Genomic DNA, 115,343 nt, shown 5'->3' with positions numbered 1-115,343 from the left:
TCCGGGTGGTCCAGGTCCACCGTCACCATCTTGGCGGCGCGGCGGGTGGTGCCGCCCGACTTGATGGCCCCGGCGGCGCGGTCGCCGATCTTCAGGAAGCTCATCAGGCCGGAGGACTTGCCGCCGCCGGCCAGCCGCTCGCCGTCGCCGCGCAGGCGGGAGAAGTTGGAACCGGTGCCGGAGCCGTACTTGAACAGGCGGGCCTCACGCACCCACAGGTCCATGATGCCGCCCTCGTTCACCAGGTCGTCTGCGACGGACTGGATGAAGCAGGCGTGGGGCTGCGGGTGCTCATAGGCCGACTTGCTGGCCACCAGCTCCCCAGTCTTGAAGTCGACATAGTGATGGCCCTGGGCGGGGCCGTCGATGCCATAGGCCCAGTGCAGGCCGGTGTTGAACCACTGCGGGCTGTTGGGCGCCGCCATCTGGCGGGCCAGCATGTGGCGCATCTCATCGAAATAGGCGCTGGCGTCGGCCTCGCTGTCGAAATAGCCGCCCTTCCAGCCCCAATAGGCCCAGGTGCCGGCCAGGCGGTCGAAGACCTGGCGGGCGGAGGTCTCGCCACCCACACGCTCCTTGGCGGGCACATCGGCCAGCGCGTCCTCGTCGGCCACCTGTCGCCACAGGAAGGACGGGACGTCGTTCTCCTCCACCTTCTTCAGGCGGGCGGGCACACCGGCGCGGCGGAAATACTTCTGGGCCAGGATGTCACAGGCCACCTGGCTCCAGTCCGCCGGCACCTGGATGTCCTTGGCCTGGAAAACCACCGAGCCGTCGGGGTTGCGGATCTCGCTGGTCGCCGTGCGGAAGGCGATCCCCTCGTAAGCGTCCCGACCGTCGACCGTGAACCGTCTTTCGATGCGCATGGTGCCCCGACCCCCGAATGAAATGCTGCGATGGTGGGGTGGGTGTCGCGGGGGCGCCGATTCCGGAGATCGTTGTCCGGACCTGGGGTCCTGGAAACAGGCAAAACCACCCCAAAACCTGGGCTGGTCCCCGGTGCTCTACGCCGCGACAGCACCCCTAGATGCTGTATGTCGGGGAAGCGTATGCCACCATGTTTCGACCATCAACGACATTTTGTGGTCTCTAAAGGGGAGGTGCATACCGGTTGTGGTTGACTCTTCGTACAGGGGGCGATTCTTCAACGAAACCGAGCCTTTCATGGTTTTGGCTCACCCTGGTTCGCAAGCTGAAGAATGCGTCCGGCCGCCCGCTTCCCGGGTGGTGCGCCCGGCGGGGCGGGAACACCCGGGGCGCCACCGCGCTTTTGGGTTTCCAACCCCCCTGGAAGATGGCAGGGTGCCCCTCCGGCACCGCAGGTGGTGCGGCGTCTTGGCCCCTTGTTCTTGAGAATCCCCGTCCCGAATGCCCCCTGAGCGCAGCCCAGACCAGCGCCCCAACCGACCGACTTATCATCACCCGGTGGTCATCGATCCGGCGGCGCGCGCCCCGGCGGGGGGAAAACCGGAAGGAAGCGCGGTGGAAGACAAGGCGGCGGGCGGCGGCCAGGTGACTGGCGATGGGGCCAAGCCCAACTGGATGAAGCGCCTGACCACCCTGGTCACGGCCCTGGTGCTGGTGGGCCTGGTGGTGTTGGCCATCCGCCATGTCGCGCGCGACTTCCGCCCGGCGGAGGTCTGGGCCTATGTCCGGCTGCTGCCCTGGGCCAGCGTGGCGCAGGCGGCGGGCCTGGTGGCCGGCGCCTACCTGGTGATGACGCTCTACGACGTATCCGCCCTTAAATATCTCGGTATCAAGCTGCCCTACCGCACGGTGGGCTTCGGCAGCTTCGCCGGCTACGCCATTTCCAACAATGTCGGCTTCGCCGTCATCAGCGGCGGGTCGGTGCGCTATCGCGTCTATTCGGTGGCCGGCCTGTCGGCGGCGGACATCGCCAAGATCGTTGTCTTCTCCACCACCACCTTCACCCTGGGAATCACCTTCACCGGGGCGCTGGGCGTGGCCATCGGGCCGGAGGTGGGGGCGGGCCTGCTGAACGTGCCCGCCTGGCTGCTGCAGGGTGTCGCCGGCCTGGTGCTGGTGGGCCTGGGCGCCATGACGGTGGCGGCGGCGGTGACGCACAAGCCCGTGCGCCTGTGGCGCTGGTCCTTCGCCCTGCCATCCTCGGGCGTGATGCTGTCGCAGATCGTCATCGCCTCGCTGGAGATCCTGCTGTCGGCGGCGGCCCTGTGGACCCTGCTGCCGCCGGAGACGGGCGTGGGCTTCATGGAATTCACCGCTCTGTTCTGCGCCGGCCTAGCCATCGCCATCGTCAGCCACGTGCCGGGCGGCCTGGGCGTGTTCGAGACCATCCTGCTGTTGGGCCTGCGCGACCACGGCCCCGCCGGCGGCGCCATCGGCGCCCTGCTGGCCTATCGATTCCTGTATTATGTCCTGCCCCTGGTCCTGGCCGGCATCCTGCTGCTGACCTGGGAAATCCGCGCCGACCACGGCCCTGTCGCCGCCTGGCGCCGCTGGCGGGCGCGCAAGGCCGGCCGGTCCCAATAGACGTCACGCGGGGGAGCTACCCGCTGGCTGCGGCCCCTCAGCGTATGGACGCGGGGGGCCGAAACTGCCATAGTCCGGCCGGTCCGTTTCGGGGGGCCCGCTGCCAGGCGCTTGGCCCTGTTCACACTTTTCTGGTTTTGGCCCATGACCCAACGCATCTCCATCCTGACCTGGCTGTCCCAACTGTCGATCCGCCTGCTGATTTCCCGGCGGGGTGAGCTGGTGGGCACCGACCGGTTCGGCAACCGTTACTTCCGGGAAAAGAAGGCGCGTCCGGGCATGAAGGTGCGCCGCTGGGTGCTGTTCGCGGGTGAGCCCGAGGCGTCGGCCGTCCCGGCGGAATGGCACGGCTGGCTGCATTACTCCATGGAACAGCCCCTGCCGGAGAACAGCGCCTACCACAAGCCGTGGGTGAAGCCGCACGAGGCCAACCAGACCGGCACTGTGGACGCGTACCGTCCGCCCGGCCATACCTATGAAGGTGGCCACCGCGCCGCCGCCACCGGCGATTACGAGCCCTGGACCCCCGCGTAAGGGAGCGCCAACCTGCACGATGCGCGGCGCATCGCCGACGGTGACGCCGCCCCGACGTCGTGACAGGTTGGACGACAGGGCTGGGGACCGGGCAGTGGCACCGGTGTCCCCCCGACAGGCGTCGGCCAAGGCCCCTCCCGGGGCCTTGCGTCTTTCCGGACCTGTCCTATTTCTAGGATTTTCCAGAGGAAGCGAATGCGCAGCAATGTGATCGAGACCGTGCTGGGGGCCGTCGTCCTGGTGGTGGCGGCGTTCTTCCTCTATTTCGCCTACACCACGGCGAACGTGCGGGCCGTTTCGGGCTATGCCCTGCAGGCCCGCTTCGCCAGCACCGGCGGCTTGACGGCCGGCAGCGACGTGCGCATCAGCGGCGTGAAGGTGGGATCGGTCACCAAGGCCTACCTGGATCCCAAGACCTACCAGGCCGTCATCGAGATGCAGATCGACAGCCAGGTGAAGCTGCCCGAGGACACCAGCGCCGGTATCGCGTCGGAAAGCCTGCTGGGCGGCAAGTTCCTGAACCTGCAGCCCGGTGGCGAGGAAGAGATGCTGAAGCCCGGCGGCCGCATCCAGTACACCCAGTCGGCGGTGAACCTGGAGGATCTGCTCGGCCGCTTCATCTTCAGTGCCGGTGGCAATAACGCCAACAAGGGTGGCGACGCCAGCCAGCAGGGCCAGCCCGCCCCCCAAGGGCAGCAGCCCGCCGGCCAACAGCCCGCTGGCCAGCAACCCAAGGCCGACCCGTCCAAGGGTCTGCTGAACGGCGGCGGCAAATGAGGCAGCGGCGTCTGCTGCTGGCGGTCTCGGCCCTGACGATGGCCCTGGCGGCCGGAGCGTCGGCCCAAAACACGCCCACGGGTAACGCCCCCACCATTCCAGGCACGCCGCCGGCCCCGCCGGCGGTGATTCCGGATCAGAAAAAGTCCGGCGACCAGGCCCCGGAGGAGCAGCCGCCCACTAGCCAGCCGGTGACCGGGCCCGGTGCCGCCGGCCAGCCGCCGCAGCAGGCCCCGGCGGAGGGCGCCGCCGCCCCGGCCGAGGGTGCTGCCTCGCCCGTGACGCCGTTGCCGCCCCTGCCGCCGCAGCCAGCCGTGGCGCGCACCTTCGAGGATATGAAGATCGCCGTGCTGGGCGGCCTGGACAAGGTGACGGGCCGCGTCTCCACCGTGGAGATCGCGGTGGGCCAGACCGGCCGCTTCGGGCAGCTGACGGTGGCCGCCCGGGCCTGCCGCAAGACCACGCCCATCGAGGAACCGGAATCGGCCGCCTTCCTGGATATCGTGGAAGCCAAGCCTGACGATCCGGCGGCCAAGGTCTTCACCGGCTGGATGTTCGCCTCCAGCCCGGCCCTGTCGGCGATGGAAGACCCCGTCTATGACGTCTGGGTGGTGGACTGCAAGAACCCGGCGACCAAGGCGCCCTCGTCTAAACCGCAGTGAAACCGGGCCGGCCGGGGCAGGGCCCTGGCCAGCCGCGCCTGATACTCCGCGCGGGGGATTTCCACCGCACCGAACTGCGACAGATGGGTGGTGACGAACTGCGTGTCCAGCAGGCTGTAGCCGCCGGCGCGCAGGCGGGCCACCAGGTGGACCAGGGCCACCTTGCTGGCGTCCGTCTCGCGCGAGAACATGCTCTCCCCGAAGAAAGCCCCGCCGATCGACACGCCGTAGAGGCCGCCCACCAGACGGCCTTCGCGCCGGCATTCCACGGAATGGGCATGGCCCTGGCGGTGCAGGGCGACGTAGGCCTCCAGGATCTGGGCGTTGATCCAGGTGTCCGGCCGGTCGGTGGTGGATTCGCCGCAGGCCCGCATCACCCCTTCGAAGTCGGTGTCGATGCTGACCTGGAAGCGCCCCTGGCGCACGGTGCGCAGCAGGCGGCGCGGCGCGTGGAAGCCGTCCAGGGGCAGGATCCCCCGCTCCGGTGGGTCGAACCAGAAGATTTCGTCGTCATCGGCAGACTCCGCCATGGGAAAGACACCCATGGCGTAGGCGCGCAGCAACAGTTCCGGTGTCAGGCGCATCACGGGGTCTCACCTGGCGTTGGATTGGCCGGCACCCGTGCCGGCGCGAACACCACCCGCTGGTAGACGTAGCCGATGCCCATGAGGCACAGGCCCAACCCCAGGAAGGACAGGATGCGCAAGAGGCCGGTCAGGTCCGCCATGTCAGACAGGAAGACCTTCAGCACTGTGACCAGCAGCACGGCCAGCGAGGCATAGCGCAGGTCCGCCCGGCGCGTGCGCACGCCCAGCGCCAGCAGGACCAGGGCGAAGGCCAGCCAGGCGGCGGAATAGCTGTACCACTCCGCGTCCGTGCGCTCGCCGCCATGGGCCCACAGGGTCAGGGTACTGCCGTGGAAGGCCTGGCGCACCTCCAGCGACACCCAGGTGAAGGCCAGGACCAGCACCAGGATGACCAGGACGCGGCGAGCCAGTCCGGCTTCCCGCCGCCAAGCCACCAGACCAAACAGCAGGGCGGGCAGGGCGTAGACCAGCAGCAGCAGGTTGAACACCGGCCAGGGTCCCACCGGCTCCACCGCCCACAGGGGGTTCAGCACGCCCAGCTGCACCAGCACCACCTGGGCCGCCGCCACCCGTACCAGGATGCGGGCGCCCCAATGGGCCACGGGGTGGGCCACGGGGTGGGCGAAGAGTCCGGCGGTGCTGCCGGCCCGCCCGGTCAGGACCAGGGCCACCGCCAGGAACAGCACGCTGCGGAGGCTGGTGGGCAACAGGGCGAAGGGATCGCTGGCCAGGCTACCGGTCTGCATGACCTGGATTTCCAGGCAGGCGAACAGCAGGCCCAGCACCAGGGCCGCCGCCGCCAGCCCCTGTGCCGGCCGGTCGTCCCGCCGCTGCCGCAGCAGCCAGGTGCCGGCCGTACAGGCCACCGCCGGCACGCCATAGCCCCACAGCAGCCAGTTGAGGGGGGAGGTGCCGTTCAGCGGATAGTCCAGCAGCCAGGGGTTCAAGGTGAGGCGCGCCACCACCACGACCGCCACGGCCACCGACCCGCGCCGCAAGGCATTGGCCAGTGGGGAGGCCGTCGTGCGGTTTTCGATCAGTGCCGCCACCGGTACCAGCAGCGACACCGCCGCCGTCAGCCAGGAGGTGCGCAGCAGGGCGGCCAGCGCCAGCCCGGCCAGGGCCAAGGCAGCCAGGACGAAGGCGCCCGGCACAGGCTGCGGGCGATCCGCCCGCCCCGCCCAGGCGGCGGCCCAGGCCATGCCGCCGGCCAGTGCCACGGCCGCGCCCGCCCAGGCGAGATCAGGCAGGGCGCCAGTATGATCGAAGGTCCAGCCAGCCCAGGCCAACCCCACCAGGGGCAGGGCGGCACCCCAAGCCCAGGCCCGCGGCAGGCGGTGCGTGCCGGTCAGGGCCCGCAGTCCCGCCGCCGCGAAGCCCAGGCCGAAGGCGGCGGCCACGCCCAGCTGGGCGGGATAGGACAGGCCGGCGGTGCGCACGGTATAGCCCTGGGCCAGCGCCAGTGTGACCAGCAGGGCGGCGATGGGCGCCAACCCCTCCGTCACCTCCGGCCTATGGGACGGCGCCCGCGCGGTGGTGACGGCCAGCAGGGCCAGGGCCGCCAGCCCGGCCACGCCGGCGGCGTCATAGTCCGTAGCCACCAGCAGCAGCCAATCCAGCACCATGGGCAGGCCGCCTAGGGCGGCGACGATCCAGGCATCGGTGACGACCGGCTGCTCCCGCCGCAGGTCCAGCAGGCCGAAGCCCAGCCCGGCGGAGGACAAGGCTACCAGGAACAGGACGATCGGGGCGGCTTCCGCGTTATGCGCGGCGGCGGTGACCACCCATAACGCCGCCCCGGCCAGCACGGGCAGGCCCAGCCAGGTAGCCGGCAGGCGCCAGCTTACGGCCAGGGTGGCGGTGTTCAGCAGGGCCAGATAGCCGAACAGGGCCCAGGCGGAGGGGTGATCGCTGGGCACCAGGGCGGGCACGGCCAGGCCGCCGCCCAGGCCCAGCAGGGCGATGAAGGCGCCCGGCGACAGCCCATCCCCCCCGCCATGGCGTAGGGCCAGCAGGAAGGCCACGGCCGACAGGGCGCCCAGGCCGGCGAAGGTGGCGCCGGCGCCGATCAGCCCGTGCAGGGCGTGCGCGGCGTAGATGCAGGCGAAGGCGATGGCCAAGCCCGCCGCCGTCAGGGCCGCGGGGATGGAGGCGGCGGACAGGGGCGCCTTGGTCGTGGTCGTGTCCCCGGCGCGGCCGCGCATCACGTCGCCGGCGGTGACAAGGACCGCGCCGAACAGGCCGCCCAGGGTCAGGCGCACGGCGGGCCCCAGCAGGCCCTGGTCCACGGCATATTTGGCCAGGAATACGCCGGCCAGCGCCACGGCCAGCGCACCCAGCCACACCAGCCAGCGCGTGCCCAGCGCCTGTTCCAGCGACGGGGCGGCGGGCCGGGAAGCAGGCTGGGAAACGGCTTTGGGAATGGGCGCCGGCGGCGGTGGGGCGACTGGGCCAGGCGGTGGGACGGAGGCTGGGAGGGCGGGGGCGGGCGGCGGCGCCACCGCGGGCTGGGCGGGCTGGGCACCCCCGTCCAGCTGGCTCAACCGGTGGGTCAACGCTTCCAGCCGGGCGTTCAGCTCCGCCAGACGGCGTTCCGACCTTTCACTGCGGATCAGGGCCCACAGGGCCACCATCAGGACGATGAAGACAAGAAAGGCCATGCCGGTCCCAGGGTTGCGCTCAGTGACAGGAAGGGTAGTGCATTTCCCCGGTCCGTGCAGGCCCGGAAAAGCGACGGGCCCGGGACCGACCGTCACGGTCGCTCCCGGGCCCGCGCTCAAGCGATGCCGAAGGATGGAAATCAGCCGGCGGGCTGGTTCTTCATCCATTCCTCCAGCCAGCGGATGTCATAGTCGCCGTTGATGAAGTCCGGCTGGGCGATGATGCGCTGATGCAGGGGCAGGGTGGTGTCGATGCCGCCGATGACGAATTCCTCGATGGCGCGGCGCAGGCGCATCAGGCACTCGTTACGGCTGTTCCCGTGGACGATCAGCTTGGCGATCATGCTGTCGTAGTGCGGCGGCACGCGATAGCCATCGTAAAGGGCGCTGTCGACGCGCACGCCCAGGCCGCCCGGGGCGTGGTAGCCGTCGATCCTGCCCGGGCTGGGGGCGAAGGTCACCGGGTTCTCGGCGTTCACGCGGCATTCGATGGAATGGCCGTTGAACTTGATGTCGTCCTGGCCATAACCCAGCGGCGCGCCGGTGGCCACACGGATCTGCTCGCGCACCAGGTCGACGCCGGTGACCATCTCGCTGATGGTGTGTTCGATCTGCAGGCGGGTGTTCATCTCGATGAAGTAGAACTGCCCGTTCTCGTACAGGAACTCCATCGTGCCGACGCCGCGGTAACCGAAGGCCGCCGCCGTCTTGGCCGCCAAGTTGCCGATGAAGGCGCGCTCTTCCGCGTTCAGCGCCGGCGACGGCGCCTCTTCCACCACCTTCTGGTGGCGGCGCTGGATGGAGCAGTCACGCTCGCCGAAATGCACCACGGTGCCGTGGTGGTCGCCCAGCAGCTGGATTTCGATGTGGCGCGGCTTGGCCAGGTACTTTTCCATGTAGACCTGGTCGTTGCCGAAGGCGGCGCGCGCCTCGCCCCGGGCCAGCTGATAGGCCTCCCGCAGCTCGGACTCGGCCCAGGCCACCTTCATGCCCTTGCCGCCGCCGCCGGCCGCCGCCTTGATCAGGACGGGGTAGCCGATACGGGCGGCGTTCACCAGGGCGGCTTCCACCGTCTCCACCGGGCCGTCGGAGCCGGGGACGACCGGCAGGCCCAGCTCCAGCACGGTGCGCTTGGCCGTGACCTTGTCGCCCATGATGCGGATGTGTTCCGGCGACGGGCCGATCCAGGCGAAGCCGTGCTCCTCCACCATCTGCGCGAACTGCGCGTTCTCGGACATGAAGCCAATGCCCGGGTGGATGGCGTCCGCCCCGGTGATGGCCGCCGCCGACAGGATGGCCGGAATGTTCAGGTAGCTTTCCTTGGCCGAGGGCGGGCCGATGCACACGCTCTCGTCCGCCAGGCGGACGTGCATGGCGTCGGCGTCGGCGGTGGAGTGCACCGCCACGGTTTTAATGCCCATCTCGCGGCAGGCGCGGTGGATGCGAAGCGCGATCTCGCCGCGATTGGCGATCAGGACCTTTTCGAACAGGCCGCCCATGGTCAAACCCTCACTCGATGATCAGCAGGACTTCGCCGTATTCGACCGGCTGGGCGTCGCCAACCTGGATCTGGGTCACGGTGCCGGCCTTGGTCGCCTTGATCGGGTTCATGACCTTCATGGCCTCGATGATCAGCAGGGTCTGGCCCACCTTCACCGCGTCACCGACCTTCACGAAGGTGCCGGCGCCCGGCTCCGGTGCCAGGTAGGCGGTGCCGACCATGGGGGACTTCACCGCACCCGGGTGCTGGGCCGGGGGCACGGCGGCCACCGGGGCGGCAGCCGGCGCCGCGGCGGCCACAGGGGCGGCCACGGCGACCGGGGCCACGGCGGCGGCCGGTGCCGCGCGGGACAGGCGGATGCGCTTTTCGCCTTCCGCGTATTCGATTTCGGTGAGACCGGTCTCGCCGAGAAGCTCGGCCAACTTGCGGACGAATTCGCTGTCGAGTTCGAAGGTCGCCATTGTCATGATCCTGGGTACTGGGCTGCGGTTAAGCCGCCGATGGGTCGATCGATTTGTTGGGGTAGGCCGGTTGCCCGTAGGTGCTGCGCCGGTGCCGGCGTTACGGTTGCCCTGTCACGGGTCACGCGGGTGGTGGGCTGTCGATCAGGCGGGCCGCCGCCTGCAGCGCCAGCAGGTAACCCTGCGAGCCGAAGCCGCAGATGACGCCCTTCGCGACCGGCGACACATAGGAATGGTGCCGGAACGGCTCGCGCCGGAAGATGTTGCTCAAATGCACCTCGACCACCGGCAGGCCCACGGCGCTCAGCGCGTCGTGGATGGCGATGGATGTATGTGTGTACGCGCCGGCGTTCAGGATGATGGCGTCATGTTCGCCACGGGAATCCTGAATCCAGGTGACCAGTTCTCCCTCATGGTTGGACTGGCGGAAATCGACCTCCAGGCCCAGGCGCGCGGCCGTCTCCTGGCAGGCGTTCTCGATATCCTCCAGCGTCTCCGCGCCATAGATGTGCGGCTCGCGAATCCCCAGCATGTTGAGGTTCGGACCGTTCAGGATCAGGACGGAGGGCGCGATGGCCAAGGATGTATCGCCTTTGCGTACGTACGTCTCAAAAACCGAACGTGCGGGGGTATGCGTCCCCCGCGCGGCGTTCGTCGAAGGCCGCTTTATAACACGGGCAGCAGCGGGGGCAAGAATCCACGCACACATGGGGCGGGGCCCGCCCATGCGCCCCGCTGTCCGCCTGTCGCCCAGAAAACCGGCCTGACGCCTGCTGGCGCGACCGATCGGGGATCAGCTCTTGGCGCTGCGGGCCTTGGCGAACAGGTCCTTGAAGGCGTCGGCGCCGATGGCGCCCGGCACCAGGGTGTTGCCGATGACGAAGCCCGGCGTGCCGTGGATGTTCAGCGCATCGGCCAGCGCCAGGTTGGCGTCGATCTCCTTCTGCACCGCGGGGGACTCCATGTCCTTGGCCAGGCGGTCGGTGTCGGCGCCGGCGTCCTTGGCGATGGACAGGATGCGGTCCTTGTCCAGCTTGCCCGTGGCGGCCATCAGCGCCGCGTGCACGGTGTCGTACTTGCCCTGCATGTTGGCGGCCAGGGCGGCCTTGGCGGCGATGAGCGACGCCGGGCCCAGGATGGGGAATTCCTTGTAGACGATGCGGACCTTGCCGTCCTTCTTGATGGCGGCGTCCATCTCCGGCTGGGTGTGCTTGCAGTAGCCGCACTGGTAGTCGAAGAACTCCACCATCGTCACGTCGCCCTTCAGGTTGCCGCCTGCGGGAGAGGTCTTGGAGGCGAACAGCTCATCCTTGTGCTTCACCAGCGCGTCGGCGGCGGCCTTGGCCTCTTCCGCCTCGCTCTTGTCCTGCAGGGCCTGCACCGCCTCGGCGATCACCTCGGGATGGGCCAGAAGGTAGTCGTGGACGATCTGTTCCACCTGCGCCTTGTCGTAGGGGCCCTTGTCGGCCACCGGCTTGTCGCTCATCGGTTTGTCGCCCATCGGTTTGTCAGCGGCGAAGACGGGGCTGACGACCGCCAGGCCGGCGAGCGCCACGGTGGCGTAGAGGGTGGCGGCGATGGTACGCGACATCGAGACGAACTCCGGTTTGCGGCCCGAACCTTCGGGGAACGGTGAAGGCCGGCAGCATGGACCAGCCGGCGGCGGGGCGCAATGCCGCAAGCCTTGGCGGGACCCGGGTGCGGCGTCGTGCGCGAACGGGCGGCCGCCTACGTTTGTAGGCTACCTATCGTCGCGCTTGCCAGGGCCGCGGTGCTGTGCGGTCATGGACGGGCCCGGGTCATGAGGGACCGCGCCGGCGGGGATGCGCTTCCGCGCCCGGGCACGACGGTGGGGTTGGCCATGACCATGGCGGATGATGACGACGATTTCCTGTTCCAGGACGAGGAAGAGGACGAGGCCGACGAGGTCTCGGAACTGGTTCCGGGCATGCCACCCTGGCAGGTGCTGATCGTCGACGACGATCCCGAGGTCCATGCCATGACCCGCCTGGTCATGCGCAAGTTCGCGTTCCAGGGCCGCGGCCTGGCCTTCATCTCCGCCTATTCCGCCGCCGAGGCGCTGGAGGTCATGAAGGGGGAGCACGACATCGCCATGATCCTGCTGGACGTGGTGATGGAAAGCGATGACGCGGGCCTGAAGCTGGTGCCCCGCATCCGTGACGAGCTGGGCAACCGGGCGGTGCGCATCATCCTGCGCACGGGCCAGCCGGGCCAGGCGCCGGAAGATGCAGTGATCGCCGGCTATGACGTGAACGACTACAAGGCCAAGACGGAACTGACCGCGCGCAAGCTGGTCACCGCCACCATCACGGCGCTGCGGGCCTATCACCACATCCGCACGCTGGAACGCTCCTGCCTGGGCATGGAGCGTGTGGCGGGCCTGGGCCTGTGCCAGATGGCCCTGTCCGGTCCGTCCTCGGCGGCGGGTGCCGCGCTTGACCAGATGGCCGAGGTGCTGGAGCAGCCGGCGGACGGCCTGTTCTGCGTCATCTATGGTGCCGACCGGCTGTCGGCACGCATTCTGGCGGGGCGCGGGCGCTATCAGGACGCGGCCGGCCATCCCCTGGCCACCGTGGCCGACACCGGCGCCCTGGCCACCGCCCTGCGCAGCCCCGGCGACCTGCGGCACGAGTTCACCGACGACGCCATGACGCTGGCCTGGCCGCTGACACCCCAGGCCTCTAGCGGCGGCGGTGCCCATGCCGGGGCGGTCGCCATGCTGCATCTGCACCTGGCGCGCCCTCTGGATGAGATCGCGCGCCGGCTGGCCCTGCTGATGATGATGCGCATCGCCGACGCGCTGGTCACCGCCTGGGCCCTGGAACAGGCGCGCGACCCGGCCTGACGGGCCGGGCTAAGGGCGGCTAACCCGCTGCGGTGCCTCAATAAGAAAGCAGCCGAAGGATCAGCGCCCGCCGGGTTGTGGACCGCCACGGCCCGCGCCGCCCAAAGGCGTGCCTCCCATCGGGCCGCCCGTCCCCAACGTGCCCAGGCCCGTGGGACCGCTGCCGATGGTGGTGGCGTTGGGCAGGTCGGCGACGCTGGGGAAGCCGGGCCCGATGGCGGAGATCCCGCCGGTGGACAGGGCGTCTTCCGGCATGCGCCCGGTGGAGATGATGGGCGTGTCGGGCGAGGCCAGGCCGCTGCTGGGCGCCAGTTGCGGACGCATGTTGTGCGGCAGGCGGCTTTCCACCAGCACACGGATATCCTGGGCCCGCACCCAGTCGGGCGACCCGGCCGGCAGCATCTGCTCAGCCCGGTCGGCGTGATAGCGGGCGGCGCGGATGTCGCCCCGGGCCAGGGCCTCTTCCGCGCGGGCATAGGCCAGCTGCGGCGCCATGTCGGCGCGGGCGTAGGCGCTGGCCAGCAACAGCCACGTCAGCTCCACCAGCGGCTCGTCCCGGGCGGAGGAGCGCAGGACATCGATGGCCTCGCGCACCAGCTTGTCGTCGCCGGCCTCCAGCAGGGCGTGGCCCAGGGCCATGCGCAGCTGGGCGCTGTCGGGGGCATACTTGACGGCGTTGCGGTAGGGGTCGACCGCTTCCTTGGCGCGGCCGTTCTCGAACAGGATCTGGCCCTTCAGCTCATAGAAGTAGGGATTCTTCGGTTCCTGTTCGATCAGGCCGTCGACGATCTTCAGGCCCTTGTTGATGTCGCCCACCTGGTAATAGGCGATGGACCGGGCGTAGCGCGCCGGGACGCTGGTATCGCTCTCCGGATACTTGCGCAGGGCCAGGTCGGGATGGATGAAGCCGTACAGCTTAGCCCGCATGCGCTGGTGCATGTCGTAATAGGCCGAGGGCATCTTGGCGTTGGTGAATTTCGAGATGTGGTCGACGAAGTTCTCGATGTATTCGACGCGGTTCTTGGTCAGCGGGTGGGTCATCAGGAACTCCACCTGCTTGGTCTGCGGCAGGCCGGCGTCCTGGCGGCGCAGCTTCTCCATGAACTCCAGCATGCCCTTTGACGAATAGCCGTTGGCCTCCATGTAGGACAGGCCGGCCTCGTCCGCCGATGCCTCCTGTGCGCGGCTGAAGGCGAAGAAGGACCGGGCGCCCAGTTCCTGGGCGCCGGCGATGCCGCCCATGGCGGCGCCACCACCGTCGCCCCGACGCGTGCCGCCAATGGCCGCCGCCACGCTCAGCAGCGTGGCCAGGGTGGACAGGATGACGGCGTTCTCGATGGCGTCGCGTGAGCGCACCTGGTGGCCGCCGGCCATGTGACCGGTTTCGTGGGCCATGACGCCGATCAGCTGCTCCGGCGTGTCGGCCGCCATGATCAGGCCGGTGTTGACGAACATGTTCTGGCCGCCCGCCACGAAGGCGTTCAGCTCGTCATCATTGACCAGGACCAGGGTGACCGCGTCGGGAACGATACCGGCCGCGCGGAAGATGGGGGTGGCGAAGACGCGCAGCGTGTGCTCGATTTCCGCGTCACGCACCAGGTTGATGCCGCGATCCTGGGCCAGCACCGGCTCCACGGCCAGGGCCGAGGACAGCAGGCTGACCAGGATCAGGCGGGCAAGGCGGCGCGGTCGCAAGAACATTGTCAATTCCATCGGCGGTGCCGTCGATACCCGAACAGGCGAGCGGTAAGGTATGATCCCTACATACTCCAAGGATGAATTTCCACGCGCGGCAAGGCGCCCGGCTGTCGCTATACGCGCCAGCACCATCTCTCCCTTCATGGTGATGGAGGTGCTGCGCGCCGCCAACGCACGGCAGGCCGCCGGCGGCGACGTCCTGCATCTGGAAATAGGCCAGCCGTCCACCCCGGCACCGAAGGGGGTGATCGCCGCGGCCGCCCACGCCCTGGCCGCCGATCGCCTAGCCTACACCGATGCCCTGGGCCTGCCAGCCTTGAGAGAGGGCATAGCACGTTGGTACCAAGATCGCCATGGGGTGGTGATTTCGCCGCAACGGGTGGTGGTGACCACGGGATCGTCCGGCGCCTTCCTCCTGGCCTTCCTGGCGGCCTTCGACCCGGGCGATCGCGTGGCCCTGGCGGCCCCGGGATATCCCGCCTACCGCAACATCCTGAAGACGGCCGGCCTGGTGCCGGTCGAGCTGCCCACCGGGCCCGAGACGCGCTTCCAGCCCACACCCGCCTTGCTGGACGGTCTGCTGGCGCAAGGGGATGCCCCCCTCCGGGGCTTGATCGTGGCCAGTCCGTCCAACCCCACCGGCACCATGCTGGATCCGGCCGCCATGGCCGCCCTGGGCGACTGGTGCCGCCGCCATGGCGTCTGGCTCATTTCCGATGAGATCTATCACGGCATCGAATACGGCACGGTGCCGGCGGCCACGGCGCTGGCGGTCGATGGGGGCGAGGGCGCCATCACCGTCAATAGCTTTTCCAAATACTTCTCCATGACCGGCTGGCGTCTGGGCTGGGCGGTGGTGCCGGAGCGGCTGGTGCGGTCGGTGGAATGCCTGGCCCAGAACCTTTACATCTCCCCGCCCACCCTGTCGCAGCATGCGGCGGCGGCGGCCTTCGACTGTGTGGAGGAGTTGGAGGGCCATGTCGCGCGCTATCGCCGCAACCGCGACATCCTGCTGGACCTGCTGCCCACCGCCGGATTCGGCAAGCTGGCCCCGGCGGACGGCGCCTTTTTCATCTATGCCGACATTTCCGACCGAACGGATGCCTCCCAGGCCTTCTGCGCCCGTCTGCTGAACGAGACGGGGGTGGCCCTGACCCCCGGCGTGGATTTCGACCCCTTGCGCGGCCATCACACCGTGCGCATCAGCTTCGCCGGCGCCGAGGCCGAGATGGTGGAGGCGGCCCGCCGCCTCAGGGCCTGGCAGGCATAACACAAAGGGCCGGTCAGCAGAGGCGCTGACCGGCCCTTCGGCACTTCAACCTTCATGAGGGATGTTCGGGTGGGCGGGCCGGTCGTTGGGGTGCCGGTACCTATCCCAATAGTCGCTGATCAGTTCAGGGCGATCAGCTGATGCGGGACGCTACGTCCGGCATGGGCCTTGATGATGGTGGTGGTCGTGGCCTTGCAGGGTACGGCGAGCCCGCCCGCCTTGCCGCCGTCCATGCGGGTGGGCAGGTTGGCGGGGATGACCTTCAGCTTGCCGGAGGGGGTGGCCGCCAGCGTCGCGGCCGGCGCGGGCGTCCCCTGCGCCACGGCGGCGACGTCGGGGCGCGGTGCGGCGACCAGGATGGCGGGGGCGACCAGGAAGGGCAGGCCCAGGAACAGGCCGGTGAGCAGGCTGCGAACGGTCGTCATAATACCACCTCCATAAAACGATCGGCCCTGAGCGGCGTCTGTTGCTAGGCCGAACGACTGATGGGCGTGGAATTGAAACTCGCGGCCAACCGTGGCGGAACCATGGCGAGAACCGGAACTTCCCGGGGCAGGCGCAGACTCCTGGGACCCTGTGGCCGATGGGCAACAGGTCGCCCCCGTACCCCCTGCGGGACACCCATGCGGCGGCGATGTGCGATTGGATGAAAGAGAAGGCTTGCGGCGGCCGGCGGATGTCGATATATACCCGCCCACCCCGAGACGGAGAGTAGCTCAGCCTGGTAGAGCACTGCTTTCGGGAGGCAGGGGCCGGAGGTTCGAATCCTCTCTCTCCGACCATCTCAGGGACGCATAAGCGGCCGGCTTCTTCCGAAGCCGGCCGTTTCGCTTTTTCAGCATTGCCACAGGGCGCCGTAGTCAGGCGCCGTCGCGCTGCCGGAAACGGGGACGTCCGGCGCCAGTATGGTGGCGGGCTTCCGCGAAGGTGGGACAGGGACGCACGCTCCGTCAGGGAGTGGGTGCTTTTTGCCCGGGGAGACCTTCGGCATCACCCTCTGCTTCCAGCCTGATCACGTTCGGAATGGCGTGGGCAAGCATGGCCTCGGCGTCTGCTGCCGAAGATGCTTGCTTGAACGCCATGAGTGCATGTCCCTTGAAGATCGCCGCTACGAAGGGTAGCCCTTCTGAAGGGGGAGAGTAGACGGCACCATAAATCGGTGGATCATCCATATTCATTAACCGACCCCGTAAATGGAAAGGGCGCGACTCGTCGGGAGGCGCGCCCTTCTAATGAGAATATAGTGAAAGGGATCAGAAATCCCGGTCGACGACGAAGTCGATCACGTCCAGCAGGGCGCGCTTGATGGGGCTGGCGGGGAACAGGCCCAGGGCGTCGCGGGCCATGGCGCCGTAATGGCGGGCGCGTTCCACGCTGTCGCGCAGGGTGTTGTGGCGCTGCATGAGGGCCAGGGCATGCTCCAGGTCGCCGTCCCGCTGGTCGATGTCCTCCAGCGTGCGGCGCCAGAAGGCGCGTTCCTCGTCATCGCCCCGGCGGAAGGCCAGGACGACGGGCAGGGTGATCTTACCCTCACGGAAGTCGTCGCCGATGGATTTCCCTAAGCGGGCCTGCACGGCGGAATAGTCCAGCACGTCGTCCACCACCTGGAACGCGATGCCCAGATTCAGGCCGTAGCTGCGCAGCGCCTCCTCCTCCGCCGCGGGGCGGCCGGCCACCACGGCACCGATGCGGCAGGCGGCGGCGAACAGCTCCGCCGTCTTGGCGCGGATGACCTCCAGATAGGCCTCCTCGCTGGTGGTGGTGTCGTTGGCGGTGATCAGCTGCAGCACCTCGCCCTCGGAAATGACGGCGGAGGCGCTGGACAGGATGCGCAGCACGTCCAGCGACCCGTCCTCGGTCATCACCTGGAAGGCGCGGGAAAACAGGAAATCGCCCACCAGCACGCTGGCCTTGTTGCCGAAGACGGCGTTGGCCGAGGGCTGGCCGCGGCGCAGGTCGCTTTCGTCGACCACGTCGTCGTGTAACAGGGTGGCGGTGTGGATGAACTCGACGCAGGCCGCCAGCGGCTGGTGGCGTTCGCCCTGATAGCCGCACAGTCGGGCGGCGGCCAGGGTCAACACCGGGCGCAGGCGCTTGCCGCCGCTGGCCACGATATAGCCCGCCAGCTGGGGGATCATCTCCACGTCGGAATGCATGCGGCGGATGATGAGGTCGTTGACCGCCGCCAGGTCGGTCGCCACCAACTCCACCAGCGCCTCCAGGGCATCGGTGCCAGCCTTCCGGCGCTTGGGATCGAGGGGGGTGACGACGGCCACGAAACGAACTCCTGCCAGTAGGGGCCAACGGTGGCGGAACGCAGACCTGTTGACGGCCCTGGATAGGACAGCGAGCATACCGGCGCAACCCCTGTGGTCAAGCTGGCAGACCACATCGCCGCCCCCCATCTATGCCGCGTGCGTCAATCAGCACCCGATGCGTCGCCAACCGGCGCACTTCTTATGAGGCCTTCATGCAACCCATCCTGACCAGCAACAATGCGGTGGAGATATCCTGGGCGCGGGCCGTGCTGGCTGACGCCGGCATCGAGGCCGTGCTGCTGGACGACTACACCGCCGCGGTGGAAGGCAGCATCAGCGCCATTCCGCGCCGCCTGATGGTGGCCGATGGCGCCGTCACGGCCGCCACCGCCGCGCTGGCCGTAGCACGGGCGCAGCTGGAGGCCGCGCCGTGATTCCCGCGTCCGCTGCCCCGGAACCCCCAATGCAAGGTTCCTCGGACGGCGGTATCACCGAGGACCGCTTGCTGAATGGGCGGGTGCGTCTGTTGCAGCCGGTGCAAGGATATAGGGCCGCCATCGACCCTGTGCTGCTGGCCGCCGCCACGCCGGCCGAGGGGGGCGAGCGGGTGTTGGACCTGGGCTGCGGCGCCGGGGCGGCGTCCTTCTGTCTCGCCGCCCGGCTGCCCGGTGCGCGCGTCGCGGGACTGGAGCTGCAGCCTGAGGCGGCGGACCTCGCCCGGCGCAATGCCGAACTCAACGGCGTCACCGACCGGGTGCGCATCACTTTGGGCGACGCCGCCCAGGCGCCGGCTCACTTGCCGCCGGGATCGGATCCCGACCTTGTGGCCGGCCGCTTCGACCATGTCATGACCAACCCGCCCTTTTATCCCGGCGGCCGCCATACCCGTTCCCCCCGGGCGGGCAAGGCGGTATCGCATGGCGAGGGCACGGCCGATCTCGCGACCTGGGTCGCGGCGGCGGCCCGCCTGCTGGCGCCGCGCGGCACATTGACCATGATCCATCGCGCCGACCGGGTGGATGAGATCCTGGCCCGCCTGGCCGGCCGTTTTGGTGCCGTGGTGCTCTATCCCCTGTGGCCCCGCGCCGGGACGGAGGCCAAGCGCGTCATTGTCCGCGCCCGCCTGGGCGCCCGCACCCCGGCCCGGCTGCTGTCGGGCCTGGTGTTGCATGATGAGGGCGGACGCTACACGCCGGCAGCCGACGCCGTGCTGCGGAACGGTACGGCCCTGGACTTCTGATGGCCTCCGGCGTATCCCGGGCGGCACGGCACAACCGGCAGATAAAGTGGGAACCCAGCATGGACGTGAAGCGTCTGGACATCGATGGCCTGGTCATGGTGAAGCCCCGTCGCTTCGGCGACGAGCGGGGCTGGTTCGTGGAGACCTGGAACGACGAGAAGCACACGGCCGCCGGCATCACCGGTCCCTTCGTCCAGGACAACCAGTCGCTGTCGCGGATTCAGGGCACGGTGCGCGGGCTGCATTTCCAGCTGGCACCGGCGGCCCAGGGTAAGCTGATCCGCGTCATTCGCGGCCGCATCCTGGATGTGGCGGTGGATCTGCGCCAAGGCTCCCCCACCTATGGCCGCCACGTCGCCGTGGAACTGGATGCCGAAGAAGGCTGGCAGTTGTGGGTGCCGGTGGGCTTCGCCCACGGCTTCTGCACCCTCGTCCCCGATACCGAGATCGCCTACAAGGTGACGGCGCTTTACAGCCCGGCCCATGACCGCGGCCTGTTGTGGAATGATCCGGCGCTGGGTATCCCGTGGCCGGAGTTCGCCGGCGCCGTGCTGTCGGACAAGGACGGCAAGCAGCCCACCCTGGCGGATATCGGCACGCCGTTCCCGGCCTGAGTGTTTCAGGCCCTGGCCACCTGGGCCAGCGCCGCCGCCAGGCGGGGGCCCAGGACCGCCAGGTCATATTCCCGCGCCACAAGGTCGCGGCCGGCTGCGGCGAGGCGGTTGCGCAAATCCAGGTCGGTGCGTAACGCTTCCAGCGCCTGTACCCAGCCTTCCGGGCTGTCGGCCCAGAGGCCGGTGACGCCATCGGCCACGATGCGGCGGTTCTCTCCCACCGGGCTGGCCACCACCGCCTTGCCGGCGGCCATGTACTGCAGCAGCTTGAAGCCCGACTTGCCCTGCGCGAACGGCGTGTGGGGCAGGGGCATGATGCCGGCGTCGATGCCGGCCAGGGCGGCGGCCTCGCCCGCCTCGCTCCAGGGTATGAATTCCTCCGGCACGCCGGGCAGGGCGACGGGGTGGCGGGCGATGGTCACCAGAGTCAGCGGGCCGCTGGCCGCCAGCGCCGCCAGCGGCTCGGCCAAGGCGGCCAGGTAACGGGCGGACGATGGGGTGCCGATCCAGCCCACGCGAAATTCCCCGGGCGGGCGGTCCCAAGGCGGACAATCCGGTGCCAGCGCGGCCTGGTGGCGGGCCAGATCCACCGGCGTGGGCAGGCGCAGCAGCCGCCGGGCGCCGGCGGCTTCCGCCCATGAGGCCAGGGCGTCGTTGGCCACGACCGTCAGGGTGGCGCCCGCCACCAGCCGTTCCAGCTTGTCGCCCAGCAGCCCGCGCACCGGCGCCAGGCGATGGCCGGCATAGCGCAGATGCCAGGCGTCGTCGAAATCCAGCACGTAGGGCCGGCCCCCGAACAGCAGGCGCTCCGCCCCCGCCGGCAGCCAGGGCAGCGCCTCCTTCTCGATCCACAGCAGATCCGTTCGCCCAGCCGCCCTCAGGGCGGCTATGCGCCGGCGGTAGCGGCCGGCTAGCGTCCAGCCCTTAACCGGCTGGCCGGCGTACAGCCGCCGCAGGTAGTCGTCGTCGAAAAAGGGCGCCGTGCTCACGTCGAGGCCCGCCGCCGCCAGGTGAGGCAGCGGATCGAAGAAGCGCAGCCGGCTGCTGGCTCCCAGCCGGTCATAGCGGGGCAAGGCCAAGACCCGCCCCGGAGAGTGGGAGGCGGGGGGCGGAAGTGGCGGCATGGCGGGCGGACGCAAGGGGTCGCGTTCAGCCCTTGCGGGCGACGACCAGCAGGCGCTCGACACCGGCGGCGGTGGCGGGCGGCAGGGGTACCGCTTCCACGACCGCCAGGCTCGCCTGGCGCAAGGCCGTCTCCACCGCATCGCGGCGATGCAGATAGCGGCCGTTTTCCTTCAGCGTCACGGCGGGGGCCCAGGGCTCGGCCGCGTCCATCACCAGGGCCACGATGCCGCCGGGCAGCAGCGCGTCGGCGGCCGCGGCGGCCAGGGGCGCCAGGTCGCCCAGGTGGTTGGCGATGTCCGTCGATACGATCAGGTTGGCGCTGTCGGCCGACTGTTCCAGCACCTGGGCGTGGTCGCCATGCACCAACTGGTCATACAGGCCGCTACGGGCCGCCATTCGCAGGGCGGGATCGGACGGGTGCACGCCCACCAGATGGCTGGCGTACGGCTTCAGCAGCGGCGCCAGGGCGCCCGCGCCGCAGTCGATCTCCAGGACCTGCAGGGTGCCGGCCGCCGGTCCCAGATGCCGCGCCAAGGTGCTGGCCAGTGTCGGCGACAGCGTGGCGGCGGCGCTGGCCACCGTCTGCTCCGTCAACATCGCGACCTGGGCGTCGTACATCTGCTGCAGATAGGCGGGGTCGGCCCTCGGGGGCGTGGGGGCCACGCCCAGGGCGGCCTCGGTATGGCGCAGGATGGGGGTGACGCCGCAGGCCCGCCACGCGCCCACCAGGGCCTGGGCGGCGGCTCCGTTGCCGCCGGCCTGCAGGGCGGCCGCGATCTGCGCCGCCTCCAGCTCCGCTGAAATGGTCGGTTCCGGCCGGCTCAGAGCCTGGCGGATGGCGTTGGCCGCCTCGGTCAGGTGTCCCAGGCCGCGCAGGGCATGGGCGCGTCCCACGTGCGGGGCGGCCTCGAAGGGGCGCAGCGCCGCCAGCCGATCGAAGGCGGCCAGTGCCTCCTGGTACTGGCCGGCCTCGTTCAGGACCAGGCCCAGGTTGGAGAAGGTCTGCGCCACGTCGGGTTGGGCCTGGGCCGTGGCGCGCAGGTAATCCAGCGCCTCGCCCAGGCGGCCCAGGCGGCGCAGGACCAAGCCCAGGTTGGCGGCGGCCTCGACATAGGCCGGCCGCGCCTCCAGGGCGTTGCGATAGTGCTGCTCGGCGATGTCCAGATGGCCGGCGTCCTGGAACAGGGTGGCCAGGTTGAAATAGGCCTCCGCCAGCATGGGTTCGCGCTCCAGCGCGTCCAGGTAATGGGTGGCGGCCTCGTGGCCCTGGCCCAGGCGCTGGCAGGCGGCGCCCAGGTTGAAGCGATAAATGGGGTTGTCCGGATCCAGCGCCACGGCCATGGCATAGGCGCCCTTGGCGCCCTCATTGTCCTGCTGGTGTTCCAGGGCCATGCCCAGGTCGGCGCGCAGGACGGCATCGTCGGGGCGCAGGCCCACGGCCTGGGTCAGCAGCGATACCGCCTGGGTGTTGTCGCCGCTTTCCAATGCCGCCAGGCCTTCCGCCTGCAGGGTCAGGGCGGCCGCGTCTTCCGGGGTGGCGGGCGTGCTGTCGGTCGTGTCGGTCATGCTTCCTCCGCCGGCCGGCCCCGTCCCGGGATTGCCCCTGGGGCCCGCCTTGCTTCTCTCATCGCGAGAGGATAGGGGGCGCCGCCGCTGGTGAACAGAGGCAAGATATGCCCACTGGGCGCCGATTCACCGGTTATTTCAGGGATTTCGCCCGGCCGGCGCGTCCCCCAGCAGGCCGTGTCGGGCCAGTGCGTCACCATGGCGCGTCACATGATCGTGCAAAAGGTCCGTCTGCAGGGCGCGCAGCACCGGATTGTGCAGGATGCGGAAATACCCAGCCAAGGCCCGTCCGTTGACTTCGACATGGCTTTTATAAACATCCATGAACCAGTAGCCGCAGGAGGTGCAGTGCACCAGCCGCACGGTACGGCCCCGCACCCCGTAGCCATCGCCGGACGAGCGGATCAGCGGCAGCAGATGGTTTTGCGGCTGCCATTCCACCGGATCCAGCAGCAGCGCCCGGCCGGCCTGACCCCAGCGTGGCCCGTGGATCAGCAGGGCCATGACGTTCTGCTCAAACAGGGAATGCGGTCGCATCCCCCGGCTGCGCCGGTCCCATTCCACCAGCAGGTTCCGTGACCGGCACAGCCAGAAGCCCACGCTGATATAGGGCGCGGCGGGGTCGGCGCCGCTCTCGGCCAGCAGGGCGCGGAAGGGCGCCATGCCGGTGCCCCCCTTGTCCATGGCCGCCACATCGGACAGAGCCAGGCTGTTGATGTCGGTCGTCAGCGCGATGTCGGCGCCGCTCGCCTCCAGACGCTGCAGCAACTGGGCCATGACGGTGTCATCCAGCCCGACCGCCAGCATGTCGGCATCGATCCAGCAGAGCGCCCGCCACGGCAGGTCGCCGACATAGTCCAGGATGGCGGCTTTCTTGGCATAGGGATGCAGGGTTTCCGGCAAACCGGTCGGCCGGGGCAGAAGCTGTCCGCGTTCCGCCAGGTAGGCGCGCTGCCCGGCCGCCAGGCCATAGTCGCAGACCATCAACCGCGCGTCCGGCAACTGCCGGCCGAAACTTTCCAGCAGCAGCAGGATGGTGGCGAAGTAGCGTTCATCGGCGCCGGTGACATAGAGGATGCCGCTCATGACGGCGACTCCAGGTTCAGGCCCAGGCTGGCGGGCCAGCTGGCGCCATGGACCAGGCGCAGGGACGGGTACCACGGGGTGCGCTCGGTCCCCGCCGGCCAGCGCCAGTCGGCATCCATCGGCACCAGCACCACACCTGGGCGGCCCATGGCGCCGGCCAGGTGGGCCAGCGGGCCGGCCGGCAGCGCCACGGCGTCCAGCGCGGCCAGGGTTGCCGCCAATCGGCCCCAGGCTTCGGGCTGGTTCGTGTCGGGCACGGCCAAGGGCACGGCCGTCACGCCCGGCGGCAAGGGCGGCGCCAGGTGCGGCGGCGCGTTGGCGGCCACCCCCACCCCCCGCCCGGTGAAGGGCTGCGGCGGTGTGCCGGCCGGCGCCGCCAGATAAGGGCCAGTCCAGAAATCACCGGCACCCCACAGCGACAGCCGGTCGGGCAGTTCCTGCAGGGGCACCTGCAAATCGGCGCGCACCGCATCCGTTCCCCGCGTGGCGACGGTGATGCCGGCCAACGGCTCGCCCGGCCCCGTGGGCAGCAGGGCGGCCCAACCGGGCGACACCTCCACGACCACCTCCGCCCCCCGATCCCGCAGGCGGGGCAGAAGGCGGGCCAGGTGGGGCAGAACATCCAGCTCCGCCTCGTCCCAGACCAGCAGACGTCGTCCGGAAACGTCCTGGTCGGCCCGTTCCCACAGGGGGAAGGTCCCATGAAGCCGGGGGGCGGTGGGACGCATCCAGCGCCAGGAAAGATCGGCGAAGCCGTCGCGCCACGCGCCCAGGCGCAGGCAGGCTTCGGCATGGGCCAGCCGGGCCGCAGCGTGGCCCGGCTCCAGCGCCAGGGCCTGGGCATACAGGGCCCGGGCGCCGGCGATGTTCCCCTGGACCTGAAGCAGCATGCCCGACAGATGGCGCAGGTCGGCGCTGACACCCCCGGCGCTTTCCATCTCGACCAGGGCGGCCGCCGCGTCCTGCAGCCTTGAGGTCATCAGCAGTTGCGCGCGCAGGCCTTGGGCCATGGTCTGGGCAACGGCATTGGGCACGGCCTGCGGGGAGCCGGGTGGCGCAAGGCCGTCCAGCAGGCACAAGGCCTCGGTCCGGCGTTCGCGTGCGACCAACAGCTTGGCAAGGCCCACCCGGGCCGGCAGCTCTTCAGCGCGGGCAGCCGGGCCAGCCGCCAGCAGGGCGCGGTAATGCCCTTCCGCCTCGGTCACGGCTTGCACCAACGACAAGTTGTCGGCCAGGGTCAGTCGGTCGGCCGGCGTCAGGGCCAAGCCCAACTCATGCGCCTCCAGCAAGGCTTCCAGCGCCCGGGTCCGGGCACCTGCCAAGGTGTGTGCGCGGGCCAGCGCGCTCAATCCACGGCCCAGGTTGGCGGCGATGTCGGGGATGGCGGTGGCCCCCGGCTGGGCATGGGCGCGGCGGATCAGCTTCACACCGGCGGCCACCCGGGCGGGGTCGGCGGGAACGGCGCCCACCGCCCGCTGCAGGATCAAGACGCCCATCAAGTGCAGGGCGTCGATCTGGTCCGGTACCTGCTCGAGGATAGCCCCGTAAATGGCCTCCGCTTCATCCAGTCGGCCGGCGCCATGATGGGCGACGGCGGTGGACAGTACTTCGGACAGGGACGCCAAGGGGGATCAGGCGCTGATATCGACCAGCTGGCCGCGGCCGTCGGTGGGGGCGGGGCCGGCGCTCTGCCCGGTCAGCAGTTCGGTGGCGACGGCGGACTGGGCGTCCGTGGTCTGCTTCAGGGCCTGCACCTGGAACTTCAGGCTGGCCTGAAGCACGTTGGCGGCGGTGGCCGCGGCGGCCTGGCTGTCGATCTGCATCTCAACTACTCCGGGGGTGTGCCCTTCGGGGCCGGCCCATCATTCGCACTATCGCGCCGATCGGCCGGCTGCTCAAGGGATAGAGTCGTGAAGGTTTGGCTAGCTGAGCGAACTCATGATGCTGAAGCACAGCTGGTCACCCTGGGCGTGCAGGGTCTTCAGCGCGTCCTTGGGCAGGGGGATGCGCTTCTTCTGGCAGTAGGCCACGATCAGCCGCGCCAGCTGGTACGACTCCAGCTGCATCACCTCACGCCCGCCGCCGGTGGGCAGCTCGCTGGTCAGCTTCACCGTCGGGGGGGGGCCTTCGACCACCTGGATGCTCAGGATGCGGCGGCCGGCGTCGAATTCCTCCGGCGGCACGGTCTGGAAGATGAGCTTCAGCTCGTCATTGGAAAAAATGATGTGCCGGATTTCCGTGATCATGACCGTTTCCTTGGACGTCAGGCCGTGGCGCGCTTCTTCTGGCGGCGGCGGTAGATGGTGCAGGGGTTGATCTCCAGCAGCGCGGCGGCGCGGGTGATGTTGCCCTGGCAAAGGCGGATGGCTTCTTCGATCGTCTCCTCCTCCACCATCCACAGCGGCCGGATGCGGCGCTCGGGATTGGGATCGGACTCGAGGGCGGCGGGCGCGTCGTCCAGCGGAATGGGGGCGGCCCAGCTGGTCGCGCCGGCGGGAACGCCGGGGATGCGGGCACCGCCCACCGACACGCCCCCCGGCGCCGGGGCCGTCGGTGCCATCGGCGGCAGGCCGAATCCGGTGGGGGCGACGCCGCCCAGGGTTCCGCCGGGGGCCGGACCCGCCAGGTTGGCGGGCGGCGGTGGCGTGAAGGGGAAGGGCATGGGGCCCGCCATGGCCGCCCAGCGCGGGTCGTTCAGCATGGGCGGGACGATCATGGTGGGCTTGTTCAGCGGCGGCGGCAGCATGAAGGGCTGGATGACGGCGCCATCGTTCAGCACCACGACGTTGCGCACCACGTTCAGCAGCTGGCGGACGTTGCCCGGCCAGTTGTAGGTGCGCATGATCTCTTCCGCCTCATCGCTGAAGCCGGTGAAGGACTTGCGTTCCTCCTGCGTGTACTTGGCCAGGAATTCCCGCGCGATCATCAGGATGTCGTCGCCACGGTCGCGCAAGGGCGGTAGCTCGATGGAAATGACCTGCAGGCGATAGAACAGATCCTCACGGAAGCGGCCGGCCTGCACCTCGGCAAAGGGGTCGCGGTTGGTGGCGCAGACGATGCGCACGTCCACGGCCTCCGCCTTTTCGCTGCCCACCTTCTTGACCATGCCGGTCTGCAGGAAACGCAGCAGCTTGGCCTGCAGCGACAGGTCCATCTCGCCGATTTCGTCCAGGAACAGCGTGCCGCCGTCGGCCTGCAACGCCGCGCCGGCGTGATCCGTCGTCGCCCCGGTGAAGGCGCCCTTCACGTGGCCGAAGATCTCGCTTTCCATCAGGTCTTTGGGAATGGCGGCGCAGTTGACCGGGATGAAGGGGCGCCCGGCGCGCGGGCTACGGCGGTGAATGGCCTCCGCGCAGACCTCCTTGCCCGTGCCGCTCTCGCCGGTGATGAACACCGTGGCCTTGGACGGCGCCGCCGCCTCGATCATGCGATAGACGCCGCGCATGGCGGGCGAGGTGCCGACGAAGCCCAGATAGCCCAGCGGATCCTCCACCGGGGCGGTGGGCGGGGCCGCCTCCAGCACCTTCGCCCGTTCGGCGAGGGCGGCGGCCATGGCCTGGCGCAGCCGCTCCGTGCCCGCCGGCAGCAGCAGCACGTCGATAGCACCCGCGCGCATGACATCCACCGCCATCTGCACCGAGCCCTGGGCCGTCAGCGCCACCACCTGCGGCGCCTTGGCGTCGGCCTTCAGTTCCTTCAGCAGATCCAGGCCGTTGCCGCCCGGCAGCTGCAGGTTCAGCAGCACCACGTCGGCCGGCGTCTCCGCCAGGGCGCGGCGGGCGGCCGGCGCCGTGTCCACCACCTGCAGGGCATGCCCATCCTTGCGCAGCGCCTGGCTGTAGGCGGCCGCCAGGGACGGCGTGGGTTCGACGATCAGGACGCGGCGCGGACGGGTTTCCATGGGGCGGACGCTTTCACCGAGACTTGAAGCCAGCGCCTCTCCTTACCGGAAATGCGTCGGGCATTGCAGCTTGCAGTTTCTCAAGCAATCGTCCAGCGCTGTCAACGTCGGACCTTGCAGGATGCAACGGCGCCGACGTGTTCTTTGGGTTAGGGTCGGGCGGGGGGTGATGCCCCCGCCCTTACCCTAAGGGGCTTATTTGGATGCGTCCGCCATACGGACGGGTAGGGGGATATTACAAACGTCCACGTGCCCCGCCGGCACGGGGAAGAAGTCCTCCCGCCGGTTGCGCCGCGCCTCGACATAGGCGGCCCAGGTGGGGGTGTCGGTGCGCAGAACCGTCAGCTTCTCGCGCTGGTCGGGGGCCAAGTCGGCCGCCAACCTCACCTTGGTGATGGGAACGCGCTGTTCCGGCTTGTCATAGAAGCCCAGGGCGGCGGTGCCGCGCGGCAGGCTGCTCAGGATGTCCATGCCGCGCAGGACCCGGCCCACGACGGTGATGTTGCGGTCCAGGTGGCGCGGCGCCTGGCCGATGACGGCATAGAGTTCCGCCCCGCTGCCGCTGTCCAACGCCATGTCGCGGCCCACGCCCACCATGCCGTAGCAATGGATCAGCCAGGCTTGCTGGCCCCTGGCGTCGCGCGCCGTGGGGAAGCTGTCGCTGTAGCCCGCCTCTGGGGCGTAGGTGTCGCGGTCGGGCAGGGGGGTGAAGGGCAGCTTGGCCACGGCGGCCCCACGCACCACGAACTCGGGCGCCAACTTGGTCTGCGCCGTCTTGGGCGTGCGGGTGTTGTCGGCGTCGCCCCACTGGGTGACGTAGTTGTCCTGCACACGGTCAACGGCCAGACCGTCGAACCAGCCCTCGCGCACCAGCTTGCGGATGTTGTCGACGTGCGCTGGGGCGAAGGCGGGCGCCAGCTCGATGATCACCCGGCCCTGGGCCAGATCCATGTACAGCAGGTTTTCCGGGTCGGGGGAGCGCCAATCCGCAGGACTGGAGGCGGCCAGCACATCGGCCGCGATGGGGCCGGTCTTCGCTGGCTTGGGCGCGGCGGGTTTGGCCGCATCGGCGGCATAGGCGGTGGTGGACAGGCAAACCAGGGCTGCCGCCAGGTGGGCGGCTACCATCGAACGACGCATCGCTTCCCCTTCATTCCTCGTGGCGGCCATCTCACCCGAAAAAGGGGGGCCGCCTTCCAGGCCGCAGGATCGGTCCTGGGCCCGGCCAAGGGCAAGCGATTTGAAGGGCTATTTCGCGGCGATCGAGATGGTGACCGTGTCCTGGTACTGACCGGCCACGGCCTGGTTGTTACCCGGCAGGCTGACGGCCAGGGTGCCCTGGCGGGCCTGTCCCGAACCGGACCGGTCCGTGGTCAGCGACCCGTTCTTGGCGGCGGCCGTGTTGTCGTAGGTCAGGTTGTAGGCCACGGCGCCCGATCCGGTGGCGCTGCTCTTCAGCGTGCCGCTGTTGGCCGAGGCGACCGAGACGGTATAGCCGCTGCCGGCGTTGCACTGCTCCGTCACCGATCCCACGGTCACGGCGTTCTGGCCGTTGACCAGATCCAGCGTGGCGTTGCTGTCGGTGACCGCGACGGTGCACACGGTGGGCACGGTCGCGCCGATGTGGATGGTGCCGCTGGTGCCGGCCGCCCAGGCGGCGGAGGCCAGGGCCAGGGTGGCGGCGACGGTCAGGGCCAAACAAACACCATGCGCGGGGGCATGGGGCATATCGGGCAGATGCTGGGACATTTTAGTCTCCAAGGACACCGGCAGGGCCGGCGCCATCTGTCGTTCATGATGGGCCACCGCCTTCTGCGGCACCCTGTCCTGGATCAATTGGGCGATCCTGGACGCTGGTCCAGAGCTTACGTCAGTTCGCCGTCACCGTCATCAACAGATAGTCGGTGTAGGTGCCGGCGATGACCTTGGTGACGTCGCCGATGACGACGATGAAGGTGTGCCGGTCCAGGCTGGAATAGCTGTAATAGGTCAGGGTAGTGCCGCTGGACGGTACGCCCCGGCCGTCCACGGTCATGCTGTAGGGGATCGAGGTGCCGGCGCTGCCGTTCACCAATCGGCCGCCGTTCTGCGACTGGATGGAGACGCTGTAGCCGGTGTTGCCCGACACCTCCAGGTCGAAGCTGCGGCTGGCGCCGGTGGTCAGCTCCCCGAAATCCACGTTGGCGGCCGATGCGCCCAGGTTGGTGCGCACGCCGCCGACATTGACGGTGGCGGAGACGGAGGTGCGCACGGTCGCCCGCACCTGGACGATGGCGCTATCCATGACGGCAACGATGTTGCCCGAGCTGTTCAGCTGGTACAGCGTCACCGTCACCTGATCGAAATAGTAATTGGATCCCACCAACTGGCCGGCGGGGACGGAGGCGTAGAAGCCGGTGGTGACCGTCTGGGTGCCCCGGCCGTTGTTGACCGAGCCGGTGATCAGGTTGCTGACGTTGCCGGTGCCATAGTCGCCCACCCGCTGGGTCAGCGCCGCGTCTTTGTACAGGTCATAGCTCAGCCAATTGCCGCTGAGGCCCAGCATGCGCCGCGTGCTGCCCCACAGGCCGCTGTCGATGCCGATGCCGAAGGTGCAGTTGCTGCCGGCGATGTACTGCACCGTCACCGTGTTGTAGGTCGGGGGCTGCAGGGCCGCGAACGGGTCGTAGCTGGTGACCGGCGTCACCTGCGACAGGCCGCTCAGCTGGGCGAAGCACGTCTGCAGCGCGCGGGCCGGGGTGGCGGGCAGGGCCATCAGCAGGCTCAGCGCCAGCAGGGCCCATAAATGGACGCCCAGGAACCGGGCGGCAAAGGGCGGGCGAAGGCGGGTCGGCTGGTCCATGGCATCCAAAATAGCGGCTTCCCAGGCCGAGCGCACCCGGCCAAGGGAATGGGCCCGGCGGCGGAGGCCGTCGGGCGGTGCCGCGTCATCAAGCAAGAAACGTTCCGGCCCGGCATGCTTCGCGGCTTGGCGGCCCAACCCTATCCCCATGATCCTCATGGTCCGCTGCTCGTCGACGCCGGCTTGGTGGGCGACAGGTTGATGGTCTGGCCGGGCAGCGCCTCCAGCTTCAGTGTGCCCAGCGGGAACATGCCCTCGGCCTCGGCCGGCACGGTCACAGGGATGGGCTTGTGCGGCACGCCCGTCAGCTGCATCTGCCATTCGCCGGGGCGCACGCCCTCTACCCGGAAGCGGCCCTTGCGGTTGGTGAAGAACTGCACCTCCTGCCCGGCCTTGGGGTCCTTGGCGTTGGCGGCCTTCACGCCCTTGCCATCGGTGCGGTGCAGGATGCCGGCCGCCAGCGGCACGGGCCGCCCTTCCGGGTCCAGCAGCACGCCATCCAGCGACACGGTGGCGTCGGTGCCGATGGGCACCAGGGTGCCGGTGTGATTGCCGGGGACGATGGCCGGGCGGTCGTTGCCGATGTCGTAGCCCATGGGCGCGTCCGGCACGTCCAGCAGCAGCGGCCGCACCAGGTAGGCGGAGATGTTGGGCACCACCGGCGGGCCCAGCCAGTCGCTGGATGACAGGTAGTGGCCGGTGACGGGATCGACGCCGATCTCCTCATCCGCGATGCGCGGGTGGGGGACCACCAGGGCGAAGCTGTTGGTCACAGGCCGGGTGACGCCGACATGGCCATCGGCGAAGACCAGGCCGGTGGCGAAGTTCAGGGTGGTGCGCTCGTCATTCTGCAGCGGTCCGTCCAGGGTGGACAGGCGCTGGCTGTAGTCATGGCGGACGGAGGCTTCGAACCGGTCCATGGTGTACCCGACGGAGCCGCTGGCCTGGTAGGTGCCGGTGGTATTGGTCGCGTCCACGCCCAGGTTCCAGGAATTCGTGGGCCAGGGATCCTGGTAGCGCCAGTCCAGCTCCCGCTGGCGGCTCAGCGTGTCCATGGTGAAGCCGGCGGATTGCACGCCGTCGCCGAAGGTGTAGCGGAAGGCGAGGTAGGCGCTGTTGTCCGCCTCGCGCGTCACGGTGTTGCGCGCCCGGCTGAAGGTCAGCTCCAGCGTGGCGTGGCGCCCGAAGCGGCGGCGGAAGCCCAGGTCGACTGAATAGCCGTCAATCTGGTTGTCGTCGCGCACCAGCTGGTAGCGGCCGCTGAGCGTGGCGGTCAGATCCTCGTCCAGCGGCTGGCCATAGCGGGCGGACAGGTCGTAGGACACGGTGTTGCGCGGGTCCAGGGTGCCCAGGCTGGCATAGCCGCCGGACCGCCAGCTGCCCTGCGCCGTCAGGGTGCGCTGCTGGTAGAATTGCTCGTCATTCGTATAGTCGCGGTAGGTCAGGTCCACCGACGCCCCGCGCGACGCGCCCAGGCTGGCGCCGGGGTTGATGCCGATGGTGCCCAGGCCGGTGACGAACAGCACCTCCGTGCCTATGACCTGCTGGCTTTTGTCCGCCTGCAGGCTGGCGCCCAGGGTCAGGTCGTCGGTGATGCCCTGGCGGTGATAGGCGGAGAAGGTGGGGCGGCTGCGGTCGTAGATCAGGCGGTCGGTGCCGGTGGTGTAGGGGATGCCCACCGTGTAGTTGAACTCCGACACCCCCTCGGCCAGCAGCTCGGAATCGAAGAAGAAGGGGAAGTCGATGGTGCGCGTCTGGCCATAGGCGTCGGTGATGCGCACCTGCACGTCGTTGGTGCCGGACGTGCCGGGGAAGTCGGACAGGTTCACGGGCCCGGCATCTTCACGGAAGACGCGGGTGGGGCGGCCGTTCACCAGCACCTCCACCGTCGATGGCGAATCCAGGATGAAGTCGCGGCTACCCGTGGGCTGGATGGCGCGATAGGGCTGCAGGGTGTAGTTGCGGGCGATGGACAGGCCGGTCAGGGGCCGGTTGGTCTGGATGCCGGTGATGGAATAGTCCAGGTCGCCGGCCTGCAGGCGCACGGCGTCCTCGGGAAAGTCGCGGATCAGCCGGGTGGTGCCGCGCATGAAATGATGGCTGTACTGTTCCTGGTACTGCCCCTCCCATTCGAAGGACCAGCCGTCGATGTTGCCGCCGCCATCCAGCCCGATGTTCAGGGGCTGGCGGTAGTTGCCACTGTCGGTGGCGGGTTGGGCCAGGAAGACCTGGGCGGTGCGCAGGTTGATGTAGGCGGCGGCGTCCGCCGGTTCCAGCACCTGGTAGCCGCTGGCGGCGTTGGCGCGGTTCACCACCGTCAGGTTGCGCACGGCGCGCAGCTGCGGCGGCACCTTGACCGACAGGGTCAGCTCCTTGGGGTCCACCGTGATGGAAATGGCGGCGGCGCTGGGGCCGCTCCTGGGGCCGCCGGCCGGGCCGCCCAGGCTCAGCGCGCTCAGCTTGGCATAACCGTCGGGGCCCGCCTGGGCCACCAGGTCGCTCAGCACCTTGGCCTGGACGAAATCGCGCAGCAGCAGGGCCAGGCGGTTCAGGTCCACCTGGGTTTCGGCGGGGTCGGGCGCCACCTTGGCCGGCACCTGGCCGACCTCGCGCCCCTCCACCTTCACCGGCAGGTCCAGGGTGGTGGGCTTCTCCGCCTTCTTCTTCTTGCCGAAGGTCTTTTCGAACAGCGCTTCGGTGTTCTGGTTGGCCGGCGGGGCCGTCTGGGCCCGCGCTGCCCCAGGCAAAACCAGAGCCGATCCGGCCAGGGCTGCCAACAGGGCGCAAACAAGCGCGCCCCGGCGCAGTCGGCCGGGGCGGTCAAGGGGAAAGGCGCCGCCAGTCAAGCGGTTACCGGTATTCAGGCGCGACAGGCGCAACGCCGTCCTCGTCTCAGGGTACTCGGGGGAAGGTCAGGGCACCGACAGGGTCACCGTGGCGGGGCCCTGGGGCAGATCCGCCGGCCAGGGGATATGGAAACGGCGGGTGACCCCGGCAAGGACGTTTTCACCGACCATGCCCGTCAGCTGCTCCTTGCGCAGGGTGACGGTCTTGCCATTCACCTGGGCGGTCACCTCCAGGTCGCGCATGACCTGACGCGAGGTGCCGTCGTTGCGCACCACCACTTCCATGACCGTGCCGGTGGCCGGTGCCGTGGCAGGCTTGGGCCCGGCCGACACCACGGTCAGCTTGGGCTTGGCCCCTTCCGGCACGACGTAGAGCGAGGCGACGTACTTCACCAGCAACTTCACCTGGCCGCCTTGCACGGGCGTACCGCCCAGGTCGATGGGCAGCTGTTCGGCCACCAGGCGAAAGGGCAGTTCCTTGGCCGGCTTGGGATCGCCCGACCATTGCACGCGGATGGACTGGTTCTCGCCGGGCTGCAGGATGATCTGCTCGGGCACGATGGCGAAGCTGTCCTCCGCGTCGGTCAGGACATCCTGGCCGTCCTGGTCCATGCCGCGCGCCATGACCTTGACGTCAATGGCCACGGGGTCCTTGCCGTCATTCTCCACCCGGAAGATCTGGGTGGCGCCGCGCCCGCTGGGCTCCATGTCCATCTCTATGGGGATCAGGCGGAACGAGGCCAGCGCGCCGGTGGACAGCAGCCCTGTGAACAGCATCAGGGCGCCCGCCAGGGTCGTGGCCAGGATCCGCGTGAAGCGGGAGAAACGGAACCGGTGAAGTGCCGACATGGATGATCGCCCGACTCTTGTAGCGTTTTAGTACAGCGCGTGTGAATGCGGCCGCAGGTGTTAAATAACGGTATATGGGTCTACTTGAACGCCGCCCCCCGGCGTTTGCGGCCCCACCATACCCAGATGCGGGCGGCGTTGCATCCGCTTCCGTGACACGTTTGCGCGAATTCCGAAAGTGTCGCGATTGGAGGCCGTCTAAATCTGGTCTCCGCCTGCGCCCTGGGGTAGACCAGGACATCGCCTATCAACAACAGACCGGTTTCATCATGGCCACCCTGTTCGTCGCGCGCAGCGCCAACCTGTCGAAATGGGCGTCCGACGTCGGCCTGCCCAAGAACATCTTCAAGGTGAGCGTGGTCGAGGGCGGCGCCGATGCCGTGGCCGCGGCGCTGGCCGCCGGCTGGGCGGCGGAAAAGGACTGGACCCTCGTGAAGAAGGTCGAGGTCGGCGACTGGACGGAGGAAGAGGCGCTGGAACGCCTGTCCGCCAAGGAAAAGCCCGTCGACCCCAACTACTACCCCCGCCTGAAGGGGGCTGCCGGCGTCTACAAGCTGACGCCCACCACGGTGGGCAACCACCTGATCGTGGCCCGCGCCATGGCTGGCAACGAAAGCCTGGACTTCAAGCTGAAGGTCGCCGACTACGCCAATTACCTGATCCAGTTTGCCCAGCCGCCGAAGGCGGCGAGTGAATAAGACGGCCGAAGGCGGCGGGTGAATAAGAGGGCCGAAGGCGGCGGGTGAATAACCTGCGCCTGGTAAGGGGCAGGCTTTTAAAGCGTACCGGCCCGGCGGGAAACCTGCCGGGCCGTTTGTTATCCGGCGGGGCTGATTGACGCCCGAATATTATCTGACTAAAGTCAGATATATGGACAACGATCAACTCTCCCGCGTGCGCCGCTTCAACCGGGCGGTCACCCACCGCATCGGTGTGCTGGACGGCAACTACCTGGGCAGCGGCCGCCCGCTGGGAGAGGCCCGCCTGCTGTTCGAGATCGGCCGTGACGGTACGACGGTGCGTGACCTGCGCACGCGCCTGGGCCTGGACTCGGGCTATATCAGCCGGATGCTGCGGGCCTTCGAGGCGGAGGGGCTGACGGCTTCCACGCCCGACGCGCGGGACGCGCGGGTACGGCGCGTGACCTTGACGCCCAAGGGCCGGCGGGAATGGGACCTGCTGGACCAGCGCTCATGGGACCGGGCGGCAGCACTGCTGGAGTCGCTGGGCCCGTCGCAGCGCCAACGCCTGCTGGACGCGATGGCGGAGGTGGAGCGGTTCCTGCGGGCGTCGGCGGTGATGATCGAGCCCGCCGACCCTTTCAGCGATGAGGTCCAGGCCTGCCTCCAGGCGTATTTCCAGGAGTTGGCGGCGCGGTTCGACACCGGCTTCGATCCGATGCGCAGCGCCCCGGCGGAGCCTGGCGAACTCGTGCCGCCCTCGGGCTGGTTCCTGCTCGCGCGGCTGGACGGCGCGGCCGTGGGCTGCGGGGCGCTTAAAATCAAAGGGGATGGCTACGGAGAAATCAAGCGCATGTGGGTGGCGCCGTCCGTTCGCGGCCTGGGTGTCGCCCAGCGGCTGCTGCGGGCGCTGGAGGATCGCGCGGTCGCCGCCGGCGTGGACATCCTGCAACTGGACACGAACGGTACCCTTACCGAGGCGCGCAAGCTCTACGCCCGCAATGGCTATGGCGAGATCCCGCCGTACAACGACAATCCCTACGCCCAGCACTGGTTCGAGAAGCGGGGACTGCAGTCCAACCGCTGACCCAGCCGGTCAGGACGCGGCGATCTTCTTCAGGGCATTCTCATAAGCCTCCGGCGGTTGGCCGCCGGAGATGAGGTAGCGGCCATTGACGATAACGGCGGGCACCGACTGGATGCCGCGTGACAGCCACAGCTGTTCCGCCTCGCGCACCTCGGCGGCATAGCGGTCTCCGGCCAGGAGAACGCGGGCCTCCTCCACATCCAGGCCGGCCTGGGCTACGGCTGCCAGCAGCACCCCAGTATCGGACGGATCCTGCCCCCGGGTGAAGTAGGCCTCGAACAGGGCCAGCTTCAGCGCCAGCTGGCGCTCGGACCCCTGGGTTTCGGCCCAGTGCAGCAGGCGGTGGGCGTCGAAGGTGTTATAAATGCGGCGCTTGCCGCCATTGGCGCCGGTGGCCGACATGGTGAAACCGACGGCCGCCGCGCGGGCGCGGATCATCTCCCGCGTCTGGGCCATCTGGTCGAGGGAGGAGCCGTACTTCTGGCTGATGTGCTCATCCAGGTCCTGGCCCGCCGCCCCCATCTGGGGGTTCAGCTCGAACGGCTGGAAGTGGATGTCGGCCTCAACCTCCCCCTCCAGCCGCGCCAGTGCTGTTTGCAGGCCCTTCAGCCCGATGACGCACCAGGGGCAGGAAACGTCGGAGACGAAGTCGATGCTGAGGCGCTTGGACATGGGACAGGCTTTCCGGCAGGCGGGGGCTGAGGCAGGCACCCTGCATCAGTCAGGGGCGCTATGCCGTGGTCCCCATCACAGCAACGGTATGAAGCGGAGACTCCCGCCGTTCAGGCCCAAGCGACAACCCTAATACACCAGTTCGTCGTCACCCTTGCCGGAGGCGATGACGATTTCGCCGCGGGCGGCCATGTCCTTGGCTAACTGCACCATGTACATCTGCGCCTCGTCCACGTCGCGCAGGCGCACCGGGCCCATGGCGGCCATGTCCTCGCGCATGATCTTGGCGGCCCGCTCGGACATGTTGGTGAAGAACAGGTCCTTCAGGGTTTCCGAGGCGCCCTTCAGCGCGGTGGCCAGCTTGGCCTTGTCGACGGAGCGCAGCAGCGACTGCACGCCCGATGGGTCCAGCTTGCCCAGATCCTCGAAGGTGAACATCAGGGCCCGGATGCGCTCCGCGCTGTCGCGGTTGCGTTCCTCAAGTGCTGCGATGAAGCGGCTTTCCGTGCTGCGGTCCAGGCTGTTGAAGATTTCCGCCATCATCTCGTGGGCGTCGCGGCGGTTGGTGCGCGCCAGGTTGGACATGAACTCGGTGCGCAGCGTGCGCTCGATGTCGTCCACCACCTCTTTCTGCACCGATTCCATGCGCAGCATGCGCATGATGACTTCCATGGCGAAGCTTTCGGGCAGCAGCTGCAGCACGCGGCCGGCGTGGTCGGCCTTGATCTTGGTCAGGATGACGGCGACGGTCTGCGGGTATTCGTTCTTCAGGTAGTTGGCCAGCACCTGCTCGTTCACGTTGGCCAGCTTGTCCCACATGGTGCGACCCGCGGGACCGCGGATCTCTTCCATGATGGTGTCGACCTTCTCCTTGGGCAGAACCTTCATCAGCAGGCGTTCGGTGCTGTCGAAGGTACCGACCAGGGAACCGGTGGAGCTGATCTGCTCCGCGAACTCGACGAACAGGCGCTCCACGATGTTGGAACTGACCGAGCCCAGGTTGGCCATGGTCTGGGACAGTTCCTTGATCTCGTCTTCCGCCATCAGGGCGAACAGGCGGCTGGCATGCTCCTCGCCCAGCGCCAGCATCAGCACGGCGGCCTTTTCCGGCCCCGTCAGACCCCGGTAATCTTCACGTACCCGGATCGCCATGTATCGTCGTCTCCTGTCCGGCGGGATGATGCCGCCGGATTGTTCCGGAAGGGCCGGGCTTTAGTCATGCCACGGTCCCTGAACCACTAGGGAAAGTACACCCGGCCCCGGCGGCAGGATAGAATTTTTGTCGCAAGCGGGTCCGGCCGGGACTCCCCCGTATAAGGGGTGTGGAACCGGGGCCTTCCAGGGCCGTTTCCTCGGCAATTCGGGAGTAGGACGATGACCAAGCGGTACGTGCAGATATGGGCGGTGATGGCTTTGGCCCTGGCGGGCTGCCAGTCCGCCCCGCCGGGCGCGGCCTCCAAGAACGGCCCCGCCGGGGGTGCCGTGGCCCAGGCGAACGAGGCGCCCGGCGCTCAGCCCATGGCGGCGCAGCCGGCCTGCTTCTTCACCCGTGACATCGATGGCTGGAACAGCATCGACCCCTACACGGTGCGCATCCGTGTGGGCGTCAACAAGCGCTATGACCTGAAGCTGTTCATGCCGCAGCCCGACCTGTCCACCCGCCTGCAACTGGCCATCGTGACCAAACCGGGCGGGTCGGATTGGGTCTGCTCCCCCATGGATATCGAGATCATCGGCGAGCCCCTGCACCTGCGCGTGCCGGTGCGGGAGATCATCGCCGTGCCGCCGGACCCGAAGGGCAAGGGCGGGGACCATGACAGGGATGGGGATGGTGCGGCCAAGGACGCGGCGCCCAAGGATGCCCCGAAGCCGGGAACGACCGGCGCCTGAGGCTGAAGACAGCGGGGCGCGGGCATAAGGCCCGGCCCCACGGGTCCCTGACCTTTACTCTTCGCTGTCGCCGTCGGCGGCCGCACCCGGTGCGGCGCGGCGGCGCGGGGGGAAGCGGTCGCCCCCGGCCGGACCGCCATGGCTGCGTGGCGGCGCCTCGGCCCGCTGGGCGGCGGCGCCGTCGATGGAACCGGTCCAGCCGGACGACCGCGGACGCGCGCTGCGCTCCTCGGCGGCGGCGATGGTGCCTTCCAGTTCGCGGATACGCTCCTTCAAGGGGGCGATCATCGGGCTGCTGCGATTGCGGGCCAGATATTGTTCCAGGTCGCCCTTCAGGCGCTGCAACTGATTGCGCAAGGTCGCCAGGTCCGTTTTCGGCTTGGCGGAGCGGAAAACCCGTTCCTCGTGTCTGGTCACACCCGTCCTCCATTCGCGCCGGCGTCAACTGTCGGCGGCTGGTCTGCCCCCCAGATATAGCAGCGACGGGCGTTTCATGAAACCCGGCGCGATGGGGGAGGGGTGACGCCGTTCTTATCGGGGTAGTCCCGCTCCTGGGACAGTGATCGCTACGGGGTGCCCAGACAGCGCGCCATCGCCTGCCTCAGCTGGGTGCTATCCAGGGGTTTGGGCACGATGGCGAAGCCCAGGCTCTCCGCCTCCGCCACGCGGTCGCCATAGCCGCTGACCAGCAGGATGGGCAGGCCGGGGTGCAGGTGGCGCACGGCCTGGGCCAGCTCCAGGCCGTTGCGCCCCCCGGGCAGCACGATGTCGCTCACCATCAGCGAGATGTCCGGCCGGTCGGCCAGCAGCGACTGGGCGGCGTCGGCCGTCGTTGCGGCCAGGACGCGGAAGCCCAATGCCTCCACCATGTCCCGCATGACCTTGGCCACCGTCGGATTGTCCTCCACCAGCAGGATCTGGCGCCCGTTGCCGGCGACATCAGGAACGCCGTTGGCCGCAACGCCGGTGGCCGGCACGGTGCCGGTCCCTGCGGCGGCGGCGTCCTCTTCTGCCCGGGGCAGGTACAGGGTGATGGTGGTGCCGGCCGCGGCGCTGTTCGGGGCGGCCGCGTTCAGGCTGTCGGCCAGGGCCGCGCCGCCGGACTGGCGGGCCAGGCCGTGCACCTGGGCCAGGCCCAGACCGGTGGACTTGCCGTCCCGCTTGGTGGTGAAGAACGGGTCGAAGACCCGGTCCAGGATATCCGGCGGGATGCCCGACCCCGTGTCGCACACCGTCAGGCGCACGAAGTCGCCCATCAGGCCGCCGGTGCGTTCGCTTTCGTGGCTGGCGGGATCGATGTGGACGTTGGCGGCCGCCAGGCGCAGCACGCCGCCCCGGGGCATGGCGTCGCGGGCGTTGACCGCCATGTTCAGCAGCGCCAGGTCGAACTCCGTCCTGTCCACGCGCAGGGGCCACAGGCTGGGCGGCAGCGCCGTTTCCAGGTGGATGTCGCCGCGCAGCGCCGGGCGCAGCAGATCGGCGATGTCATCGCCCATGTCCGACAGTTGCACCAGGTCCAGGTGCAGGCGGGGCCGGCGGCTGAAGGTGCGCAGATTGTGGGTCAGCCGTTCCCCCCAGGCGATCGCCTGCAGCATGGCGTCCAACACCTCGCGCTGGGGCTCGGTATGCGGGCGGCGGCACAGCACCTCCGCCCCGCTGCGCACGGTCATCAGCAGGTTGGCGAAGTCGTGGATGATGCCCCCCGTGATCTGGTCCAGCGCCTGCAGCCGCTGGGTGCGCAGCAGTGCGCCCTCCGCCTGTTCCCGCCGGGCCTCCGCCGCGCGCAGGGCGTGGGCCGCTTGCCGCTCCCGCCGGGCGCGGCGCATGGCCAGCAGCGTGGTGGCGCACAGCGCCCCCATGACCGGCAAGGCCAGCAGCGCCAGCCACCCCAGGCGCCGGTGCCATTGGCGGTCCAATTGGGCCCTGTCCACGCCCACCATCACCGTCAGCGGCGCGTTGGCGATCAGCCGGCAGGCCGTCAGCCGCTGCCGCCCCTCACTTGCGGCGCCCGCGTCCGGCGGATTGGCGTCCCGGGAACCGGCATCCGGGGTGCCGTTTGGGCCGGCAGCAGCACCGCCGGCGCGCCAGACGGCGTGAAGGCCGGGACAGGTGGGATCGATCCGCGCCCCATCCAACGCGAGCCGGCGGCCCGCCATGATCATGCCCTCGCGGTTGACCAGCAGGACGGTCGTGGCCGGGTCGTCCTGCGTCACCCGCCGGTAGAAATCGTCGAAATAGGCCAGCGACATGGAAACGGCGGCGATGCCGGCCAGGCTGCCGTCGGGGTGGCTCAGGCGGCGGGCCAGGCTGAAGACGCGCTGATCGCCCGAGGTCCCGCTGCTGGCCGCCAGGCTGTCGGACGGCGGGACCAGCATCTCCGTCTGGCCGGCACGCAACTGGCCATAGGCGGGGCTGTCGGTGATGTCGGGCCTGCCGGCGGCGGCGGAGTGGCGGCTGGCGGCCAGGGGCCGGCCCTGCGCATCCCACAGCCACAGCGCCTGGATTTGGGGAATGCCGGCGACCATGCCGGCCAGGGCGGCGCCCACCTGATCCGCGTCCCGGGGGCGGGCGAGGTCGAGATGGGTGGGGTCGAGGTCGCGCACCCGGTCCAGGATCAGCCGGTCGCTCTCGATCACCTTTTGGGCGTGTTCGTCCACCGCGGCGGCGATGCGCTCCACCCGGTCGCCGGCTTGTGCGACGATGTCCCTGCGGCTTTCCAACCCCGCCGCGGCCAGCAGGACCAGGGGGACCAGCACGGCGGCCAGTATCTGCAGGCGCAACGCTGCGATGGTGGAGGGCGCGCGCGGCGGCTCCGCCTCCGTCACCCGCGGCGCCCCGATGTCGGAATTGACCGTCACGACCGTCCTTGCGTCCCTCAGCCTACGCCAGGACCGATCATATGGTCTGGTTTACGCAATCTCCAATGGCGTTGCGGCCTATCCTTTTAGTTGAACTCAGGGTAGGCCGACAGGCTCGGTGGGGAAGGCCAGCTCGTGCCGGGCCCGCCACTCCGGCTTCACATAGTTGATGATGATGGTGCGGCGGATGCCCTGGAAGGGGCGTCGGGCAAAGCCGTGCCAGGTGTCGCCGCCGGGGATGAACACCAGCCCGGTATTGAAGCGGCCCGATGCCCGGCCGGCGTGGCCGCCCTCAGGCCCGTCCATGATGTCGGTGCCGAGGTTTTCCGCGTCCGGCCCGGTGCTGAGATACACCAGCATGGTGAACAGCTTGGCGCCGATGTCGGTGTGCGGCTCCAGCCAGAACCCCTCGCGGTCCAGGCAATATTCGATGCGCAGCGATGATCCGCCGAGGTCCACGCCGAACTGGCGCGCCAGGGTCGATACTGTCTCAGGCGCCTGGAAGGCGGCCGCCACGGCGCCGCACACCGGGTACAGCAGCTGGTTGTCGGTCGACAGGAAGGTGCGGGTGGAGTTGTGCGTCTCCCGCCGGCCCTGGGTGTCGTCGATCTCCGGCGCTGCGAAGGGCAGGGTGGCCAGTGCCTCCGCCACGGCGGCTGGGAAGACGCTGTTCAGATACCAGTGGCGGTAGGGATGGTCGTCCCGGTCCGCCGCGTCCAGGCAGGCACGCACATGCTGGCCGGTGGCGGTATCGAAGGCCTGCGGGTCAAAGGCCAGCGTGTCGGCCTGGGAGTCGCGAAGGTTGGGGGCGGGAAAGCTCATCACATCTCCCCCTTGCCGGAGAAGGCGTTGCCCAGGCGTTTCAGGCCGGCGGTGACGCCGTGGCGCAGGGTCTCGCGCCGGGCGGTGCCGGCATCGACCATCCAATTCAACATGATGTAGCGCCTCACGCCGTCGTGCGGCTTGTGGCCGTGGAAGGAATTGTCGGTGCGGCGGAACGCCACCAGCGTGCCGTCCAGGGGCAGCACCTCGGCCAGCATGTCCTCCATATTGTCCGCGCTGCGCAGCAGGCGCAGGCGGCCGCCGGGCGCCGTCCACGTGTCGTTCAGGTACAGCAGCGCCGTCAGGCGCTTGGTCACGCTGTCGGTGTGGATGCGCCCGTCCTTGGGCACGCAGCGGCTGCGCACCGTCACCATCAGGGCATCGGGGTCCAGGTCCAGGCCGAAGGTCTCGGCGAAGGCCTGCGTCGTCTCCGGTGCCGTCAAGGCGGCCAGCAGGCGGGTGAAGCCGTCCAGGTCGCCCCGCTCCAGCTCCGCCCGCGACGGGGCCGGCACCAGGCCGCCATGGGGGCTGTCGGGAAAGTCGTGGCGGGCGGTGACGGCCACGACGGGGGCGATGAAGCCGGTCATCACCAGGTGGGGAAACGGCTCCGTGGCCGGGCGCAGGGCGCGCAGGCCATCCAGGTTCAGGACACCATCCGTCCGATTGGCCGGCGGCACCGGGGCCACGGACGGGGCGGGGGAGGAAAGGGCGGGCATGGGGCGGAGACCTTGAGAGGGGCCAGCCGGGACGGACCCTCTGGCGATGCCCTCTTTTCCACCTGTCCCGCCGGCGGGGCGTTGATCCAGGTCAAGGTCATATCCCTCCGCATATGTCGCCGGCGTTAACCGAATCCACCAGACTCATCATGGAGAATGCCGTCAGCGAGGGGGCGCCTGTACGGGGTTCGCCCTTTGGGATTTTGGGAGTGATGGCGATGCGTTGGATTTCCGATCTGGCCTTGACCCGCAAGATGGCCATACCGCTGGGCATGCTGTTGATCGTGGTCTGCGGCCTCATCCTCTATGCCGGGGCGGCGATGACCGCGCTGAACCGCCAGGCGGACCAGCTGGTCGACGTGCTGGCCCTGCGCCGGCAGACGGTGATGCAGCTGGCCAACGCCATGAATGAGGGCACGATCGCCGAGAAGAACCTGCTGCTGGAGCGCAACGCCGAGGCCCGCGCCGGCTTCGACAAGCAGCGGCACGACTACTTCGCCCAGGCCGTGGACCTCGCCAACCTGCGCCTGGCCCAGGTGGACACGACCGCCGACCGCCAGCTGACGGAGGATATGGTCAAGGCGGTGAAGCGCCGGGCCGAAGTGTCGGACATCGTCGCGCCCATGGGCCTGCGCCAGGAACTGGACCAGGCCTACGACTTCTCGGCCAAGGAAGGCCGCACCGCCCGCAAGGCCGCCGCCGCCGCCATCGCCCTGCAGGTCAAGATGACGGATGGCGAGCTGGTGGCCGGCAAGGCGGCGGCGGCGGAGCAGGGTCGCCGTGCCATCATGCTGCTGGTGGTGGCAAGCGCCATCGGCCTGGGTGCCGCCGTCACCGTGCTGTGGCTGATCGTGCAGCGCCTGGTGGCGCGTCCGCTGGTGCGCATGGCGCACACCATGGAACGCCTGGCCGGCGGCGACCAGGACATCATCGTGGAGGGCACGGACCGCAAGGACGAGGTGGGCTCGCTGGCCCGCTCGCTGGAGGTGTTCAAACAGAACGCCCAGCGGGCGGAGATGCTGGCCCTGGAACAGGTAGCGGCGCAGGAACAGCGCATGCGCCGCACCCAGGTGGTGGAGCGGCTGATCATGGACTTCGACCATGCCGTCGCCGTCGTGCTGGACAATGTCTCGACCTCCGCCGACCGGCTGCACGGCGCCGCCGGCACCATGAACAGCATGGCCAACGAGACGCGGGAGCAGGCGACCGTGTCGTCCGCCGCGGCGGCGCAGACCTCGGCCAATGTGCAGACCGTGGCGGCGGCGACGGAGGAGATGACCAGCTCCATCGCCGAGATCGGGCGGCAGGTGGTGCGCTCGTCCCAGGTGGCGTCGCGCGCCGTGGATGACGCCCGCACCACCAACCAGACCATGCAGGGCCTGGCGGAGGCGGCGACCCGCATCGGCGCCGTGGTGCAGATGATCCAGGATATCGCGGGACAGACCAACCTGCTGGCGCTGAACGCCACCATCGAGGCGGCGCGGGCGGGTGAGGCCGGCAAGGGCTTCGCCGTGGTGGCGGGCGAGGTGAAAAGCCTGGCCAACCAGACGGCCAAGGCCACCGAGGAGATCTCCGGCCAGATCGCCGCCATCCAGACGGCCACGGGCGGGGCGGTGGACGCCATCCAGGCCATCGCCGCCACCATCGGCGACATCTCGGAAATCACCACCACCATCGCCTCGGCCGTGGAACAGCAGAACGCCACCACCACAGAGATCAGCCGCAGCGTCGCCCAGGCGGCGGTGGGCACGCGGGAGGTGACCAGCAGCGTGGTGCACGTCACCCGCGCCGCCGGCCAGGCGGGCGCCGCGGCCGGCGAGGTGCTGTCCGCCGCCGGCTCCCTCTCCGGCCAGGCCGCGACCCTGAAGCGCGAGATCGAGGCCTTCCTCACCGGCATCCGGGCGGCGTGACGTTCAATCGGGCCTGAAGCTGGGCGGGACTGTCGATGGGTGGTTCCATCCCGCCCGTCTGGCCTGTCCGTTTCGGCGGAGAGTCCGGATTCAAGCGGCAAGGGGTGTCCGCATCCGGACACTGTTCGCAAACGGACGGGGGGAATTCACGTTCAATCCATTGATAAATAAACGAATCCGGATCTGGCATACCCTTTGCCACTGGAAGCCCGCAGCGTCCGCCTTGTGATGGGACGCTGGCGGGGTGGCCCTTCCCGGCCCGCCCTGTCCGACTGAAAAGGAAGTGGGGTTATGATGGTCCGGAACGACATCCTGATGGATATGCAAGAGGTCGCTGACACCCGGTCGCTGATCGAGCGGGTGGAGGATGCGCTGCTGTCGGTCAATCCGGACCTGTGGCTAGTCAGCGCCCTGCTGGTCGTGGCCATCCGTTGCCTGGGGGCGCTGTGATGGGCGCGCCTGGCTCGCCCAGCGTGGAGGGTTCCGTTGGCGGTGTCCACATCGTCAAGGCGACGGGCGTGGGTGGCACCGGCGGCATGGGCATCGGCATGGACCGCCGGGTGGAGAAGCCCAAGGGCTGGAAGGGTTGGGTGCACCGCGCCCGCACCGACAGGCGCGCCTGGGCGGCGGGCGTGGCGCTGCTGGCGCTGACCGGCGGGGTGGTCGTCCTGACCCAGACCCAGGGCGGCCAGACCGTTCGTGTGGCGGAGTCCCGCCTGACCGTAGCCACCGTGTCCCAGGGCACGTTCGAGGATTTCATCCCCGTGCGCGGCGCGGTGGAGCCCCTGAACAGCGTCTACCTCGACAGCATCGAGGGCGGCCGGGTGGAGAAGAAGCTGGTGGAGGTGGGCCAGAAGGTGAAGGCCGGCCAGCCGCTGGTTGAGCTGTCCAACACCCAGCTGCAGCTGGACATCATCTCGCGTGAGGCGCAGGTGATGGAACAGATCAACCGCCTGCACGACACCGAGCTGCAGCTGGAAACCAACCGCATCAGCAACCAGCGTGAGCTGGCGGAGTGCGACTACAATGTGTCCTGGCTGTCCAAGGACCTGGAGCGCAAGACGGCGCTGATCAAGACGGGCGCGTCCTCGCAACGCGACATCGACATCATCCGCGACCAGATCAAATGGTATGAGCGCCGGCGCGACCTGACGCTGGAGACCATGCGCACCACCGACAAGATGCGCGCCAGCCAGTACACCGAGATGCAGGACAGCACCCGCCGGCTGGAGGAGAACCTGGCCATGGCGCGCAAGAACCTGGACAGCCTGGTGGTGCGGGCGCCGGTGGACGGCCAGATCACCGTGCTGGATGTGGAGATCGGCCAGACCAAGCAGAAGGGGGAGCGCCTGGGCCGCATCGACCGCGACGACGGCTTCAAGGTCCAGGCCCAGATGGACGAGTTCTACCTGTCGCGCCTGGAACTGGGCCAGACGGCGGAGGCCGCCATCGGCGCCGGGGAGTACAAGCTGAAGGTCGCCAAGATTTATCCGCAGGTCCGCGACGGCCAGTTCCAGGTGGACCTGGAATTCTTGGGAGCCGCGCCGCAGGATATCCGCAGCGGCCAGACCCTGCAGATGCGCCTGAAGCTGGGCGCGGCCACCACCGCGCTGTTGATCCCTAACGGCGGCTTCTACCAGGATACGGGCGGCGACTGGATCTTCGTGGTACAGCCGGGTGGCGCCTATGCCGAGAAGCGGCGCGTGCACCTGGGCCGGCGCAACGCCCAGATGATCGAGGTGCGCGACGGCCTGGCGGCGGGCGACCGGGTCATTGTCTCCTCCTACGGAGACCTGGCGCGCATGGACCGTATCGAACTGAATTGATCCGCTTTCGAAACGATCATTGAATTTGTTGTCATAAGACGGGGATGGCAAGGATGCTGAAGCTAGTCGACCTGACCAAGGTCTACCGCACGGAAGAGGTGGAGACCACGGCCCTGAACCAGGTGAACATCCACATCAAGCAGGGCGAGTTCGTGGCCATCATGGGCCCGTCCGGCTGCGGCAAGTCCTCGCTGCTGAACATCGTGGGCATGCTGGACAACCCCAGCAGCGGCCAATACTGGTTCGGGGATGAGGATGTGGCGGGTTATGGCGAGCGCAAGCTGGCCGACATCCGCAAGAAGAACATCGGCTTCATCTTCCAGAGCTTCAACCTGATCGACGAGCTGACGGTGTTCGAGAACGTGGAGCTGGCGCTGCTGTACCACGACATCCCGGCGCGCGAGCGGAAGGAGCGGGTGAAGGAGGCCTTGGCCAAGGTCAACATCGCCCACCGTGAAAGCCACTTGCCGCAGCAGCTGTCGGGCGGCCAGCAGCAGCGCGTGGCCATCGCCCGCGCCGTCGTCTCGCGCCCCCGCATGCTGCTGGCGGACGAGCCCACGGGCAACCTGGACAGCGCCAATGGCGAAGAGGTCATGAACATGCTGACCGAGCTGAACGGCGAGGGCACGACCATCGTCATGGTCACCCACTCCATGCCCCATGCCCAGTACGCCCGGCGCATCATCAACCTGTTCGACGGCCAAGTGGTGGCGGAAAACCTGCGCGCCGCCTGACGCTCCGCTTCCGTCCCGCCCGTTCCTGCCGCCGCCCTTCGCCGCAAAGGGGGAATGCCGCCCCATGCTCGCCAATTACCTGACCGTGGCGCTGCGCACGCTGATCAAGCACAGGCTCTATTCCGCCATCACGGTGGCGGGGTTGGCGCTGGGCCTGGCGGCGGCCATCCTGATTGGCCTGTTCGTCCGTAACGAACTGACCTATGACCGCGACGTCACCGACGCAGACCGCATCCAGCAGGTGCTGGTCACCGCCACCCTGCCCGGCCGCGCGTCGGAGGATGGGGCGTCGCTGCCCATGCCCGTGGGGCCCGCGCTGAAGCAGGCTTTCCCCCGGCAGGTGGCCGAGATGGCCCGCATCCTGCCCCAGACATCCAGCCTCAAGCGGGATGAAACGCTGTTCAGCGAACAGGTGGCCGTGGCCGACACCAGCTTCTTCCGACTGTTCGACTGGCCCTTCCTGGCCGGCGACCGCGCCACGGCGTTGGACGACCCCAATTCCGTGGTGCTGACGCGCAAGACCGCCGCCAAGTATTTCGGCGACGCCGACGCGCTGGGCCGGACTCTGCTGGTGGACGGGCATCCGCTGCGGGTGACGGGCGTCATGCGCGACCTGCCGGCCAACACCCAGTTCGCCTTCGCCCTGCTCCTGCCCATGGGCAGCCAGGCCAACCAGACCCCGGACTACCTGAGGGACCACTGGGGAGGGCTGATTACCCTGACCTTCCTGAAGCTGAAGCCGGAGGTCGACCCGCAGGCCGGCGCCGACGCCATCCAGGCCGGCCTTCCCGCCTTTGGTGCCGCCATCCCGCCCATCCGCACCAACACGGGTGAGGTTCATCTGGGCGACATGTTCAAGTTCTACCTGGTGCCGTTGGCCGATGCCCACCTGCATCCCGTGCGCAACGCCATGGTGGAGGGCACCAGCCCCCTGGAGGTCGGCATCTTCACCGCCGTCGCCGTGCTGGTGCTGGCCATCGCCTGCATCAACTTCATGAACCTGGCAACGGCGCGGGCCTCCTTGCGGGCGCGCGAGGTGGCGCTGCGCAAGGTGGTGGGTGCCAGCCGTGGCCAGATCATGGTGCAGTTCCTGGGCGAATCCATCCTGCTGACGGGCCTGGCGCTGATCCTGGCGGTGGCGCTGGTGGAGGTGCTGCTGCCGTCCTTCGCCGCCTTCCTGGGCAAGCCGTCGCTGGCTTTCAATTATCTGCGCGATGCGCGCGTGCTGGGCTGCCTGGCGGCCCTGGTGCTGCTGGTGGGGGGCGCCGGCGGTCTCTATCCCGCAATCTTCCTGTCGGCCTTCCAGCCGGGGCCCGTGCTGAAGGGCAACAGCGGCGGCAGCGGGGCGGGCGGGCGCCTGCGCGTGGTTCTGGTGGTTCTGCAGTTCGCCATTTCCATCAGCCTGATGGTGGCGACGGGTGTGGTCTACGGCCAGCTGGCTTACGCCCAGGGCCGGGCGCTGGGCTTCAACAAGGAAAACATCGTTGTCCTCACCGATCTGTACGGGCCCGAGCTGCAGCAGAAGGCGGAAACCCTGCGCGACGCCCTGCGCCAGGACCCGCGCATCGCCGCGGCGGCCCTGGCCGAGTCCTATCCCGGCAGCGGCACGGAGAACAACACGGGCGTGAACCATCCAGGTGCGCCGGCTGACGACGGGGCGGTGGTATTGCGCCGCGACGCCGTGGACCCGGACTATTTCGTCACCCTCGACGTTCGGCTGGTGGCCGGCCGCGTCTTCGATCGTGACCATCCAGCCGACACCATTCCTCCAGCCGACCCGGCCAATCCGCAGAAGCTGCGCCATGGCGGTGTGGTCCTGAACCAGTCGGCCGTGCGGCGCCTGGGCTACGCCTCGCCCGAAGCGGCTCTGGGCCAGCCGCTGATGCTGCCCGGCAAGGAGGGTGAGGCGGGGGTGGAGATCACGGTGGTGGGCGTGGTGGAAGACTTCCACCAGGGCAGCGTCCACACCGCCGTGGCGCCGCAGATGTTCCTGGTGACGCCCAAGAACTACAGCCAGCTGTTGATCCGGGTGAAGGCGGGGGAGATGCCCGGAGCCTTGGACCTGATCGACCGCAGCTGGCGCCAGCTGGTGCCGGACCGGCCGGTGCCGCGCGTCTTCCTGGATGCCCAGCTGCAAAGCGTCTATGAGCGCGAGACCAAGACCGGCCAGCTGTTCGCCGCCTTCTCGGGGCTGGCCATCGTCATCGCCGCCCTGGGCCTGTTCGGCCTCGCCTCCTTCACCGCCGAGCGGCGGACCAAGGAGATCGGCCTGCGCAAGGTGCTGGGCGCCGGCGTCACCGACATCGTGCGCCTGCTGGTCTGGCAGTTCTCCAAGCCCGTGCTGGTGGCCAACGTCATCGCCTGGCCCGTCGCGTGGGTCGCCATGCGCCACTGGCTGGACGGCTTCGCCGACCGCGTTTCCCTTAATCCCCTGCTGTTCGTGGCGTCCGGCCTATCGGCCTTGTTGGTCGCCTGGGCCACGGTGGGGCTGCACGCCGCCCGGGTGGCGGCCACCAAACCCGTCGTCGCCTTGCGCTATGAATAAGGAGTCCTCGCCATGAAGATGCTGGGCAATTTCCTGCGGGTGGCGGTGCGCATCCTGGTGCGCGACCGCATGTACACCCTGCTGAACGTGGCCGGCTTGGCCATCGGCATCGCCGCCGCCAGCATGCTGGGCCTCTATGTCTGGCATGAGACGCACTACGACGGCTTCTTCAGCAAGGCTGGCCAGATCTACCGCGTCGACAAGACGGAATTCGTGCCCGGCCGCATGCCCATCACCTACGATTCCACGGCCAAGCCCCTGGGTCCGGTGCTGAAGCAGGATTTCCCCGAAGTCGAGGCCATGGTGCGCGTCCACAGCGAGGCGGTGGTGGTGTCGCGCGACGGCAACGCCTTCCGCGAGCGGATGCAGGTGGTGGACAGCGACTTCTTCCGGCTGTTCGACCTGCCCTTCATCGCCGGCGACCCCGGCACGGCGCTGGCCGCCCCCGGCACCGTCGTGCTGCCGGAAAGCCTGGCGCGGAAGTATTTCAATGGCGTGGACATCCTGGGCCGCACGCTGACGCTGACCAACGGCATCAGCCTGACGGTCAGCGGCGTCATCCGCGACCTGCCGACCAACACCCACCTGCGGCGCGATGCCATGCTGACCAACATCGGGACCCGGCTGGGCGAGAACTTCGACGGCTGGTTCACCCGCATGGACACGACCTGGAACACCAACTTCATCCGGACCTACATCCTGGTGAAGCCCGGCACCGATCCGGCGGCGCTGACGGCGCGTTTTCCCGCTTTCCTGGCGGCGCGCGACCCCAACTATCTGTCGACCGGCACCAACAAGCCGGCCAAGGCCCTGGTCCTGACCGGCCTGACCCACATCCACACCGATCCCACCGGGGTCAGCGCCAACCTGCTGGGCGTGCTGCATGGCCTTCTGGCCGTGGCCGCCGTGGTGCTGGGCATCGCCATCGTCAACTTCGTCAACCTGTCGACCGCGCGGTCCTCTCTCAGGGTGCGCGAGGTGGCGGTGCGCAAGGCACTGGGCGCGCCGCGCGGCATGCTGATCGGGCAATTCATCGTGGAATCGGTGCTGCTGACCCTGGTGGCGGCGGTGCTGGGGTACGTCCTGCTGGAAATGCTCATGCCCACCTTCGTGTCCGCGCTGGGCATCCGGTTCGACCGGGGCTACCTCTACAGCCCCTGGCTGCTGGTGGCGGAACTGGTGGGTGTGCTGGCGGTGGGCGGCCTGGCCGGCCTCTACCCGGCGCTGGTCCTGTCGCGGCCCACCGCCTCGGTCCTGCTGAAGGGTGGGACGGTGTCGTCGGGCGGATCGGCGGTGCGCACCCTGCTGGTGGTGGCGCAGTTCAGCGCCGCCATCCTGCTGGCCATTTCCACCATCGTCATCTTCCAGCAGACGCGCTACGTCAGCAGCCAGCAGCTGGGCTTCAACGCCGAGGGCGTGCTGTTGGTGCGCGAGCTGCACCAGCCGGAGGCGCGCGCCCACATCGAAAGCTTCCGCCAGGCGCTGCTGCGCATCCCGGGTGTGGCCCAGGCGGGCGCCAGCTTCCACGCACCCAGCGACGGGTCGGACAGCACCGACAACTATCATGTGCCCGGCACGGTGGACGACGGCACCATCGTCTTCCGTAGCGAATTCATCGGGCAGGATTATCTGCAGGCCATGGGCGTGCGGCTGCTGGCCGGCCGCCTGTTCGACCGTGCCGCCACGGCGGACGCGCTACGCGATCCGGCGGCGGCGGCCCCGAGTGAGGGCATTAACAGCGTGCGCCCCACCGATCCCCTGGGCCGCACGGTGGTGCTGTCCTGGCGGGCCGTCCAGCGCCTGGGCTTTCACACGGCGGAAGAGGCGGTGGGTCGCCAGGTGATCTATGACGTCGACTATCCGCTGACCATCATCGGCGTGGTGGACGACTTGCAGTTCAACAGCGCCCGGACGGAACTGCAGCCCACCGCCTTCCTGCTGGACGAACGCGGCCTGGACGTCATGGCCGTCCGCCTGACGCCCGCCGCCGGGGCCGCCACGCTGGCCGCCATCGACCAGCTGTGGAAGGACACCTTCCCCACCATCCCCGAGAACCGGGAGTTCCTGGACGACCATATCCGCGACGCCTACACGGGCGAAATGCGCCAGGGGACCCTGTTGGCGGGCTTCACCGGCCTGGCCATCCTGATCGCCTGCCTCGGCCTGTTCGGCCTCGCCGCCTTCACCGCGCAGCGCCGGACGAAGGAGATCGGGCTGCGCAAGGTGCTGGGCGCCGGCGTCACCGACATCGTCCGCCTGCTGGTCTGGCAGTTCAGCAAGCCGGTCATGGTGGCCAACCTGATCGCCTGGCCGCTGGCCTGGCTGGGGCTCAGCCGCTGGCTGCAGGGCTATGCCTACCGCATCGCGCTGAACCCGCTGGTCTTCGCCGTCGCCGGGCTGGCGGCGCTGGTCATCGCCTGGGTGACGGTGGCCGGCCACGCCGCTCGCGTCGCGGCGGCCAAGCCGGTGGATGCGCTGCGGTACGAGTAGCGACAGACCGCAGGCCGCTACCGCAGCCGCCGGAGTGGGTACCGCAGCACGGGATGTGGGCGCCCGACGCTAGAGAGGAACGAAGAGGAAGGGGGCATCATGTTCGGCAATTTCCTGAAGGTCGCCGTGCGGGTCCTGGTGCGCCAGCGCCTCTACACCGCCCTGAACATCGCCGGCTTGGCGCTGGGCATGGCCACGGCGGCCATGATCGGCCTCTTCGTCTGGCATGAGATGCACTATGACGGCTTCTTTTCTCACGCGGACCGCATCCATCGCCTGATCCGCACCTTCCACACGCCCAGCGGGGCCGCGGTGACGGTGGCGGCACAGGCCAAGCCCATGGGCCCGGCCCTGGCGCGCGATTTCCCGGAGGTGGAGGCCGTGGTGCGGGTGGTGAACCATGCCGTGGCCGTGCGCCGCGACAGCGCCGTGTTCGAGGTGCACCTGACCCTGGCCGACGCGGACTATTTCCGCCTGTTCGACTGGCCCTTCCTGGCGGGCGATCCCGCCACGGCCATCAGCCAACCCGGCACCGTGGTCCTGACGGAAACGACGGCGCGCAAGCTGTTTTCCAGCGTCGACATCCTGGGCCGCGCCGTCACCCTGACCTCGGGCGTGACGCTGACGGTGGCGGGCGTCATCCGCGACCTGCCGTCCAACACCGTCTTCCATATGGAGATGCTGGCCAACATCGCCACCCGTCTCAACGACGGCTGGGATGAGCCTTTCGCCGCGGCCGACACCCAATGGCATCACAGCTTCCTGCGCACCTACCTGCTGCTGAAGCCGGGGGTGGAGCCGGCGTCCCTGGTGGCGCGCTTCCCCGGCTTCCTGGCGGCCCGCATGACGGAGTACCTGGACACGGCCACGGGCAAGCCCAGCGTGGCCCTGGACCTGCAGCCGCTGACCCGGGTGCATGTCGAGGGCATCAGCGACGACGGCGTGCCTCTCAGCCTGCTGGTGACCTTCCTGGGCGTGGGGGGGCTGGTGCTGGGGATCGCAGTCATCAACTTCATCAACCTGTCCACCGCCCGCTCTTCCCTACGCGCACGGGAGGTGGCCATCCGCAAGACCCTGGGCGGGCGGCGCGGCATGCTGGTGATGCAGTTCCTGACGGAATCGGTGCTGTTGGCCCTCATCTCTGGCGCCCTGGCCCTGGTGCTGGTGGAACTGGCCATGCCGCGCTTCCTGGCACTGCTGGACCTGCGCATGGATGCGCATTTCATGTCCGGCCTGTGGATCGCGGCCATATCCCTGCCCCTGGTGGCGGTGGTGGGTTTGCTGGGCGGCCTCTACCCAGCGCTGGTCCTGTCGCGGCCCCGGCCGGGCGACCTGCTGAAGGGCGGCCCCATGGCGACCGGCGGCGGACGGCTGCGCGCCATCCTGGTGGTGGCCCAGTTCGCCGCCGCCATCGTGCTGGGCATCTCCACCGTCGTCATGCTGCAGCAGACGCGCTACGCCAGCACCCAGCGCCTGGGTTTCATGCCGGAAAACGTCGTGCTGCTGCGCGGGCTGGACACGCCGGCGGGCCATGCCCACCAGCAGGCCCTACGCGAGGCGCTGCTGCGCATCCCGGGCGTGATCGCGGCGGGCGGTAGCCTGTGGACGCCCGGCGACGGCGCCGACCGTTTCTCCTCCTACCGTCTGCCCGACACGCCTAAGGAAAAGGAGCTGGCGCTGCGTACCGAGGGGGTGGACTTCGGCTACATGGAAGCTGTGGGCATGAAGATCCTGGCCGGCCGGCGGTTCGATCAGGCCCATCCTCAGGACGGCCAGGTCACCCGGCCGGACCCGCCAGAGGATGAGGAGGCGCCCCAGGGCGACAGCATCGTGCTATCCGCCCTGGCCGTGAAGCGCCTGGGTCTGGGCACTCCGGAACAGGCCCTGGGCCGCACGGTGATCTATGGCGACCACACGGCCTTGACCGTCATCGGCGTGGTGGACGACGTCCAGTTCGACAGCGCCAAGTCGGTGCTGGAACCCACCCTCTACCTGATCGAACCCCGGTTCATGGACGTCATGGCGGTCCGGGTGGCCGCCGGCAGCGGGGCCGCCACCCTGGCCGCCATCGACGACACCTGGCGCCGCCTCTACCCCGACCTGCCGCTGAAGCGGGAATTCCTGGACGACCACATCCGCGACACCTACGCCGCGACGGCGCACCAGGGCCAGCTGCTGGGCCTGTTCTCCGGCCTCGCCATCCTCATCGCCTGCCTAGGACTATTCGGCCTGGCCGCCTTCACGGCGGAGCGGCGGACGAAGGAGATCGGGCTGCGCAAGGTGCTGGGCGCCACCGTGCCCGACATCGTGCGCCTGCTCGTCTGGCAGTTCAGCAAGCCGGTGGTCGTGGCGACGCTGGTCGCCTGGCCGGTGGCCTGGGTGCTGGCCGGGCGCTGGCTGGGCGAATTCGTCTACCGCGTCGACCGCGATCCCCTGGTCTTCGTCATCGCCGGCCTGGTGGCGCTGCTGATCGCCTGGGTGACGGTGGCCGGCCACGCCGCCCGGGTGGCCGCCGCCAAGCCGGTGCGCGCCCTGCGCTACGAATAGGATGCCGCCCATGCTGCTGAACTATCTGCGTGTCGCGTTTCGTGTGCTCGTGCGCCAGCGGCTTTACGCCGCCCTGAACGTGGCGGGCCTGGCGCTGGGCATCGCCACGGCGGCCATGATGGCGCTGTTCGTCTGGCATGAGACGCACTTCGACGGCTTTTATCGCGATGCCGGCCGCATTTTCCGCATTGTCCAGGCCCAGCACGTGCCGGCCCAGGCCCCGATCCGCCGCATCGAAACGCCCAAACCCCTGGGCCCCGCCCTGGCGCAGGATCTGCCCGGGAAGGTGGAGACATCGGTGCGGGTGGTGCGCCACGCCATCGTACTGCGTGACGGCGGCACACCGGTGGAGGACACCATCTACCTGGCGGACGCGCCTTTCTTCCGCCTGTTCGACTTTCCCTTCCTGGCGGGCGATCCCGCCACGGCCCTGGCGCAGCCCGGTACGGTGGTGCTGACCGAAAGCCGCGCGCGGCGCTACTTCGGCACGTCTGATGCCCTTGGCCGCACCCTGGAACTGACCTCGGGCGTCAGGCTGGTGGTGGCGGGCGTGGTCCGCGACCTGCCCTCCAACACCATATTCGCCCGCGAGTTTCCTGCGACGCTGTGGACCAACCTCGCCACCCGATTCCAGGATGGCTGGGACGCCGAGTTCGCCGACAAGGACACGCGCTGGCGGGATGAATTCCTCCAGACCTTCGTGATGCTGACGCCGGGCGCGGACGCGGGCGCCTTGCCTTCGCGGTTTCCCGCCCTGCTGGCGGCCCACCGCGAAGGCCGGCAGTCCGTGGTCCCAGGCCTGGTGGAAACGCTGGAACTGCAGCCCCTTACCGTCATGCATACCGATCCCATGGCCGGCTTGGGCATCGCGCCCGGCACCTTGGCGGCCTTCATCGCCATCGCCTGCCTGGTGCTGGGCATCGCCGTGGTCAATTTCGTCAACCTGTCCACCGCCCGTTCTTCCCTGAGGGCGCGCGAGGTCGCCATCCGCAAGACGCTGGGTGGCGGCCGTGGCCAGCTGATGGCGCAGTTCCTGCTGGAATCGATGCTGTTGGCCCTGGTGGCCGGCCTCCTGGGTCTGGTGCTGGTGGAACTGGCCATGCCCCGTTTCCTGGCGCTGCTGGACGTGCGCCTGGACGCGCGCTTCCTGGGTGGCGCCGGCCTGCTGGGGGCGGTGCTGCCGCCAACGCTGCTGGTGGGCCTGCTGGGTGGGCTGTATCCGGCGGTCGTGCTGTCGCGCCCCCGGCCCACCGACCTGTTGCGCGGTGCGCAGGCCGCCGGGGGTGGGCGCCTGCGCGCCGCCCTGGTCATGCTGCAGTTCACCGCCGCCATCGTGCTGGTCATCGCCACCATCGTGATGGGGCAGCAGACGCGCTACGCCAGCACCCAAGGCCTGGGCTACCGGGCGGAGGGGGCGGTGGTGCTGCGCGGCTTGGGCCGCCCGGCGGGTCGCGCGGGGTTGCAGGGACTGCACGACGCCGTGCTGCGCATTCCAGGTGTCAGCGCCGTGGGGGCCACCGCCAACGTGCCCAACGACCGCAGCGAGTGGACCAACAATTATCGCCTGCCCGAGGCGCCGGACGACACCCGCGATCTGCTGTTCCGCACCGAGCCGGTGGACGTGGACTATCTGCAGGCGCTGGGCGTGCCCTTGCTGGCCGGTCGCCTGTTCGACCCGGCGCGGCCGGGCGATGTCACCAGCCACGCGGCGATCCAGGCGGGAACGGCGGGCACCACCATTCCCGTGGTGCTGTCGCTCACGGCGGCGGCGCGCCTGGGCCTGGGGACGCCGGAACGGGCGGTGGGGCGCACCGTGGTTTACGGCGGCGGTCTGCCCCTGACCGTCATCGGCGTGGTGGCGGACGTGCAGTTCGGCACGGCGCGGGAGACGCTGGAGGGCACGGTCTATCTGGCCCTGCGGGATGAGCTGTCGTCGATGCTGGTCCGCCTGGCGCCCAACGCCGACGGGGCCACCCTGGCCGCCATCGATGACACCTGGCGCCGCCTGTTCCCCGACCTGCCCCTGAAGCGCGAGTTCCTGGATGAGCATGTGCGGCAGGTCTATGCCGACGAGGCCCTGCAGGGTCAGCTGCTGGCTCTGTTCTCCGGCCTCGCCATCCTGATCGCCTGCCTGGGCTTGTTCGGCCTCGCAGCCTTCACGGCGGAGCGGCGAACCAAGGAGATTGGGCTGCGCAAGGTGCTGGGCGCCACCGTGGCCGATATCGTGCGCCTGCTGGTCTGGCAATTCAGCAAGCCCGTGCTAGTGGCCAACCTGATCGCCTGGCCCCTGGCCTGGATGGTGATGGGCCGCTGGCTGGGCGGTTTCGCCTACCGCATCCAGATGGATCCCTTGGTCTTCGCCCTGGCCAGCCTGGCCGCCCTGCTTATCGCCTGGGCCACGGTGGCGGGCCACGCCGCCCGGGTGGCCTCGGCCAAGCCGGTCACGGCGTTGCGGTATGAATAAGATGGCCGAATAGGCGCCATGCCTGACGGCGGCTTGCCTTGGGCAGGGCGGCGGTCCAGCCTGACCCCCTCGGTTTCAATGAGGGGAAACGATCATGGCGATGGCGGTGACGGGCGCGGATGTCGAGGCGGCGGCCCAGCTTCTGGCGGGCAGGGCGGTGGCCACACCGCTGGTCACCAACGCGGCGCTGGACGCGGCGGTGGGTGCCCGCGTGCTGCTGAAGCCCGAGGTGCTGCAACGCACCGGTTCCTTCAAGTTCCGCGGCGCCTACAACCGCCTGGGCCGCCTGACCGCCGAGGAGCGGGCGCGGGGCGTGGTCGCCTGGTCGTCCGGCAACCATGCCCAGGGTGTGGCGGAGGCCGCCCGCCTGGTGGGCACCAAGGCCACCATCGTCATGCCGGCCGACGCCCCCGCCATCAAGGTGGCCGGCACACGGGCCCTAGGCGCCGAGATCGTCTTCTATGACCGTTACACCGAGGATCGTGAGGTCATCGGGCGCGACCTGTGCGCCCGCACCGGCGCCGTGCTGGTGCCTTCTTACGACGACGTGCACATCATCGCCGGCCAGGGAACCGTGGGGCTGGAGATCGGGCGCCAGGCGGCGGCCCTGGGCCTGACGGTCGACGCCTGCCTGGTGAACTGCAGCGGCGGGGGTCTCGCCACGGGCACCGCCCTGGGCCTGAAGCAGACTTGTCCCCAGGCCAGTGTGCACACGGCGGAGCCTGAAGGCTTTGACGATATGGCGCGGTCGCTGGCCGCCGGTGAACGGGTGGCCAACGCGCCGGGCGGCAAATCCTCCTGTGATGCCCTGCTGGCGCCCATTCCCGGCACCATCACCTTCCCCTTGGCCCAGGCGCTGCTGGGTCCCGGCCTGGTGGTGACGGAGGCGGAGGTGCGCGTCGCCATGCGTTTCGCGGCCGCGAACCTGAAGCTGGTGGTGGAACCCGGCGGGGCCGCCGCCCTGGCGGCGCTGCTGGCCGGCAAGGTGGAAACGGCCGGCCGCACCATCGCCGTGGTGCTGTCCGGCGGCAATGTCGACCCGGCCTTTTATGCCGAGGTCTTGGCCGAGGCGGCCTGAGAAGCTTGCGGTAAGGGAAATGACCCCGGCGCCGGGGTCATTAGGAGAGGGATGAGCGGCATGGAACTCGAAGACCGGTTGGCGGTGAAGCTGTTGGCCCAGGCGCAAGCCCTGCTGGGCAAGGCGATGAACGAGACGCTATGCACCCATCCCGACCGGCGCCTGGTCCGCGCCCTGGTGGACGAGGCCCAGGCGATGATCGCCGAGTTCGGAGATACGTATTTCGAGGACAGGGCCGCTAAGGATCAGGCCGCTTCCGGCTGATCGGTGCCGTTGCCATCCAGCTGGGGGCCTTCCCAACTGCGCCAGATCTGGCCGCGGCTGTCGCGGGTGCGGCGCTGGTCGGCGATGGCGGCCTCCAGGCTGCTCACGGCCCGCTCCAGCGCCCGCACGCTGCGGAAACGCTGCCCGTCCAGGGCCTGGAACAGGCTGTGCGAGGCGAAGAACTGGACGTCCCGGCCGTCCTGGACGGCCAGCCCCGCCGTGTGGCGGGCGGTCTCGATGATGACCGCGGCGGGCGCGGGCGCCCGGGCGATGTCCTGATTTTGAATTCGCTGGCTCATGGTGAGCTCCCTCTACACCCCCGCCATTACGGAGGTGTGAAAACAACACGATGGTTTTATGGCTCGGACCCTGTGGGGGAGGAGCGCTGCGGCTGGACAAGGGCGGGGCGTGGATATGCGCGCCCGGCGGATCGTCAACAGCGGCAGCCCATGCGCATGAGGGGACAGCGGCCGGCCAGGGCGGAAGCCTGGCGGTGGAATGGGCGTCGGGTCGGGAAAGTGCGGGTCATGGCTGGTCCTTCACGTTCCGGAGGAACCACGAAGGGGCTTCGTGGCGCTTTAGCGGTTGGTGACGCGGCGCAAGCTGCTCCGTCAAATGGCCGCGGGCCGGTTGGCCGGGCCCAACACCGGAAAAGGGAACGAACGGGCGGTTGTTCCTGAACGGCGAAGGGCCCGGCACTGGCCGGGAAGGAGGGCTGGGAGCGCCCCTTCCTTGACGCCAAGGCTGTCATCCGCAGTCCGCACTGTCAATAAAGATAATAATGACGAATCTTTAATGTTGAATTGAGGATGGCGTCACCATCGGCCGTTTTCCTTGGGGCCTTCCCCTCGCAGTGGCGGGGCGGAGAATGCCGATAGGGCCAGCCGATGTCGGTGACGGTTGTCACGCTGCCCCTATTCCGTTCGGGCATGCGGCAATTCAACATATTGCTGTGTTGAATTTATGGTAGATCCCGCACGCGGGCACGGGCATTGACAGTTGCCCCCGCTCGTTGATCCTATGCCGGCCGGCTTAATCCCCGTCATTCGCCTGCCCACCCTCGAAGGGAATTGCCCCCATGCGTCGTGCCCACTCGTCCCTGCTGACGGCCCTGCCGCTGATCGGCGCGCTGCTGGCGGCCCCCGCCTCCCAGGCCGCCGACCCGGTGGTCCACATCGGCTACATTCCGGTGCTGGGTGCCGCACCGGCCTACATCATCAGCCAGGAAGGCTGGGACAAGCAGGCGGGCTTCGAGCTGAAGCTGACGCAGTTCGACAGCGGCCCCAACATGATCCTGGGCCTGGCCTCGGGCACGCTGGAGGCCTACATGGGCGGCATCGGCCCCCTGATGGTCGCGGGCTCGCAGGGCATCACGGTCAAGGTCGTGGCCTCTACCGCGGTGGAGGAGCTGGTGGTGGCCGGTGGGCCGGAGCTGTCGGCCGAGGCGGCCAAGGGCGGCACCAAGGCGGAGGCGATTTCCCGCCTGGCGGCGAAGCTGGGCCGGCCGGTTAAGATCGCGACCCAGCCCGTGGGCTCCATCCCCGACACGGTGCTTAAGTACTGGCTGCAGGAGGATGAGCACGTCGACCCGACCAAGGTGCAGATCGTGCCCATGGGCATCGACGCCACCCAGCAGGCGCTGCTGGCCGGGGCGGTGGACGCCGCCACCGTGCGGGAACCGGCCCTGACCATCATCCAGGACCGCCTGCCCACGGTGAAGGTGCTGGCCTACGGCAAGGACATGATCAAGGACCAGCCGGGCACCGTGCTGGGCGTCACCGGCGCCCTGGCCAAGGACCATCCGGAACTGGTGCAGAAGCTGGTGGAACTGGTGGACAAGGCTGTCACCTTGATCGCCCAGGATCCGGCGCGCGCGGCGGCGGACGTGGAAAAGGTGCTGGGTCGCGGCATCGTGGACGTGAAGACCATGCAGCGCGCCCTGACCTCCCCTGCCTCGCAATTCGTGGTCGACCCGCGCCGTATCGTGGAAAAGACCAAGATCCTGCAGGACTTCCAGGTGAAGACCGGCGTCTTGAAGAAGGCGGAGCCGCTGGATACCCTGTTCGACGCCAGCTATTACGAAAAACTCCATAAGTGAGCGTCGTCGTTTGACCTCCCCAACACCGCCGGATCAGTCCGGGGCCGCCCTGCCGGCCCCGGGCAAGCGCATACCGCCGTCCGCTTTCCTGGCCAAGCCGTCCCGGCGGTATCGCGGCCTGTGGGCGTTGCTGGGCGTCATCGCCTTCCTGGCGGTATGGGAAGCGGTGCCGCGCCTGGGCTTGGTGCGCCCCGTCCTGCTGCCGCCGCCCAGCGCCATACCGCAGGCCTTCGCGGCGGAGGTGCGCAGCGGGGCCTGGACGGACGCCATCCTGCAAAGCCTGGGGCATTATCTCTGGGGCCTGGTCATCGGCTCGGTCGGCGGCATCGCCGCCGGCGTGCTGACCGGCATGTCCCGGCGGCTTGAGGACTTCACCAGCTGGGTGGTGCGCCTGCTGCGCCCCATTCCGGGCCTGGCCTGGGTGCCCTTCGCCATCATCTGGTTCGGCATCACGCCCACGGCCGCCATCTTCATCATTGTGCTTGGTGTTTTCTGGATCAATTACTTCGCCGCCCTGGGCGCGGTGCAGGCCGTGGACCGTGACCTCCTGGAACTGGCCGACGCCTTCGGCCACCGCTCCACCCCGGCCAAACTGGTCAAGATCGTGCTGCCGGCCGCGTCCGGCGCCATCCTGGCGGGCCTGCGCACCGGCCTGGGCCAGGCCTGGATGTCGGTGGTGGCGGCGGAGCTGTTCGGCGTGCCGGGCCTGGGCCAGCGCATGATGCAGGCCAGTTCCCTGCTGGCGACCGACATCGTCATCGTCTACATGGCCACCATGGCCCTGTTCTACGGCCTGGTCGACATGGGCTTCGTCGCCCTGCGCGACCGTATGATGCGGTGGAAGGCTTAAGATGGCGCAGACTGCCCCCATGATCGAGATCCGCGATCTCAGCCTGGCCTTTCCGAATCCCGCGTCGCCTGACGGACGCACCGTGGTGTTGCGCGACTTCAACTTGTCGGTGGCACCGGGCGAGTTCATCGCCATCGTCGGCGCGTCCGGCGTGGGCAAGTCCACCCTGCTGCGCGTGGTGGCGGGCCTGGTGCCGCCCAACAGCGGCGCCGTGGCTCATGCCCCCAATGGCGCGTCGAACGGCCGCCGGCCCTACGGCCTGGTGTTCCAGGATGCGCGCCTGCTGCCCTGGCGCACTGTGCGGTCCAACGTGGCCTTCGGCCTGGAAGGGCTGGGCCTGTCCCGCGCCGAACGCCGCCGGCGGGCGGAAGAGGCGCTGGCTCTGGTGGGCCTGGCCGACAAGGCCGGCCGCTGGCCGCACCAGCTGTCGGGCGGGCAGCGCCAGCGCGTGGCCATCGCCCGTGCCCTGGCGGTCGATCCCGACCTGCTGATGATGGACGAACCCTTCGGCGCCCTGGACGCCATCACCCGGCAGACCCTGCAGGACGAGCTGCTGGATTTGTGGCGACGCACGTCCAAGACCATCCTGTTCGTCACCCACGACATCGATGAGGCCGTCTACCTGGCCGACCGCGTCATCCTGCTGGCCGGATCGCCCGCCACCGTGCGGTCGGAGGACAGGATAGTCACCGCCCGTCCCCGCGCCCGCGACGACAACGCCGCCCGTGCCCTGGCCACCCGCATCCGCGACCGCCTGTCGGACCTGATGGACGGCGGGGGGATTTGAGAAAAAGACCGGGGTGCACATTGCAGCCTTATACCCCCAGTGCTATGTTAAAGCCCGACTAACCGGTCATGCCGTCCACAATGGCGAAGCCTTCGGGGCAGGTGCTTTACAATCCTGACTCTTCTTTCGAGGCGCTCAGGGCTTAGTGGACACGCCTTTCTCCAGCGCCGAGAAGGAGGTTGGCATGCGGTTTTTTTTCCCAAATTTGACCCGCCCCAAAAAAGCTGCCAAGCATCTAACAGCAGCTTTTCCTGGCGTTCCTCTGTCCAAAAGCCAGCGCGCTATCGCCGTAGCTTGTGGTTATCGTGACTGGCATGAGCTTGAGGTTAGCCATGCTGCCGCCGAATCAACTTTATTGGATGAGCACTTGCCCCAGAGTGCGTTCCGAGAACGGGCTGTGATCCTGGCGCGCAGTATAGCAGCGACTTTGAACGTCCATGATGGCGATGTGCAGGCAGCTTTGCCCGATATGAGGCTGACCGGGAACCGTGCGTTCAGCACCGAGGATCACGAAGTAATCCGCACAGCTTGCTGGCGGGCAGGGCCAATTCCTTGGCAAAAGGGTCGTAATCCTGGGGTGATATTCCGTATCAAGAGCGCCGGTTTCTCAGAAACGGAATCCCACTGGTGGCGTCAGTCCAGTTACGCTGTCCATTTCCTCAGTCACTCCGCAGATAGAGGTTTATGTGCGAAGTCTGAAGCGATCGTCCCTCGTACCCGACTTCAAGACTTCGTTCCGCGGCGTCTTTGGCTACCTTATGGTTGGATGGACATGGAGGATGGCAGTCGGACGCTTTTCTCCCGTGACTATCTCCCTCTCTGGCGAATCACCAGCGGCAAAGTGGAGCGGCTTAAACCGACAGCTGTAGTGCCTCCGTATCGCAATAGGCACTGGTTTAGTGAAAATGGAAGTTGGTCATCTGGGCCTCCGAGGGAAGCCGCTGAGCGGATGCTTGCTGACTATGGCATTACGGCACTTCCTCGGCTGGCCGACGTGCTGCCTATCATGATCCATAACGAACGCGTTGGTGTAAAAGAGGCCGCGAAGATTTTGGATGGCATATCAGGGCCACATCAAATGCTTGATGTGGCCCCTACCCTTGAAGTCTTAAGGGCGTAGTGTCAGCTCCATTTTTGCCGAGTTGGCGAAATTATAGAGTCCAAGAGCTTTTGAAGCCGCAGGCTCCTGCGCGGGCCTGCGGCTTCAATCCATGCCGCCGGTATGTCGCTCAGAACTGGTCTTCCGACAGGGCCATCAGGGTGCGGTGACCAGTGCGGATCAGCTCGGCCAGGCCCAGCGACGGGGCCACCACCTGTTCCACGAAGAAGCGGGCGGTGACCAGCTTGCTCTCATGGAAGGCGGTGTCATGGCCCTGGGCCAGCGCCTGGTTGGCGGCGATGGCGCCGCGGGCCAGCAGGAAGGCGCCGGTGACGTTGCCGAACAGGGTCAGGTAGGGCACGGCCCCGGCGGCGGCCGCGCGCGCGTCCGCCTTCACATGGTCCACCAGGAAGGACGTCGCGTCCTCCAGCGCTGCGATGCCCCGCTTCAGGCCCTGGGCGATGGCGGCCAGGTCGTCGCCCGGCTGGGCGGCCGCCGCGTCGGCCGTTTCCGCCATCAGGGCGAACAGGGCGCGGGCGGTGGCGCCACCGTCCCGGCCCAGCTTGCGAAACACCAGGTCGTTGGCCTGGATGCCGTTGGTGCCCTCGTAAATCGGGGCGATGCGGGCATCGCGGTAATACTGGGCGGCCCCCGTCTCCTCGATGAAGCCCATGCCGCCGTGCACCTGCACGCCCAGGCTGGCGACCTCCACCCCGATGTCGGTGCTCCAGGCCTTGGCCACCGGGGTCATCAGGTCGTTCAGCAGGCCGGCCTGTTGGGCGGCATCCGCGTCCGGATGATGGTGGCGGCCGTCCAGGGACGACGCGGTGAAATAGACGATGGCGCGCGCGGCCTCCACCTTGGACCGCATGGTCAGCAGCATGCGGCGCACATCGGGATGGTGGATGATGGTCACCGGCTGCGGCCCGCCGGCGACGTCGCGGCTCTGCACCCGGGTCTTGGCGTAGGCCAGCGCCTGCTGGTAGGCGCGGTCGCCGATGGAGACGCCCTGCAGGCCGACCCCTAAGCGGGCATTGTTCATCATGGTGAACATATACTCGATGCCGCGATTCTCCTCGCCCACCAGGTAGCCCACGCAGGCCCCCTTGTCGCCATAGCTCATGACGGCGGTGGGGCTGGCGTGGATGCCCAGCTTGTGCTCCAGGCTGACGCAATAGGCGTCGTTGCGCTCACCCGGGGTGCCGTCGGCGTTCAGCAGGAACTTCGGCACAATAAACAGCGAGATGCCCTTGGTGCCCGAGGGGGCGTCCGGCGTGCGGGCCAGCACCAGATGGACGATGTTGTCCGTCCAGTCATGGTCGCCATAGGTGATGAAGATCTTCTGGCCGCTGATGCGATAGGTGCCGTCGTCCTGGCGCACGGCGCGGGTGCGCACGGCGCCCACGTCGGAACCCGCCTGCGGCTCCGTCAGGTTCATGGTGCCGGCCCATTCGCCGGAGATCAGCTTTTCCAGGTACAGCGTCTTCTGCTCATCCGACCCGTGGGCGGTCAGCAGTTCCACCGCCCCCTGGGTCAGCAGCGGCCCGAGCGCGAAGGACATGTTGGCGCTGGTCCAGGTTTCCAGCAGCGCGATGAACAGGGTCCAGGGCAGGCCCTGACCACCGTGATCGGGGTCGAAGGGCACGCTGTTCCACCCGCCCTCGACGAACTGGTGGTAGGCGTCCTTGAAGCCGTCAGGGGTGCGCACGCCCGTGTCCGTCAGCTTCGCGCCCTGGCGGTCGCCCACCACGTTCAGGGGCGCCAGCACATTGTCGGCCAGTTTGGCCCCTTCCTCCAGCACGGCGTCCACCAGGTCGGGGGTGGCGGCCTCGAAGGCAGGATAGGCGGCAACTTTGTCCAGGCCGACGACGGAATTCAGGACGAAACGGATTTCCTTCAGGGGCGCTTGATAGGTCATGGTCTCTCGGGTCCTCCCGGGGGTCCCGCCGGTGGGGCCCGGCGCCCGTCGCTTCAGGATGGGGGCGGGGCCCGGCACGGCCGGCGGGGGTGCTCAATGTTATTGGGCGGGCGGGCCCGATCATTGAGCGGAAGGGCCACGTCCCATCGACGCGGGGCCCATCCTGCCGGGACGGCGGCGGGCGGGCAAGCGTCGCCGAAAGCCCGGCCCGGATCCCGCCGCCACCACCGATTGGCACGGCCCTTGCTTTCCCTGTAGGCCAGCATCGGATCGGCCCCCATCGGCCGGTCGTTTTCCAGGTAAGTGAGGTCCGGTCGTGAACAGCGCACTGTCCACCACGCAGTTGACTGCAGCACAGGGTTTGGCGTCTTCCGCCCCCGCCAAGATCGTGGCGGCGGTGCAGCAGGCCAGCACCAGGGCCGGGGTAGATTTTTCCTATCTGCTGAAGCAGGCGTCGGTGGAAAGCGGCTACAACACCAATGCCAAGGCCAGCACCAGCAGCGCCACCGGCCTCTACCAGTTCACCGACTCCACGTGGTTGAACATGGTGCAGCAGCATGGCGCGGAGGTCGGCCTGGGGCAGTACGCCAGCGCCATCAAGACCCGCAGCGACGGCAGCGCCTACGTCTCCGATCCCGCCACCCGGCAAAAGATTCTCGACCTGCGCAAGGATGCCGATACCTCGGCCATGATGGCGGCGGCGCTGGCCCAGGACAACAAGACCACGCTGCAGCAGCAGGTGGGCGGCACCATCGGCGGGACGGAGCTGTACCTGGCCCATTTCCTGGGCGCCGGCGGCGCCTCCAAGTTCCTGAACGCGCTGAAGAAAAACCCCAACCAGGCGGCCGACGCCGTGGTGCCGGACGCGGCCGACGCCAACGACGCCGTCTTCTACGACGCCAACGGCAAGGCCCTGTCCCTGGGCCAGGTCTACGACCGCTTCGCCAAGAAGTTCGACGGCACGGGCGGTGCCAGTGCGGACAAATATGCCGGGTCCACCACGCTGGGCACCGTGCAGACGGCCGACAGCACGTCCCAGCCGTGGGACATGGTGCGGGGCGCCAGCTCGTCCAAGATGCCGCTGTCCACCTACACCATCATGATGCTGAACGCCCTGGCCGCGCCCACCGAGGATGAGGACCAGGACAACAAGGATGGCTACAGCCAGCAGGAACAGCGCATGACCACCAACCGTGCGCCCAACATGGCCGCCGCCTACATGGCCAGCGCCTAAAGGGCGGCGGCCTCCGGCGTCGCCGGTACGGCTAGCCAGGCCTTCACGCCGCCGTCGCTGACCTGCCCCAGCTCGCCGCCGCACTGTCGCGCCAGCTGTTCCAGCAGCAGGTGGCCCAGGCCGGTGGGGGCCGGGCGGGGATGATGGATGCCATCCGTGCCGGAATCTTCTGCCGGCCCGGCCGTTGTTGCCGGGCTTCCGCCGTTGGGGGTGGGCGGCGGCAGGCCGACGCCGTCATCCTCCACCCGCAGCACCCATCGCTGTCCCTCCGTGCCCAGGCGTACGGCCACGGTGCCGGGCCGCCCGGCGGGGAAGGCGTATTTCAGCGCGTTGGTCAGCAGCTCATTGGCGGCCAGGCCCAGGGTCACGGCGGCCCGCTGCGGCAGCTTCAGGTCCTCGATCTCGACGGTGAAGGTGATGGGACGGCCGGCGACATGGGCGGCGGCCAGGTTTTCCACCAGCTGGCCCAGGAAGGCGCGGGCCGGCACGAAGGGCTCGCGCTGCAGCCGCTGCAGGCTGGAATAGACCAGGCCCAGCACCCGCACCCGTTCCCCCGCCTTGGCCAGTTCACCCGCCTCCTTGGCGCCCGCCCGGCTTTCCGCCACCATCAACAGGCTGGACACGGACTGCAGGTCATTGCGGATGCGGTGATAGATTTCACGCAACAGCATGGCCTGCTGCTGTTCCCCCGCCGCCAGGGTGTCCAGGGCGTCGTGCAATGCCGCGATGATGGAAACCACCACCAGGCTGATCACGACGAACAGGGCGGGGCCCGCCCAGCCCTTGGGCGGCAGGGCCGCAAGCCGATCGGGCAGGGTGGCCAGCTGTTGCGGCCAGGGCATGCCGTCGTCGGCCGGTGCGAAGAAGGGCAGGGCCAGCGTCGTGCTCAGGACCACGGCCACCAGGCCGGGCCCGACCCCGAACCACAGCGTGCCCAATACCAGGGCCGGGAAGAAATGCACGACGGGATAGCCGTCCAGCACGTCGTCCAGCGCGAGACGCACGCCGAACGCCAGGCACACCAGCAGGGCGGCCCCGATATAGCGTACGGGCGCTGATCGCCGTCGCAGGGACAGGAAGGTCGTGATGAACGGCTTCATGGCGGCTGATCATACAGTCGCCTCGGCCGAACGCACTACTGCGGATGGCTAGAATTGTTGGGAGTACAGCCGTTAGAAATGGACCAGGGCCGGATCTTCCGACCGGCCGGCCATCATCTGGCCGCCGCACACGCCACCCGTCATCTGGCGCGGGACGGATACGGCGGCATCGCCGTCATCGGCCAACGGGGCCTGCCCCGCCAGGGTACCACCCCGTAGCAGCCTAAGGTAAAGGGGCACGGGCGAGGGGTGAGGGCCAATGGGGGTCGAGGTCTTGCCAGGCATAGGCTCTCTCCCTCTCTTGGGGTGGGCCGGCGACTCATACGCGGCGGCACCACGGGGCTCCTTTATCTCTACAACCAAGGGTCTCATGTCCCCCGAGTCGCCGTCAATTGACGCCAAAGGTCAGTACTGGTCTATGCCTGGGCCCGGTTTTCCCGAAAAATCCTGCCTATTGGGGTAAGATTTTACCGGGGTTCATGAGATCGCGCGGATCCAGCAGGTGTTTCAAGCTTGCCATAAGATCGATTTCCAGGGGTGACCGCGCGCGTGCCAGTTCGTTGCGTTTTTTGTTGCCGATGCCGTGCTCGGCGCTGATCGACCCATCCAGGTCCAGCACCACGTCGTGCACCGCCCGCATGATCCGCTCGCCCAGGGCTAGGAAGGCGTCGCGGTCGGCCGGGTCGTCGCTGTCCGGCCGGGCGATGTTGTAGTGGATGTTGCCGTCCCCCAAATGGCCGAAGGGGTAGGGCCGGGCGCCGGGGCACAAGGCCGCCACCGCCTGGTTGGCCCGCTCGATGAACTGGGGGACGCGGCTGACCGGCACGGCCACGTCATGGTGCAGGGCGCCAGCCACCTTGCGCCCGATCTCCGGCAGGCCCTCGCGCAGGCGCCACAGCTTGTGCCGCTGGTCGCCGCTGGCGGCCAGGGTGGCGTCCGTCGCCTCCCCCGCGTCGATGGCCTCGGCCAGGGCCGCCTCCACCGTGTCGCGCAGGGCATCGCCGGGGGTGCCGGCCGTCAGTTCCGTCAGGATATACCAGGGGGATGGTTCGGACAGCGGGTCGTTCTGTTCGCCCAGGTAGCGGGCGGCGCCGTCGATGGCGAAGCGCGGCATGATCTCGAAGGCCGAGACGGCGTCGCCGCTGGCTTGGCGCAGGCGCTTCAGCAGGCGCAGGGCGGCGGTCACGTCGGGTACCGCCACCAGCGCCGTTTCCATCTGGCGCGGTCGGGGCACCAGCGACAGGGTGGCGGCGGTGATGATGCCCAGCGTGCCCTCTGCACCCAGGAACAGGTGCTTCAGGTCATAGCCGGTGTTGTCCTTGCGCAGGCGGCGCAGGCCGTTCCACACCTGCCCGTCGGGCAACACCACCTCCACCCCCAGAACCTGGGCGCGGGCGTTGCCATAGCGCAGGGTCAGGATGCCGCCGGCGTTGGTCGACAGGTTGCCGCCGATGGTGCAACTGCCCTCGGCGCCTAGGCTCAGGGGGAACATCAGGTCTACGTCGTTGGCGGCCTGCTGCACCGTGGCCAGGATCACGCCCGCCTCCACCGTCATGGTGTGGTCCAGGGGATCGACCTCGCGGATGCGGTTCAGGCGGCCCAGGTTCAGCAGCAGGCTGCCCTCGGCCGCCAGGGCGCCGCCCACCAGGCCGGTGTTGCCACCCTGGGGCACCAGGGCGATGCCCGCCTCCGCCGTCAGGCGCACCACGGCCGCTACTTCTTGCGTGCTGGAGGGGCGCAGCAGGGCCAGCGGCGTGCTGACGGCGTTGCCGCGCGCTTCCGTCAGGTAGGGGGCCTGCGCGTCCGCATCGGTGATGTAGCCGCCGGGCCCGAGCAAGTCGGACAGGGATTTCAGGCAGGCCTGGGCGGATTCGGAAAGGCGGGTGCTCATGGGGCTTCATCCGGAATCAGGGCCACCAGGTCGGTGACGCCCACGTCCTGGCCGGCCTGGGTCAGCAGGGTGGTGACCTGGCCGCGGTGATGGGTCTGGTGGTTGAAGAAATGCACGATCAGGTCGCCGAAGCGGCGGGCGCAGGCTGTGCCGGTGCTGCTGGTGTAAGCCAGCACGTGGTTCAAATCGCAGGGGCGGATGCAGGCGGCCCACTGGCTGATGGCCGTGTCCATCACCTGGCGATCTGCCGCCAGGCTGGCCAGGTCGGCATACAGCGCCTCATCCAGGCGGGTGGGGGGCGGCAGGGCCATCACCGGGTCCAGGGTGGTATAGCCGGCGGGGTGGGTGCGGAAACGGCGCAGCCACATGAGGTCGGCCACCATCAGGTGATTCAGCGTGCCCAGGATGGAGCGGAAGAAGGCCCCCCGGTCGGCGGTCAGGGTTTCGGCCGGCAGGCGCGCCGCCGCCTCCAGCACCTTGGCGTTCATCCAGGCGTTGTACTGGGCCAGCAGGACGATGTGCCGGGGATCGGCCATGGGCGGGACCTCGGGAAGCCAGGGGCGTTTGGCGCCAGAGTGTCCGCTCCCGCCCGCTGTGATCAAGTGCTAACGGTGTGGTCCGTCAACCGGTTCCGTCTTATACCAGCGGCACGAGATAGCGACTCGTGCCGCAGTAGCCCGCGACTGCGGGTGCCGGAGATTTCTGGGGAGCCGGAGGCGGACTGGAAATCGAGGACAAGCCAAGGCCACGGATGTGGCCGCCCGGCGCCTGAGGGGGTATTTGAGCGGTCACGATCAAATACCGCACGTTATTAGAGCCGGGGCGCCGCCGCCCGGCGCAGGCGGTCATTGATGGCCAGGCCCAGGCCCACGTCGGGGATGGTCATGATGGCGATGCCGCTGAGGCCGGGCTTGTCCAGCTTGCGCAGCATGGCGAACAGGTTGGCGGCGGCCTCGTTCAAATCGCCGGTGGGCGACAGGTTCAGCCGCTCCGCCCCGCCCAGGACGAAGCGGTCGGGGCCGAAGCCCAGCAGCGCTTCATCCTTGGCGGCGTTCAGCGCGTTCAGTCGCACCGGCAGGCCCGGGGCGTAATGGCTTTCCAGCATGCCGGGCGCCTTTATGCCCGTGCCCGGGGTCGCGGCGCGCTGGATGGGCCCCAGCACGGCCTCGATTTCCTCCGGCGTGATGGAACCGGGGCGCAGCAGCACGGGGTGCTCACCCGACAGGTCCAGCACGGTGGATTCCACCCCCACGGGGCAGCGGCCATCGGCCAGGATCAGGGCCAGCCGGCCGCCGCCGCCATCGGGGAATTCCTCGCGCACATGGATGGGGGCAGTGGGGCTGACGTGGCCGGACCGGTTGGCGCTGGGGGCGGCGATGGGCCGGCCGCTGGCCTGCAGCAGGGCGCGGGCGGTGGGATGGCGCGGCACCCGCACCGCCACCGTGTCCAGCCCGGCGCTGACCAGCAGCGAGAGTGCGGCATCCGCCCGCCGGGGCAGGACCAGGGTCAGGGGGCCGGGCCAGTACAGGTCGGCCATCTGGTGCGCCCGCTCATCCATCACGGCGTAGCGCTCCACCGCCGCCACGTCCGGCAGGTGGACGATCAGGGGGTTGAAGCTGGGGCGGCCCTTGGCGGCGAAGATGTCGGCCACCGCCTGGTCGTTGCCGGCGTCGCCGCCCAGGCCATAGACCGTCTCCGTCGGGAAGGCCACCAGCTTGCCGCCGGCCAGCGCCTGCGACGCGCGCTCCAGCGCCTCTTGGGTGGGCGGGGACATGTCGGGGGCTGTATGGGACTCGGTCACGGGGCGGCACCTGGCAAGAGGGGTCACCTTATCTAGCCCACCCGTGCGCCCGGTCCAAGGGTAGTGGCCGCAGGGCCGGCCTCGCCTTTTGGGGCATCACCCGTTGTGCACTGCACACTTGCCCGCCACCGTCGCCGGGTCCACACTGCCGGCCACGGTCATTCCTGAAAGGGGGAGCCATCATGGCGGGGCACGTCGTCACCATCGCGCAGCAGAAGGGCGGGGCGGGAAAGACCACGCTGGCCATCCAGCTGGCCGTCGCCTGGTCGCTGGCCGGGCTGCGCGTGGCGGTGGTGGACATCGACCCCCAGGGCAGCCTGACCGCCTGGTTCGGCCTGCGTGCCCAGGCCCTGGACGATCCCGGTCTGACCCATATGCAGATCAACGGCTGGCGCACCCAGAAAGAGGTGGAACGCCTGGCGCGGGAACATGACGTGGTGGTGGTCGACAGCCCCCCGCATGCCGAGACGGAGGCGCGCATCGCCGTGCGCGTGGCCGACCTGGTGGTGGTGCCGGTGCAGCCCAGCCCCATGGACCTGTGGGCCACCCGCCCCACGCTGGAGATGGCCAAGGCCGAAAAGCGGGCGGTGCTGGTGGCGCTGAACCGCGTGCCGCCCCGCGCCAAGCTGGCGGACCGGCTGACGGAGGCGGTGGCGGGCCTGGGCGTACCCATGGCCGAGGCCGCCATCGGCAACCGCGTCGGCTTCGCCGGTGCCATGATGGATGGCCTGTCGCTGCAGGAAACCGACCGCCGCGCCAAGGGGTCGGAGGAAATCGCCGCCCTGGCCGGCGAAATCCTGGCCCGGCTGGGCGGCACCCTGGCGTCCGGAACCCGCAGCGCCAGCGCCTAGGGCCGGGCGCCACCCGCGCGGGCGCCTTCATTGCATGGGCCGCGCGCGGCGGTGTATACCCGACCAGCCGCCTGGGGGGCTTGGGCGGCGCTGGGTTGGGGTTGCCATGCAAATCTTGTCGCGCCTGCTTTCGCGCCGTTCGCCCGCAACCGTGGAGGTGGCGGCGCCGGTTCTGCCGGACGTGGTCATCGCCGAACCGTTCCATGCCTTCATCCATCGGCTGAACGCCATCACCGTGCCCGGTGACCTGCGCGCCATCCGCGCCGGGCGGCCGCTGCAGGCCATCGTCATGGATGAGGCGGGGGCCCAGGTCCGGGTGGGGCAGATCACCCAGTCCGCTCCCGGCGTCGATCGCATCGCCTTCCCGGAATTCCCGGACGGGACGGGCCCCGCCTTCTGGCTGTTCGTGGTCGAACCGTTGGGCGAAGCCGATCCCGCCGCCCTGGTGCCAGCGCTGCGCGCCTTGGCGGCCAGCCTGGGCCAGCGGCCGCTGCTGGCGGTGGGCTGCGAAGGCCCCCGCCTGGACCGCGCCCAGCTCAGCTTCGCCATGATCAGCGACGAGCCGCCGGCCACCACCCTGCCGCCCCTGGACCAGCCGGTGGTGGACGGGAGCGCGCTGTCGCCGGAACAGCGGCAATGGCGGGAAGAGGGGGTGGCGATCCTCAAGGGCTTCCTGTCCGACGATCTGCTGGATCCCTACATCGCCCGACGCGAGCAGGTGGGCCGGCCGGGGGGCTGGCGCTCCCCCACGCCCTACATGCATGTGGAAGAGTTGCGGCGCATCTGTCTGCACCCGCCCCTGATGAGCGTGCTGAACAGCCTGGTGGGGGAAGAGATGCTGCTGCACCTCAATCTCACCGGCTGGGTGTCCACCGAGCGCGACTGGCATCAGGACGAGTATCTGAGCCCGCCCTTCGTGAACAGCTGGTACGCCGCCGTGTGGATCGCGCTGGACCGTATCCACCCCGACGCCGGTCCCTTCGAATACATCCCCGGTTCCCACCGCTGGCCCCTGCTGCGCGGCGCGCGCGTGCGCCAGTTCATGACGGATGAGGAACGGCGCCTCGCCGCCGTGACCGACAGCGGCTATGACGCCTGGCCCAGCGTCACCCAGTCCTATGTCGCGCCCATCGTGGAGGCGGAAATCGCCCGGCGCGGTGTCGAAAAGCGCGCCTTCCTGGCGGAAAAGGGCGATGTGCTGGTCTGGCACGGCCGCCTGATGCATCGCGGTTCCCCCGCGCGGCAGCCGGGGTTGGAGCGGCGGTCGCTCATCGCCCACTACACCGGCGTGAATCACCGCCCCGACATGCCGGACCGCCGGTTCGAGGGGGGCGGACACTACGCCGTGTTCCACACCCCCCTGATATGACCTCCCCCCACTCCATCAGCCGGCCTTCCCCATGAACCTCCTGTCCCGCCTCCTCGGCCGCCGGCCGGATCCCGCTATCGTCGCCGCGCCGGCCGCCGCACTTCCGCCGCTGCTGATCGTGGAGCGGGTGGTGACGCGGGTGGCTAACCTGGAGGTCGTGGAGGTGCCGGGCGATATCCGGGCCGGCCGGGCGGAGCGTAAGCTGCACGCCCTGCTGGTCGATGAGGCCACCGGCCTGGCGCGCCAGGGCCCGCTGGTGTCACGCACGCCGGATGGCCTGTTCGATGGCGACCTGCGCTGCGACCGCGTCACCGTGCCGGCGTTCCCCATGGGATGCGGTCCTGTCTACTGGCTGTTCGTGGCTGAGGCGGAGGAGGCGCCGGACGCCCAGGCGCTGGCGCCCGCGCTGCTGGGCCTGGCGCGAACACTGGGGGACCGGCCGCCCCTGGGCGCCCTCTGCTACGGCACGCCGCCGGACAGCAGCGGCGGTATCCGCTTTTCCATGTTGAGCGACCATCCCGAGCCTAAGGGCCTGCCGCCCCTGGACCAGCCGGTGGTGGACGAGGCCGCCCTGACACCCGAACAGCGGCAGTGGCGGCGCGAGGGCGTGGTCCTGCTCAAGGGCTTCCTCGGCGACGACCTGCTGGACCCCTATATCAAGCGGCGCGAACAGGTGGACCGGGCGCTGGGCTGGATCACCCCCACCCCCTACATGCAGGTGGAGGAGTTGCGGCGCATCTGCCTGCACCCGCCGCTCATGGCCATCATGAACGGCCTGATCGGGGAGGAGATGATGCTGCATCTGAACCTCACCGGCTGGGCCTCGACCGAGCGCAACTGGCACCAGGACGAATATCTCAGCCCGCCCTTCGTCAACGGCTGGTACGCCGCGGTATGGATCGCCCTGGACCGCATCGACCCGGATTCCGGGCCGTTCGAATACGTCCCGGGCTCCCACCGCTGGCCCTTGCTGCAGGGGGAGAAGGTGCGGCAATTCCTGTCCGTGGCGGAGCGCGACCGCGTCACCGGCACCACCGGCAGCGCCTCCTGGCCCCATCTGACGGAACGCTTCGTCACCCCCGCCATCGAGGCGGAGATCGCGGCCCAGGGGGTGGAAACGCGCCGTTTCCTGGGGGAGAAGGGCGACGTGCTGATCTGGCATGGCCGGCTGATGCACCGCGGCTCGGCGCCGAACCGCCCGGGTGTGGAGCGCCGCTCGCTGATCGGTCACTACACCGGCGTGAACCATCGCCCGGACATGCCCAACCGGCGGTTCGACCATGGCGGGCACTATGCCGTGTTCGACTATCCGCTGAAGTAGGGGCTGGCGGACCGGGACGCCCGCGCGTCGGCGTCGGGCCCTCCCCAGCCGGGGCGTTCTGTGCCAAGCTGGCCGGCAGCCGCGCTGTCAGGGCCCGTCCATGACCGTTCCGTCCTCCCGTCTGCTGTCCATCCGCCGCCATGACGGCCTGCGGGACGCCTGGCATGTGGCCAGCCTGGCGCCCCCGCCGGTGCTGTCGGGCCTGGTGGATGGGTATGCCTACTATCGTGAGCGGACCAGTTTCACCACCCGCCGGGAACTGCCCCACGCCCAGGCCGTCCTGATCGTCAACCTGGCGGAACCTATCGGCATCGTGGGCGGCGATGGGCGGCCGATCACCCTGCGGGCCGGTGAGGGCTTCGTGGCCGGTGCCCACCTGGCGCCGGCGCTGTCCCGGTCGGGCGGCACCCAGGCGGGGATGCATGTCTTCCTGCCGCTCTCCAGCCTGCGGCGCCTGCTGGGCTGCCCGCTGACGGATCTGGTTGACCGTGTGGTGCCTTTGGATGCCGTCCTGGGGCCGGCGGGGACACGGCTGGGCCAGGCGCTGGCGGAGGCGCCGGACGGGACCGGCCGCATGGCCGCGCTGGACGACGCGCTGACCCGCCGCTTCGCCGCCATGCCCGCCCTGCCGGGGGCCCAGGCGCACGCGCTGGCCCTGCTTCGCGACCGGCCCGACCTGGACATCGCCGATATCGCGCGGGACATCGGGTGGAGCACCAAGCACCTCGCCAATCGCGTGAAGGACGCGCTGGGCGTGGGGCCGCGCACCTACCGCCGCCTGATGCGGTTCGAGGCACTGACCAAGCGGCTGGGGGCCGGGCAGCCGGATGAGGGCAGCGGCGGCTGGGCCGGCATTGCCATCGATGCCGGCTATTGCGACCAGTCGCACATGATCCGGGAATTTCGGGAGTTCGCCGGGCTGACGCCGGGGCAATACCTGGCCCGGTCCCTGCCGGATGGTGGCGGCCTGGTGGAAGCCGGGGTGGTGGAGGTTATTTAGATCCAATCCAGGCCGTGCCGTCCGGCCCTATGGTCGGGCCAGCGGCATCGTCGCCGCCTGACAGGAGACTGAGCCCCATGCCCACCCGTTCCCTGATTCCCTGCCTGCGTTATCAGGATGCGCCGGCCGCCATCGACTTCCTGTGCGCCGCCTTCGGATTCCAGCGCCACGCCGTCTACGCCGACGACCAGGACCCCAGCCTCATCCACCACGCCCAGCTGACGCTGGGCGATGGCATGGTCATGCTGGGGTCCGCCCGGCCCGGGCCGTCCACCGACGCCTATCGCTGGAAAACGGCGGCGGAAGCGGGGGGCGTCACAGCCTGCGTCTACATCGTCGTCGACGATTTGGACGCCCATCACGACCGCGCCCGCGCCGCCGGGGCCGAGATCGTGACCCCGCCGCACGACAATGAAGGCTACCCCGGCCGCGGCTACCACGCCCGCGACCCGGAAGGAAACAGCTGGAGCTTCGGTACCTACGATCCCTGGGCGCCGCTTTGAGGACGGCGTGGGGGCCGCCATCGGCAACCGGTTAACGGGCCAGGGCTCTCAGCTTGTCCATCCAGCCATGGAAGTGGGCGCACTCCCGTTCCATGGCGGCCAACGTGACATGTCCCGCCGCCAAGGGGCCATGACGGGTCTTGTGGTATTTGGGGCTGAGGGCTGTTTCCAGACGCCGGGATGGCTTGGTGTCGAAGCTGTCGTTGATGTGTTCCGGTGTCTGGAACCCCTCGCGGATTTTTTGGAGCTTCACCAAACTTCCGTTCCAGCCCGGCTCCGTTGTCGCCAACGTAGCGACATCGGAAAATAGCAGTCCCTCGAATTCATAGGGCTGGATGTGAGGAACGAACCGGCCGGGTTTGCATCCGACCTCCTGGACAATCGCGGCTGCCAGGCTGACTTCAACACTTTCGGCCCTGCGCAGCGGATCCGTATGACGCTTGGCCTGATCAAGGCCAGGAAAGGACGTGTCCAGACCATATAGGTCGAGAAAGGTCGTCAGAACGGCATTGGTGTCCTGCCGCAAGGTGTTGCGGGCGTTGACCTTCAGCCGGTCGAACGTCACGGCGCCGCCCTTGGCATCCCGCGATGTGTGCAACAACTGGGGCTTCAGGAAAATGCCCAGGCTCCGCAGTGTGGGGGCGACGACCCGCTTGATGAACTGCTCTTCCGTCTGGCCTTCGGCGAAGACGATGACCTCCATGACGGGTCAGGGCCTCCCGCCCAGGATATTCCGCTTCCAGATTTCGCCCAGGGAATACTCCTGCAGCCAGCCGGCCAATTCCTCCTCGGAATAGCGTTTGAAGGTTGATGCGCCGTCTTCCTGGTCGACGACGACAATGTCCTCGGGTGCCAGTTCATTGACCAGTTCGACCGACTGCGTGGACACGATCAGTTGGCGTTGTTCCGCCACCTGCTTGAACATGTCGGCCAACACCGAAATGGCATAAGGGTGCAGGCCCAGTTCCGGCTCATCGATCAGGATGGTGTCCGGCAGTTTGGACGTCGGTTGCAGCAGCAGGGTGGCCAGGCAGATGAAACGCAAGGTGCCGTCCGAGAGCATATGCGCTTTGAAGGGCGTGTCCGGCCTGCCGGCCTGGGTCCATTCCAACTCCACGAATTCGGCATCGTCTCTATGCACGAAGTCGCCGAAGAAAGGAGCAACGAGGCGAATGGTCTCGACGATGCGTCGGTATTGTTGGGGGTGCTTCTGGTGAAGCAGCGTCAAATAGGCGGCGAGATTGCCAGCATCCGTTTCCAGCCGGAGATTGATGTTGGCGGCATGGGCTTGCTTAACCCGTGCGGTTTCGCCCGTATCGTGGAAATGATATACGCGCCAATTGCTGACAGACGACCGTACGTACGGTGAATACGGATCACCAGCCTCTTTTAATTTAGATTCGATATGGCCAGTGCCCAAGATGGCACTCGACGTTGACTCATAATAGACGCCCCCAAACCAACTTTCTTCGAGTTCGTATACCAGGCGATTGTCTACTGTGGGAACCAGATCGAACTTGTACCCGTTTTTTTGGAAATAAAATTCAGCATGAATACGGCTTGTCGTTTTTCGGCCGAAGTGCAGGAGGGCGTCGGGTCCTCCTTGAGTTAGAACGTAATTTTGAAGTCGCTGCTCATACATCTGATTGAGCAGGCGAAAAAAGCCGATAAAATTACTTTTTCCTGCACCATTGGCGCCGATCAGCACATTCAGCGGGTTCAGCTTGAAGTCGCGCAAGCTTCGGATCGACTTGAAACCGTTGATGGTGAGCGAGCTAACACGGGGCATCGGGACTCTTTCGCCTTGCTCGGATCAGGATGTCACAGCGCCTTCACCGCCGCCAGCACGGCGTCGACATGGCCGGGCACCTTGACCTTGCGCCAGACCTTGGCCACCTGGCCGTCCTTGTCGATCAGGAAGGTGGCGCGTTCGATGCCGAAATAGGTACGGCCGTACATGTTCTTTTCCACCCACATGCCATAGCGTTCGCACACGTCGCTGTCGGCGTCGGACGCCAGGGTGAAGGGCAGGTTGTACTTCTTCTTGAACTTGTCGTGGCTGGCCACGCTGTCCTTAGACACGCCGATGATGGTGGCGTCCACCTTCTCGAAGTGCGGCAGGGATTCGCCGAAGCCGCAGGCCTCGGCCGTGCAGCCGCTGGTGTCGTCCTTGGGGTAGAAGTACAGCACCACCGGCCGGCCTTTCAGCGACGACAGGGTGACGCTGCCGCCACCATCGGTGGGCATGGTGAAATCCGGGGCGGGGGTTCCGACCTCAACGGCCATAGTGCTTTTCCTTCCTGGGTTCGGGCCTGGGTTCGTGCCGAGGTTTGCGACGGTGGACGAATGACGGGGGCAGATACGGTCCAGCCCGCCGGTTGGATCAAGGGGCCGGCGCCGGCAGGCGGGCGGCGGGTTCCTCCACCACCTTCCGGAACAGGGCGTGGGCCTGGGCCGCCGCGGCGCGGATCTTTGCCTCCGCCGCGTCGAAGTCAAGGCCATGGCCCACCGCTTCGGCCAGGGCCAGGCGCAGGGCCGGCGGCGCCTCCGCCACCCTCACCTCGCCCTCCACCGTCAGGCGCAGGAAGGCCTGCACCCGGCGCCACAGGCGGTGGATGTCGATCAGGGCGTCGGCGTCCGCCGCGTCCAGCAGCCCGGTGTCCCGCAGGCGTCCCAGGGCGCCGGTGGTGTTGGGGTCCAGAATGCCGGGATGGTCGGCGGCATGGCGCAGGGTCAGGTATTGCACCAGGAACTGGATGTCGACCATGCCGCCGCGCACATGCTTCACCGACCAGGGGTCCTTGGTGTGGTGCTCCTTGTCCATGCGGACCCGCATGTCGGCCACGTCGGCCAGCAGCTTGTCCGGGTCGCGCGGCTGCACCAGCACGGCGTGGATGGCCTCGGTCAGTCGCGTGCGCAGGGCCGGCGGCCCGGTCAGGACCCGGGCGCGCGTCAGGGCCATATGCTCCCACGTCCACGCGTTTTCGCGCTGGTAGCGGGTGAAGGCGTCCAGGCTGACGGCCAGGGGCCCCTTGTTGCCGGAAGGGCGCAGGCGCATGTCCACTTCGTACAGCGCCCCCTCGGCCGTGGGGGCGGTGATGGCGTTGATCAGGCGCTGGGTCAGGCGGATGAAATACTCGCTGGGCGACAGCGGCTTGTGGCCATTGGATTGGTCCGCCCCATCCGGCACCTGATAGACCGTGATCAGGTCCAGGTCCGACCCCAGAGACAGCGACCCGGCCCCCAGCCGCCCCATGGCCAGAATGGCCATGCCGGTTCCGTCATCCATTCCGACTTCGAAACGACCATGGCGGAGGGCGAACTCCGCCTCCACTCGCTCATGCAGGACCGCCAGCGCGGTTTCCGCCACCTCGGTCAGGAAGGGGCCGCACTGATCGCCATCGGTCAGGTGGCGCAGGATCTGGATGCCGGCGCGCAGGCGCTGGTCGCTGGTCCAGCGCCGCGTCAGGTCCAGCACCTCTTCGAAGTGGTGGGCATCGGCCAGCAGGCGGGACATCCCCTCGCGCAATTCCTGGGCGTCCGGCAGATGGTCGAAGAAGCCGGGCGTCAGCACGGCGTCCAATTGCGATGGGCGGCGGGACAGGCTGTCGGCCAGGCGGGGCGCTGTGCCCATGATCAGGGCCACCAGCTCCAGCAGCTTGGGGTTGGCGTAGAACAGGCTGAACAGTTGCACCCCGGCGGGCAGGCGGCTCAGGAACTCATCGAATTTCAGGAAGGCCTGGTCGGGCTGGGCCGTGCCGCCCAGGGCAGCCAGCAGGCTGGGCACCAATTCCGTCAGCAGTTCGCGCGCCCGGGTGCTGCGGGTGGCACGGTAGCGGCCGTGGTGCCAGGCGCGGATTTGGGCGGCGACGGCCGAGGGGTTCTGAAAGCCCAGGCCCCGCAGGGTGGTGATTGTGTCGGGATCGTCCTCCGTCCCGGTGAAGACCAGATTGCCGGGGCCGGACAGGGGCGGCGCCTCCTCGAACAGGGCGGCGTAGCGGTCCTCCACCCGCCCCAGGGTGGCCAGCAGTTCGGTGCGGAAGGTATCGGCGTCGGCATAGCCGAGGAAGGTGGCGATGCTGGCCACGCCCTTGTCGTCCACCGGCAGCTTGTGGGTCTGCTGGTCGTCCACCATCTGCACCCGGTGCTCCACCCGACGCAGGAAGCGGTAGGCCGCCTTCAAATCCTCCGCCGCGTCCTCGCCCACGCGGCCGGCGGCCACCAGGGCGTCCAGCGCCATCATGGTGGCGGGCGTGCGCAGGTGCGGGTCGCGCCCGCCATAGATCAGCTGCTGGGTCTGGGCGAAGAACTCGATCTCGCGGATGCCGCCCCGGCCCAGCTTGATGTCATGGCCGTTCACCGCCTTGTCGCGGTGGCCCTTGTGCGCGCCGATCTGACGCTTGATGGAATGGATGTCCTGGATGGCGGCGAAATCCAGGCTGCGGCGCCAGATGAAATGGCGGATCAGGCCCATGAAGTCCTGGCCGGCCTTGCGGTCGCCCGCCACCGGCCGCGCCTTGATCATGGCCGCCCGCTCCCAGTTCTGGCCCAGGCTGCCGTAATAGGCCTCCGCGGCGGAAACGGAGACGGCCAGGGGGGTGGCGCCGGGGTCGGGGCGCAGGCGCAGGTCGGTGCGGAAGACGTAACCGTCCACCGTCCGTTCCTCCATGATGCGCACCAGGTCGCGCGCCAGGCGCACGAAGGTGCGGGTCATCTCATCCGGTTCGCGGGCCTGCACCACGCCGTCGTCGTACAGGACGATCAGGTCGATGTCGCTGGAGTAGTTCAGCTCCAGCGCCCCGAACTTGCCCATGGCCAGCACGATCAGGCCGCTGCCCGCCTCGGGGTCGTTCTCGGCGTCGGGCAAGCGGATGTCGCCCTTGGCGGCCAGTTGGCGCAGCAGGTGGCGGGCGGTCAGGCGCAGCGCCGCCTCCGCCAGCTGGCTCAGCGCGCCGGTCACCTGCTCCAGCGTCCAGGCTTCCGCGATGTCGGCGGCGGCGATCAGCAGGGCGGCGCGACGCTTGGCCACGCGCAGGGCCTTCATCAGGCGGTCGGTGGTGGTGGCACCGCCCACCTCAGCCCACAGCCCTTCCAACAGGTCCATGAAGGCGGCGTCGAAGCCCAGGATGGCCACTTGGCGGAAAAAAGCCTGTTCCTTCAGCAGGGCTAGGCCCAGGAAGGGGCTGTTGCCCAGGATGGCCCGCAGCAAGGCCCCGCCCGTCTCATCCGCCGCGTAGGTTCGGGCGAATTCCGCCAGTTCCCTGTCGCCGGAGTCCTCCGCCCGGCGCTGCCAGGACTCCAGCCCGCGGGCCAGAAGTTCGGTATCTGCCGCTTGGGGTAGGGATTTCGCATTGAACATGGATGTCTGACCGGGCTATGCCAGGAAACGGGTCTTGCCCCCGTGTAAACCTGTCCATCATGACCCTATGTTGCTGGGACTGGACAAGGGATGGGGCGGGGCCCCGTTCGCTGTTCGCCGTTTCGCGGTTGTGGGTTCCCGGGGCAGAGTGCCCAAGGGTCCGCAACCCGGTCAAGCCATGCCGGAAGTCTGAGCCTTTGCCCCGTCCGATCCCGCCCATTCCCCCCGCCGAGGCGCCTTCCGAGGTACCGACCGGGACGCAGGCGTCCGGCGAAGGGGGGGATGTGGGCCTGCGCGTGCCGGGGCGGCGCCCGCCCGAGCCTACAGAACCGCCGCCGCCCAAGCCGCCGCGCAAGCGCCGGGGCATGATCGGCCACACGGCCCTGGTCATCCTGGAACTGGCGGCGGGCCTGCTGCTGGTGGTCCTGGTCACGGCGGGCCTTTTGACCTGGCGCCTCAGCCGGGGGCCCATGCCCATTTCGTGGTTCGCGCCCTATCTTGAGCAGGCGGTGAATTCCGGCGGCACCGTCCACATCTCCGTCCACAAGGTGTTGCTGGCCAGGGCGCCCAAGGGCGCCACGTTGGAAATCCTGGCCGACGACGTGGTGCTGACCGGCACGGGCGGCGCCACCGTGGCGACGCTGCCGGAATTCCGCGTTGCCCTGTCGGTGCCGGCGCTGCTGCACGGCCGCCTGGCACCCACCCGTATCGTGCTGGTGCGCCCCCGGCTGAACGCCATCCGCGAGGTCGATGGGCGTTTCCGCCTGGCGCTGATGTCGGATGACGACACCGACGACGGCAACGACTTCATGGCGGACCTGATCACGGCGCTGAAGCGGCCGCCGGATCCGCTGGAACCCCTGGGCGCGCTCACCAAGCTGGTGGTGTCCGAGGCGCGGCTGTCGGTGGACAACCGCCAGCTGGGCCTGGTGTGGTCCGCCCCCCGGGCTGACATCTCCCTGACCCGCGACCGACGGGGCATCAGCGGCAACGCCCAGCTGGTGGTGGACCTGGGCGGGCACATGACGCAGGTGGCGGCCGACCTCGGCTATCGCCTGGCCGACGGCACCGTCAGCGCCGTGGCCCATTTCTCCGGCGTCAGCCCGGCGGATCTGGCGCGCGTCACCCGCGCGTCCGACGGCGTGCTGGCGGCGGTGGGCGGCATCGACATGCCCCTGGCCGGCACGGTGACGCTGGACCTTGCCTCCGACTTCTCCCCCCGCATCTTCGACGTGGCGCTCAGTGGCACGGCCGGCACCGTCACCCTGCCGGGGCGGCTGAAGGCGCCGCTGGCGGTGGCCAACCTGGATCTGCAGGCGCGGCTGGAGCCGGGGGGCCTGATCCTGAACCACCTGAACCTGACCCTGCCCGGGTCCGGCGGACCCGCGCCCGCGTCCACCGTCATGCTGACGGGCAAGGGGGTGAAGCGGGACGACGGCAGCTATCGCGTGACCCTGGCCACCGAGGTCAAGTCCGTGCCGCTGAACGCGCTGGACGCGCTGTGGCCCCTGGACGCCCTGCCCAAGCCGCGCGCCTGGATCATGCAGAACCTGTCGGACGGCGCCTTCGACAAGGTCACCTTCAATTTAGAGGGCAACGCCCCGGCCGACCTGTCGGACATGGTGCCCAGCCGCATGATGGCCAACTTCACCTTCTCCGGCGCCACCGTGAACTACATGGATGGCCTGCCCAAGGTGAAGGATGTGGGCGGCACCGCCACCTTCGACGGCGGGCACCTGGGCATCGAGCTGACGCAGGGCCGCCTGCTGGACCTGGCGCTGGGCACCTCGCGCCTGGACATCACCGGCTTGGACAAGACGGCGCAGAAGATGGAAATGACGCTGCCGGTCAGCGGCCCCATCTCCTCCGCGCTCACCGTCATCGACACCCCGCCCCTGGGCTATGCCAGGAAGGTGGGGCTGGTGCCGGCGACCGTGGCCGGCACCGCCGACATGACCCTGCGCTTCGACTTCCCACTGGTCGCCACCCTGAAGATGGACCAGGTGAAGCTGGGCGTGCAGGCACACCTGAAGAACGTGGCCGCCGACGGCATCGTCGCCGACATCAAGGCGTCGGATGGGGACCTGAACCTGGTGCTGGACAACAAGGGCATGGACACCAACGGCACCGCCCGCCTGAACGGCATGCCGGCCCGCATCCTGTGGCGCGAGAATTTCCCGGCGGAGGCGCCCATCGGCACCCGTGTCGCCCTGCAGGCCACGGCCAACGACCGCGACCGCCAGCTGTTCCACCTGGATTTCCCCGACTGGGTGCGTGGCCCCGTGGGCGTCAACATGGTCTACACCAGGGACGCCCAGCATCAGGAGACCATCCTGGCCGACCTGGACCTGACCAAGTCGGCCCTGGCCGTGTCCCTGATGGACTGGCGCAAGGTGACGGGCGTGCCGGCGTCCGGCCACGTCGAGGTCGGCTTCGACCAGGGCCGGCCGCTGCACGTCACCCGCTTCCAGCTGAAGGCGGACGGGATGGAGGCGTCGGGCAGCATGGACCTGAAGCACGATTTCTCCATCGGCCATATCGCGGTCGACCGTTACCGCCAGGGGCGCACCGACGCCGCCATGACGGTGGATGTGGACGATGCGGGCGGCATGCGGATCAAGGCGGCCGGTCCTTCCATGGACGCGCGGCCCTTCCGCCGCTCCGCCAGCGGGGGCGGCAACGGCCGGCCCCTGACCGAGGCGGAACTGAAGGCGCTGGACGCGCGGCCGCCGCTGGACGTCGATTTCAACTTCGACAAGGTGGTAACGGCCAACGGCGGCCGCGAGATTGGCGCCAGCAAGGGCCAGTTCGCCCGCCGGGGCCGCAGCTGGCGCTCCGTCGTGCTGGACAGCCGCATCGGCAAGGACAACGCCGGCCATCTGTCCCTGCGCTATGTGCCGGACGGCAACGCCATGGCGCTGACCATCACCTCCGACGACGCGGGTGCGGCCCTGCAGCAGCTGGACGTGCTGGACCATCTGCGCGGCGGCAAGCTGGTGGTGAAGGGCCACAGCACCCCCGGCGACCCGCATGAGGTGGTGGACGGCACCCTGGACGTCACCGATTACCAGGTGGTGGAGGCGCCGGTGATGGCGCGCCTGCTGTCGGCGGCCAGCTTCCAGGGCTTCTCCGACTTCATGAGCGGCGCCCCCATCACCTTTGCCAAGCTGGAAGGCGGCTTCCACTGGACCGACACCGGCGTCAGCTTCCACGACGTGCGCACCTCGGGTGCGGCCATCGGCCTGACCATGGAGGGGGAGATCAACCTCAGCCGCGGCATGGCCGACCTTCAGGGCACCATCGTGCCCTTCAGCACCTTCAACAAGCTGCTGGGCGCCATCCCCATCGTCGGCGATCTGCTGACGGGGGGGGAGGGGCAGGGCCTGCTGTCGGCCACGTACCGGGTGAAGGGCCCGCTGGACGACCTGGACGTGTCGGTCAATCCACTGGCCGTGCTGGCCCCCGGCTTCCTGCGCAACCTGTTCTTCCTGTCGCCCACGGATGAGGACGGCAAGCCGGAGGCGAAGCCCGCCCCCCGGAAGAAGCCGGCCAAGCCGGCGGGCGACCCGGCATCGCCCGCCCAGGCGACACCCGACACGCCGAAGTAGCAGCACTTTCCGGCCGGGTGCTATCCTGGCGCGGGATCATGGCGTTGGGGTGGGCTTATGCTTGGTGGCGTGTCGGCGCTGGTTCGTCCTCATGATCCGGCAGACCTGGACCGGGCCTTCCTGGAAAAGCGGCGCCTGCACCTGCGCACCGGCCAGGCGGACGCCTTCGCCCGGCTGCTGCCCTGGTCGCTGATCAACGCCCAGGTGACGCTGGCGGGCCTGCACAACGGCCGCCTGCGCCTTGTGCGGTCCGGCCAGGATTTGCCCTATGACACGGTGGTGGGCCGCAACAAGGCGGGCCAGATGTTCCTGAAGACCGCCGCCCTGCACGACCAGATCGGCCAGGGTCTCAGCCTGGCACTGAACCATTTGCACCATGTGTCCCCCCGCATCGCCGCCCTGGTCGCGGCGGTGGAGCGGCGCTATCGCGTGCGCGGCGGCGCCAACGCCTATGTCAGCTTCCAGCGTGAGGGGGCTTTGGGGCCCCACTGGGACAACCACGACGTCATCATCCTGCAGATATGGGGGGAGAAGCGCTGGCATTGCCATGGCGCCCGCGCCGTCCATCCCCTGGTCAGCCGCAGCTATCCCACCGTGGCGGAGGCGGGGCCGGTGGAGTGGGAGGACACCTTGCGCCCCGGCGACGTGCTGTACATCCCGCGCGGCGACATCCATTGGGCCACAGTGGCGGAGGGTGGACACTCCGTCCACCTGACCATCAACCTGGGGGGCCTGCGCGCCCGCGACATGCTGCGGGCCCTGGCCGGCCGGCTGGAGGGGGGCGAAGCCGCCTTCCGGGAAGAGGTCATGGCCCTGGCCGATGAGGCGGCGACGCGCCGGCAAATGGCGGTTCAGGCCGACCTGCTGCACGGCGCGCTGGAACAGCCGGACGTGGCGGCGCTGTTCACCCAGCTGGATTGGGAGCGGGAGGCGTTCCAGCCCATGAACCTGGGCCTGGATCGCACCCTGGCGGACACCACGGAGATCCATCCCGCCGCGCGTGGTCCGGGGCCGGTTCCGTCCAGACTGCCGCCGGATCAGCGGCGGGTGCTGACGCAACTGCTGGCCACGGACGGCGCCCGCCTGGGCGACCTGCGGCGGGACCTGCCGGACATGGAAGGTCCCGCCGTGGCCGATGCGGTCGCCGCCCTGGCCCGCGCCGGCCAGGTCTGGCTGTTCGACGCCTGAGTCTCAGCGGCCGCCCTTGGCGTCCCGGATCATGTTGCGGGCAATGACCAACTGCTGGATCTGGCTGGTGCCCTCATAGATGCGGAACAGGCGGACGTCGCGGTAGAAGCGTTCCACCCCGTATTCGGCCATGTAGCCAGCACCGCCGTGGATCTGTACGGCGCGGTCGGCCACGCGGCCCACCATTTCCGAACAGAACAGCTTGGTGCAGGCGGCCTCCGTGCCCACATCGCGACCCGCATCGCGCTGGCGGGCGGTCTCCAGCACCATGCAGCGGGCGGCGTAGGTTTCCGTCCGGCTGTCGGCCAGCATGGCCTGCACCAGCTGGAACTCGGCGATGGGCTGACCGAACTGCTGGCGGTCCAGGGCGTAGGCCAGGCTGTCACGGATCAGGCGTTCCGCCACGCCCACGCAGACCGCGCCGATGTGCAGGCGCCCCCGGTCCAGCACCTTCATGGCGGTGCGGAAGCCCTGGCCCTCGCGCCCGCCGATGATGTTGGCCGCCGGCACCCGCGCGTCCTGGAACACCACGTCGGCGGTGTGGCTGCCCTTCTGCCCCATCTTGCGGTCCACGGGGCCGACGCTGACACCGGGCGTGTTCGCCTCCACCAGGAAGGCGGTGACGCCCTTGGCATCGCGGCTGGCGGGATCTGTGCGGGCGAACACGGTGAACAGGCCGGCGCGTGGCGCATTGGTGATGAAGCGCTTGGTGCCGTTCAGCACATAGTGGTCGCCGTCGCGCCGGGCGCTGGTGCGCAAGGAACCGGCGTCGGACCCCGCCTCCGGCTCCGTCAGGGCGAAGGCGCTGATCAACTCCCCGGTGGCCAGCTTCGGCAGGTAGTGCCGCTTCTGTTCCTCCGTCCCGTCGATAACCAACCCTTGCGAGCCGATGCCGTTGTTGGTGCCGATGAGGGAGCGGAAGGCCGGCGAGGTCTGGCCCAGTTCGAAGGCCACCTGCACCTCTTCCGCCATGGTCAGGCCCAGGCCGCCATACTCCTCGGGGATGGACAGGCCGAACAGGCCGAGATCCCGCATCTCATCCACGATGTGTGGCGGAATGGCGTCATCCTCCGCCACCTGATGTTCCAGCGGCACCAGCCGGTCGCGCACGAAGCGGCCCACGGTGTCCAGCAGCTGGCTCAGCGTCTCTTGATCCAAGGCCATGGCTTAAGAGTCCTTCAGTTCAGGCTGGCGAAGCCGTGGCCGTCGCGCACCAGGCGCTCCAGCAGGGGGGCGGGCTGCCATTGCTTGGCGCCGCTGGCCTGGTGGAACTTGGTGATAGTGCCCAGGATGGTGCCGAGGCCCACCTGGTCGGCCCAGAACAGGGGACCGCCGCGCCAGGCGGGGAAGCCGTAGCCGTGGACCCAGATCATGTCGACGTCCAGCGCGCGGGCGGCCACACCCTCCTCCAGGATCTTCGCCGCCTCATTCACCATGACGTAGAGGCAGCGCTCCAGGATCTCCTGGTCCGTGACGCTGCGCGGGGTGATGCCTTTGGCGGCACGGTCCCGGGCAATCAGGTCGGCAGTGACCGGGTCGGGCAGGGGCGTGCGGCTGCCGGCCTCATAGCGGTAGATGCCGGCGCCGGTCTTCTGGCCGTGGCGGCCCTGTTCGGCCAGGCGGTCCAGCCAGCCGGGCGGCGGGGTGTCGGGGTCGCCGGCCTTGCGCCGTTCTTCCCGGATGCGCCAGCCCACGTCCAGCCCGGCCAGGTCGCCCATGGCGAAGGGCCCCATGGGGAAGCCGAAGTCCGTCAGCACACGGTCCACCTGGTCCGGCGCCGCCCCCTCGTCCACCAGGGCCGTGGCCTCGCGCGCCCGCTGGTGCAGCATGCGGTTGCCGACGAAGCCGTAGCAGACGCCCACGGCCACGCCCACCTTGCCGATGCGCCGCGCCACGTCCATGGCCGTCGCCAGCACGTCGGGCGCCGTCTCCCGGCCCCGCACCACCTCCAGCAGGCGCATGACATTGGCTGGGCTGAAGAAGTGCAGGCCGGCCACGTCCTGCGGCCGGCTGGTCACGGCGGCGATGGCGTCGACGTCCAGGGTGCTGGTGTTGGTGGCCAGGATGGCGCCCGGCCGGCACACCTGGTCCAGCCGGGTGAAGATCTGTTTCTTCAGGTCCATGGACTCGAACACCGCCTCGATCACCAGATCAGCGTCCGCCAGGTCGCCGTAGTCCAGGCGGGGACGGATCAGGCCAAGGCGGGCGTCCGCTTCCTCCTGGCTCAGCTTGCCCCTGGCCACGCTGGCCTGGTAGTTGCGGCGGATCGTGGCCAAACCCCGATCCAGCGCCTCCTGGGTCGTGTCCAGCAGCACGGTGGGGATCTTGGCATTGGCGAAGCACATGGCGATGCCGCCGCCCATGGTGCCGGCGCCGATGACGCCGACGCGATCCACCGGGCGGGGCGTTAGGTCGGGCGCCAGCCCCGGCACCTTGGCCACCGCGCGCTCGGCGAAGAAGGAATGGATCAGGCCCGCGCGCTGGGGACTGTCCATGCAGGCCAGGAACAGTTCCCGCTCCCGTTTCAGCCCCTCCGCCAGGGGCAGGGTGCAGGCCGCTTCCACCGCGTCGACACAGCGATGGGGCGCGAACAGGTGGGGTGATTTCCGGGCCAGGTCGTCGCGGACGGCGGAAAACAGCAGGGGGCTGACGGCGGCGATACGGTCGCCGCGCGCGCCGGTGCGCCGGGGCATCAGGCCTTTGGCCCGCACGCGCTTGGCGAAGGCCAGGCCGGCGGCCAGGGGTTCAGGCTCCGCCGCCAGCCAGTCGACCAGGCCGATGTCCAGGGCGGCGGCCGTCGTGACGGGATCGCCGCTGACGATCATCTCCAGCGCCTTGGCCGGGCCCACCAGGCGGGGCAGGCGCTGGGTGCCGCCGGCCCCCGGCAGCAGGCCCAGCTTCACCTCCGGCAGGCCCAGCCTGGTTCCCGGTAGCGCCACCCGGAAATGGCAGCCCAGCGCCACCTCCAGCCCGCCGCCCAAGGCCGTGCCGTGCAGCACGGCGATGACGGGCTTGGGACTGGCCTCCAGTGCCGCCACCACATCGGGCAGGAAGGGCACCAGCGGCGCCTGGCCGAATTCGCGAATGTCGGCGCCGGCCATGAAGGTGCGGCCGGCCGCCAGCAGGACCAGCAGGTCGGCCTCACCATCCGCCTGGCCTAAGGCCAGGGCGCGCAGCAGCCCGGCCCGCACAGCCTGGCCCAGCGCGTTCACGGGCGGCTGGTTGACGGTGATGATGCCGGTGCGGCCCTGGCGCTCATAGCGCACGGGGGTGCAGTCGGTGGCGATGCCGCTGGCGTCCATGGGGCTCTCCCTCCCTCAAGGCGCCTGGTTGGGTCGGCGCCGTCGGCAGGACAGTATCAAAGCGCCGATATGTTGCAACATTTGCGGAATATAATTCCGCATTGCGGAATTCATTGTGCGCGGCGCGGGATTACGGTGCCTTGGGCGGCCGGCCCCGGCACGGCCGGATGCAGGTGCGTGTCCAGCCAGCGCGCCACCAGGTCCAGCGCCTCGGGTGCGGACATTGCCGGTTCCAGCGGTCCCGGTTGGCCGGTGTCGACATGTTGGAAGCCATGGTTCAGGCCGGGCAGTTCCATGACGGTGGCGTCTGGGTTGTTCCGAAGGGCGGCGCGGGCCTGCGGAACGGTGCGCGGTGTGGAGACGACGGTGTCCCGCCCCGCGTACAGGGCCAGGACGGGCGCGCGGATCATGGCCAGCGCCTCGTTGGGGGCGGCCTGGTACATGGACAGGACCACCGGGGTATCCAGTTCGGCGACCACGGCTTGCGCTTGCGCCAAGCTCCAGCCGCCCGCGACGCAGCCGTCGATCAGCGCTTGGCGGGCGGGGTCCACCACCGACGGCGGTGCTTCGGCGATACGGGCGGCATACAGGGCCTGAAGGGCGGCGACGACCCGGTCGTTGGCGTCGCCGGCGATGCCGGCCTTGGCCAGTTTCTCTCGCATGTCGTCGGTGAACAGCGTGCCCTTCTCGCCTGCGGGCCCGGCCAGCATGACCACGGCGGCAATGGCTGGGTCGCGGGCGGCGACGGCGGGCCCGACATAGGCGCCCTGGCTCAGGCCCAGAAATGCCACCCGCCCGCCGTCGATATCCGGTCTGGTGCGCAGGTAGGCCACCGCCGCCGCCGCGTCCCGTTCCATCAGCCCCAGGGTGTCCAGGAACGTCCCGGTCGACTCGCCTACTCCCCGCTTGTCGTAATCCAGGGTGGCGATGCCCTCGGCCAGCAGCCGATCCTCCACCAGGGGAAAGACGCCGCGCTTGCCGGGGCCACTGCCGCTCAGCAGGACGACAACGGGGAATGGACCGCTTCCATGCCGGCCTGGCAGGCGCAACCGGCCGGCCAGCACTACACCGGGGTCGGAAGGAATACGGACATCTTGCACCCGCTGCGCGGGCCGGAAGCCGGCAAAGGTCGCCTGCATGTCGGCGTCATCGGGTTCGCCGGGCCGGAACAGCACGGGGCCCAGCAGAACGTCAGCCGGTGCCCTGCCTAGATGCAGGGTCAGGAACTGCGTACCAGCAGCAAGGTCGGTCGGCGCCACGCCGCTGAGGGTGATGCGGCGCCAATCCGGCGTCAGGTCCACCGTCCGGCTGGCCAGGACGGCGTATGACGGCGCGCCGCCATTGATCATGACCGGCACCGTTTCCGGCCGGGCGGCGCGGGCCCAGAAGGTGGCGCTGACCCGTTCGCCCGCCTTCAGCGCCAAGGGTAGGGCCATACTGGCGGCGCTGGCCCAGGGCTCCCCCGCCCTGTCATCCCCCGCGGCGGCGGTCACGGCGTTGTCGCCGGGTACCGCGCCGTCCTGCCCGAAGGTGACGCGCGTGCCCCAGATGGTCCAGGTCCCGACCCCCATCACATCCTGCGCCTGCGCGCCCAGGGCCGGCAGCCAGAGCAGCACGCAGGCCCGGGCCATCAATGTTCTCATGGTGTCGTTTCCCGTGGGGCGGATCAGGTCGCATTGGAAAAGGGCTTCGCCGCGGCTTTTGGGGGCAGGGCCGGAGGGACCGTTTGCGGGGTCGTGGCCTGGGGCGGTGGAGTATTGTCCTGCCAGGCCACCCAGAAGCGGACCGTGGTCCGCCGCCGCGTTTCGGCCCGCTTGTTCATGAGGGTCAGGGTCAGGATCCGGTTGCCGTCCTGCAGGGTGCCGCTGTACTCGCTGCCCGTGTACATGCTGTCACCGACGAAGGTGGCGACCCCGTCGCCGCAGACATAGCGGGCGCATTCGCCCATGGGCGCCCCATCCTGTGAGATGCCGCAATAGATGGCGACGACCTGGGCGGTCCCGGGCAGTTCCACGAACAGGTTCTCTTCCCCTCCCGGGCGGATGGCCGTTCGTGTCTGCGCCTCGGTCACCCGCACGCCGGGGGCGCCAAGGTCCCGCGCCATGCGGTTCCCGCCCTGGTAATCGTTCCAGGCCTGGCAGAAGGGATAGTCCACCACGTTGGCGCCCCGGAAATAACCGGGGTTGGTGCGCAACCCCGCCTGCCGCCACCATGGGTCCGGTATCGAGGCGGTCATCAAGGCATAGACCAGGCTGACGGACAGCGCGGCCGAAATCAGGGACACCAGCAGCCGGCTCATGAGCGCGACGGGGAACGGCATCTGGGCCTCAAGCGACAAATTCGCGTGCATGGCTGCTGCTTCCTTAATTTATTACACAATGTAGAAGAAATAAGCGCGACTTATCAGGAAGGGCGATGGGGGCGGACGGGGATTCAGGGGACGCTGGTGCCGTCGTCGCGCCAGGCGATCCAGAAATGGCCGGTGACGCCGTCTTCGGGGGCGGCGGAGCGGCTCGACATGGCCAAGGTCAGGACACGGCCTTTGACATAGGCGCTATCCTCGACGAAAGCCGAGACACCGGTGCCGCAGCCGCCGCGGGAACACTCTTCGACGACCGTCTTCCCCGCACCCGGTCGGGTGATGCCGCAATAGATGGCGGTCACCTTGGCCGCCTGGGGCAGCAGGACGGCCAGATCCTGTTCCGCGCCCTGGCGCACCGCGCCCCGGGTGGTGACCTCGGTCACGTGGACACCGGGGCCGTGCAGGTCACGCGCCAGGCGGCTCCGGCCCTGATAGTCGGTCCAGGCCTGGCAGACGGGGTAATCGGGCTGGTTGAAGCCCCGGAACTGGCCGGGATAGCTGGGCATGCCCGCCCGTAGCCACCAGGGGGCGGGCACCAGCACCGACATCATGGCGCAGCAGACGGTGAAGGCCACGGCGATCGTGGCCAGCGATTGCAGCAGCCGGCCCCGGTCCAGGAAACGCAGCAGCACCAGGTTCTCCAGCCGCCGGCTGGCGATGGCCAGGATGCTTGAGGCGATGTCGCGGCGATAACGGCTCAGGGCGGCGTCCGGCCCCAGGATCGCCAAAGCGTTGACGTAGGATTCCTCCAGGTCGCCCATGCGATCCTCCACCTCATCGGGGGTGGCCACCAGCATCAGGCAAAGGCGGGGGAACAGGGGCAGGACGGTTGGGGTGACGACGGCGATGCTGTTTTCGGACGGCGTCGTCATGGTTCAGGCCCCCTTGCCCGCCAGATCCAGGCCGTATTCCAACTCGTGACGGGCGTTGACGGCGTGATCCAGCGCCTGACGCCCCTCGCCGGTCAGCTTGAAATAGCGTTTTGCCCGGCCGCCGCGCGTCGGCGTCGGCTCGCCCAGGTACGACTCCAGCAGCTCCTTGGCCGACAGCCGGTCCAGGGTGGTGTAGACGGCGCCCAGCGTATGCTCCCGCCGGGTGCGGCGGCTCAGCTCATCGCGGATGGCCACGCCATAGGCACCGTCGCCCAGGGCCAGGATGACCATCATCACCGCCTGTTCCAGTGTGCCCAGCGTGTTCCTGCCCATCACGGCCTGCCCTGCTTGCTATTTCTTCTACAATGTATATTCGGCCGGCGCGGGGCGTCAATGGGGTTGGCCGGGGAAGAAGGGGACTCAAACCGCCCGGCCGACCAGGGCCACGCGGTTAGCTAGTTCCACCAGGCGGGGGCCCAGTTCCCTTTCCAGCCGCTCGGGCGTCAGAATGTAGGACGGGCCGCCGCAATTGAACGCCAGGGGCGGCTGGCCCGGTTGGGTGGGACGCAGGGGCACGGCGACGGAATTCACGCCCTGCACCCATTCGCCCACGTTCAGGCAAAAGCCGCGTGCCCGGATTTCGTCGGCGGAGCGCAGGATGCCCCGCTCGACCATGGGCCAAAACTCCTCGCCCGCCCGTTGGCGCAGGCGTTCCATCAGCGGGGCCCGGGTGGGCTGGTCCAGGGCCGCCAGATAGGCGCGGCCGATGCTGGATCGGCCCAAGGACAGGCGCGACCCGACATCCTGCTGCAGGCTGACCATGCCGGGCGCCCGGGCGCAGGCGATGTAGACCATGCTGAGGTCGTCGCGGCCGGCCAGGGCGGTCAGCACGCCGTCGCCGGCGTCGTCGGCCAAGGCCTGCAGGTAGGGCTGCGCCGTTTCCCGTATCTTCAGCCCGCCCAGGCAGGCATAGCCCAGGCCCAGCACGGCCACACCCATGCGGTATTTGCCGCTGTCGGGCAGGTAATCCAGATAGCCCAGCTTGGCCAGGGTGTAGGTCAGGCGCGACACCGTGGCCTTGGGCAGGCCGCAGCGTTGCGCCAGGTCGGCATTGCCCAGGGGGCCGTCGGTGGGCTCGAAACAGCGCAGGATGTCCAGGCCGCGCGACAGCGCCGTGACGAACTGCCGGTCCCCACCGGCCTCATCACTCATGTCTTCCGTGACCGGACCGCCGCGCTTTTTCAAGGCATCTCTCCCCGGGGCGCCCGTGTGCGCCCCGAGACTGATTATACGTCTCCACTGCCGGAGGAAACGGCGAATGACTTTTCGATGAAGCGGAAATAGCGGTGCAACACGCCCCCGAAAAAGGCGATCAGCAGCAGGAGGCGGATGCTTTCCCAGGACGCCGGTGGCAGGCCCAGCCAAGCCAGGACGCCACGGCCCGCCATCCGAGGGGCCAGCCCCCAGAACTCCGCCAGGTTCAGGACCAGAAGGATGCCGACAACGGGCATGAGCAGGACGATGAAGGCCCGTCCTTTCCTCACGCGCGCCATGGCGCCGGATGACAACGCGGCATCGTGCATGTTGGGGCGGCCCGGAAATGGCGCGCCGCGTTGACCGCCGGTCGCGCGAAGGCCGCAGTGTCAGATGACTACGGTGTCATTGCAACCGTAAGAAGAGATACTATGCGATGGGTCAGGTCGCGTCCTTCAACTCCACGCCCAGGCCGGCCAGCGCCTTCCAGTAACCCGGATAGGTCTTGGCGACGCAGCCCGGGTCCAGGATGGCGATGTCGCGGATCTTCAGGCCGGCCAGGGCGAAGCTCATGGCGATGCGGTGGTCGGCGTAGGTTTCGATGCGGGTGGGCAGGCTCTGGCCCGCCAGGCCGGGGTCGCTGGCCACCAGCAGATCGTCGCCCTCCTCCACTCCCAGGCCGGGGCGGATGCGCGACAGTTCCGTCGCCAATGCCGCCACGCGGTCGCATTCCTTCACCCGCAGGTTGGTGATGCCGGTGAAGCGCACGGGCGTGGTGTTGAAGGCCGCCAGCACCGCCAGGGTAGGGATGGCGTCCTGCATCTGCGAGCCGTCGATGACGGCCGGCAGGTGGGGGAACAGGCGGATGAAGTCGTAGGCGCGGGCGTCCGGCTGGGTGAAGGCGGTGGCCGGGGTCCCCAAGTCGATGGCGCCCCCGGTCAGGGCTTCAGCCGCCCACAGATAGGTCGCGGCCGACGCATCAGGTTCCACCACGAAATCGGCGGCGGTGTAGCCGGTGGCGGCCACGGTCCAGGTGGCGTCGCTGGGATGGCTGACCCGGGCGCCGAAGGCGGCCATGGCGGCGGTGGTGAGATCCACATAGCCCTTGGCGCCGATGTCGGCACCGGTCAGCACCACGTCGGTGGGCTCGCGCCCCAGCGCGCCCATCATCAGCAGGGCAGAGACATATTGGCTGGACAGGCCGCCATCGATTTCCACCCGGCCACCCTTGTAGCCGCCCTGGCCGTTGACGGTAACGGGCGGGCAGCCGGTGGGGGCGTCGATATCCACGCCCAGGGTCTTGAGGGCCGCCACCAAGGGGGCGATGGGGCGCTTGCGCATGTGCGCATCGCCGTCCACCACCACAGTGCCGTCCACCGCCGCCGCCACGGCGGCCGTCAGGAAACGGGTGGCGGTGCCGGCGTTGCCCAGGAACAGCGGCTGGGCCGGCGCCCGCAAGGTGCCGGTGCCATGGACGACGAAGCTGGTATCGTCCGGCTCATCAACGCCCACGCCCATGTCGCGCAGGGCCTGGGCCATATAGCGGGTGTCGTCGCTTTTCAGCGCCCCTGTCAGCCGGCTGGTGCCTTTGGCCAATCCCGCCAGCAGCAGGGCGCGGTTGGTGATGGACTTGGACCCCGGCGGCGCCACCCGGCCCCGCAACGGACCCTGCGGCGGAATGATCAAAGTCGCGCCATTGCCGTTACCCATCACCTTTTTTCCTTGTTCCTCAGGCGCCGGCGCGGCCATCCGGCCGCTTGGCTATCCTCGCTGCGCCCTTCGGTGCTCGCTCCGGCGCCCGCAGTCGCGGGCTACCTGATGGCGTGAGGCACGCCATCAGGCTTCTAAGAACCAACCCCGGTGTGGGGCCTTACCCCTGAAAGGGGTCACGCATGAGAATCGTGTCGTCGCGCTCGGGGCTGGTGGACAGCAGGGTCACCGGCGCTTCGATCAGTTCCTCGATGCGGCGGATGTACTTGATGGCCGTGGCCGGCAGGTCGGCCCAGGACCGGGCGCCGTAGGTGCTCTGGGTCCAGCCTTCGAAGGTCTCGTAGATGGGCTCCACCTCGGCCTGGGCCGTCTGGCCGGCCGGCAGGTGGTGGATGACCTCACCCTTGTAACGATAGCCGGTGCAGACCTTCAGCTCCTCGATGCCGTCCAGCACGTCCAGCTTGGTCAGGGCGATGCCGTCGATGCCGCCCACCTTCACCGCCTGGCGCACCAGCACGGCGTCGAACCAGCCGCAGCGGCGCTTGCGGCCTGTGACCACGCCGAATTCCTTGCCCTTGGCGCCAATCAGCTCACCGATATCGTCGAACAACTCGGTGGGGAAGGGGCCGGAACCGACGCGGGTGGTGTAGGCCTTGGTGATGCCCAGCACGTGGCCGACGGCGCCGGGGCCCATGCCGCTGCCGGCGGCGGCGTTGCCCGACACGGTGTTGGAGGAGGTGACGAAAGGGTAGGTGCCGTGGTCCACGTCCAGCATGGCGCCCTGGGCGCCCTCGAACAGGATGCGCTTGCCCTGGGCGCGGGCCTCTTCCAGGCGCTGCCAGACGACGGCGCTGTAGGGCAGGATGCGCGGGGCGATCTCGCGCAGCTGGGCCAGCAGCTCGGCGCGGTCGATCTCCGGCGCGTTCAGGCCGCGCAGCAGGGCGTTGTGGTGGAACAGCAGCTGGTCGATCTTGTGCTCCAGCACGGCCTCGTCGGCCAGGTCGCACAGGCGGATGGCACGGCGGGCCACCTTGTCCTCATAGGCCGGGCCGATGCCGCGGCCGGTGGTGCCGATCTTGCCGGCGCCGCGCGCTTCCTCGCGCGCCTTGTCCACCGCGCTGTGCAGCGGCAGGATCAGGGTGGCGTTCTCGGCCACGATCAGGCTTTCCGGGGTGATCTGCACGCCCTGGGCGGCGATGTTCTCGATCTCGCGCAGCAGGGCCCAGGGATCGACCACCACGCCGTTGCCGATGACCGACAGCTTGCCCGGGCGCACGACGCCGGAGGGCAGCAGCGACAGCTTGTAGGTGACGCCGTTGATGACCAGCGTGTGGCCGGCGTTGTGGCCGCCCTGGAAACGGACGATGACGTCAGCGCGGCTGGACAGCCAGTCGACGATCTTGCCCTTGCCTTCGTCACCCCACTGCGAGCCGACGACCGCGACATTGGCCATGATGCTTCTCCCTCTAAAACGGCGCTCAATAGCAGGCGCGGGGCGGCGATGCGGCACCCGCAGGATTTCCAAACAGATGGACGCTCAGACCTCGACGGTCCAGCCGTCCCGCAGCAGGTGGCTGCAGCCCAGGCGCTTGGCCTCGGCCGCGTCATCGTCCAGCGGCTCCAGCGCCGCCACCGTGTCCCAGCCTTTCTCGCGCAGGCGCTGGGCCTGGGCCGCCGGGGTACCGTGGGGCAGCAGCAGCCGGCGGGCCGGCGCCGGGCCGGGCACGGACTCGATGACCGTGTCGGTGAACAGGGTGAAGCCGGTGGCCGGTTCCCCCGCCAGGGTGCGATAGCGGCCGCCGCGCCCGATCTCGCCGCGCACGCCACGGGCGAAAATGGTGAAGCTGACGCCGGTCTGGTATTCGAACCCGCGCTGTTCCACGGGATCGATCGTGATCTGGACGTGCGGGGCGGCGCTGACGATCAGGTTCACCACGGTGGCCAGGCGCTGGCGCTCCGGCTCCGCCTCCGCCGGCAGCTCGACGGCGGCCAGGGCCTCCACGGCGGCGGGGGCGTTGCCGCAGCACGCCATCACCCGGCCCAACAGCTCCGCGGCGGCTCCGCCGATGGCGGCCAGCCCGGCGGCGTCGCGGTGGTCCAGGGCCTCGCGCGCGGCGCGCTGCGTGGCCTCATCCAGGCCCAGGGAACGGAACAGCGCCGGCACCAGGGTGGGCACCGTCAGGTCCACGGTCAGGCCCTCGGCACCCAGGTTGGTCAGGGCCTCGGTCGCCAGCAGCACGATCTCGGCATCCGCCTCGGCGCGCAGGCTGCCGATCAGCTCCACGCCCACCTGGCCGAACTGGCGCTCATGGCGCAGCTGCGAGCCCTTCACGCGCAGCACCTGGCCGGCGTAGGACAGGCGCAGGGGGCGGGGAGCCTTGCCCAGGCGGGTCTGGGCGATGCGGGCGACCTGCAGCGTCATGTCGGCGCGCAGGCCCATCATGCGCTGGGACACCGGGTCCATCAGGCGGAAGGTCTGATGCGCCAGCTTGGCGCCCGGGCCCGCCAGCAGGCCTTCCTCGAATTCGATCAGCGGCGGCTTGACCCGGTCATACCCATGGCGGCCGAAATCCGCCATCAGCTGTTCCACGATGCGGGCCTCATGCTGGGCGGCAGGCGGCAGAAGATCGCGCAAGCCGGCCGGCAGCAGGGCCTTGGCCGCAATGGCCTCGTCGGCGCTGTCAGTCATAATGCAGAAGGGTCCCGGGCGTCGAAAGGGCGACAGTGCCCGTTACGGGTCTTTAATCGCTGGCCGGCGCGCACGCAATTGTTTAAGCCCCGCGCCCGCTGGGGAGGGGGCATGTGTGATGTTTGCTTCAGGCGCCAGCGGGGCCATCCGGCCCCTTGGCTTCCTCGCATTCCAGTCCGCTGACGCTCCCCGGAATGCTGCGGCAGACGCGGTCGCGTCCTAGTCGCTACGCTCCGGAGAGTCTCAAGACCATTAATTCAGCAAACCCGCACGTTCTTGAACTGCCAGGCGTCGGCGCGGTCCAGATCCTCGGGGAACAGGGTCTCGCGGCCGTCCAGGGGGGTCCAGTCGGTGTAGACGCCGACCACGGGCCCCAGGTAGGGCGTGGCGATTTCCATGACCCGCTCGAACGAGACCTCGTCGGCCTCGACGGGGCCCTGCGTCGGGTTCTCCAGGGCCCAGACCATGCCGCCCAGGACGGTGGCGCAGACCTGCAGGCTGGTGGCGTTGTTGTAGGGCACCAGTTCGCGCGCCTCGGCCACGGTCAGCTGCGAGCCGTACCAGTAGGCGCCCTTCTCGTGGCCGCACAACAGCACGCCCAGCTCATCGATGCCGTCGACGATCTCGGTCATCAGCAGGCGCTGCCGCTCCTGCTGCATATAGCCCTTGCCCACGAACTCGTGGATCGAGGTGATGGCGTCGTCGCAGGGGTGATAGGCGTAGTGGCAGGTCGGGCGGTAGGCCACGCTGCCGTCCTCGTTCCGCGCCGTGAAATAGTCGGCGATGGAGATGGCCTCGTTATGCGTGACCAGGAAGCCGTGGAAGGGGCCCTCCATGGGCGTCCAGGTGCGCACCTTGGTGCTGATGCCGGGGCGGTTCAGGAAGATGGCCGCCTGGCTGCCGAACGCGTGGCGCTGGCCGTCGGCGGGGAAGTGGCGCTCATGCGTACCCCAGCCCAGTTCCGCCGGCTGGCAGCCTTCGCTGACGAAACCGTCGATGGACCAGGTGTTGACGAACTCGCCCCGCTCGCGCGGGCGGTCGGCCACCTGGGTGTCGCGCTCGGCCACGTGCACGGTCTTGATGTCCAGGCGCTGGGCCAGGCGGGCCCAGCCGTCGCGCGTGGTGGGCACGGCCACGTCCAGGCCGTTGTCCTGGGCGATGTTCAGCAGCGCCTGCTTCATGAAGTGCGACACCAGCCCCGGGTTGGCGCCGTGGGTCAGCACGGCGGTAGGGCCACCGGGATAGCGGGTCTTCAGCTCCAGCGCCGCTTCGCGCAGGGCGTAGTTGCTGCGCAGCGACGGCGACAGGCTGGGGTCGGTGTAGCCGCCCACCCAGGGTTCGATGCAGGTGTCGAGGTAGAAGGCGCCGGTCTCCTGGCACAGCTCCACCAGCGCCAGGGAGGAGACGTCGACCGACAGGTTCAGGACGAAGTCGCCCTTGCGCAGCAGCGGCACCAGGATGTCGCGGTGGTTGTCGCGGGTCAGCGGACGGATCTGGAAATCCACCTGGTAATGCGCCGCCTCATCCCGGCCGCGCGCGTCGGCCGTGATGATGGTGATGCGGTCGGCGGTGATGTCCAGGTGCCGCAGCACCAGGGGAAGCACGCCTTGGCCGATACTGCCGAAACCGATGATATAAAGTCGCCCGGGGATGGCGGCATGTTTCACGGAATGGGACATCATAAACTCTCCGGGCTTTACCAACGGTTGACCGACCGTCTGTTGCTGTCGCGAATTCGCCGGCGTTCCTTCACGGGCGCCGGCCCCTCTGTTGAATTAAGAGCGCCGTGTTTGCCTCAAGCGATGCGGCGACGCAATATGCCGTATCGCGAATTCCGCCGAACCGGGGCGGAGACCAGGCCTGCGGTGGCCACCAGCGGGGCGTCGCGGACCTCCACCAGGCGGGCCTGGTCGAAGCCGTTGAAGGCCGTGCGCAAGGCGGCGCCGTAGGCGCCCAGCTGACCGATCTCGATCCAGTCGCCCTCGCGGATGTCGGCGGGCAGCAGGAAGGGACCGCGCATATAGTCGGCGCTGTCGCAGGTGGGGCCCCAGAAGCTGAACTCCTGCAGCGCCTCGGCCTGCGTCGGGCGAATCAGGCGCACGGGGAACCGCATGCCCAAGGCACCGGCGTCGGCCAGGCTGCCGTACGCGCCGTCATTGATGAAAAGCTCCGAGCCGCGGCGGCGTTCCACCTGGACGACGACCGAGGCGCCGGTGGCGACCAGGGCGCGGCCCGGCTCGCACCACACCTGGACGTTGGGGGCCAGATCCATGGCCACCAGGCCGTCGCGGATGGCGGCCATGTAATCGGCCAGCGGGGGCGGGTCCATATCAGGGTAGCGGGCGGGGAAACCGCCACCCACATCCACCACGTCGATGGCGACGCCGGCGGCCTTCACCACGGCGTCGGCAATGGCCAGCGCGCGGGTATAGGCCTGCGGGTCCATGCACTGGGAACCGACGTGGAAGCAGACGCCCACGCGCATGGCCAGCGGCCGGGCGGCGCGCAGCAGGGCCACTGCTTCGTCGAAGGCGGCACCGAACTTGGCCGACAGGTCATAGGCGGCCTGGCCCTTGGGCATGCCCAACCGAATCATCAGGCCCAGGTCCGCCGCCACCGGGTCCAGGCGGGCGTCCACGCCGTCGGCGCCGGGCACGCCCTCGGCCACCACCTCGACGATCTTGGCCAGCTCATCGGCCGAATCGAGGGAGAAGTCGCGCACCGACTGCTCGAAATAGGCGGCGCGGATGGCGGCGCGGTTCTTCACCGGGTGCATGTAGTGCACGGCGGCCGACGGGTACATCTGGCGGGCCAGGCGGATCTCGGCGGGGGAGGCGCAGTCGAAATGGCGCAGGCCGCCCTCGGTCAGGGCGCGCAGCATGGTGGGGTCGGGGTTGCACTTCACCGCATACATGACGGCACCGCGCGTGCCGTCACCCAGGGCCTGCTCCACGGCGCCGTAGAAGGCGGCGATGAACTCGCGGGCGTTGGCGGCAACCTGGCGGGGGCGCAGGCAGTGCATCGGCTCCGCCGGGGCCAGGCTGGCGACCAGGCTGTCCACGGTGGGGGTGGGGGCCGGGATGGCGGAAGGACGGGCCTGCGCGCGCACGCGGCGCAGGGGGGAGACGGCGGAACGGAAACGGTAGGCCATAGCAATACCCCTGTCCGGCCCCGGCGTCGCCCTCGGGCGTACAGGGAGCCGGCTTCATTCGGCTGAACCAGGGACCGCGCGGGAAACGGGCAAGGCGGTGGCGCCAGGGGCCGTTCAACGTCAGCGATCGGTGGGAAGGGGAATGATCTGGTCTAGCGCCGTGATTGCCGGGCCATCGGGTCGATCCGTCGACCTTAAGACCTCAAAGCGTCAACAGACGCGTCAGGACCAGAAGGGGCTTACCGCTTCACCGCCCGTTTTATGGTGGAAAGCATGATGTTGGTTCCCTCTCAAGGCCCGGCCCAGTCACTTCGGCCGGATCTGCTTAAAAAGGACGCCTAACGTCGTTGCTTAACCATCCAAGGGTCCGGGCCATGTTCGATGACCGGAACCCAGGGGCCAGTGGCACGTGCGGGTGCGTCGCGGACTCTGTATTTAGGCGATTTGCCGCCCCAAGCAAACTTAAATTTTTGAAGGTCCGCTTCCCGCTCATCTCAAGGCTGGGTAAGGAACCTGTCAACCAGGGCCGGATTCAGGCGGCGCCACCGTTCGCCTGGCCTTCGGACGCCGTCTTGGCATGGGCCATCCAGGCCAGCAGGGCCGCGACGGTAATGGGCGCCACCACCACCCAGCTGGGATCGGTGAAGGACAGGATGGCGCTGGCGGCCAGGGCGGCATTGGCGGCCAGGATAGCCAGGGCCACCAGGTCGTGCCGGCCCAGGCGGCGCACGGCCTGCTGGTAGAAGTGCTGCCGGTGGGCCTGCCACACCGGTTCCCGCCGCCACAGGCGCTTGGCCAGGGTCAGGCTCGCGTCGCTCAGGTAATACAGCGGCAGGATCAGGGCCGGCAGCCACAGGCCGTCGCCCGCCGCGCGCAGCAGCAGCCAGCCGGACAGGAAGCCAAGGGGCACGCTGCCGACATCGCCCAGGAAGACGCGGGCCGGATGCCAGTTCCAGGCGATGAAGCCCAGGGCCACGCCGGCCAGGGCCAGGGCGTAGGAACTCATGAACCCCATCAGTCCGGCGGCGAAGTACGCGGCGGCCAGGCCCAGGCCCAGGCACAGGGTTTCCACCGCGCTGATGCCGTCGATGCCGTCCATGAAATTGAACAGGTTGACGAACCACACCCAGGCCAGGCCGGCCACGAAGCGGTCCAGCCAATGCGGCAGCCAGCCCTGGAACACCAGGGCCTCCGGCGGCAGGGCCGACAGGCCCACGGCCACGGCCAGCACCTGGGCCAGCAGGCGCCAGCCGGGCGGCACGCCACCCAAATCATCGGCCCAGGAAATGACAGCCAGGGCCAGCGCGGCGGCGATGGTGGGCCACAGCGTGTCCATGTCCCCCGCCACCAGGCCGGTCACGGCCCAGGCGCCCAGCAGGGCCGGCACCACACCCAGCCCGCCGCCGCGCGGCGTGGGCAGGGTGTGGCTGGAGCGCTCGTTGGGCTGGTCCATGACTTGGCGGCGTTTCAGCCACCAGGTGGCCGCCCCCACCAGGCCAAGCGCCAGCAGGAAGGGCAGGAACAGGCAGAGGAAGGGGGTCAGGATGGACATGGGCCCTTCTTGTAAGCGACTCGGGGTGGCTTCACAAGGCCGGGCGCGGTCGATGTCTTGTGATGCGGCCAGGGGTCACGGCGCCTTGCGCCACACCGAATAGGCCACCGTGCCGTCGCCCGAGGCGCTGGCCGGCACGCCATAGCTCAGCAGCCCGCCGTCGTAGGTGTAGTCGCGCACCTGGCGCTTGCCCTCCCAATTGGGGAATGACGCCGCCTGCACGTCGAACACCAGCTGGTGATGCGCCCGGTCGATCTGGACGGTGCCGAAGTGGGTGCTGGAGCCCAGAACGGCCTGCCGGTACTCCTCCGCCGTGCCCTGGGTCTTCACGCCGCTGGCGAAGGCGGGCCGGCCCACCCGGAAGATCTGCATGTTGTAGCGCCCGGCCGAATCGACGGTCAGCAGGCCCAGCGGGTGTTCGCCGAAATTGGTCGTGCGGCTCCCGTCGGCATGAATCTCGTACGCCGCGTCCATCACCCAGGTGCCCTCCAGCGAGGCCAGGTCGGCGGCCCGGGCGACGGTGGACGTGCCCAGGGCCGCCAGCACGGCCAGGGCGGACAGACTCTTGTCGAAACGCATGGTCGCTTCCTCTCTTATGTAACCGGTTAATCAGGTTTCAATGGGGCGATGGTTGCCCTTATCCGTGAAACCTGTCAATACGGTTACATGCGACAGGGCGACCATCACTCAATTCCTCCAGTGGGGGCCCCTCCCTTGGCGGAGGAACGCGACGGCTTCCGCTTCCGGGGCGGATGCCCGGCCATCGATCTGCCGGCCACCTTGCAGGCGCGGCTGAAGCCAGCACCACGGGAGCTGCTGGCGACGCCGGAGGACGTGCGGCGCTGGATTGTGGCGGCGGGCCTGACCGACACGGCACCGCCGGCGGACGAGGGGGATTTGGCGCTGGCCCGGCGCCTGCGTGAGGCCATTTACGATCTGGCCGTCCATCGGCATGGCGGTAGCGGCCCGCCAGGCGGCAGCGTCGATTCGGCGCTGGATGTCCTGAATCAGGTGGCCGCCCTGCCGGCGGCGACACCTGCCCTTTCCCAGTCTGGGAACGTGCGCCTCTCGGGCCCCATGACGGCCTTCATCGCCACGGTGGCACGTGACGCGGTGCATCTGTTCGGCAGCGGGGCACCCATCCGGCAATGCCAATCGCCCGCCTGTACCCTGTTCTTCGTCGACACGTCCCGTGCCGGCGACCGCCGCTGGTGCTCCATGAAAGGCTGCGGCACCAAGGCCAAGGTGGCGGAGTTCCGCCGGCGCAAGCGCGAGGGGGCGTAGCAGCGGGCCTAGGGAGCCCGCTGCTATCAGCGACTTCCCTTAGGTCAGTTCGTTAGTTTCTTGGAAGAGGCCAAAACTGCCATGTGCCTCCCATCATGGAATGATAGCCCGTTGGCCCTTGGATCCATGCTTGGCAACCTTCAGGAATAGGGTGTGCTTTAGCCTCTTCAATGGTTTTGAAAGGAGGCGGGGCCTTCGGTATTAGCGATCCGCGCCCGCTGCTGCCGACGCCGGCATGAGGAAGGTAAAAGGCACGGAAGCAGCTATTCTGATCTATGAGTGTCATTAGCTGCCGCATTGACGCTTCCCGTTCACACCGGCGTCCAGCGCACCATGCATCATAAGTTGAAGGTGGAACTCTGAGCTGGTCGGCGGCCCATTCTCGGCTGCGGTCGGGCCTTCCGTGCCAATCCTTGAGACAGTTGGCAAATGGCCGAGGATCCTCTTCCCAATTAGGCTCGTTCCAAGAGAGATATGTTTCCATGTTTGACGTCCCATCGTCATGCAGCACCTGCGATTGCCGCAAACATGGATATAGCGTAGCGCTATACCGAAGCCTAGAAATATAGCGCTGCGCTATATAGGCCATTGTGATAGGAGCGGGCCGGATTGCCATTGACCATTGGTCGCCCCCGGCCCGCACACGCTTACTCCACCACTCGCACCTTCACATAGCTGCCGGGGGCGTCCTCTATGGGCTTCAGTTTGCCGTCGCCGGGCGTGCGGGCCGGCACCTGGGGGCCGGCGTATTGCTTCAGCCAGTCGGCGTAGACGGGCCACCAGCTGCCCGGCACCTGGGTGGTGCCCGCCAGCCAGTCGTCGGGCGAGGCCGGCAGCGCGTCGTTCAGGAAGTGGCTGTACTTGTTGGCGGCCGGCGGGTTGACCACGCCGGCGATATGGCCGGAGGCCGCCAGCACGAACTTCACCGGCCCGCCATAGAGCTGGGTGGCGGCGTAGGTGCTTTTCCACGGCGCGATATGGTCCTCACGGGTGGACAGCATGAAGGTGGGCGTCTTGATGGTGCGCAGGTCGATGGGCACGCCCTTCAGGGTGATGCCGCCCGGCCGGACCAGCAGGTTCTTCTGGTACATGTTGCGCAGGTAGAAGCTGTGCATGGCCGGCGGCATGCGGGTGCTGTCGGAATTCCAGTACAGCAGGTCGAAGGGGAAGGGGTCCTTGCCCAGCAGGTAGTTGTTGACCACGAAGGACCAGATCAGGTCGTTCGAGCGCAGCATGTTGAAGGTGGTGGCCATGGACTGGCCATCCAGGTAGCCCCGGCTTTTCATGCGGGACTCCAGCGCGCCCAGCTGCTCCTCGTCGATGAACACCGACAGCTCGCCCACGTCGGTGAAGTCGGTCAAGGTCACCAGGTACATGGCGCTCTTGATGCGCGCGTCTTTCTTGGCGGCCATGTAGGCCAGCGTGCCCGACAGCAGAGTGCCGCCGATGCAATAGCCGATGGCGTTCACGCCCTCCTCACCGGTGGCGTCCTGGATGGCGTCCAGGGCGGCCAGCGGCCCCTCGACCATGTAGTCCTCGAAATCCTTGGCGGCCAGCTTCTCATTGGGATTGACCCAGGAGATGACGAAGACGGTGTGGCCCTGCTCCGTCAGCCAGCGGATCAGGGAATTGGCCGGCTTCAGATCCAGGATGTAGAACTTGTTGATCCAGGGCGGGATGATCAGCAACGGCGTCTTGTGCACCGTCTCCGTCAGCGGCGCGTACTGGATCAGCTGCATCAGCTCGTTCTGGAAGACCACCTTGCCCGGGGTAACGGCGATGTTGCGTCCCACCTCGAACGCCGCATAGTCGGTCATGGAGATGGCCAACTGGCCCCGGCCGCGTTCCAGGTCGCTCAGCAGGTTCTCCAGGCCCTTCAGAAGGTTGTCGCCGCCCGTCTCCAGCGTGACGCGCAGCACCTCGGGATTGGTCAGGGGGAAGTTGCTGGGTGACAGCGCGTCCACGAACTGCCGGGTGAAGAAATCCACCTTCTTGGCGGTCTTGCCCTCTAGCCCCTCCACCCCACGCACGGCGGTCTGCACATACTTGGCGGTCAGCAGATAGGACTGCTTGATGAAGTCGAAGACGGCGCTTTCCTCCCAGGACTTGTCCTTGAAGCGCTTGTCCTCCTTGGCCGGGCTGATGACCGGCTCCGCCTCCTCCCCCATCAGGCGCTGGGCCGTGCGCTGCCAAAGGGCCAGATAGTCCTGCCACAGGCCCAGTTGCGCCTCGATCAGGCGGTTGGGGTCGGCCATCAGCCGGGCGGTCATCTCCATGAAGGCGCCGCCCAGGTTGAATGGGTCCAGGTTGGAGAGATTGGCCGGCAGGCTGCTGAAGGACGCGGCGCCAAAGGGGGCCGCAATGGACATGGGGTCGGCGGCGGCGGTGCCGTCGGCCGGCGTCTGCGCCTGGCGGGCCACGAAATCGGCCACCAGCCGCTGCGCCTGCTCCGCGATGCGGTTCATGGCCAGCGTCATCTCCACCGGGTCGGGCAGACGGACCTCGCCATTGGGCCCATCCTTGGCGGTGTCCTTGGCCACCGGCTTGGCGGCCGCCTTGGGGGCTTCGGCAGCAGATGCTTCGGTCTTGGGTACCTCGGCCTTCGGCGCCGGGGCCGGCATGAAGGGGGGCGGCTTCGGCGCGTCCAGCGCGGCGGCGGCCGGCATCACCACGCTGGGTGGCAAGGGGGCGGCCTTGCGGCGCGGCGCCTTGGCGGCCACGGCGGGCGCGGCGGCGGCCTTGGCCGGCTTCCCGCCCCCCCGGGCCGCTCCTGGGGCGGCCTTGGCCTTTTCCGCCGTCACGCCGGCAACGGGTACCGGCGCCAACGGTTCCCGCGTCAGGTTCTTGTGCGCCTTCAGGTGCGGCGCGCCCGGCACCGGCGGAGCGATGGGGGTGGCGCGGACCACTTTCGGCTTCGGCGCGGCGGCGGTCTTCGCGGGCGCCTTGGGCGCAGGGGTGGCGGCTTTGGCTGTAGCGGATTTCGCCGCCGCAGCCTTCGCAGGGGCAGCCTTCACGGGCGCGGCCTTGGGGGCGGGCTGGGGCGTGGTCCGCTGGGGCGTGGTCCCACGCGCCTGGGCCTTGGGCGCCGCGGTCTTCGCGGCGGGCGCCTTCGTCACGGCGGCTTTCGCGGCGGCGGCCTTCGGCTGAGTCGGGGCGGGGGGGACGGTTTCGGGGGCAGTCTTGGAAACACGCGGGGACCGGGTACGCTTGGGCGGGGTATCGGCCATGCTTTCTTGTTCCTTCGCCTCGATTACCAGGGGGGACTACCAGGGGCTGTTCTGATGAAGCGGCGGCCGCGCGAGGTGTTCCACGCGGGTCCGGCGGGGTCGCCCGCCCGCTGCCCGGCCGTTCCGCCGCCGTAAGAAGGCTGGGTTACGGCTGGTCACGGCGCTTGCGGCCCGTAGGGATTTCATACACGATCCGGCCATGATTTTCACCGACGCTGACGCACGGCCCACGGGTGCAGGCACCCAGGAAGGTCACCCAAACCGTTTCCGGTCCCACCGGGGCGCGCCCCTGGGCGCCGCCGGCGCCGTCGCGGGCGCGCGCGTCCTTGCCGGCCGGGGCCTGTTGGTGCTGGCGCTTGCCGGTGCCGGCTTGAGTTTGGGCGGATGCGCCGGCCAGCTGGTGCCCCAGGCCATGTTCCACGATGGGCCTGAGGATCCTGAGCCCATGGCGAACGACGCCAGCAGCAAGGCCTTGCTGCTGGGTGAGCGGCCGGTGCGCCGTGTGGGACCGCCGCCCGACGTATGGCCCAACCTGGCCTCGGTGCCCGAGCGGCCGAAGAATGTGCCCGATCCCGCCACGCGGCAGAAGGACATGGATGCCCTGCTGGCGGACCGGACGGCGGCGGGCTCCATCGCCACGGACCTGAACAAGTACCAGGCTTCCCCCGACCAGCAGTCCGTGCAGCGCGCCACCTCGTCCAACGCGCTGTTTGGCGGCCCCGCCGCCGGTGGCCAGGCCGCGCCCAGCCAGAGCAAGATGCCGGTGGTGCCCAGCGCGCCGCCCGCCGTGCCGGGCCGCGTGCCCGACGCCGTCCCGGCCGCCCCCGTTGCCGCCCCCGCCCCCGCCCGTGCCGCCACCGGCGCCGCGGTTAGCCAGGCTGGTGCCCCCGCCGCCAACGGCACCAGCCAGACCCCCCAGAACTGATCCGGCACATCCCGGGCCTTTACGGGCCCTGGGATAGGATTGGGGCGGAAAATTAGCTGGGTGCGGGCGTTCTTGTAAGCAAATGTCTTGAAACGGGATGCCCGCCCTGTGGAAATTGCTGTCGCCCGGTTGCGGCCGGGACGATACAAACCCATCGGCCACCATGCCTCCCATCCACCCTGAAATCGGTACAGACCGTCCCATGAACGAAGAGTTCCACCGCATTAAGCGCCTGCCGCCCTATGTGTTCGCCGAAGTGAACGCGATGAAGGCGCGAGCTCGCGCGGCCGGTGAGGACATCATCGACCTCGGCATGGGCAACCCCGACCAGCCCACCCCGCCCCACATCGTGGAAAAGCTGGTGGAGGCCGTGCGCAATCCCAAGACGCACCGCTATTCCATGTCCCGCGGCATCCCCGGCCTGCGCAAGGCGATCTCCGCCTATTACAAGCGCCGATTCGACGTCGACATCGACCCGGAGACGGAGGCCTGCGTCACCATCGGCTCCAAGGAAGGGCTGGCCAACCTGGCCCAGGCCATCACCAGCCCGGGCGATGTCATCCTGGTGCCCAATCCCTCCTACCCCATCCACCCCTTCGGCTTCATGCTGGCGGGTGCCGCCCTGCGGCATATCCCGGTGGTGGAAGGCCTGGACAATTTCGTGGAGACGCTGGAACGCGCCATCCGCCACTCGGTGCCCAAGCCTATCGCCGTCATCGTCAGCTTCCCGGCCAACCCGACGACGCAGACGGTCACGCTGGACTTCTACCGCCCGATCGTGGAGCTGTGCCTGAAGCATGGCATATACATCCTGTCGGACATCGCGTACGCGGAGATCTATTTCGACGGCAACCCGCCGCCATCCATCCTGCAGATCCCCGAGGCGCGCGACATCACGGTGGAATTCAACAGCCTCAGCAAGACGTACAACATGCCGGGCTGGCGCGTGGGCTTCGGCGTGGGCTCGAAGAAGCTCATCGGCGCGCTGGCCAAGTTCAAGTCCTACGTCGACTATGGCGCCTTCACCCCCATCCAGGTGGCGGCCACCGCCGCGCTGAACGGGCCGCAGGACTGCGTGGAGGAAATCCGCCAAATGTACAAGGCGCGCCGCGACGCCCTGATCGACGGCCTGGCGGCCGCCGGCTGGGACGTGCCGCCGCCGGCCGCCACCATGTTCGTCTGGGCCCGCATTCCTGAGCCCTTCCGCGCCATGGGCTCGCTGGAATTCTCCAAGCTGCTGCTGCAGGAGGCGCAGGTCGCCGTCTCCCCCGGCATCGGCTTTGGCGAGTATGGTGACGAGCATGTCCGTTTCGGCCTGGTGGAAAACGTCCAGCGCATCCGTCAGGCCTGCCGCAACATCCGGGCCTTCCTGCACCGGACCGGCAACGGTGGCGACGCTGCCTCCAAAAAAGTGATCTAAGTCTGATGGTTGCGGTCGATAAGGGGGAAAGCATGGGTACGGCACCGCTGCGCGTGGGCATCGCGGGTCTTGGCACCGTCGGCGCCGGGGTCCTGAAGCTGCTCGCCACCCAGGGCGACCTGCTGGCCCGGCGTGTTGGCCGGCCGATGGTGGTCACGGCCGTCAGCGCCCGCGATCGCACCCGCGACCGGGGCGTCGATCTGTCGTCCGTGCGCTGGTACGACAACGCCGTCGACCTGGCGTCGGACGACCAGGTTGACGTGGTGGTGGAATTGATCGGCGGGTCGGACGGCATAGCCGCCCGCACCGTCGAGACGGCGCTGGCCCATGGCAAGCACGTCGTCACGGCCAACAAGGCGCTGCTGGCCCACCACGGCACGGCGCTGGCCACCCAGGCCGAGGCCCAGGGCCTGACCCTGGCGTTCGAGGCGGCGGTGGCCGGCGGCATCCCCGTCATCAAGGGCCTGCGCGAAGGCCTGGCCGCCAACCAGGTGCGCGAGGTGCACGGCATCCTGAACGGCACCTGCAACTACATCCTGACCGAGATGCGGACCACGGGCCGCGACTTCGGCGACGTCCTGGCCGAGGCCCAGGCCAAGGGCTATGCCGAGGCGGACCCCAGCTTCGACATCGATGGCGTGGACGCGGCGCACAAGCTGGCCATCCTCACCTCCGTCGCCTTCGGCACGCGGGTGGACTTCGCCAACGTGCATGTCGAGGGCATCCGTCACATCTCCGCCCTGGACATCGACTACGCCGGGCAGCTGGGCTACCGCATCAAGCTGCTGGGCATCGCCCGCCGGACGGAAAACGGCATCGAGCAGCGGGTGAACCCCTGCATGGTGCCGGTCGGTTCCCTCATCGCCGCCACCGACGGGGTGTTCAACGCCGTGGTCGCCGACAGCGATTTCGCCGACAAGGTGGCGCTGGTGGGCCGGGGGGCCGGAGCGGGTCCCACCGCTTCGGCCGTGGTCGCGGACCTGGTGGATATCGCCATCGGCCGCCGCACCCCCACCTTCGCCGTACCCGCCGGCCAACTGGCACCCCTGACTCCTGCCCCCTTGTCGGCGCGGCGCGGACGGTATTATGTGCGCCTCATGGTGGTCGACCGTCCGGGCGTCATCGCCGACGTCGCCGCGGCCCTGCGCGACCAGAACGTCTCCATGGAGTCGTTCCTGCAGCGGGGGCGGGCGCCAGGTGAGGCTGTTCCGGTGGTGCTGACCACCCACGATACAGAAGAGGTGGCGATGTTGCGCGCCCTGGCCGTCATAGGCGGGCTGGACGCGGTTCAGGAAACGCCGCGGATGATCCGTATCGAGGATTATTGACACACCACCGTCACGGACCCCGTCCTTATAATAAGGGGTCCGACGGCAAACAGACTCAGGGGAAGATGACTATGAGCAAGGCTATTGAGGCGCCCGTCGATCCGAAGGGCGACATCAGCCTGGTTATGGACCGCAACCTGGCCCTGGAAGCGGTGCGCGTGACCGAGGCGGCCGCCTTGTCCGCGTCGCTGCTGATGGGCCGCGGGGATGAGAAGGCCGCCGACCAGGCCGCGGTGGATGCCATGCGCAAGGCCCTGAACAGCCTGGCCATCGACGGCACCGTGGTGATCGGCGAGGGTGAGCGCGACGAGGCGCCCATGCTGTACATTGGTGAAAAGGTCGGCAGTGGCCATGGCCCCAAGATCGACATCGCGCTGGACCCTCTGGAAGGGACCACCATCACCGCCACCGGCGGCCCCAACGCCCTGGCGGTCATCGCCATGGCGGAATCGGGCGGCTTCCTGAACGCCCCCGACGTCTACATGGACAAGATCGCCGTGGGTGCGGGCCTCCCCGAGGGCGTGGTCGACATCGATGAGAAGATCGAGACCAACCTGAAGAACCTGGCCCTGGCCAAGCATGCCACGGTGGAGGAACTGGTGGTCTGCATCCTGGACCGCCCCCGCCACCGCGAGCTGATCGCCCGCGTGCGCGCCGCCGGCGCCCGCATCATGCTGATCGGCGATGGCGACGTGTCCGGTGTCATCTCCACCGCGCAGCCCGACAGCGGCATCGACCTGTATGTCGGTTCCGGCGGCGCGCCGGAAGGCGTGCTGGCCGCCGCCGCCCTGCGCTGCATCGGCGGCCAGATGCAGGGCCGCCTGCTGTTCCGCAACGACGACGAACGCGCCCGCGCCAAGCGCTGGGGCGTCACCGACCTGGACCGCAAGTATGGCCTGACGGACCTCGCCAGCGGCAACGTCATGTTCGCCGCCACCGGCGTGACCACCGGCACCATGCTGCGCGGTGTGCGCCGCTTCCCCGGCGGGGCCTACACCCATTCAGTGATTATGCGGTCGAAGAGCGGCACGGTGCGCTATGTTGAGGCGCACCACAATCTCCGCACCAAGACCAAATTCATTCCGGATGCAGAATAACATAACGTTCTTGAGCTCGCCGGCGGGGGACAATCCTGCCGGCGAGCCTCGCCCCCTGTTGGGGGTCTCACGGTCCGCCACCGGCCGGCGCTGGCTGGCCCGTCCGCATGATGAGAGGCTGGCCCTGGCCCATGCCCAGCGCGGCGGCCTGCCGGAGCTGGTGGGGCGGGTCCTGGCGGCGCGCGGCGTCGACCTGGACCAGGCCGAGGATTTCCTGGGCCCCACACTGAAACGCTTCCTGCCCGATCCCCACGCTCTGCTGGATATGCAGGCAGCGGCGGAGCATCTGGCCGACGCTGTGCGGCGCGGCCGGCGCTTGGCCGTCTTCGGCGACTACGACGTTGACGGTGCCACCTCCTCCGCCCTGCTGGTGCGCTTCTTCCGCGCCGTGGGCGCCGACATCCAGGCCTATATTCCCGACCGCATCAACGAAGGTTACGGCCCCAACGCCCCGGCGCTGCTGCGCCTGCGCGAGGCCGGGGTGGATCTGGTCATCACGGTCGATTGCGGCGTGACCTCGTTCGAACCCCTGGCCGCCGCCGCGCAGGCCGGGCTGGAGGTCATCGTCGTCGATCATCACAAGGCGGAACCGGCCCTGCCCACGGCCCGGGCCGTGGTGAACCCCAACCGCCTCGACGAGACCGTGACCGACCGCCTGGGCAGCCTCGCGGCGGTGGGCGTCAGCTTCCTGCTGGTGGTGGCGGTCAACCGGGTCCTGCGCGCCGCCGGCTGGTACGCCAACCGGGCGGAGCCGGACCTGATGGGCTGGCTGGACCTGGTGGCATTGGGCACCGTTTGCGACGTGGTGCCCCTGGTGGGCCTGAATCGCGCCCTGGTGGCGCAGGGCCTGAAGGTGATGAGCCGCCGCAACAACGTGGGTCTGGCCGCCCTGGCCGACGTCGCCGGCATCAATGAACGCATGGACGCTTATCACGCCGGCTACATCCTGGGGCCGCGCGTCAACGCCGGCGGCCGGGTGGGCCGCGCCGACCTCGGCACCCGCCTGCTGTCCACCGAGGACCCGGTGGAGGCGCGTGAGCTGGCGGCCCAGTTGCACACCCTGAACGCCGAGCGCCGGGCCATCGAGGCCCTGGTGCTGGAAGAGGCCATCGCCATGGTGGAGGCGCAGGCTTCCACCGATCCGCTTACCGATGCCGGGGCGCTGGTGATCGCGGGGGCGGGCTGGCATCCCGGCGTCATTGGCATCGTCGCCTCCCGCCTCAAGGAGCGCTATGGCGTGCCGGCCTGCGTGGTGGCGCTGGAAGGCGGCATCGGCAAGGCCTCGGGCCGCTCGGTCCGGGGCATAGACTTGGGCTCGGCCGTCATCGCCGCCCGCCAGGCCGGCCTGCTGCTGGCCGGCGGCGGCCATGCCATGGCGGCGGGGTTCACGGTGGCGGAGGACAGGCTGGCCGACCTGCGCGCCTTCCTGGCCGACCGCATCGCGCAACAGACAGCGGGGCAGGGCCCGTTGGTGCCCACCCTGCACCTGGACGGGGTGGTGTCGGTGCGCGGCGCCTCCGCCGACCTGCTGGGCCACATCACCCGCCTGGGCCCCTTCGGCACCGGCAACTCCGAACCGCGCCTGGCCGTGGCCGACGCCCGCATCGTGCGGGCCGACGTGGTCGGCGGCAACCATGTGCGCTGCATCCTGTCCTCAGCCGATGGCGCCCGCCTCAAGGCCATCGCCTTCCGCGCCATGGATGAGGATCTGGGGCCCGCCCTGCTGAACCATGGCGGCCGGCCTATGCACTTGGCCGGCACCCTGCGCGCCGACCGTTGGAACGGGGCGGAGGGCGTGCAGCTGACCATTGATGACGCCGCTTTGCCGGGCGCATCGTGAAGCTGGCGACATTTATCCCGGTTGGATAGGGCGGCGCGGCGCATTTACGCCGTTAGCCACTGTACGAAAGTAAGAAAGTCGTTACGGCCCCTACCGGGGCTTCGGTGGCGATGATTTTCATATTTTCCGCTTCCAGTCGGATGTATGTCGGCCGACATTGCGGTGTTGAGACTAGGTGTCAGCCGCGCTTATGCCCGCGTGCCGTCGGCTCAATGCCGATGCATATGGTAGTTTAACCAAAACTATCTTTCCGTCCGCCCGGAATCGCGGTCCTGCGGTCCTCTCTCCATTGCTGGGTTCATCCAAATTATTGAGCGGATTATTCTGTCACACGTTAAGTAGCGACGTCCATCGGCGTCGGTTTATGCTTGGCGGTAACCCGGCTGTCATGGGTTCATCATTTTCCGATTATGGATAGGACTGGATTGACAGCGGCGCTGCATTAAACGATCCTTACGGGCAAGGGGTCATTCTGTTCCGTCGTTACTCTTGGCGGGACATTGAATGGCTGTCGACCATAAAAATCAAAGGGCCGATCATTACAACGCGTGAAGGTTCCAAGGCTCCGCCCGGGCAGCCGACGAGGACATCCGGCGGGGATGAGGGGGTATTGATGTCGGGACAGCCTGGAACGAAACGAGTGGTTGCGGCCGCGCCGGAAGCCCCGGCCGACGCCGCGCCGGAATCGACCCTCAGCCGCCTGGAATCCCACTTCCGCACCCTGGATGAGGGGTCGCTGGTCCGTGTCGCCGCCGCCGTTGAAAAGGCCCGCGCGACCGAGACGGGCGCCGCCTCCGACGAACAGATCCTGACGTGCCTGCGCCCCATGCTGCGCAGCCTGCGGCCCGTGCGCGTGCCCACCTTCCAGCGGGCGCTGTGCGTTTGCCTGGAACCCTACCTGATCGATGGCGACTCC

Annotated in this window: 99 protein-coding genes and 1 tRNA gene (2 of these 100 running past the window's edge); 43 read left to right on the top strand and 57 right to left on the bottom strand. The window is 68.8% G+C overall.

What is annotated here, in order from left to right:
* Positions 1-866 carry the 5' portion of a vitamin B12-dependent ribonucleotide reductase gene (locus tag FBZ88_RS15545; protein WP_145618102.1) on the bottom strand. The gene continues 2,896 nt to the left of window position 1, outside the view, so only the first 866 of its 3,762 coding nucleotides appear in the window; the start codon lies at positions 864-866; its stop codon lies off the left edge, out of view.
* Between the two features lie 616 nt (positions 867-1,482).
* On the opposite strand from FBZ88_RS15545, the gene FBZ88_RS15540 reads away from it, so the two are divergent.
* The 4 genes from FBZ88_RS15540 (at position 1,483) to FBZ88_RS30905 (ending at position 4,484) form a co-directional block, all read left to right on the top strand.
* A complete protein-coding gene (locus FBZ88_RS15540; RefSeq protein ID WP_145618101.1) occupies positions 1,483-2,511 on the top strand; it encodes a putative bifunctional lysylphosphatidylglycerol flippase/synthetase in 1,029 nt (342 codons plus the stop codon).
* 144 nt (positions 2,512-2,655) lie between these two features.
* Complete coding sequence (locus FBZ88_RS15535; protein WP_004272057.1) at positions 2,656-3,045, top strand: NADH:ubiquinone oxidoreductase subunit NDUFA12; 390 nt, start codon at positions 2,656-2,658, stop codon at positions 3,043-3,045.
* Positions 3,046-3,240: 195 nt separating this feature from the next.
* Entirely contained in the window at positions 3,241-3,822 is a 582-nt protein-coding gene (gene mlaD, locus FBZ88_RS15530; RefSeq protein ID WP_145618100.1) for an outer membrane lipid asymmetry maintenance protein MlaD, read from the top strand.
* Positions 3,819-4,484 carry a DUF2155 domain-containing protein gene (locus FBZ88_RS30905; protein WP_246138674.1) on the top strand — a complete coding sequence of 222 codons (666 nt, stop codon included), beginning with the start codon at positions 3,819-3,821 and terminating at the stop codon, positions 4,482-4,484. Before mlaD ends, FBZ88_RS30905 begins: the two co-directional genes overlap by 4 nt.
* Here FBZ88_RS30905 and aat read toward each other — a convergent pair.
* The 6 genes from aat to FBZ88_RS15495 form a co-directional block, all read right to left on the bottom strand.
* Entirely contained in the window at positions 4,418-5,068 is a 651-nt protein-coding gene (gene aat / locus FBZ88_RS15520; protein WP_145618176.1) for a leucyl/phenylalanyl-tRNA--protein transferase, read from the bottom strand. The genes FBZ88_RS30905 and aat overlap by 67 nt on opposite strands.
* A complete protein-coding gene (locus tag FBZ88_RS15515) occupies positions 5,068-7,731 on the bottom strand; it encodes a DUF2339 domain-containing protein (RefSeq protein ID WP_145618099.1) in 2,664 nt (887 codons plus the stop codon). The genes aat and FBZ88_RS15515 overlap by 1 nt, the downstream gene beginning before the upstream one ends.
* A gap of 140 nt (positions 7,732-7,871) precedes the next feature.
* The gene (gene accC, locus FBZ88_RS15510; RefSeq protein WP_040848005.1) at positions 7,872-9,221 is read right to left on the bottom strand and encodes an acetyl-CoA carboxylase biotin carboxylase subunit; all 1,350 of its coding nucleotides are present in this window, start codon (positions 9,219-9,221) and stop codon (positions 7,872-7,874) included.
* Positions 9,222-9,240: 19 nt separating this feature from the next.
* Complete coding sequence (gene accB, locus FBZ88_RS15505) at positions 9,241-9,693, bottom strand: acetyl-CoA carboxylase biotin carboxyl carrier protein (protein ID WP_145618098.1); 453 nt, start codon at positions 9,691-9,693, stop codon at positions 9,241-9,243.
* A gap of 121 nt (positions 9,694-9,814) precedes the next feature.
* Positions 9,815-10,273, bottom strand: a complete 459-nt coding sequence (aroQ, locus tag FBZ88_RS15500) for a type II 3-dehydroquinate dehydratase (protein WP_145618097.1) — start codon at positions 10,271-10,273, stop codon at positions 9,815-9,817.
* Between the two features lie 213 nt (positions 10,274-10,486).
* On the bottom strand, positions 10,487-11,284 hold the full coding sequence (locus FBZ88_RS15495; RefSeq protein ID WP_145618095.1) for a DsbA family protein: 798 nt from the start codon (positions 11,282-11,284) through the stop codon (positions 10,487-10,489).
* Positions 11,285-11,554: 270 nt separating this feature from the next.
* Between FBZ88_RS15495 and FBZ88_RS15490 the strand changes: the two genes are divergently transcribed.
* Positions 11,555-12,559, top strand: a complete 1,005-nt coding sequence (locus tag FBZ88_RS15490) for a DUF3369 domain-containing protein (RefSeq protein ID WP_211102677.1) — start codon at positions 11,555-11,557, stop codon at positions 12,557-12,559.
* A 60-nt stretch (positions 12,560-12,619) separates the two neighbouring features.
* On the opposite strand, the gene FBZ88_RS15485 is transcribed toward FBZ88_RS15490, so the two are convergent.
* Complete coding sequence (locus tag FBZ88_RS15485; protein WP_246138673.1) at positions 12,620-14,260, bottom strand: M48 family metalloprotease; 1,641 nt, start codon at positions 14,258-14,260, stop codon at positions 12,620-12,622.
* A 145-nt stretch (positions 14,261-14,405) separates the two neighbouring features.
* On the opposite strand from FBZ88_RS15485, the gene FBZ88_RS15480 reads away from it, so the two are divergent.
* A complete protein-coding gene (locus tag FBZ88_RS15480) occupies positions 14,406-15,527 on the top strand; it encodes a pyridoxal phosphate-dependent aminotransferase (protein WP_342780180.1) in 1,122 nt (373 codons plus the stop codon).
* A 119-nt stretch (positions 15,528-15,646) separates the two neighbouring features.
* Here FBZ88_RS15480 and FBZ88_RS15475 read toward each other — a convergent pair whose 3' ends face one another.
* Complete coding sequence (locus FBZ88_RS15475) at positions 15,647-15,952, bottom strand: hypothetical protein (RefSeq protein ID WP_145618092.1); 306 nt, start codon at positions 15,950-15,952, stop codon at positions 15,647-15,649.
* Positions 15,953-16,232: 280 nt separating this feature from the next.
* On the opposite strand from FBZ88_RS15475, the gene FBZ88_RS15470 reads away from it, so the two are divergent.
* A tRNA-Pro gene (locus tag FBZ88_RS15470) sits at positions 16,233-16,309 on the top strand.
* A 168-nt stretch (positions 16,310-16,477) separates the two neighbouring features.
* Here FBZ88_RS15470 and FBZ88_RS15465 read toward each other — a convergent pair.
* Together FBZ88_RS15465 and FBZ88_RS15460 are read right to left on the bottom strand one after the other, a co-directional pair.
* Entirely contained in the window at positions 16,478-16,705 is a 228-nt protein-coding gene (locus FBZ88_RS15465; protein ID WP_145618091.1) for a hypothetical protein, read from the bottom strand.
* Positions 16,706-16,780: 75 nt separating this feature from the next.
* Complete coding sequence (locus tag FBZ88_RS15460; RefSeq protein ID WP_004272436.1) at positions 16,781-17,803, bottom strand: polyprenyl synthetase family protein; 1,023 nt, start codon at positions 17,801-17,803, stop codon at positions 16,781-16,783.
* Positions 17,804-17,997: 194 nt separating this feature from the next.
* Between FBZ88_RS15460 and FBZ88_RS15455 the strand changes: the two genes are divergently transcribed.
* Genes FBZ88_RS15455 through rfbC form a run of 3 tightly spaced genes read left to right on the top strand, consistent with a single transcriptional unit; the run spans position 17,998 to position 19,639 of the window.
* Complete coding sequence (locus FBZ88_RS15455; protein WP_088872728.1) at positions 17,998-18,219, top strand: putative signal transducing protein; 222 nt, start codon at positions 17,998-18,000, stop codon at positions 18,217-18,219.
* 29 nt (positions 18,220-18,248) lie between these two features.
* Positions 18,249-19,025 (top strand): tRNA1(Val) (adenine(37)-N6)-methyltransferase, encoded by a 777-nt coding sequence (locus FBZ88_RS15450; protein WP_145618089.1) that lies wholly within the window; start codon positions 18,249-18,251, stop codon positions 19,023-19,025.
* A 59-nt stretch (positions 19,026-19,084) separates the two neighbouring features.
* Positions 19,085-19,639 carry a dTDP-4-dehydrorhamnose 3,5-epimerase gene (rfbC, locus tag FBZ88_RS15445; protein WP_145608941.1) on the top strand — a complete coding sequence of 185 codons (555 nt, stop codon included), beginning with the start codon at positions 19,085-19,087 and terminating at the stop codon, positions 19,637-19,639.
* A 5-nt stretch (positions 19,640-19,644) separates the two neighbouring features.
* Here rfbC and FBZ88_RS15440 read toward each other — a convergent pair whose 3' ends face one another.
* The 12 genes from FBZ88_RS15440 to FBZ88_RS15385 form a co-directional block, all read right to left on the bottom strand.
* Complete coding sequence (locus tag FBZ88_RS15440) at positions 19,645-20,718, bottom strand: glycosyltransferase (RefSeq protein WP_145618088.1); 1,074 nt, start codon at positions 20,716-20,718, stop codon at positions 19,645-19,647.
* Between the two features lie 70 nt (positions 20,719-20,788).
* Positions 20,789-22,330 carry a tetratricopeptide repeat protein gene (locus FBZ88_RS15435; protein WP_145618087.1) on the bottom strand — a complete coding sequence of 514 codons (1,542 nt, stop codon included), beginning with the start codon at positions 22,328-22,330 and terminating at the stop codon, positions 20,789-20,791.
* A 138-nt stretch (positions 22,331-22,468) separates the two neighbouring features.
* Positions 22,469-23,416 carry a hypothetical protein gene (locus tag FBZ88_RS15430; RefSeq protein WP_145618086.1) on the bottom strand — a complete coding sequence of 316 codons (948 nt, stop codon included), beginning with the start codon at positions 23,414-23,416 and terminating at the stop codon, positions 22,469-22,471.
* Positions 23,413-25,041 carry a tetratricopeptide repeat protein gene (locus tag FBZ88_RS15425; RefSeq protein ID WP_145618085.1) on the bottom strand — a complete coding sequence of 543 codons (1,629 nt, stop codon included), beginning with the start codon at positions 25,039-25,041 and terminating at the stop codon, positions 23,413-23,415. Before FBZ88_RS15425 ends, FBZ88_RS15430 begins: the two co-directional genes overlap by 4 nt.
* A 6-nt stretch (positions 25,042-25,047) precedes the next feature.
* Positions 25,048-25,239, bottom strand: coding sequence for a hypothetical protein (locus tag FBZ88_RS15420; RefSeq protein WP_145608946.1), 192 nt, complete (start codon positions 25,237-25,239; stop codon positions 25,048-25,050).
* Between the two features lie 99 nt (positions 25,240-25,338).
* On the bottom strand, positions 25,339-25,662 hold the full coding sequence (locus FBZ88_RS15415; protein WP_145608947.1) for a hypothetical protein: 324 nt from the start codon (positions 25,660-25,662) through the stop codon (positions 25,339-25,341).
* A gap of 17 nt (positions 25,663-25,679) precedes the next feature.
* Positions 25,680-27,317, bottom strand: coding sequence for a sigma-54-dependent transcriptional regulator (locus tag FBZ88_RS15410; protein WP_145618083.1), 1,638 nt, complete (start codon positions 27,315-27,317; stop codon positions 25,680-25,682).
* A gap of 195 nt (positions 27,318-27,512) precedes the next feature.
* A complete protein-coding gene (locus FBZ88_RS15405) occupies positions 27,513-28,457 on the bottom strand; it encodes a peptidylprolyl isomerase (protein WP_211102676.1) in 945 nt (314 codons plus the stop codon).
* A 108-nt stretch (positions 28,458-28,565) separates the two neighbouring features.
* Complete coding sequence (locus FBZ88_RS15400) at positions 28,566-29,066, bottom strand: spore coat protein U domain-containing protein (protein ID WP_211102675.1); 501 nt, start codon at positions 29,064-29,066, stop codon at positions 28,566-28,568.
* Positions 29,067-29,187: 121 nt separating this feature from the next.
* Positions 29,188-30,159 (bottom strand): spore coat protein U domain-containing protein, encoded by a 972-nt coding sequence (locus FBZ88_RS15395; RefSeq protein WP_186464420.1) that lies wholly within the window; start codon positions 30,157-30,159, stop codon positions 29,188-29,190.
* Positions 30,160-30,314: 155 nt separating this feature from the next.
* Positions 30,315-32,906: a fimbria/pilus outer membrane usher protein gene (locus FBZ88_RS15390; RefSeq protein ID WP_246138672.1), complete on the bottom strand. Its 2,592-nt coding sequence runs from the start codon at positions 32,904-32,906 to the stop codon at positions 30,315-30,317.
* Positions 32,907-33,071: 165 nt separating this feature from the next.
* Entirely contained in the window at positions 33,072-33,854 is a 783-nt protein-coding gene (locus FBZ88_RS15385; RefSeq protein WP_145618078.1) for a fimbrial biogenesis chaperone, read from the bottom strand.
* A gap of 269 nt (positions 33,855-34,123) precedes the next feature.
* On the opposite strand from FBZ88_RS15385, the gene FBZ88_RS15380 reads away from it, so the two are divergent.
* Both FBZ88_RS15380 and FBZ88_RS15375 read left to right on the top strand, forming a co-directional pair.
* On the top strand, positions 34,124-34,552 hold the full coding sequence (locus FBZ88_RS15380) for a hypothetical protein (protein WP_145618077.1): 429 nt from the start codon (positions 34,124-34,126) through the stop codon (positions 34,550-34,552).
* A gap of 172 nt (positions 34,553-34,724) precedes the next feature.
* Positions 34,725-35,621, top strand: a complete 897-nt coding sequence (locus FBZ88_RS15375; RefSeq protein ID WP_145618076.1) for a bifunctional helix-turn-helix transcriptional regulator/GNAT family N-acetyltransferase — start codon at positions 34,725-34,727, stop codon at positions 35,619-35,621.
* A gap of 9 nt (positions 35,622-35,630) precedes the next feature.
* Here the strand turns inward: FBZ88_RS15375 and FBZ88_RS15370 are convergent, their stop codons facing one another.
* A complete protein-coding gene (locus FBZ88_RS15370) occupies positions 35,631-36,293 on the bottom strand; it encodes a DsbA family oxidoreductase (protein ID WP_145618075.1) in 663 nt (220 codons plus the stop codon).
* Between the two features lie 129 nt (positions 36,294-36,422).
* The gene (gene fliG / locus FBZ88_RS15365; RefSeq protein ID WP_004271656.1) at positions 36,423-37,445 is read right to left on the bottom strand and encodes a flagellar motor switch protein FliG; all 1,023 of its coding nucleotides are present in this window, start codon (positions 37,443-37,445) and stop codon (positions 36,423-36,425) included.
* 222 nt (positions 37,446-37,667) lie between these two features.
* Between fliG and FBZ88_RS15360 the strand changes: the two genes are divergently transcribed.
* Complete coding sequence (locus FBZ88_RS15360; RefSeq protein WP_145618074.1) at positions 37,668-38,183, top strand: DUF6491 family protein; 516 nt, start codon at positions 37,668-37,670, stop codon at positions 38,181-38,183.
* 54 nt (positions 38,184-38,237) lie between these two features.
* Here FBZ88_RS15360 and FBZ88_RS15355 read toward each other — a convergent pair whose 3' ends face one another.
* The 4 genes from FBZ88_RS15355 to FBZ88_RS15340 all read right to left on the bottom strand — a co-directional run bounded on the left by FBZ88_RS15355 (position 38,238) and on the right by FBZ88_RS15340 (position 42,579).
* A complete protein-coding gene (locus FBZ88_RS15355; RefSeq protein WP_145618073.1) occupies positions 38,238-38,600 on the bottom strand; it encodes a hypothetical protein in 363 nt (120 codons plus the stop codon).
* A 149-nt stretch (positions 38,601-38,749) separates the two neighbouring features.
* Positions 38,750-41,041, bottom strand: coding sequence for an ATP-binding protein (locus FBZ88_RS15350; protein WP_145618071.1), 2,292 nt, complete (start codon positions 41,039-41,041; stop codon positions 38,750-38,752).
* A gap of 96 nt (positions 41,042-41,137) precedes the next feature.
* Complete coding sequence (locus FBZ88_RS15345; protein WP_326486749.1) at positions 41,138-41,863, bottom strand: 2OG-Fe(II) oxygenase; 726 nt, start codon at positions 41,861-41,863, stop codon at positions 41,138-41,140.
* The gene (locus FBZ88_RS15340; protein WP_145618070.1) at positions 41,863-42,579 is read right to left on the bottom strand and encodes a 2OG-Fe(II) oxygenase; all 717 of its coding nucleotides are present in this window, start codon (positions 42,577-42,579) and stop codon (positions 41,863-41,865) included. Before FBZ88_RS15340 ends, FBZ88_RS15345 begins: the two co-directional genes overlap by 1 nt.
* Before the next feature lie 218 nt (positions 42,580-42,797).
* Here FBZ88_RS15340 and FBZ88_RS15335 point away from each other — a divergent pair, with 218 nt between their 5' ends.
* The 10 genes from FBZ88_RS15335 to FBZ88_RS15295 all read left to right on the top strand — a co-directional run bounded on the left by FBZ88_RS15335 (position 42,798) and on the right by FBZ88_RS15295 (position 58,437).
* Positions 42,798-44,489: a methyl-accepting chemotaxis protein gene (locus tag FBZ88_RS15335; RefSeq protein WP_145618069.1), complete on the top strand. Its 1,692-nt coding sequence runs from the start codon at positions 42,798-42,800 to the stop codon at positions 44,487-44,489.
* 291 nt (positions 44,490-44,780) lie between these two features.
* Positions 44,781-44,939 (top strand): hypothetical protein, encoded by a 159-nt coding sequence (locus tag FBZ88_RS30280; RefSeq protein WP_157999591.1) that lies wholly within the window; start codon positions 44,781-44,783, stop codon positions 44,937-44,939.
* Positions 44,939-46,315, top strand: a complete 1,377-nt coding sequence (locus FBZ88_RS15330; protein ID WP_145618068.1) for an efflux RND transporter periplasmic adaptor subunit — start codon at positions 44,939-44,941, stop codon at positions 46,313-46,315. The genes FBZ88_RS30280 and FBZ88_RS15330 overlap by 1 nt, the downstream gene beginning before the upstream one ends.
* A gap of 53 nt (positions 46,316-46,368) precedes the next feature.
* Positions 46,369-47,049 (top strand): ABC transporter ATP-binding protein, encoded by a 681-nt coding sequence (locus tag FBZ88_RS15325; RefSeq protein WP_199902739.1) that lies wholly within the window; start codon positions 46,369-46,371, stop codon positions 47,047-47,049.
* A gap of 64 nt (positions 47,050-47,113) precedes the next feature.
* Entirely contained in the window at positions 47,114-49,594 is a 2,481-nt protein-coding gene (locus FBZ88_RS15320; RefSeq protein WP_186464419.1) for an ABC transporter permease, read from the top strand.
* Between the two features lie 12 nt (positions 49,595-49,606).
* Positions 49,607-52,084: an ABC transporter permease gene (locus FBZ88_RS15315; RefSeq protein WP_145618065.1), complete on the top strand. Its 2,478-nt coding sequence runs from the start codon at positions 49,607-49,609 to the stop codon at positions 52,082-52,084.
* Between the two features lie 99 nt (positions 52,085-52,183).
* A complete protein-coding gene (locus FBZ88_RS15310) occupies positions 52,184-54,631 on the top strand; it encodes an ABC transporter permease (protein ID WP_145618064.1) in 2,448 nt (815 codons plus the stop codon).
* 10 nt (positions 54,632-54,641) lie between these two features.
* On the top strand, positions 54,642-57,095 hold the full coding sequence (locus FBZ88_RS15305) for an ABC transporter permease (RefSeq protein WP_186464418.1): 2,454 nt from the start codon (positions 54,642-54,644) through the stop codon (positions 57,093-57,095).
* Between the two features lie 94 nt (positions 57,096-57,189).
* On the top strand, positions 57,190-58,173 hold the full coding sequence (locus FBZ88_RS15300) for a threonine ammonia-lyase (RefSeq protein WP_145618060.1): 984 nt from the start codon (positions 57,190-57,192) through the stop codon (positions 58,171-58,173).
* 60 nt (positions 58,174-58,233) lie between these two features.
* The gene (locus FBZ88_RS15295) at positions 58,234-58,437 is read left to right on the top strand and encodes a hypothetical protein (RefSeq protein WP_145608967.1); all 204 of its coding nucleotides are present in this window, start codon (positions 58,234-58,236) and stop codon (positions 58,435-58,437) included.
* Here the strand turns inward: FBZ88_RS15295 and FBZ88_RS15290 are convergent.
* Entirely contained in the window at positions 58,419-58,736 is a 318-nt protein-coding gene (locus tag FBZ88_RS15290) for a hypothetical protein (protein ID WP_088872755.1), read from the bottom strand. The genes FBZ88_RS15295 and FBZ88_RS15290 overlap by 19 nt on opposite strands.
* Positions 58,737-59,515: 779 nt before the next feature.
* On the opposite strand from FBZ88_RS15290, the gene FBZ88_RS15285 reads away from it, so the two are divergent.
* The 4 genes from FBZ88_RS15285 to FBZ88_RS15270 all read left to right on the top strand — a co-directional run bounded on the left by FBZ88_RS15285 (position 59,516) and on the right by FBZ88_RS15270 (position 63,292).
* Positions 59,516-60,535 (top strand): ABC transporter substrate-binding protein, encoded by a 1,020-nt coding sequence (locus FBZ88_RS15285; RefSeq protein WP_145618058.1) that lies wholly within the window; start codon positions 59,516-59,518, stop codon positions 60,533-60,535.
* A gap of 10 nt (positions 60,536-60,545) precedes the next feature.
* Positions 60,546-61,385, top strand: coding sequence for an ABC transporter permease (locus FBZ88_RS15280; protein ID WP_425465792.1), 840 nt, complete (start codon positions 60,546-60,548; stop codon positions 61,383-61,385).
* A gap of 1 nt (position 61,386) precedes the next feature.
* Entirely contained in the window at positions 61,387-62,172 is a 786-nt protein-coding gene (locus tag FBZ88_RS15275) for an ABC transporter ATP-binding protein (RefSeq protein WP_145618057.1), read from the top strand.
* Between the two features lie 184 nt (positions 62,173-62,356).
* Positions 62,357-63,292, top strand: a complete 936-nt coding sequence (locus FBZ88_RS15270; RefSeq protein WP_145618056.1) for a hypothetical protein — start codon at positions 62,357-62,359, stop codon at positions 63,290-63,292.
* Positions 63,293-63,401: 109 nt separating this feature from the next.
* On the opposite strand, the gene FBZ88_RS15265 is transcribed toward FBZ88_RS15270, so the two are convergent.
* Positions 63,402-65,189, bottom strand: a complete 1,788-nt coding sequence (locus FBZ88_RS15265) for an acyl-CoA dehydrogenase (RefSeq protein ID WP_145618055.1) — start codon at positions 65,187-65,189, stop codon at positions 63,402-63,404.
* Positions 65,190-65,505: 316 nt separating this feature from the next.
* Between FBZ88_RS15265 and FBZ88_RS15260 the strand changes: the two genes are divergently transcribed.
* Positions 65,506-66,423 (top strand): transglycosylase SLT domain-containing protein, encoded by a 918-nt coding sequence (locus FBZ88_RS15260; protein ID WP_246138671.1) that lies wholly within the window; start codon positions 65,506-65,508, stop codon positions 66,421-66,423.
* On the opposite strand, the gene FBZ88_RS15255 is transcribed toward FBZ88_RS15260, so the two are convergent.
* The 5 genes from FBZ88_RS15255 to FBZ88_RS15235 form a co-directional block, all read right to left on the bottom strand.
* Complete coding sequence (locus FBZ88_RS15255) at positions 66,420-67,523, bottom strand: sensor histidine kinase (RefSeq protein ID WP_145618053.1); 1,104 nt, start codon at positions 67,521-67,523, stop codon at positions 66,420-66,422. The genes FBZ88_RS15260 and FBZ88_RS15255 overlap by 4 nt on opposite strands.
* Before the next feature lie 72 nt (positions 67,524-67,595).
* Complete coding sequence (locus FBZ88_RS15250) at positions 67,596-67,808, bottom strand: hypothetical protein (protein WP_145618052.1); 213 nt, start codon at positions 67,806-67,808, stop codon at positions 67,596-67,598.
* A 166-nt stretch (positions 67,809-67,974) separates the two neighbouring features.
* Positions 67,975-69,414, bottom strand: coding sequence for an FAD-binding oxidoreductase (locus FBZ88_RS15245; protein ID WP_145618051.1), 1,440 nt, complete (start codon positions 69,412-69,414; stop codon positions 67,975-67,977).
* Positions 69,411-69,950, bottom strand: coding sequence for a DinB family protein (locus FBZ88_RS15240; protein ID WP_145618049.1), 540 nt, complete (start codon positions 69,948-69,950; stop codon positions 69,411-69,413). Before FBZ88_RS15240 ends, FBZ88_RS15245 begins: the two co-directional genes overlap by 4 nt.
* Before the next feature lie 275 nt (positions 69,951-70,225).
* Complete coding sequence (locus FBZ88_RS15235) at positions 70,226-71,215, bottom strand: L-threonylcarbamoyladenylate synthase (protein ID WP_425465791.1); 990 nt, start codon at positions 71,213-71,215, stop codon at positions 70,226-70,228.
* Between the two features lie 182 nt (positions 71,216-71,397).
* Here FBZ88_RS15235 and parA point away from each other — a divergent pair, with 182 nt between their 5' ends.
* The 5 genes from parA to FBZ88_RS15210 all read left to right on the top strand — a co-directional run bounded on the left by parA (position 71,398) and on the right by FBZ88_RS15210 (position 76,259).
* On the top strand, positions 71,398-72,066 hold the full coding sequence (parA, locus tag FBZ88_RS15230) for a ParA family partition ATPase (RefSeq protein ID WP_145618048.1): 669 nt from the start codon (positions 71,398-71,400) through the stop codon (positions 72,064-72,066).
* Between the two features lie 106 nt (positions 72,067-72,172).
* A complete protein-coding gene (locus FBZ88_RS15225; protein WP_246138670.1) occupies positions 72,173-73,435 on the top strand; it encodes a phytanoyl-CoA dioxygenase family protein in 1,263 nt (420 codons plus the stop codon).
* Positions 73,436-73,466: 31 nt separating this feature from the next.
* A complete protein-coding gene (locus FBZ88_RS15220; RefSeq protein ID WP_246138669.1) occupies positions 73,467-74,756 on the top strand; it encodes a phytanoyl-CoA dioxygenase family protein in 1,290 nt (429 codons plus the stop codon).
* 100 nt (positions 74,757-74,856) lie between these two features.
* Entirely contained in the window at positions 74,857-75,756 is a 900-nt protein-coding gene (locus tag FBZ88_RS15215) for a helix-turn-helix domain-containing protein (protein WP_145618047.1), read from the top strand.
* A gap of 77 nt (positions 75,757-75,833) precedes the next feature.
* Positions 75,834-76,259: a VOC family protein gene (locus FBZ88_RS15210; protein ID WP_145618045.1), complete on the top strand. Its 426-nt coding sequence runs from the start codon at positions 75,834-75,836 to the stop codon at positions 76,257-76,259.
* A 31-nt stretch (positions 76,260-76,290) separates the two neighbouring features.
* Here the strand turns inward: FBZ88_RS15210 and FBZ88_RS15205 are convergent, their stop codons facing one another.
* The 4 genes from FBZ88_RS15205 to FBZ88_RS15190 all read right to left on the bottom strand — a co-directional run bounded on the left by FBZ88_RS15205 (position 76,291) and on the right by FBZ88_RS15190 (position 81,618).
* Positions 76,291-76,962: a DUF4276 family protein gene (locus FBZ88_RS15205; RefSeq protein ID WP_145618044.1), complete on the bottom strand. Its 672-nt coding sequence runs from the start codon at positions 76,960-76,962 to the stop codon at positions 76,291-76,293.
* A gap of 6 nt (positions 76,963-76,968) precedes the next feature.
* Positions 76,969-78,048: an AAA family ATPase gene (locus FBZ88_RS15200; protein ID WP_145618042.1), complete on the bottom strand. Its 1,080-nt coding sequence runs from the start codon at positions 78,046-78,048 to the stop codon at positions 76,969-76,971.
* Between the two features lie 32 nt (positions 78,049-78,080).
* Positions 78,081-78,545, bottom strand: a complete 465-nt coding sequence (gene bcp, locus FBZ88_RS15195) for a thioredoxin-dependent thiol peroxidase (protein WP_145618039.1) — start codon at positions 78,543-78,545, stop codon at positions 78,081-78,083.
* Between the two features lie 97 nt (positions 78,546-78,642).
* Positions 78,643-81,618, bottom strand: coding sequence for a bifunctional [glutamine synthetase] adenylyltransferase/[glutamine synthetase]-adenylyl-L-tyrosine phosphorylase (locus FBZ88_RS15190; RefSeq protein ID WP_145618036.1), 2,976 nt, complete (start codon positions 81,616-81,618; stop codon positions 78,643-78,645).
* Positions 81,619-81,815: 197 nt separating this feature from the next.
* Between FBZ88_RS15190 and FBZ88_RS15185 the strand changes: the two genes are divergently transcribed.
* Together FBZ88_RS15185 and FBZ88_RS15180 are read left to right on the top strand one after the other, a co-directional pair.
* A complete protein-coding gene (locus FBZ88_RS15185; RefSeq protein WP_145618035.1) occupies positions 81,816-85,226 on the top strand; it encodes a YhdP family protein in 3,411 nt (1,136 codons plus the stop codon).
* Between the two features lie 57 nt (positions 85,227-85,283).
* The gene (locus FBZ88_RS15180) at positions 85,284-86,414 is read left to right on the top strand and encodes a JmjC domain-containing protein (protein ID WP_145618033.1); all 1,131 of its coding nucleotides are present in this window, start codon (positions 85,284-85,286) and stop codon (positions 86,412-86,414) included.
* A gap of 3 nt (positions 86,415-86,417) precedes the next feature.
* On the opposite strand, the gene FBZ88_RS15175 is transcribed toward FBZ88_RS15180, so the two are convergent.
* The 15 genes from FBZ88_RS15175 to FBZ88_RS15105 all read right to left on the bottom strand — a co-directional run bounded on the left by FBZ88_RS15175 (position 86,418) and on the right by FBZ88_RS15105 (position 103,885).
* Positions 86,418-87,578: an acyl-CoA dehydrogenase family protein gene (locus tag FBZ88_RS15175; RefSeq protein WP_145618032.1), complete on the bottom strand. Its 1,161-nt coding sequence runs from the start codon at positions 87,576-87,578 to the stop codon at positions 86,418-86,420.
* Between the two features lie 14 nt (positions 87,579-87,592).
* Positions 87,593-89,716, bottom strand: a complete 2,124-nt coding sequence (locus FBZ88_RS15170; RefSeq protein WP_145618030.1) for a 3-hydroxyacyl-CoA dehydrogenase NAD-binding domain-containing protein — start codon at positions 89,714-89,716, stop codon at positions 87,593-87,595.
* Positions 89,717-89,826: 110 nt separating this feature from the next.
* The gene (locus FBZ88_RS15165) at positions 89,827-91,359 is read right to left on the bottom strand and encodes an alpha/beta hydrolase family protein (protein ID WP_145618029.1); all 1,533 of its coding nucleotides are present in this window, start codon (positions 91,357-91,359) and stop codon (positions 89,827-89,829) included.
* Between the two features lie 23 nt (positions 91,360-91,382).
* Positions 91,383-92,066, bottom strand: a complete 684-nt coding sequence (locus FBZ88_RS15160; RefSeq protein WP_145618028.1) for a hypothetical protein — start codon at positions 92,064-92,066, stop codon at positions 91,383-91,385.
* Positions 92,067-92,149: 83 nt separating this feature from the next.
* A complete protein-coding gene (locus tag FBZ88_RS15155; protein WP_145618026.1) occupies positions 92,150-92,950 on the bottom strand; it encodes a hypothetical protein in 801 nt (266 codons plus the stop codon).
* A gap of 3 nt (positions 92,951-92,953) precedes the next feature.
* A complete protein-coding gene (locus FBZ88_RS15150) occupies positions 92,954-93,283 on the bottom strand; it encodes a PadR family transcriptional regulator (RefSeq protein ID WP_145618025.1) in 330 nt (109 codons plus the stop codon).
* Between the two features lie 87 nt (positions 93,284-93,370).
* Entirely contained in the window at positions 93,371-94,162 is a 792-nt protein-coding gene (locus tag FBZ88_RS15145) for an IclR family transcriptional regulator (RefSeq protein ID WP_145618024.1), read from the bottom strand.
* 74 nt (positions 94,163-94,236) lie between these two features.
* A complete protein-coding gene (locus FBZ88_RS15140; protein ID WP_145618023.1) occupies positions 94,237-94,533 on the bottom strand; it encodes a hypothetical protein in 297 nt (98 codons plus the stop codon).
* A 112-nt stretch (positions 94,534-94,645) separates the two neighbouring features.
* A complete protein-coding gene (gene aroA / locus FBZ88_RS15135; protein ID WP_145618021.1) occupies positions 94,646-95,914 on the bottom strand; it encodes a 3-phosphoshikimate 1-carboxyvinyltransferase in 1,269 nt (422 codons plus the stop codon).
* A gap of 160 nt (positions 95,915-96,074) precedes the next feature.
* Positions 96,075-97,367, bottom strand: a complete 1,293-nt coding sequence (locus tag FBZ88_RS15130) for an adenylosuccinate synthase (protein WP_145618020.1) — start codon at positions 97,365-97,367, stop codon at positions 96,075-96,077.
* An 84-nt stretch (positions 97,368-97,451) separates the two neighbouring features.
* Positions 97,452-98,603 carry an ATP phosphoribosyltransferase regulatory subunit gene (locus FBZ88_RS15125; RefSeq protein ID WP_088872781.1) on the bottom strand — a complete coding sequence of 384 codons (1,152 nt, stop codon included), beginning with the start codon at positions 98,601-98,603 and terminating at the stop codon, positions 97,452-97,454.
* Positions 98,604-98,860: 257 nt separating this feature from the next.
* Positions 98,861-100,282 carry a homospermidine synthase gene (locus tag FBZ88_RS15120; RefSeq protein ID WP_145618154.1) on the bottom strand — a complete coding sequence of 474 codons (1,422 nt, stop codon included), beginning with the start codon at positions 100,280-100,282 and terminating at the stop codon, positions 98,861-98,863.
* 116 nt (positions 100,283-100,398) lie between these two features.
* Positions 100,399-101,754, bottom strand: coding sequence for a type III PLP-dependent enzyme (locus FBZ88_RS15115; protein WP_145618019.1), 1,356 nt, complete (start codon positions 101,752-101,754; stop codon positions 100,399-100,401).
* Between the two features lie 532 nt (positions 101,755-102,286).
* Positions 102,287-103,306, bottom strand: coding sequence for an MraY family glycosyltransferase (locus FBZ88_RS15110; protein WP_145618018.1), 1,020 nt, complete (start codon positions 103,304-103,306; stop codon positions 102,287-102,289).
* Between the two features lie 75 nt (positions 103,307-103,381).
* Positions 103,382-103,885 carry a lipocalin-like domain-containing protein gene (locus tag FBZ88_RS15105; protein ID WP_145618016.1) on the bottom strand — a complete coding sequence of 168 codons (504 nt, stop codon included), beginning with the start codon at positions 103,883-103,885 and terminating at the stop codon, positions 103,382-103,384.
* 135 nt (positions 103,886-104,020) lie between these two features.
* On the opposite strand from FBZ88_RS15105, the gene FBZ88_RS15100 reads away from it, so the two are divergent.
* The gene (locus tag FBZ88_RS15100; RefSeq protein ID WP_211102674.1) at positions 104,021-104,590 is read left to right on the top strand and encodes a CGNR zinc finger domain-containing protein; all 570 of its coding nucleotides are present in this window, start codon (positions 104,021-104,023) and stop codon (positions 104,588-104,590) included.
* Between the two features lie 647 nt (positions 104,591-105,237).
* Here the strand turns inward: FBZ88_RS15100 and FBZ88_RS15095 are convergent.
* Entirely contained in the window at positions 105,238-107,130 is a 1,893-nt protein-coding gene (locus FBZ88_RS15095) for a PHA/PHB synthase family protein (protein WP_145618152.1), read from the bottom strand.
* A 352-nt stretch (positions 107,131-107,482) separates the two neighbouring features.
* On the opposite strand from FBZ88_RS15095, the gene FBZ88_RS30275 reads away from it, so the two are divergent.
* Positions 107,483-107,737: a hypothetical protein gene (locus FBZ88_RS30275; protein ID WP_186464417.1), complete on the top strand. Its 255-nt coding sequence runs from the start codon at positions 107,483-107,485 to the stop codon at positions 107,735-107,737.
* Between the two features lie 225 nt (positions 107,738-107,962).
* Here the strand turns inward: FBZ88_RS30275 and FBZ88_RS15090 are convergent, their stop codons facing one another.
* Positions 107,963-108,238, bottom strand: a complete 276-nt coding sequence (locus FBZ88_RS15090; RefSeq protein WP_145618014.1) for a hypothetical protein — start codon at positions 108,236-108,238, stop codon at positions 107,963-107,965.
* 24 nt (positions 108,239-108,262) lie between these two features.
* On the opposite strand from FBZ88_RS15090, the gene FBZ88_RS15085 reads away from it, so the two are divergent.
* The 6 genes from FBZ88_RS15085 to FBZ88_RS15060 all read left to right on the top strand — a co-directional run.
* On the top strand, positions 108,263-108,742 hold the full coding sequence (locus tag FBZ88_RS15085) for a hypothetical protein (protein ID WP_145618013.1): 480 nt from the start codon (positions 108,263-108,265) through the stop codon (positions 108,740-108,742).
* A gap of 202 nt (positions 108,743-108,944) precedes the next feature.
* A complete protein-coding gene (locus FBZ88_RS15080; protein WP_145618012.1) occupies positions 108,945-110,162 on the top strand; it encodes an LL-diaminopimelate aminotransferase in 1,218 nt (405 codons plus the stop codon).
* 32 nt (positions 110,163-110,194) lie between these two features.
* Positions 110,195-111,490 (top strand): homoserine dehydrogenase, encoded by a 1,296-nt coding sequence (locus tag FBZ88_RS15075; protein ID WP_145618010.1) that lies wholly within the window; start codon positions 110,195-110,197, stop codon positions 111,488-111,490.
* 125 nt (positions 111,491-111,615) lie between these two features.
* Positions 111,616-112,587: a class II fructose-bisphosphatase gene (glpX, locus tag FBZ88_RS15070; protein ID WP_088874000.1), complete on the top strand. Its 972-nt coding sequence runs from the start codon at positions 111,616-111,618 to the stop codon at positions 112,585-112,587.
* A complete protein-coding gene (gene recJ, locus FBZ88_RS15065) occupies positions 112,577-114,427 on the top strand; it encodes a single-stranded-DNA-specific exonuclease RecJ (RefSeq protein WP_145618008.1) in 1,851 nt (616 codons plus the stop codon). The genes glpX and recJ overlap by 11 nt, the downstream gene beginning before the upstream one ends.
* Before the next feature lie 640 nt (positions 114,428-115,067).
* Positions 115,068-115,343, top strand: partial view of a hypothetical protein gene (locus FBZ88_RS15060; RefSeq protein ID WP_145618007.1) — the 5' portion only. 1,206 nt of this gene lie beyond the right edge of the window; the window shows 276 of its 1,482 coding nt (coding positions 1-276); its start codon is at positions 115,068-115,070; the stop codon falls past the right edge of the window.

Origin of the sequence: Nitrospirillum bahiense, assembly GCF_007828025.1 — a bacterium.
GTDB lineage: Bacteria > Pseudomonadota > Alphaproteobacteria > Azospirillales > Azospirillaceae > Nitrospirillum > Nitrospirillum amazonense.
Note: the sequence above shows the minus strand (reverse complement) of the source record. Positions and strands in the feature narration are given on the sequence as shown.

Coding starts and splice junctions, on each gene's coding strand:
- FBZ88_RS15435 (WP_145618087.1), bottom strand. CDS start 22,330: ATGACCGACACGACCGACAGCACGCCCGCCACCCCGGAAGACGCGGCC.
- fliG (WP_004271656.1), bottom strand. CDS start 37,445: ATGGCGATCCGGGTACGTGAAGATTACCGGGGTCTGACGGGGCCGGAA.
- glpX (WP_088874000.1), top strand. CDS start 111,616: ATGGACCGCAACCTGGCCCTGGAAGCGGTGCGCGTGACCGAGGCGGCC.
- FBZ88_RS15310 (WP_145618064.1), top strand. CDS start 52,184: ATGTTCGGCAATTTCCTGAAGGTCGCCGTGCGGGTCCTGGTGCGCCAG.
- FBZ88_RS15345 (WP_326486749.1), bottom strand. CDS start 41,863: ATGAGCTTTCCCGCCCCCAACCTTCGCGACTCCCAGGCCGACACGCTG.
- FBZ88_RS15405 (WP_211102676.1), bottom strand. CDS start 28,457: ATGCGTCGTTCGATGGTAGCCGCCCACCTGGCGGCAGCCCTGGTTTGC.
- FBZ88_RS15340 (WP_145618070.1), bottom strand. CDS start 42,579: ATGCCCGCCCTTTCCTCCCCCGCCCCGTCCGTGGCCCCGGTGCCGCCG.
- FBZ88_RS15275 (WP_145618057.1), top strand. CDS start 61,387: ATGGCGCAGACTGCCCCCATGATCGAGATCCGCGATCTCAGCCTGGCC.
- aat (WP_145618176.1), bottom strand. CDS start 5,068: ATGCGCCTGACACCGGAACTGTTGCTGCGCGCCTACGCCATGGGTGTC.
- FBZ88_RS15320 (WP_186464419.1), top strand. CDS start 47,114: ATGCTCGCCAATTACCTGACCGTGGCGCTGCGCACGCTGATCAAGCAC.
- mlaD (WP_145618100.1), top strand. CDS start 3,241: ATGCGCAGCAATGTGATCGAGACCGTGCTGGGGGCCGTCGTCCTGGTG.
- FBZ88_RS15130 (WP_145618020.1), bottom strand. CDS start 97,367: ATGGCCAATGTCGCGGTCGTCGGCTCGCAGTGGGGTGACGAAGGCAAG.
- FBZ88_RS15490 (WP_211102677.1), top strand. CDS start 11,555: ATGACCATGGCGGATGATGACGACGATTTCCTGTTCCAGGACGAGGAA.
- FBZ88_RS15175 (WP_145618032.1), bottom strand. CDS start 87,578: ATGGCCTTGGATCAAGAGACGCTGAGCCAGCTGCTGGACACCGTGGGC.
- recJ (WP_145618008.1), top strand. CDS start 112,577: ATGCAGAATAACATAACGTTCTTGAGCTCGCCGGCGGGGGACAATCCT.
- FBZ88_RS15170 (WP_145618030.1), bottom strand. CDS start 89,716: ATGGACGCCAGCGGCATCGCCACCGACTGCACCCCCGTGCGCTATGAG.
- FBZ88_RS15415 (WP_145608947.1), bottom strand. CDS start 25,662: ATGATCACGGAAATCCGGCACATCATTTTTTCCAATGACGAGCTGAAG.
- FBZ88_RS15370 (WP_145618075.1), bottom strand. CDS start 36,293: ATGTCCAAGCGCCTCAGCATCGACTTCGTCTCCGACGTTTCCTGCCCC.
- FBZ88_RS15465 (WP_145618091.1), bottom strand. CDS start 16,705: ATGAATATGGATGATCCACCGATTTATGGTGCCGTCTACTCTCCCCCT.
- FBZ88_RS15325 (WP_199902739.1), top strand. CDS start 46,369: ATGCTGAAGCTAGTCGACCTGACCAAGGTCTACCGCACGGAAGAGGTG.
- FBZ88_RS15455 (WP_088872728.1), top strand. CDS start 17,998: ATGCAACCCATCCTGACCAGCAACAATGCGGTGGAGATATCCTGGGCG.
- FBZ88_RS15535 (WP_004272057.1), top strand. CDS start 2,656: ATGACCCAACGCATCTCCATCCTGACCTGGCTGTCCCAACTGTCGATC.
- FBZ88_RS15160 (WP_145618028.1), bottom strand. CDS start 92,066: ATGCACGCGAATTTGTCGCTTGAGGCCCAGATGCCGTTCCCCGTCGCG.
- FBZ88_RS15410 (WP_145618083.1), bottom strand. CDS start 27,317: ATGGAAACCCGTCCGCGCCGCGTCCTGATCGTCGAACCCACGCCGTCC.
- FBZ88_RS15360 (WP_145618074.1), top strand. CDS start 37,668: ATGACCAAGCGGTACGTGCAGATATGGGCGGTGATGGCTTTGGCCCTG.
- FBZ88_RS15475 (WP_145618092.1), bottom strand. CDS start 15,952: ATGACGACCGTTCGCAGCCTGCTCACCGGCCTGTTCCTGGGCCTGCCC.
- FBZ88_RS15145 (WP_145618024.1), bottom strand. CDS start 94,162: ATGAGTGATGAGGCCGGTGGGGACCGGCAGTTCGTCACGGCGCTGTCG.
- FBZ88_RS15420 (WP_145608946.1), bottom strand. CDS start 25,239: ATGCAGATCGACAGCCAGGCCGCCGCGGCCACCGCCGCCAACGTGCTT.
- FBZ88_RS15075 (WP_145618010.1), top strand. CDS start 110,195: ATGGGTACGGCACCGCTGCGCGTGGGCATCGCGGGTCTTGGCACCGTC.
- FBZ88_RS15140 (WP_145618023.1), bottom strand. CDS start 94,533: ATGCACGATGCCGCGTTGTCATCCGGCGCCATGGCGCGCGTGAGGAAA.
- FBZ88_RS15495 (WP_145618095.1), bottom strand. CDS start 11,284: ATGTCGCGTACCATCGCCGCCACCCTCTACGCCACCGTGGCGCTCGCC.
- FBZ88_RS30905 (WP_246138674.1), top strand. CDS start 3,819: ATGAGGCAGCGGCGTCTGCTGCTGGCGGTCTCGGCCCTGACGATGGCC.
- bcp (WP_145618039.1), bottom strand. CDS start 78,545: ATGGCCGTTGAGGTCGGAACCCCCGCCCCGGATTTCACCATGCCCACC.
- FBZ88_RS15265 (WP_145618055.1), bottom strand. CDS start 65,189: ATGACCTATCAAGCGCCCCTGAAGGAAATCCGTTTCGTCCTGAATTCC.
- FBZ88_RS15290 (WP_088872755.1), bottom strand. CDS start 58,736: ATGAGCCAGCGAATTCAAAATCAGGACATCGCCCGGGCGCCCGCGCCC.
- FBZ88_RS15335 (WP_145618069.1), top strand. CDS start 42,798: ATGCGTTGGATTTCCGATCTGGCCTTGACCCGCAAGATGGCCATACCG.
- FBZ88_RS15105 (WP_145618016.1), bottom strand. CDS start 103,885: ATGCGTTTCGACAAGAGTCTGTCCGCCCTGGCCGTGCTGGCGGCCCTG.
- FBZ88_RS15285 (WP_145618058.1), top strand. CDS start 59,516: ATGCGTCGTGCCCACTCGTCCCTGCTGACGGCCCTGCCGCTGATCGGC.
- FBZ88_RS15480 (WP_342780180.1), top strand. CDS start 14,406: ATGGAGGTGCTGCGCGCCGCCAACGCACGGCAGGCCGCCGGCGGCGAC.
- FBZ88_RS15120 (WP_145618154.1), bottom strand. CDS start 100,282: ATGTCCCATTCCGTGAAACATGCCGCCATCCCCGGGCGACTTTATATC.
- FBZ88_RS15190 (WP_145618036.1), bottom strand. CDS start 81,618: ATGTTCAATGCGAAATCCCTACCCCAAGCGGCAGATACCGAACTTCTG.
- FBZ88_RS15115 (WP_145618019.1), bottom strand. CDS start 101,754: ATGGCCTACCGTTTCCGTTCCGCCGTCTCCCCCCTGCGCCGCGTGCGC.
- FBZ88_RS15485 (WP_246138673.1), bottom strand. CDS start 14,260: ATGTTCTTGCGACCGCGCCGCCTTGCCCGCCTGATCCTGGTCAGCCTG.
- FBZ88_RS15110 (WP_145618018.1), bottom strand. CDS start 103,306: ATGTCCATCCTGACCCCCTTCCTCTGCCTGTTCCTGCCCTTCCTGCTG.
- FBZ88_RS15295 (WP_145608967.1), top strand. CDS start 58,234: ATGGAACTCGAAGACCGGTTGGCGGTGAAGCTGTTGGCCCAGGCGCAA.
- FBZ88_RS15220 (WP_246138669.1), top strand. CDS start 73,467: ATGAACCTCCTGTCCCGCCTCCTCGGCCGCCGGCCGGATCCCGCTATC.
- FBZ88_RS15380 (WP_145618077.1), top strand. CDS start 34,124: ATGGCCACCCTGTTCGTCGCGCGCAGCGCCAACCTGTCGAAATGGGCG.
- parA (WP_145618048.1), top strand. CDS start 71,398: ATGGCGGGGCACGTCGTCACCATCGCGCAGCAGAAGGGCGGGGCGGGA.
- FBZ88_RS15450 (WP_145618089.1), top strand. CDS start 18,249: ATGCAAGGTTCCTCGGACGGCGGTATCACCGAGGACCGCTTGCTGAAT.
- FBZ88_RS15330 (WP_145618068.1), top strand. CDS start 44,939: ATGGGCGCGCCTGGCTCGCCCAGCGTGGAGGGTTCCGTTGGCGGTGTC.
- FBZ88_RS15210 (WP_145618045.1), top strand. CDS start 75,834: ATGCCCACCCGTTCCCTGATTCCCTGCCTGCGTTATCAGGATGCGCCG.
- FBZ88_RS15240 (WP_145618049.1), bottom strand. CDS start 69,950: ATGGCCGATCCCCGGCACATCGTCCTGCTGGCCCAGTACAACGCCTGG.
- FBZ88_RS15150 (WP_145618025.1), bottom strand. CDS start 93,283: ATGGGCAGGAACACGCTGGGCACACTGGAACAGGCGGTGATGATGGTC.
- FBZ88_RS15515 (WP_145618099.1), bottom strand. CDS start 7,731: ATGGCCTTTCTTGTCTTCATCGTCCTGATGGTGGCCCTGTGGGCCCTG.
- FBZ88_RS15255 (WP_145618053.1), bottom strand. CDS start 67,523: ATGAAGCCGTTCATCACGACCTTCCTGTCCCTGCGACGGCGATCAGCG.
- FBZ88_RS15300 (WP_145618060.1), top strand. CDS start 57,190: ATGGCGATGGCGGTGACGGGCGCGGATGTCGAGGCGGCGGCCCAGCTT.
- FBZ88_RS15200 (WP_145618042.1), bottom strand. CDS start 78,048: ATGCCCCGTGTTAGCTCGCTCACCATCAACGGTTTCAAGTCGATCCGA.
- rfbC (WP_145608941.1), top strand. CDS start 19,085: ATGGACGTGAAGCGTCTGGACATCGATGGCCTGGTCATGGTGAAGCCC.
- accB (WP_145618098.1), bottom strand. CDS start 9,693: ATGGCGACCTTCGAACTCGACAGCGAATTCGTCCGCAAGTTGGCCGAG.
- FBZ88_RS15400 (WP_211102675.1), bottom strand. CDS start 29,066: ATGTCCCAGCATCTGCCCGATATGCCCCATGCCCCCGCGCATGGTGTT.
- FBZ88_RS15375 (WP_145618076.1), top strand. CDS start 34,725: ATGGACAACGATCAACTCTCCCGCGTGCGCCGCTTCAACCGGGCGGTC.
- FBZ88_RS15225 (WP_246138670.1), top strand. CDS start 72,173: ATGCAAATCTTGTCGCGCCTGCTTTCGCGCCGTTCGCCCGCAACCGTG.
- FBZ88_RS15180 (WP_145618033.1), top strand. CDS start 85,284: ATGCTTGGTGGCGTGTCGGCGCTGGTTCGTCCTCATGATCCGGCAGAC.
- aroA (WP_145618021.1), bottom strand. CDS start 95,914: ATGGGTAACGGCAATGGCGCGACTTTGATCATTCCGCCGCAGGGTCCG.
- FBZ88_RS15270 (WP_145618056.1), top strand. CDS start 62,357: ATGCGGTTTTTTTTCCCAAATTTGACCCGCCCCAAAAAAGCTGCCAAG.
- FBZ88_RS15315 (WP_145618065.1), top strand. CDS start 49,607: ATGAAGATGCTGGGCAATTTCCTGCGGGTGGCGGTGCGCATCCTGGTG.
- FBZ88_RS15215 (WP_145618047.1), top strand. CDS start 74,857: ATGACCGTTCCGTCCTCCCGTCTGCTGTCCATCCGCCGCCATGACGGC.
- FBZ88_RS15430 (WP_145618086.1), bottom strand. CDS start 23,416: ATGAGCGGCATCCTCTATGTCACCGGCGCCGATGAACGCTACTTCGCC.
- FBZ88_RS15125 (WP_088872781.1), bottom strand. CDS start 98,603: ATGACTGACAGCGCCGACGAGGCCATTGCGGCCAAGGCCCTGCTGCCG.
- FBZ88_RS15245 (WP_145618051.1), bottom strand. CDS start 69,414: ATGAGCACCCGCCTTTCCGAATCCGCCCAGGCCTGCCTGAAATCCCTG.
- FBZ88_RS15080 (WP_145618012.1), top strand. CDS start 108,945: ATGAACGAAGAGTTCCACCGCATTAAGCGCCTGCCGCCCTATGTGTTC.
- FBZ88_RS30280 (WP_157999591.1), top strand. CDS start 44,781: ATGATGGTCCGGAACGACATCCTGATGGATATGCAAGAGGTCGCTGAC.
- FBZ88_RS15165 (WP_145618029.1), bottom strand. CDS start 91,359: ATGAGAACATTGATGGCCCGGGCCTGCGTGCTGCTCTGGCTGCCGGCC.
- FBZ88_RS15305 (WP_186464418.1), top strand. CDS start 54,642: ATGCTGCTGAACTATCTGCGTGTCGCGTTTCGTGTGCTCGTGCGCCAG.
- FBZ88_RS15385 (WP_145618078.1), bottom strand. CDS start 33,854: ATGTCGGCACTTCACCGGTTCCGTTTCTCCCGCTTCACGCGGATCCTG.
- FBZ88_RS15395 (WP_186464420.1), bottom strand. CDS start 30,159: ATGGACCAGCCGACCCGCCTTCGCCCGCCCTTTGCCGCCCGGTTCCTG.
- FBZ88_RS15155 (WP_145618026.1), bottom strand. CDS start 92,950: ATGACGACGCCGTCCGAAAACAGCATCGCCGTCGTCACCCCAACCGTC.
- FBZ88_RS15250 (WP_145618052.1), bottom strand. CDS start 67,808: ATGCCTGGCAAGACCTCGACCCCCATTGGCCCTCACCCCTCGCCCGTG.
- FBZ88_RS15205 (WP_145618044.1), bottom strand. CDS start 76,962: ATGGAGGTCATCGTCTTCGCCGAAGGCCAGACGGAAGAGCAGTTCATC.
- FBZ88_RS15085 (WP_145618013.1), top strand. CDS start 108,263: ATGGCGAACGACGCCAGCAGCAAGGCCTTGCTGCTGGGTGAGCGGCCG.